Raw genomic sequence first — 112,038 nt, forward strand, 5'->3', positions numbered from 1 at the left:
AGAAAGCGCCGAAGCAAGGCCGCAGCAATCACGGCTTCCGCGACCCCGCCGATAGCCAAGAACGGCGCCGCCCACAGCACCGGCCCGAACAGCAGGCCGGCGGCAATCGCAGCCGGCAAGATCCACAGCAGGATTGCGGGCCATCGGCTCGGCTTGGTCGCGCAGAGATGCGCGATGAGCGGCGCGTTGGCCACCCACAGCAGCGCGATCCCGCCGTTGAACCTGGTCAACAGAACCGCTGCTGACGCGAGCATGAAAAAGGCAAATGCTACCTGTTTGTCGTTCGTCTGGGGCAACGCTTCACCTCTGAAAGTCTGCGAATCTTGCATAACGCAGGGTGGTTAATCATCACCCCACGGTCCGATTAGGTCAGCTGATGATGCGGTGGATCTCGTCGGCGCAGTCGCGCAGTCTCGCCGCACGCTCCTCCGCCGGCCAAAGCTTCAGCCCTGTATCAAGCGCCGCTGCCGCGTCGCCCAGTTCGGCTTCACCGAACATGCCAGCGGTTCCCGCCAGATTGTGCGCCATCTCTGCCAGCGCGCCGATCTCGGGCTCGGTGTAGCGCCCCACGCGGAGGATAGCGTCGATTGCATCGATCGTTGACTGGCGGCGGGCGGCATAGCGTTGCTTCAGCGATCCGCCCGGGCGTGCGGGCGGGGCGGGCCATTCGGCGGCCGGGGCGGGGGGCCCATCGGCCTCGTTCGAAGCCGATACCGGCGGCGACTGGTCGCTGCGTTCCGCGGGCAGGGCATTGTCCAGATACCGCTGCAGCACCTCCTCCAGCGCGGCCGGATCGAGCGGCTTGGTAAGATGATCGTCCATCCCTGCCTCGCGGCAGCGCGCCAGATGCTCGGGTTGCGCGCTCGCCGTCAGCGCGACGATCGGTAGGGTCGCGGCCGCGCTGGTCTGCGCGCGCAGGGCGCGGGTGGCGGCAAAGCCGTCCATTACCGGCATCTGGCAGTCCATCAGGATCATATCGAACGGCTCTGCCGCGGCAGCGGCAAGCGCCTCGACGCCATTCTCGGCGAGCCTGACGACACAGCCATATTTCGACAGCATGGCGAGCATCAGCTCGCGGTTGAGGTCGACATCGTCCACCACCAGCACGCGCTTGCCAAGCAACGACAAAGAGGGGACGCTATGCTCGTCATGGCCGAGCTCGGTTGGGCCGGCGATCGGGAGGGCGAGCTCGAACCAGAAGGTCGAACCCACGCCGACTTCGCTTGAGACCCCGATCTCACCGCCCATCAGCGTCACCAACTGCCGCGAAATGGCCAGGCCGAGGCCTGTACCCCCATAATGCAGCGCGACGGAGGCATTTGCCTGGGCGAAACGATTGAACAAGGTACCGATCTTGTCCGGCGATATGCCGCCACCGGTGTCCACAACCTCGATCCGCACGCGGGCATTCCCCCCCTCGTCGGCAAGCCGCAGCACATTGGTCGTGACTGAGCCATATTGAGTGAACTTGATAGCGTTCGACAATAGGTTGAGCAGGATCTGGCGCAGGCGTCCGTGGTCGCCGACCAACCGATGCGGGATGGCCGGATCGACATGCACGTTCAGCACAACGTCGCGCGCGGCCGCTTGCGGCTCCATCAGGGACGTGGTCCCCGCGAAAAATGCCAATACGTCGAATGGGGTGCAAACCAGCGCCAGTTTGTCGGCCTCGAGTTTCGAGAAATCGAGCACATTGTCGATCACCGCATGCAGCGCGACCCCAGCGCGGTGAACCATGCGGACGCGGCGCTGGTCTTCGGCGTCCAGCCCGGTACTTTGATCCAGCAGACGCGAGAAGCCGATGATGCTGTTGAGCGGGGTGCGCAGCTCATGGCTCATATTTGCCAGGAAACGCTCCTTGGAATGCATCGCCTCCTCCGCCGTTAACCGGGCCGCAGTAAGCGCATCCTCCTGCTCCTTGCGCTCCGTCACATCGCGGATCACGTCGAGATATCCGGTCGGTGCATTGCTCTCCGGGTCGCGCATCAGCGCCGGGCTCGATTCAAGCCAGACCCAGCGCTCTTCGGTTTTATGCCACGCCCGCCAGCGCACGCATTTGCCTGTCGCGCCGGCCCACAAGGCCCGGAACGTGTCGCGCAGCGCGTCGAGGTCGTCGGGGTGGGTGATATTGCCGGGCTGCGCCCCCATTCGATCTTCGGATGTGTATCCCGTTATCGCTTCTGAAGACGGGGAGACGAACGTCGTATGGCCGTTCAGATCGCTGGTGACGATGATGTCGCTCGAATTTTCTGCCATCAGGCGATAGCGCAGGTCGCTTTCGCGGGCCTTTTCCTCGGCCTTTTTCAACGCCGAAATGTCGAGCATGACGCCGAAGATGCTGGCCGCGACACCGCGCTCCCGGCGGATCGTGCCGCGCGTCAAAACATGCCGCGTCGCGCCGTCCGGCAGCACGACGCGATAACTGCTTTCGTAGTCGTCGGCGCCGATGGCGATAGCGTCCGCCAAGACCTGCGTCGCCTGGGCACTGTCATCGGGATGGCGACGACTGGTCAGATTCTCGATGGTCGGGGCGTCCTTGGCGGGATCGAACCCGAGGATGGTCCACAATTGCTCTGACCAGGTCATCTGCTGGGTCGTCAGGTCGTAAGTGCAGAAACCCATATGCGCGATCTTGCCCGCGGCGCGCATCATGACGTTGGCCTGCACCGCGGCCTGTTCGGCGCGCTTCAGCTCGCTTATATCCCGCTTGCCGATGAACACGCGGTGGATCTTGCCGCTTTCATTGCGTAGTGGCACAAAGCGGATGTCGAAGGTTCCGCCGTGCCGCGATACCGTCCGTGGCGTCATGGCGTGGCCGGCTTCGGCGGATGCCATCGCTTCCGTGATATCGTCGATCATCCGAGCGGCCACGTCGGGTGGGAACAACGCATCGAGGGGCTGGCCGTGGGCCTGTGCAGCGGTCGTCCCGAGCGCCGCCTCTGCCGCCGCGTTCATCGTGTTCATCGGGAACGCGCCATCGACGACGTCGCACACGAAGTTGAGATCGGACGAGCTGTCGAAAATCCCCTTGAACAGCGCTTCGGCATCCTTGACCTGTGCCGCCGATCGCTCCGCCACAAGATAGGCGCGGGTCAGCTCCAGATTGCTCTGTTCGAGCGCAGCTTGTGCCGCCACGCGGAATGTGACGTCGCGACAGGCCGAAACGATGCGCGGTTCCCCCTCGTCGCTCATTACGATGCGTGCGACGAACTCGATCGGGACGAGATGGCCGTCTTTATGGTGCAGCGAGGTCAGATGGGTCATCGTTTGGCCCATCGGTTCGGCCTTGAGCTTGGCAGTCGCCTTGACCATGGCTTCATGCTCGGCCGATGGCATGAAGCCGAACACGCTCCTGCCAACCAATTCTTCCGGCAAAAATCCGAGAATATTCTCGCTCGACGGCGACATGTAGAAGCAGCGCCCCTCCATCGAATACAGGCCAACCATGTCGCTCGCACTTTCCGCCAGGAGGCGGTAGCGCGCTTCGGATTCGCGCTGTGCGGAAAGGTCCTGGACCTGGGCGATCAAATGCTTGGGCGACCCGTCGTCGCTCACCACCATCGACACCGACAGTCGCGCCCACATGATCCGGCCGCTCTTGCAAATGTATCGTTTTTCGAGCTGATAGGAGGGCATTTTGCCCGCGATCAAGTCGTCCAGCAGAGCCAGATCGGCGACCAGGTCGTCGGGATGCGTGATCGTCTGAAAGTCTAGCTTGGTCGCCTCCTCGACCGAATAGCCGATCAGCGCGCAAAATGCGGAATTCAGCTTTAGCAGACGCCCGTCGAGCGCCACCACCGCCATCCCGATGGGCGCATGGTCGAACGCATTTTCGAACAATTCGGTCTGTGCGCGCCGTTCGGAAATGTCCTGAATCAGCGCGGTGAACTGCCAGTCCTCGCCGATATTGGTGGCGCTGAGCGACAGTTCGATCGGAAAAATGTCACCGTTGCGGCGTTGCGCGGTGACTTCGATGCGGGTGCCGATCAAGCGTGCCGTGCGGCTTTCCATGAAGCGCGCTAGCCCGGCGTCGTGCGCGCTGCGCAGTTCCGGCGGCACGATGAACTGCGACATACGCTGCCCGATCACGTCGCCAGTGCGCCATCCGAAGGTCAGCTCGGCATGCCTGTTCCAGCCGCTGACGATACCGTGCCGATCGATCGTCACAATCGCCTGATGCGCGGTGGCCAGAATGCTTTCCAGCCGCTGTTCCTTGGCGCGCACGGCTTCCTCGAGAAGACTGTGCTCGGCACGATGGCGCGATTGCAACTGGGCGCTCAAGTCTGCGGCCAGATCGACGGCCATTTGCCGCTGCGCGATTTCCAGGCGGAGCGCGCGCGATCGGCGTATCAACAACACGCCCGTTGCCAGCCCCCCGCACAGGAGAACGATGATGATCTCGTCCAGCTGCCATGCTTCATGTTCGGCGACAAAGGCGTTCAAGTGTTCGTAGGCTTGAAAATGCGCGCAAAAAAGGCTCACAACCGCCGCGGCAAGCAGTGCCACCAAGGCATCCCGAGACCGTCGAGCGGCCACTCCGCGAGTTGGCGCGTCGGTCAAATCAGCTCTCCCTTCACTTGCTCCTAGGGCGAAGGGCATAACAGATGGTGAAGAGGCGGATCGGCCTGCGCTTGTTGCGACCGGATCGGGCCGCGTGCGTTGCCTGGGGTATGACCCGCTATTGGCAGCACTGACCGGGCTCGATCTGCTGACGGCGGGGACCTCGTGAAGCCTGCTGCGCGCCACGCGACGGAACGGCCAAGTGATTGAGGAAGGCAGATACGCACGTGTTGATGACGCAGACGATGCGCTGGTTCGGGCCCAACGACCCCGTGTCGCTGCAGGGCATAAGGCAGGCCGGCGCCACCGAGGTGGTCACCGCGCTGCACGAGGTGCCTAATGGAGCGATATGGGAGCGGGGGGCGATCGCCGCGCGCAAGGCCATGGTGCAGGCAGCGGAACTTGCTTGGACGGTGGTCGAGAGCCTCCCGGTGGCCGAAGGGCTGAAGACCCGATCCAGCGATTGGGATCGGCTGATCGATCATTATCGGCAGAGCCTCATCAACCTGGCTGCCTGTGGCATCACGGTGGTGACCTATAATTTTATGCCGCTGCTCGATTGGACGCGCACCGATCTCGGCTGGGAATTGCCCGACAGCGCGCGCGCACTGCGCTTCGAGGCGGTGGCCGTCGCGGCGTACGATCTGTTCATCCTGCAGCGTCCGGGCGCGGCCGACAGCTATGACGAAGCGATCCGGGAAGCGGCGGCAGTGCGCTACGCGGCGATGGACGATGCCGCGCGGACCAAGCTGGAACGCACAATCATCGCTGGTCTGCCCGGCAGCGAGGAAGGGTTCACCTCGCCCGCCTTCCTGCGCGCGATCGAGACCTATGCCGATTTGGATGCGGCGCGGCTGCGCGACCATCACGTTGCCTTCCTGCAGGCGGTGTGCCCGCTGGCGGACGAACTGGGCATCCGGCTGGTGGTGCATCCGGACGATCCGCCCTTTCCGATCTTCGGCCTGCCGCGCGTCGTCAGCACCGAGGCGGATGTCGCCGAGCTGTTCGCGCGCGTGCCCAATCGCTCCAACGGGTTGTGTATGTGCACCGGATCGTTTGGCGTGCGCGCGGACAATGATCTGCCCGGCATGGTCGATCGGCTGGGCGACCGGATCGGCTTCCTCCATCTGCGTTCGGTCCAACGCGAGGCCGACGGCGCGTTCCACGAAGCGGCGCACCTTGAGGGCGATGCCGGGATGGCGGCGGTGATGGCGGCGGTGCACCGCCTCTCGGTGCGGGAAGCGCGCAGCATCCCGATGCGGCCCGATCACGGCCATCAGCTGCTCGACGATCTCGGCCGGGCGACCAATCCGGGCTATTCGCTGATCGGGCGGATGCGCGGGTTGGCCGAGTTGCGCGGCCTGGAGCGCGGCATCGCGCATATGGCGGGAGGGATGGCATGACCCGCGCACTCGAACTGCCAGCGCGGCGGCGCTGATGATCGAAGTAAATCCAGCACTGCGTATGATCTTCAAAAGGCGCTGCTTGGTGCGTTAGAGCAGTCGCTTATCCCCCGACAGAAGGACGGCAGCGGTGGTGGATATCGGATGGACGTCGCTGCAGCATTAAAAACCTGCCTGCGCGGGAATGCTCGCGCGCGATAATGATAAACCACGATGGTGTTGTTCGCGGCGCGCCCGACGCAGCAGGTCGAGATTGCCCACCACCCCGGCAGCGCCAAGCCGGACCGACTGATCGTCCTCGACTTGGCCGGGTACCAGAATGCGCCGCGACGCTGCTGGGAGGGCGATGGCGGCAGCGGCGCCGGCGGCATATTTGGTCACGCCGCCCTGCACCAGCGCGCGGATCAGCGCGTCCGCCCGCCGCAACAGCGCTGGCGAAAATACCGTGTCCGACAGGATCTGTTCGAGATCGCTGGATTGCGACGGGTCGTAGTAGATGCCCAATCGGTCCACGACGATCGAGCAGGGCGGGACGAGCAGCGTGCCCAAGCCCAGCGAGCGAATGAAGCCATCCTCGATACGAGTGATGTCGACACTAGCGTCAGCGGCATGCTGGAGAAGGCCCCGCGGTGCGCGCGAGGGCCACAGCGCGATCGATTTGCCGATCGGCGTTCCCGCAACCTTGGACGACCCTAGCGTCGGCGATTGATCGGACCATAGCAGCTGCCGGAGTGTGTGGCTCTTCCAACGCCGGATACCGGCAACACTGGCAATGGACCGATTGCTGTCGATCTCGACGCGCCAGCGCGCGAGAATGGAGATCCAGCCGACGACGTCGATCTCTCTGCCATCGAACGGATCGACATAGTTAAAGGCATCGACCGCTTGGACGAAGCGGTGGCGGGCTTCCTGGAGGTCGACGGACAGGCCGGTGGCCGCGTCATGAACGTGGCGCTCGCTCGCCGCGGCGAGCAGCGCAAGCTCATCATCCGGTGCGGCAATGATGCGCTCGGCGCGCGCGATGAGCGACCAGGCATCATAATCTCCCACCAGATGGTGGGCGCCGATCGGGCCTGCCGCCCGCTGCCGCGGTTTTCCAGCAGGGAAGGAGAGCAACATGCCGCGCGCCTGCTCATGCCGCACGATCTCCGACAGGAGAGGGTCGCGAAGTTCCGGCGGGACGCGCACGAGCACGGCGACGCGCGGAAGCACGGGAGGTTTGGCCCAGAAAGCACCCCCGACCTGAGCTTGCTCCACTGCTTGGCAGATCGCCAGGATGTCGCGGGCGGAGCGGACTGGGGCAGCACCGTGCCGGCGCCGGCGCGGTCCGCCGAGCGGCCTGGCGCCAGGAAACGGCGGCGCACGAAGGATCGCCTGTGCCGGTTCAATCTCTGAAGCGCTTGACCTCGACATGCCCACCTGGAGTCGTGAGCACCGTGCTCGCCGCCGTTATTGCGCACTTGGCGGGATCCACGGCTCGTCGTTTTACTAGGCCGCGCGAAAAATCTCGAGCGCTAGCGCATGCGCCAGCCAGTAGCGCGGCCATGGCTTTCACTGCATCCGTTGCCGCCAAACTTTCACTGCATCCGTTGCCGCCAAAAATGTCGCAGCGCCGCCCGTAAAAACACCAGCCGAGCCATGGGATACATCGGCTACGTAAGGTCGGGCCGGGCGACAATGATGGCGACGTCAGTCGACATGCTGCCCGCCGACCGCTCTACAGTTCAGCGCCAAATTGATCGACGGGAAGACATGGCCGATACCTCCACAACGTCACAGACTGCCCAAGACGACACGGCCCATATGCTGGTGCCGTTGACGGCGGAGTTGCACGGCCGATGGCGCATCGCAAAGGGCGACTTTGGCCATGCCAGCGATACGCCCTTCGTTCCGGTTCTTCTGGCCGAGTTCGCCGCCGTTGCGCGAACCTATCCCATCGTGTTCTCGGCGACCGATCCGTCGCCCATGGCGCTGCTGGGCCTGGAGCGCGCCAATCTCTTCGTGAGCAACGGCGCCTGGGATGCGGAGCAGGTCGCGACCGGTGGCCCCGCCGCACGGCCGAGCGAGGCTTATGTCCCGGCGTATATCCGCCGCCATCCCTTTGCCCTGCTGCGCACACCGGACGACCGGCACGTGCTGGCGATCGATCCCGCAAGCGCGTTGCTGCGCGTGGACGGGGAGGAGGGCGAACCAATGTTTGTCGAGGGCAGCCCGAGCCCCACGACCCAATCGGCCCTCGCTTTTTGCGAGGCGTTCCGGCTGCAGGCCGACAGCACCATCGAATTCGTCAAGGCGCTGGAGGCGCGCGAGCTCCTGGTCGAGCGCCAGGCGCAGCTGGTGCTGAACAACGGACGCAATCTGGGGCTCACCGGCTTGCGGGTCGTCGACGAGCGCAGGTTCGTGAAGCTCGACGGACCGACCATCGTCGAGTGGCACGCAAAGGGCTGGCTTGCCCCCATTCATTTCCATCTGGCGTCGCTGGATCGTTTTGGCGCGCTCGCCCGGCGCCAGGCGTTTCGGGATGAGACCGAGACTTCCGGCGCCGACGCGACACGGCCTGGGGCCGGTGCTCCACTTGCGCACATCGAGCCGGTTGCTTGACGCGGGCTATCCGCGTGCATCGTTTCGTTACCATCGTTACCGCGGTATGCAGGCAAGCTTCCCCGTCCGTCGCACCGTATGCGGGTCGCGTCTCGACGTTGGTGGGCTAAGCGACTGCCAGCTTTGCCGCTTTCCATGCCGTGTGCATGCGGCGTCGCGCGAGAGTGACCTGCAGGGTTGCAGCAAGCCGTCCCCGCGCAGCTTCCGGGTGAGCTGTAATGGCACTCGACGCCCACGTGCGGCGCCAGCCGATTCCGCGGCGTGACGCAGATGCCGCAAAAAACCGCATCGGTACGGCGCAGGATGTTCTATGGATTGCGCGCCGCGCATCGCCGCGGGGCGCTGTCACGGGGGAGATCATGCAACAACGGATCGGCCTCCTTGGCGCTGCTGCGCTGCTGGTGCCTGCTGTCGCTGCTGCTGCGCCACCGGGCGGGGTTCGCGTAAGTTTGCCATTGCAGCCGTTGGCGCAAAGCCTGCAGGCCATCGCGCAACGGTTCGGCATCGAGCTCCTCTTCTCGCCAGACATGCTCGCCGGCCGTACCGCACCCGCGGTTTCCGGACGCTTCGACGCGGCGCGCGCCTTGAACCTCGTGCTGGCGGGTTCCGGCCTGACGTTCCGCCGGACGGCCGAAGGAAGCTACGTCGTGGTGAAAACTGCGATCGCGGCGGAGGCCGCGCCGGAAGCAATTCCCGAAATCCTGGTCATTGGGCGCCGAACCCAGAACGCGGATATCCGTCGCACGGACAATGACGTCAGACCGTATCAAGTCGTCACCAGGCAGCAGATCGCGGCATCGCATGTCGCCACCGTCGAGGAGCTCGCCGCCAAACGGCTGCCGGCCAATGCGCAAGGGGCGACGCTGTCACAGCAAGGGGCGGCGGCATATGGCGAGACGGCGTCGTCGATCAATCTTTTTGGGCTTGGCACGGCGCAGACACTCATCCTGGTCGACGGGCGACGCCTGCCGCAGATGGCGAATGAGATTGTCGGCTTCCTGCAATCCGACGTGAACGCGATCTCGCCCGAGGCGATCGACCGGGTCGAGGCAATCACCGCGACGGCGGGCGGGATCTACGGTCCAGGTGCCAATGCCGGCGTCGTCAATCTGGTGTTGCGGCGCGACTATCGCGGCGCCAGCATCGCGGTAACCAACGGTGTTACCGCGCGCGGCGATGCGCCTTACCGGAGGGTCGATGCCCGGCTGGGGTTCACGCCGGACCATGGCCGGACCGAGGTCATGCTCGGCCTGTCGGCATCCGACTTTGCCGGCCTTGCGGCAGGCGAGCGGGATTATCTGGCGCGCGCCAATGCACGCACCTTCGCCAACGACCCATCCTATATCGCGTCATACGCTGTCCCAGCATCGTCCTCGCTCAACGTCGTATCGCAGGACGGCAGGCCGCTGACGTTCAAGCCGAGCTATGGCGGCGCGGCGCTGGGATCGCCGTACAGCTATGCCGCACCGGCCGATGGCCGTTCCGCATCGGCCCTGGCGCAGGAACTGACCAAGCATGCGGGTATGCTGGATACGACGCCCAGCGCCAACGCCGGCGGGGGCGGGGCTTCGTTGCTGTCGGGGCGGCGTACCCGTTCGATCATCGCGAGTGTGCGTCACCGATCCGGTCCGATCGAGCTGTTCGCCGATTTCCTGCGCTTGACGAACAAGGGTCATGCGGTGGTGTCATACGCGAATGTCGGCACCATTCTTGCCGCCGACGATCCCGGCAATCCCTTCACCCAGGCCGTCACGGTCTATTCGGCCGACCCGGACCTGCGGCACGATTACGACTTTCGCGACGATGTGACGCGATCGACCGGCGGTGTGATCCTGGACCTTCCCCGGCGCTGGCGCGCGAGCGCGGATTACAGCTTCGGGTCGGCGCGGCGCAGCCTCGATGGGCGGGGCCGATATTTCACGTTGCCCGGGCTGATCAGCTATTTCTCGCAGCGCGACGCTAGCGGCAAACCGCGCAACCCGCTTGGCGATTACTCGGCCTATACCGGCTCCTTTGATGGCCTGTTCGGCCCGGACAGCCGAACGTTCGAGCAGACCAACCGCTTTTCCGACGCCACGTTACGGGTCGCGGGACCCTTGGTCCGGCTGGAAGGTGGCGATCTCACCGCGACCCTACTTGCCGAGCAGCGGGCCGAGCATGTCGCGGGCGGGATCGCGACCCAATCCTCGGCCCTGCTCGCCGATATCGGCCCGACGCCGTTGCCCGAATTTTCGCAAGGCACGCAGTCCTTCTACGGGGAATTGCGTGCTCCTCTCTTTAGCGAGCATTCCGACCGGCGTTTCTTGCGCGGTCTCGAGCTGCAGCTGGCGGTGCGGCATGATCGTTCCAATACGCGCGCGCCGCTCGATACGGTGGCCGGCGCGGGGACACGGACCGTGCGTGTTGCGGGCACCGTCTACACCGCCGGCTTGAAGGTATCGCCCGTCGCTGGCGTCATGCTCCGCGGCAGCGTTTCGACCGGCGAACAGCCACTCACCGTGCTGGGCTTGTCGCGGCGCGTAACCTCCAGCCTGTCGCTATTGCCCGATCCCAAAAGGGGCAATCAGCGCTCGTTATATTCTTTCGACCAGATATTGGGCGGGCCGCTGCACCCGGTACCGGAGCGTGCGCGGAGCATCTCGGCCGGAATCGTCGTGCAGCCCGCCCTAATGGGGCGCTTGCGCCTCTCGCTCGACTATATCCACATCACCAACGAGCGCGAGAGCGTGAACAGCCTTGCTGGCAATAGCGATTTTTTCATCGCCAACGAGGAGTTGTACCCCGATCGGGTGATCCGCCTTCCTCTCACGCCAGCGGATATCGCGCTCGGCTACACCGGTGGCCGCATTGCCGTGGTAGATACGGGAAGCCTTCAGACCGGCTCGACGACGATCGACACGCTGAATGGACGCCTCGACCTCAACATTCCGACGGCGCGGGCGGGCGCGGTCGACCTGTCCGCCGCGGCAACCTGGCAACCGTATTTCAAGCAAGTGATCGGCTTCGGAATGCCCGATCGCGATTATCGCAACGCCATCGATGGCGCACTCGCCATCCGCGGCAATGCCGGTGCGCGCTGGAGCAAGGGCCCATGGTCGTTGTCCGTAGACGGGCAATTTACCGGAAGCTACCGGATCACCAGCGCGCTCGAATATCTTCGCGATCTCTTCGACGAGGACGTTCGCTTGCAGGGGGGCGATCGTGTGCCGGCGCAAGCTTCAGTCGATATGGGCGTCGAGTATCGGATGGTACTGCCGGGCCAAGGGCTGATGGGCCGCGCACGCACGCTGGACATCCGGTTCGGCATCCAAGACGTTCTCGACCAACGTCCTGCCACCGTCGTGAACGCGCCGGGCGACTATAGCAGCTATGCCGATCCGCGACGGCGACGCTTCGAGTTGACGATTGGCGCGGGCTTTTGATGCGTCGTGTGGATTTCCCCGCAGCATGCGTCCTGCCTATCGATGAGAACGCATGACAGTCGCTGCGCCGGGCCATTGCGCTCCATGGCCGGATCGCCGAGGCTGGCGTTTGGCGGTCCGATCGCGCACATGCCGATCGTGGACTCATCCCCCTTCGACTCAGATGACGATCACGCGCGCGGCGTAGCGCTCGAAGCATTGCGCGCGCCGCTGACCGGATATTTCCGGCGCAGGGTGCGGCAGCAGGATGATGTGCCGGATCTGGTGCAAGAGGTATTTGCGCGCCTGTCGACGCGCGGCGCAACCGACGATATCGACCATTTGCGGGGGTACCTGTTCCAGGTCGCCGCCAGCGTGCTGGCCGACCGCCAGCGCCGGCGCACCGTTCGGCATGAAGACGCGCATGTCGAGTTCGACCCCGAAAGCATGGGTGAGCCCCAAATCGGCTCAGACCGCATTCTGGCCGGACGGGAGGCGCTGAAAGCGGCACTAACGGCGCTGCAGGCGTTGCCCGAACGCACGCGCACGATCTTCGTGCTGCGCCGTCTGGAGGGCATGCGGTACATCGACATCGGCAAGCGTCTCGGCTTGTCGGTCAGCGCGGTGGAGAAGCACATGGTCCGCGCCGTTGCGCATTTGGCAGCGCTAAGGGACATGCCATGACGATTGCCGTCACCAAGGCGCGTCTCGCGACGCTCACGCCCGCCGAGGGGGCCGCTTTATGGATGGTCCAGCAGGATCAGGGAGCGCCCGTCGAAGCAGGCCTGTTCGAGGATTGGCTCGCGCAAAGCGAGGCGAACCGCGCCGCCTGGGCCGCCGTCGACGCCGCCTGGGATCTGTTCGACGATGCCGACGATCCGGCATTCGCTGCGCTACGCGAGGCGGCGCTGGCAGACGTCGCGCCACCCGGTAGGAGCCGCTTACCCGGAGGGTGGCGGTCGGTCGCCGCGGCCGTCGCGCTGATCGTGGCGGTCGCTGGCGGCGTGCACCTGAGCCAACCTCCGTCCGACAGCGACCAGATCGCTGCCGCGACTGGACCGTCATCGACCGAGCGAACCTATGCTTCGCCACGCGGCGCGATCCGCGACGTCGTACTGGCCGACGGCACGCACATGACGCTCGGATCGGAGGCGCGTGCCCGGGTCGATCTTTCCGGCCGCCGGCGCCAGGTGGCGCTCGATCGGGGCGATGCCGTCTTCGCCGTCGTTCACGACGCTGCGCGGCCGTTCGCCGTTACGGCCGGGGACAGGACGATCGTGGATGTGGGCACCCGCTTCAAGGTCGCGATCCAACAGGACGCTTTGACGGTGTCGCTGTACGAGGGCAGCGTTCGCATCGACGATCGGGCCGGCCACGCGACTACTCTCAGCCCGGGCCAGCAACTGGTCGCCCGGGCCGGTAGGCGCGACACGATCATGCTCATCGCCGCCGGCGACGGCGCGGGAGGCGATCTGGCCCAGTTCGACGATGTCACGTTGGCCGCCGCGGCGGAGACGATCAATGCGGGCAGCACCGTGAAGCTCGTGATCACGGACCCGGCCGTGGGCAGGCTACGCGTGTCGGGTCAATTTCGCCTTCGCGATCCACAACGGTTTGCGCGGACGGTGTCCGAATTACTGTCGCTGCGCGTCGTCAGGGCGACGCCGACGCGGCTCGAATTGCGCAAACGGCGCTAGCCTTCGCCTGGCCGTACGCCGCGCCACTGCCAACCCCTTACGACGCTTTGGAAACGGTGCGGTCGGCCGCTAACGGCGACGCGTGCCGATAGAGCGGCCTTTCAACTTCATCGAACGTCGGCGCCGATTTAATCCGGCTATTTGCGCATGTGGAAATTCTTAAAGTCAACGTCATCGCTACCGACGCCTTGAAGGAGACCCACTGTGCCGATCACCGCAACCCCGACCCCTGGAAAGTCCCTCATCTCGCCGAGCGACCACACGCTGATCCTGATCGACTTCCAGTCGCAAATGGCCTTCGCCACCAAATCGATCTCGGCCGAACTGCTGCGCAATAACGCCGCGCTTGTCAGCCGCGCCGCCCACTCGTTCGGCGTGTCGACGATCCTGACCACCGTTGCCGAGAAAAGCTTTTCGGGCCCGATGTTCGACGAGATCGTCGAGGCGTTCGATCACCAGCCGATGCTGGACCGCACGTCGATGAACACGTGGGAAGACGCCGCGGTGATCGAGGAGGTCAACCGCATCGGCAAGGAGCGGATCGTGTTTGCCGGTCTGTGGACCAGCGTCTGCATCGTCGGCCCGGTGGCGTCCGCGATCGACCAGGGGTTCGACTGCTATTTCATCGCCGATGCCTGCGGCGACGTTTCGATCGAAGCGCACGAGCGTGCGGTGCAGCGGATGATCCAGCTCGGCGCCAAGCCGATGACGTCGCTGCAATATCTGCTCGAGCTGCAGCGCGACTGGGCGCGCACCGAAACCTACGAATCGACCACCGGAATTGCGAAGAAATGGGGCGGCGCCTACGGGCTTGGCGTGACCTACGCCAAGACGATGTTCGGCGCGTCCGAGGCCCATGGCTGAACCAGCCCACACGACAGGGGGACCATCATGCCAGATCTGACCATCGAATTATCCCGTCGGGCCGTCATGCTCGCCTCAGCCGGTGCGGCTGCGACGACGCTGCTGCCCGCCATGACCTTCGCCCAAGCCAACCATCACAAACCCAACGGAGTTACCAACATGAGCAGCGGATTCGTCAAGACCAAGGACGGCACGGACATCTTCTTCAAGGATTGGGGCCCCAAGGATGCCCAGCCGATCGTGTTCCATCACGGCTGGCCGCTGTCGTCGGACGACTGGGACGCGCAGATGCTGTTCTTCCTGAACAAGGGCTACCGCGTCGTGGCGCACGATCGCCGCGGTCATGGTCGTTCGGCGCAGGTCGATACCGGGCACGACATGGACCATTATGCATCGGACGCCTCGGCCGTCGCCGAGCATCTTAACCTGAAGAACGCCGTGCATATCGGCCATTCGACCGGCGGTGGCGAAGTGGCGCGCTATGTCGCCAAGTTCGGCCAGCCGCAGGGCCGCGTCGCCAAAGCCGTATTGGTCAGTTCGGTGCCGCCGATCATGCTCAAGACCGAGCGCTATCCCGGCGGCCTGCCGATGTCGGTGTTCGACGGCTTCCGCAGTGCGCTTGCCGCCAATCGCGCGCAATTCTTCCGCGATGTCGCCGCCGGCCCGTTCTATGGCTTCAACCGCCCCGGCGCGACGGTGATGGTGCCGGTGATCGACAATTGGTGGCGGCAGGGCATGACCGGCAGCGCGCTGGCGCATTATGCCGGGATCAAGGCGTTCTCCGAAACCGATCAGACCGACGATCTGAAGGCGATCAAGGTGCCGACGCTGGTGATGCAGGGCGATGACGATCAGGTCGTGCCGTACAAGAATGCTGTGGAACTGCAGGCCACGTTGCTGCCGAACGCCACCAAGAAGGTCTATAAGGGCTATTCGCACGGCATGCTGACCGTGAACGCGGATGTCCTCAACGCCGATCTGCTCGCCTTCATCCGCGGCTGATCCCGAAGCCTGGCGCACGAGGAGGTTGTCGCGATGAAACCCTATCTGATCGCACTCGCCGCCGGCCTGCTGGTCGGCGGCATCTACAGCCTCCTCGGCGTCAAATCGCCGGCGCCACCGGCGATCGCGTTGATCGGCCTGCTCGGTATCCTGCTGGGTGAGCAGATCGTGCCGATCGCGCGGCGGATATGGGCCGGCGAACCGGTCGCCGCCTCCGTCGCGCGCACCTGCGCCGCGCCGGTGCTGGGGCGGTTGCCCGGCGATCGGTCGGCCACCGCGTCGCGGCGAGACACGGCATGACCCCAACCCGGCGCGACACGCTAGCCGGCGCGGCCGCGGCAGCCGCGACGTCTTTGTTTGCCCGTCCCCTGTCCGCCGCCACAAGGAAACCGATCATGACCGACCTGATCCTCGTCAATGCGAAGGTGACCACGCTCGATCGCGAAAACCCGCAAGCGCAGGCGATCGCCATCCGCGACGGCAAGTTCCTCGCCGTCGGCAGCGAACAGGAGGTTCGCGCTGCCGCGCCCCAGGCGCAGGTGATCGATGCGAAGGGCCGCCGCATCATCCCCGGCCTGATCGACAGCCACATGCATGTCATCCGCGGCGGGCTGAACTACAATATGGAATTGCGCTGGGACGGGGTGCCGAGCCTGGCCGATGCGATGGCAATGCTAAAGCGTCAGGTCGACAAGACGCCCGCGCCGCAATGGGTGCGCGTCGTCGGCGGGTTCACCGAACATCAGTTCGCCGAGAAGCGCCTGCCGACGATCGCCGAGCTGAACGCGGTCGCGCCGGACACGCCGGTGTTCATCCTGCACCTCTATGATCGCGCTTTGCTCAATGCCGCCGCGCTGCGCGTGGTGGGCTATACCAAGGACACGCCCAACCCGCCCGGCGGCGAGATCGTCCGCGACGCGGCGGGCAACCCGACCGGGCTGCTGCTCGCCCAGCCGAACGCGACGATCCTGTATTCGACGCTGGCCAAGGGGCCGAAGCTGCCGCCCGACTATCAGCTCAACTCGACGCGCCATTTCATGCGCGAGATGAATTCGCTCGGGGTTACCGGGGTGATCGACGCGGGCGGCGGGTTCCAGAATTATCCCGACGATTACGAGATCATCGAGAAGCTGCACGCCGATGGTCAGCTCACGCTGCGCATCAGCTACAATCTGTTCACGCAGAAGCCCAAGGAGGAGCTGGCCGACTTTCAGGGCTGGGTCCGCCAAGTCACGCCGGGGCAGGGCGACGATACCTATCGCCACAATGGCGCGGGCGAGATGCTGGTCTATTCCGCCGCCGATTTCGAGGATTTCCGGGTCGAGCGGCCGGACATGCCGGCTAGCATGGAGGGTGACCTCGAGCCGGTCATCCGCCTGCTTGCCGAGCATAAATGGCCGTGGCGGCTGCACGCGACCTACGACCAGACGATCGGCCGCGCGCTCGACGTGTACGAGAAGGTCGCGCGCGATATTCCGTTCGATGGGATCAACTGGTTCTTCGATCATGCCGAGACGATCAGCGACCGCAACATCGATCGCATCGCCGCGCTCGGCGGCGGGATCGCGGTGCAGCACCGCATGGCCTATCAGGGCGAGTATTTCGTCGAGCGCTACGGCGCCAAGGCGGCCGAACGCACGCCGCCGATCGCCAAGATGCTGGCTGCGGGGCTGCACGTCGGCGCCGGCACGGACGCGACGCGGGTGGCGAGCTATAATCCCTGGGTGTCGCTCAACTGGCTGGTGACCGGCCGGACGGTCGGCGGCCTGGGCCTGTACCCTGGCACCAATCGGGTCAGCCGGGAGAAGGCGCTGGCGATGTGGACGCACGAGAATACGTGGTTCTCCAGCGAGGTGGGCAAGAAGGGGCAGATCAAGGCGGGTCAGCTGGCCGATCTGGCGCTGCTGTCGGCCGACTATTTCACCGTGCCGGAGAGCGACATCCCGCACCTTCGCGCGGTCCTGACGATCCTGGGCGGCCAAGTGGTGTTCGGCGAAGGCGACTATGCTCCGCTCGCCCCGGCGCTGCCGCGACCGATGCCCGACTGGTCGCCGGTGGCGACCTTTGGCGGCTATCATCGCACGCCCGAGGCTTCGGCCAAGCTGGCGAGCGCGTGCGGCTGCGCCAGCGGCTGTTCGGTCCATGGCCATGACCATGCTGCGGCGCTGGGGCGCGCGGTGCCGGTCGCCGATGTCCAGAGCTTCTGGGGGTCGTTTGGGTGCGGCTGCTGGGCCGTCTGATCACACTTTCGAGGAGACGTTCGATGAAGCGCTTTGCCCTTCTTGCTGCCCTTGCCCTGATTGGAACGGCACCCGCCCTTGCTGCCCCGAATGCACCGGCGGTGGCCGCGGCGACCGATTATGCCGTCGGGCCGCAATACGACACCACGCATGTCTATGTCGCACCGGAGGATTTCGACCGCTTCGTCGCCAGCCTGACCGCGACGTTCGGCGGCACCAGCAGCAAGAAGGGCGCGTTCCAGGTCACGCCGACGACCAGCAAGACCTTCTCGCAGCTCGTGCTGACCCCGGCCGGATCGGTGTCGGTGTTCGGCTTCACCACCCCGGTGCCGGTCCCGTTCGGCACCGAACGCAACGGCTATCTCGTCACCGACATCGATGCCGCGGTGGCGTCTGCGGTGAAGCATGGCGCGACGCGGTTGATCACCACCTTCCCGGACCCGATCGGCCGCGATGCGGTGGTGCAATGGCCGGGCGGCGTCGGCATGCAGATCTACTGGCACACGACCGAGCCGAACTATCCTGCGCTGGACACCGTGCCCGAGAACCGCGTCTATCTGACCGCCGATGCCGCCGACGCCTTCGTGAAAAGCTGGACCGGCTTCGCGCATGGCCGGGTCGTCTCCGACGACAAGACGGCGGATGGCAACGACATCGGCCAGCCGGGCAAGAGCTATCGCCGTATCAAGGTGTCGTCCGGATACGGCAAGATGACCGTCATGGTATCCGACAATCAGATACCATGGCCCTATGGCCGCGACGTGACCGGTTATGAGGTCGCGAGCCTTCAGGACACGCTGGCCAAAGGCCGTGCGGCCGGTGTCGAAACGCTGGTCGCGCCGCATACCGAACGCGATCGCCAGTCCGCCATCGTGCGCTTCCCCGGCGGCTATATTGCCGAAATCCACTCGGCGATCACGCAATGAACGCCGTCACGGCCCGTGACCCGCGCTTCGTCGATGCGGTCCTCGATTGGCGCTGGACCGGGTTCCTGGCGCGACTTGCGCTGGTCGGTGCCTATCTGCTCGGCGGGATCGTCAAGGCCAGCGACTGGCATGCCGCCATCGCCGAACAGGCGCATTTCGGCATGCAGCCGGCCGCGCTGTGGGCCGCCTTGACGATCGCCGTCGAGATTGTCGGGCCGCTGCTGATCTTGTCGGGACGGTTGGTGTGGCTCGGTGCCGGCATGCTCGGCGTGTTCACGTTGTGCGCCGCGATCACCGCCAACGCCTTCTGGGCGATGCCGGCGGGGCAGGCGCGCTTCATGGCCACCAATGCCTTTTTCGAGCATCTCGGCCTGATCGGCGGTTTCGTCCTTGCTGCCTTGGTGGCGGAGGCCGAGCAGCGCCGGAAGGTCGGGGGACGTGCATAGGCTGGCGCTTCTCGCGATCTGCGCCGCTGCGCCGGCTGCGGCACAGACGATTCCCGGGGCAACACCGGCCACTGGCACCGAGGCCTGGCAGGCCCCGACGCTCAGTATCACGCGCTATGACGAGCATTGGGCGCAACTCGCCGACGCCGCCGAACGGCGCGATCATTGGACCGGCCGGTTCAAATATATTGTGCTCGACGCGGACGCCTATCTCACCACCGGTATCGAGCTTCGCGCGCGCAACGAGCGCTATCGCCACAACCAATGGTTGGGCGGCGCGGCCGCCGACGACAGCTATCTGTGGCTTCGAGCGATGCCCTATGCCGATCTGCATATCGGCAGCGGCAACGTCGGGGTGCGCGGCTTCGTGCAGCCGATCGCCGCTTATGCCGTCGGCGTAGCCCCGTCGGCGAGCCCGATCGACCAGACGCGGGTCGATCTCCTGCAGGGCTTTGTCGACATACGGCTGGGCGCGGAGACGGGCAGTACCGCGGCGCCCGGGGTGACGGTTCGCGCCGGGCGGCAGATGCTGTCATTGGGCACGGAGCGGCTGGTCGGCACACGCTACGGGCCCAACGTACCGCTCGCCTTCGATGGCGTTCGTGGCCTGATTTCACTCGCTGGCGCGACGATCAGCCTATTGGCGGTGCGGCCGGTGCAGCCCGGCACGGGGAGCTTCGACGACACCCGCTCGCGCGCCAAGTCGCTATGGGGCGCCTATCTGACGGTGCCGGCGATCGGGGCGCGTTCCGGCATTGATCTCTTCTATCTGGGCTATCGTAATGCGGCCGCTGTGTTCGGCGGTCGGACGGGCAGCGAACGCCGCGACAGTATCGGCGCGCGCCTGTTCGGTGCGGCAGGCGGCTGGCATTGGAATGTCGAAGGTGTTGCGCAGCGTGGTGATTTTGCCGGACAGCGTATCCGCGCCTGGACGCTGGGTTCCGAGCTCGGCCGTTCCTTCGCCGAAGCGCCGCTGGCGCCCGATACGGTCCTACGCATCAACGTTGTTAGCGGCGACAAGAGGCGCGACGACGGTCGGCTCGGCACCTTCAACGCGCTCTTCCCGAAAGGCAAATATTTCGGTGAGCTATCCCCTGTCGGGCCGACCAACATCGTCAGCGTCAATCCGCACATAGCGGCTCGGCTCGGCCCGGCGCTGTCCGCGAGCGTCGCCGGCATGGCCTATTGGCGCTATTCGCGCGGCGACGGCGTATACGACATTCCCGGCACGCTGATCCGCGCGCCCGGCACGTCGACGGCCCGCTTCATCGGCAAGGAAGCCGAGGCGACGCTCGCCTGGCAGGCCACGCCCGAACTCGAACTCTCCACCTCGCTCTCCGCTTTCGAACCCGGTGCCTTCATTCGCCAGACCGGTTCTGCGAAGACGATCACGATGCTGGGGATCGAGAGCAATTTTCGTTTCTGAACAAGGACATCGCCATGAGCAAAGCTCCCCCGCCATTCGACCCGCGCGTGCCGCTGATGCTGACGCTGTCGGTGGCGACGGGCCTGGTGGATGCGATCAGCGTGCTTGGGCTGGGCAAGGTGTTTACCGCCAACATGACGGGCAATATCGTGTTTCTCGGCTTCGCGGCGGCCGGAACGCCGAATTTTCACGCGCTTTCATATGTCGTCGCGATCGCCGCCTTCCTGCTCGGCGCGCTCGTCGCCGGGAGAACGGGCAAGGCGCATGCGACCAAGCCGTTGCGCCGCTGGCTGATGATCGCCGCGTTGCTCGAGGCGGGGCTGCTGTGGAGCGCCGCCGCCGTGGCGATCGGGTTCGACGTCGCGACCCAGACCCCCGATATCAGGCTTTATGCCATCATTGCGCTCACTGCGGTGTCGATGGGTTTTCGCAATGCCACGATCCGTCAGCTCAAGATCCCTGATCTGACGACCACCGTGCTGACGCTGACGCTGACCGGGCTTGCGGCAGATTCCAGCCTGGCTGGAGGCGGCAATCCAAACGTCGCGCGCAGGATCGCTGCCGTCGTGGCGATCTTCGTCGGCGCGGCGATCGGCGCGGTGCTGGTGTCACGATGGGGACTGCCGACCGCGTTGACGCTGGCCGGCGCGCTGGTGCTCGCGGGGACGATCGCCTGCGCGCTTCATCCCGCCGCCGCCGAGCCCGTGGCAGGCTGAGCGGCTTGGAGATCGTTATTTGGACAATACCCGCTCGACCCGGCGATCGGGAACGAACCACATCACTGCCACGGCGACATAGATGGCCAGGCCGAGGTCAGGCCAAATGAACGACGCCGCAATGCCGGCGGCATACAGCGCGAGCGACAGCATGCCTTTGCGGTCATGGCCGATCGCCTCGGCCAGCTGCGATTCCGGCCCGTCATGGCGGGCCAGCATGGTCGCCAGCAATTGGTATGCGGCAGCGGTCATCAGCAGGATGATGCCATAGCTCGCCACCGGGGCGACCGCATCGCCGCTCTCGCCGATCCAGCTCGTGACGAAGGGTATGAGCGACATCCAGAACAGGAGATGCAGGTTTGCCCACATGATCGCGCCGGTGACGCCGCGCGCCGCCTGGAACAGGTGATGATGATTGTTCCAGTAGATGCCGACATAGGTAAAGCTCAGGACATAGCTCAACAGCACCGGCACGGTGGGCAAGAGGTCGGCGAATGCCGTCCCGTGCGGCACCTTCAGCTCGAGTACCATGATCGTGATGATGATCGCGATCACACCATCGCTGAACGCTTCGATCCGTCCTTTGCCGATGACCTGCCTGCTCATGCCCACGCCCTTATGCTCGACCAGCCGATCGCGGCCATATCGCATGGGAATACGGTGCGGTCGCGCCGGAAGTCACGAATGGCGCGCGGCGTGTGTTGGGCCGGCGCCAGCGGATCAGCCGCCGGGCCGCAGCCCGGCGGCAGGTTGGTCAGGCAGCGTCGACCAGCACGATCTCGCTGTCCTCAAGGGCGGTGATCTTCACCGTATCGACATCGCTGATCGCGACGCCGTCGCGGGCGTTGGCGCGCTGGCCGTCGATCTCGATCGCGCCGATAGCCGGCACCAGATAGCCGCGGCGATCCTTGCCGAGCGGATATTCGGCCGTCTCGCCGGCCTTGAGCGAGGCACCGACAACCCGAGCGTCGGTACGGATTGGCAGCGCGTCGTCATCATTGGCGAAGCCCGAGGCCAACGTCACGAAACGACCGGACCGCTCACCCTTGGGAAACGGACGGGCGCCCCAGCTCGGCTTCTCGCCGGTGCGGGTCGGCTGGATCCAGATCTGGAAGATCTTCGTCGTGACGTCTTCCTTGTTATACTCGGCATGCGTGATGCCGGTACCGGCCGACATCACCTGCACGTCGCCCGCCTCGGTGCGCCCGAGGTTGCCGAGATTGTCCTGATGCGTGATCGCGCCTTCGCGAACATAGGTGATGATCTCCATGTCGCGATGCGGATGCGGCGGAAATCCGGACTGCGGCGCGATCGTGTCGTCGTTCCACACACGCAGATTGCCCCAGCTTTCGCGCTTGGGATCATGCTAATTGGCGAATGAGAAATGGTGCTTGGCATCGAGCCAGCCGTGGTTGGCGCCGCCAAGCGATGCGAAGGGTCGAACGTCGATCATGTCATGTCTCCTGGTCGGTACATCGAGAACGGTGGTTGCCGGTGGGCATTCGTCGCTGCTCCGTTGCGATGGAGATAAGCGGTCTCGACATGATCGATCAGTGCGATAAAGTGCGGGTTAACGTTCTATGGAGTTGAAATGGCCAACCCCGGCACGCCTACTTTCGATCAGCTGCGCGTATTCCTTGCCGTCGTCGAAACCGGCAGTTTCGCGGCCGCCGGCCGCCGCCTGAACCGTGCGGTGTCGGTGGTCAGCTACGGCATCGGCAATCTAGAGGAACAGCTCGGCCTAACGCTGTTCGACCGCGAGGGGACGCGCAAACCGCAATTGACCGTGGCGGGGCGCGCGGTGCTGTCCGAGGTGCGGGGCATTGCGCACGGCGTCGACGAGCTCCGCGCCAAGGTGAAGGGGCTGCTCGAGGGCGTGGAGGGCGAGGTCAATCTGGCCGTCGACGTGATGCTGCCCACCGCACGACTGGGTATCGTCCTGCGGGAATTCGCCGTTGCCTATCCTACCGTGACGCTGCGGCTGCACGTCGAAGCGCTGGGTGCGATCACCGCGTTGGTCCTCGAGGGCAAGGCGGTCATCGGTATTTCAGGGCCGCTGGCCGCCGGCGTCGAGGGCGTCGATTGCAACTCGGTCGGATCGGTGGCGATGGTCCCGGTGGCCGCCCCCGATCACGAACTGGCGCGCATGGAGCGCATCCCGCCGGGCGCCGGCCGGAACTATACCCAGCTCGTGCTGACCGACCGGTCGCCGCTGACCGAAGGACGGGACTTCTCGGTGATGAGTTCGCGCACTTGGCGCCTCGCCGATCTCGGCGCCAAGCATGCGTTGCTGCGCGAAGGGATCGGATGGGGCAACATGCCGCTGCCGCTGATCCAGCCCGACCTGATCGCGGGAACGTTGAAGCGTTTATCGATGCCGGATCATCCCGGCGGGATCTATCGCTTCGCCGGCGTATGGCGGCGCGATACGCCCCCCGGCCCGGCGGCCTCCTGGCTGCTGGATCGCTTCGTCCAGCTCGGCCGCGACGACGGCGAAGAGTCGGGGCTTTCCGATATCTGAGTATGAGAGACCGCGCCTCGCGACGCTACTTCGACCATCGATCGGTGGCTCGATCGGCTTGTTCGGACGCGGTCTTGGAAGCCAGATGAACAAGCGTGGGAAGTTTGGAAGCTGCACATTACCCGCCCGTGTCTGGGGACGACTATCTGCCGCGGCTGATCACCCTGATCCACTATCGTTCGTCGACATCAAGGCCTTCACGACACCCTTTGCCGTGGACACTTTCCCGGATTTCCTGGCCGAAGTGACGCCCTTGGTCACGGTCGGCAAGATCACCTTCGGCGAGGAATTCGTCGATGGTTTCGAACGGCTGCCCGCGACACCCCTGACGCTGTCCGACCCGACGCTGCCGCAGAATTGGAATGGTGCCGGTTGCAGGAATCGAACCCGCGACATCCAGTTTACAAAACTGGCGCTCTACCAACTGAGCTAAACCGGCATCACTCGCCTCCGCCCCATGGGCGGATGGCGCGACTATCGAGCGGGCGGGGCGCCAGTCAAGGCAAATCCGGCCGGAGCCGCCTTGCTGGCATTGCGGGCTTGATCCGCGCGCCATGGGCCATACAAGCGCGCAAGGCGGCCGAGCCAGGTCGCTCCCCGGAGACGATGATGCGCTTGCCCGACCTTTCCGTGCCCCGCATCGCCCTTGCCGGCAGCGCGGATCTGTTCCCCGTGCGGCGGATCTATTGCGTGGGGCAAAACTACGCCGATCATGCGCGCGAGATGGGCTCGGATCCCGATCGGCAGGAGCCGTTCTTCTTTGCCAAGCCGGCCGACGCGGTGGTGGCGAGTGGCGCCACGCTGACCTTTCCGACCTGCACGGAGGATCTCCACCATGAGGTCGAACTGGTCGTCGCGCTTGGCGCCGGCGGCAACGATATCGCTGTTGCGGATGCCCAGGCGCCGATCTTCGGCCATGCCGTCGGCATCGATCTTACCCGCCGCGATCTGCAGGCGGCGGCCAAGAAAGCGGGGCGGCCGTGGGATATGGCCAAGGGTTTCGATCATTCCGCGCCGATCGGCCCGCTGGCGTTGGGCGCGCCGCCGGCCACTGGGTCGATCGCGCTGACGGTGAACGGCGAACCGCGCCAGGCTGGCGATCTGTCGCAGATGATCTGGAGCGTGGCCGAGATCATCGCCAAGCTCTCTCGGCTCGTGGCGCTTGCGCCGGGCGATCTGATTTTCACGGGCACGCCCGCCGGCGTCGGCCCGATCGCGCGCGGAGATAGCGTACGCGCCACGATCGCGGGGATCGCACCGGTCGAGGTGCGTTTTGCCGCATAGCGCGCTGCCCCCCGTCACGCTGCTGCGCGACGCCGCCTTGTTCCTCGATTTCGACGGGACGCTGGTCGAGCTCGCTGCCCGACCCGAGGCGGTGGTGGTCGATGTGCGTCTGGCCACCTTGCTGGAAAGGCTGATCAAGTCGCTGTCGGGCCGGGTCGCGATCCTGAGTGGTCGGCCGGTCGATGGGATCGTCGCACTGTTCGGACCATTGCCGCTGACCATCGCCGGCAGCCACGGCCTGGAGGTGCGCTGGCACGATGGAACGAATTCGCTGCCGGAACGTCCCGGCGCTCTCGATCGTATGCTTTCCATCATGACCCATTTTGCCCACAAGACACCCGGCCTGTTGGTCGAGCAGAAACCCTTTGGCGCGGCGCTGCATTATCGTGCGGTGCCCGCGATGCACGACGCGGCGTTGGCGCTGGCCCGAACGCTGGCCGACGAGACCGGGCTGCATCTGCAGACCGGCAAGATGATGGTCGAGCTGCGCCTGGGCGGCGCCGACAAGGGCACCGCGTTGCGCCGCGTGATGGAGCGGGCGCCGATGGCGGGCTACCGCCCGGTGTTCCTGGGCGACGACGATACCGACGAGCCGGCGCTGGCGGCGGCCGCAGCATGTGGCGGCGCGGGCATCTTGGTGGGCGAGGCGCGACCGAGCGCGGCGACCTATCGGCTGCCCGATGTCGCGGCCACGCTGACCTGGCTGGAAGCCGCATGCGAGCAGGCGGCATGAGTTCGGTGGATCTGTGGCCGATCGGCAATTGCCAGGTCAGTGCGCTGATCGATCGCGCCGGGCGTTTCGTGTGGGGCTGCGTGCCGCGTATCGACGGGGATCCGTTATTTTCGGCGCTGCTCGGCGGCACGGCGCCTGAGCGCGGCTATTGGGCGATCGGGATCGAGGACAGTGTCAGCGTCGAGCAGCATTATGTTCGTAACTCGCCGATCCTGATCAGCCGGCATACCGACGCCAGCGGCAACGCCATCGAGGTGATCGATTTCTGCCCGCGCTTCGAGCGGCAGGGGCGCAGCTATCGCCCGGTCGCTTATGCCCGGATCGTGCGCCCGGTAGCGGGCAGCCCACGCATCCGCGTCGCCATGCGGCCGACCTGCGGCTGGGGCGGGGCGTGCGGCGAACAGACCGGCGGCTCCAACCATATCCGCTTCGCCATGCCGACGATGCAGTTGCGGCTCAGTACCACCGCGCCGATCGGTATGGTCGAGGCGGAACGCGCGTTCCGGCTGGAACGACCGCTGCACTTCTTTCTCGGGCCGGACGAAAGCTTTGCCGGCGATCTGGCGGCAACGCTGGATACGATGCTGGCTGACACGACCCGCCATTGGCAGGAATGGGTCCGCGGGCTAGCCATCCCGCTGGAATGGCAGGACGTGGTGATCCGCTCGGCGATCACGCTCAAGCTATGCCAGCACGAGGAAACCGGCGCGATCGTCGCGGCGATGACCACGTCGATTCCCGAACATGCCGATTCCGGGCGCAACTGGGATTATCGCTACTGCTGGATCCGCGACGCTTATTATACCGTGCAGGCGCTCAACCGGCTTGGCGCGCTCGACGTGCTCGAGGGCTATCTCGGCTATCTGCGCAATATCGTCGATGATGCCGCGGGTGGCCATATCCAGCCGCTGTACGGCGTGCTCGGCGAAGCGACGCTGGAGGAACGCGTGGCGCCCGATCTGCCCGGCTATCGCGGCATGGGACCGGTGCGCATCGGCAACCAGGCCTATGAACAGATCCAGCACGACGCGTACGGCCAGATCGTGTTGTGCGCAGTCCACGCCGTGTTCGACACGCGGCTGTTCCGCATGGCCGGGGTGGAAGACTTCGAAGCGCTGGAACGCGTCGGCGAACGCGCCTGGCAGAATTACGACGCGCCCGATGCCGGCCTGTGGGAGCTGCGCACGCGCAAGAGCGTGCACACCTATTCGTCCGCCATGTGCTGGGCGGCGTGCGACCGGCTGGCCAATGCCGCGCAGGCGTTGGGTCTGAACGAGCGCTGCGTGTTCTGGCAGGAACGCGCTGATACGATCCGTGCGAGAATCGAAAGCGCGGCGTGGCGGCCGGACACGCGACGCATGTCGGCGACCTTTGCGGGGGACGATCTTGACGCCAGCGTGCTGCAGTTGCTCGACCTGCGCTTCCTCGAGCCCGACGACCCCCGCTTCCTCGATACGCTGAAGGCCGTCGAGGAGGGCCTGCGCCGCGGCTCGTTCATGTTGCGCTATGCGATCGAGGACGATTTCGGCCTGCCCGAGACGGCGTTCAACGTCTGCACCTTCTGGCTGATCGAGGCGCTGCACTTTACCGGCCGTAGCGCCGAGGCCCGCGCCTTGTTCGAGGAGATGCTCGCGCGCCGCACCGCGGCCGGCTTGCTGTCCGAGGATATCGATCCGGCGACGGGCGAATTGTGGGGCAATTATCCGCAGACCTATTCGCTCGTCGGCATGATCAATTGCGCGGCGCTGCTGAGCAAGCCGTGGAGTTCGATCCGATGAGCCGGCTAGTCATCATCTCCAATCGTGTCTCTGCGCCGAAGGGCTCGGAATCGGGCGCGCAGGGCGGCTTGGCGGTCGCGCTCTCGTCGGCGCTGCGCCAGTATAGCGGCGTGTGGTTCGGCTGGTCGGGGGAACGTACGGATACCTTCACCGGCGACATCCATTTCCAGCGCGACGACGGCGTCACCACCGCGACGATGGACCTGGAGGACCAGGATATCGACGAATATTATAACGGTTACGCCAATCGCACCTTGTGGCCGTTATTCCATTATCGTGTCGATCTGGCCGAATATGAGCGCGAATTTGCCGGCGGCTATCAGCGCGTCAACGAGCGGTTCGCCGCAACCGTCTCGCCGCTGATCGAGCCGGAAGACGTGGTGTGGATCCAGGATTACCACCTGTTCCCCTTAGGCGACGAGCTGCGCCAGCGCGGCTGCGATAATCGCATCGGCTTCTTCCTGCACATCCCCTGGCCGCCGCGCCGTTTGCTCTCGATCCTGCCCGAGGCGCAGGAACTCGTGCGCCGCTTGTTCGCGTATGACGTGATCGGCTTCCACACCGAGGAATGGCTGGAATCCTTCCTCGATTTTGTGCGGCTGGAAATGGGCGCGACCATCGCGGGCGATGTCGTCACGCTCGGCACGCGCAGCGTGCGCGTGCTGGCCTGCCCGATCGGCATCGATACGCCGGAATTCGTCGATCTGGCGCGCAGCGTTACCGCGCGGCTGTCCTATCGTCGCACGCGCGACAGCGCCGATGGGCGCGACATGATCGTCGGCGTCGATCGGCTCGATTATTCGAAGGGGCTGGAAGAGCGCTTTCTCGGCTATGAACGCTTCCTTGTCGAGCATCCCGAGGAGCGCAAGGAAGTGTTCCTGCTGCAGATCGCGCCGCCGTCGCGCGGCGCGGTGGGCAGTTATCAACGCATCCGCAACACGCTGGAAAGCCTGTCGGGGCGGATCAATGGCGCCTATGCCGATGTCGATTGGGTGCCGATCCGTTACGTCAACCAAGGCTATGGCCGCGATACCTTGGCGGGCATTTATCGCGCGGCGAAGATCGGGCTGGTCACGCCGCTCCGCGACGGCATGAACCTGGTGGCCAAGGAATATGTCGCCGCGCAGGATCCGGAAGATCCCGGCGTGCTGATCCTGTCGCGCTTTGCCGGTGCTGCAGCGCAATTGACCGAGGCGATCATGGTCAATCCGTACAGCGCCGAGGAGATGGCCGACGCGATCCTGGTCGCGCTGCGCATGGACCGGGCCGAACGCATCCGCCGCTGGCGCGCCTGCATGGATTCGATCGAGACGTACGACATCAATTGGTGGCGCCAGCAATTCCTCGATGCGCTGATGCTGCCGCTGTCGGTCGCCAGCACCGACTGACCGTCAGGTAACGCCGAACGTCCAGCCCTCGGTGCGCGCGATGTGCGGGGTAAGGCCATCGGGGCGCCAGAGGTTGGGGCGGTCGGCGACGGTGCGCAGCCAGGCGGCGGTGAGGATCGCGTCGCTGCTGTGGTCGTCGATCGCGCCGTCGCCGGCGATGGTGGCGCTGCCGAGCGCGAGCAGCGCGGCGTTAAGCTCGGCGACCGTGCGCATCTTGGTGCGTCCGCGTGGCCGGCCGGCGGCAAGCGCGGCGATGCTGGTATAGATCTCGACCACCAATGACCCGCGTAACGATGCGTCGAACGGCCAGATCGGCAGCTGGCCCTGCAGGCGATGCAGCACGCGCATCCCGGTAAGGCTCGATTTGCCGACCTGCGACGCGCCGACGAGGTTGAAATTGCTGTACGGGTTGAGTCCCTGCACTCGCTGCGCTTCTTCGGTGACGCGCAACCGCCCGCGACCCTCGAAGAACTCGCCCTTGCGCCCGCCGTGGCGGCGGAAATGGCGCGCGGCCTCGGGGTGATCGACAAAGGAGGAGGCGGCAAGATGCGGATCGTCGGCACATAGGCGCTCGATCAGACCCCACAGTCCGCGCGCGTCCGCCGGGCTTTCCTCCCAGCCCGGGAAGAAGGCGCCGCGATCGACGAATGGCAGCGACGGACCGAGGTCAAGACCGACCAACGTATCCGCCGGCATTTCCCCGAGCAGCCACTCGAGCGCCTTCGTGCGTGACCAGCCCTGGTCGGGCAGGAGCTGCGTCGGTGCGTCACTGCCGGCGGCGCAAATCGCGACGGCAATCCCCTTCTGCATCGGCCCGACCGCACCCGACCAGTCGATCGCCGCGAAATGGGTAAAGCGGCTCAGGGCCGAGCGCCAAATGCCGTGCGCTGCGCCTTGCCCGCGCGATCCCACCAGGCGCGGCGGATGACGTTGCGCACGCGTTCGGGATCGGGCGAGCCGTAGCGGACCAGCAGGCCGGGCCAGTTGGCGTAATGCGCCGTCTGCCAGAAGGTGTCGGGATCGGTTTCCAGCAGGATCGCCTTGTCGCCGTGCGGCGCCATGACGTGGAAGCTGCCTGGCTCGCTCCCGGGCGAGACGAAGGCCTTCTTGTTCACCTTGGGGCAGGGGGTGCCGTAGAACGGGTCCATAGACGTATCGGGCAGCGTCAGCGCGAAAGCGACGACCTCGGCCCAGTCGTTCATTTTACCGCCGCCGCGACATCGGCGGCAAACTTGGCGATGTCGAAGCGCGCCGCGCCCGGATCCTCGCCGCGGCGGACGATGACGAGCTTTCGCGACGGAATGACCATCACATATTGCCCGCGATTGCCCTGCGCGGCGTAGCTGCCCTCGGGCAGGCCCTGCTTGGGGCCGAACAGCCACAAGGTCGCGCCATATCCCGGGCCGCTCTCGGGTTGCGGTCCCGACGGCGTGGTCATGTAGGTCATCCAGCCGGCGGGGAGCAGCCGCTTGCCGGCCCATACGCCGTCCTGCAGCCAGAACTGACCGAGCCGGGCCAGATCACGCGCCGTACTCCATACCTGGCTAGAGAGCACGTAATTGCCGTGCCAATCGCGTTCGGCCACCGTGTGATGCATGCCGAGCGGCGCGAAGAGCGTCGCCTTGGGAAATTCCCCATAACGAGCGTCGCTCAGCGTCGCGCGCATCGCGCTCACTGCCAGCAATATATCGTTATTGGCGTACCGAAAGCGGCTGCCTGGCTTAGCGTCGAGGGGCAAGCCGGGGACCTGTTCGTCGACTGCCGTGCCGCCGAAATAGATCGCGTCGGTGCGGTTGCCGGCAGTATCGCCGTGCAGTCCCGATGCCATGCGAAGCAGCTGATCGAGCGTGATCGCGCCCCGCGGATCGCCAACGCCGCGCCAGTTGGCGACGGCCGCGGGCTTGGCGGGATCGAGCCCCGCCATGCCGATCAGCGTGCCGCTGATGCTCTTGGCGACCGACCAGGTGCGATTGGCGACCAACGGTCCCCAGCCGGGGCCATAGCGCTCAGCGACGACTTCGCCGTCACGCAAGACGACCACGCCGATCGTGTGGCCAGCGCCATAGGTCTGGCCGAAGGCATCGGCGACACGCTCTGCCAGCGCCGCGGGGGGACGCGGCGCAATGCCGGCATCCCCCTGCGGCCAGCGCCTTGGATCGGCTGCCGCCGGGCCGATGCGCGGTGCGACGACGGTGCCGTCCGGCTTGATCTCTTCTTCCATCGACGCCGCGCTACCTGCACCGATCGGCGACAGGACGCAGCCGTCACGGCTGTCCCAAAAGGCGGTGCGCGGCGGCAGCGCGGGATCGAAGGAGACATCGACCGTGCGCAACTTGCGGTCGATATCGGCGGACAGCGTGGGAACGATGCCGTCATATTCCGGGTAGATGCCCCTCAGTTCCTCACCGTCGATCGCCGTGGGGGTGCGACCGGCGATGAAGACGGCCGAGCACAACGTCGCCGCCTTATAGCCGGCCGCAATCGCACGCTGATATGAGGTCGGCGCGGTCGGCGCGACCTGCTGCGCGCCGGCGGGCACCGCTAGCGAGAACGCGATCAGGCTAAGAACCGTCTTGTGCATCCCGCATCTCCTGCCACCACGCCATTCGTTCACCGATGCGCTTTTCCATGCCACGCCCGGTCGGCTCGTAGAAGGTCTGCGGGGACATTTCCGCGGGCCAGTAATTCGCCCCGGAAAAGGCCTCGGCGGTGTCGTGGTCATAGGCATAGCCCTTGCCGTAGCCGATATCCTTCATCAGCTTGGTCGGGGCGTTGAGGATATTGTCGGGCGGCATCAGACTGCCGGTTTCCTTGGCCGAGCGCCACGCCGCCTTTTGCGCCTTGTACGTCGCGTTCGATTTGGGTGCGGTGGCGAGATAGAGGCAGGCCTGCGCGATGGCCAATTCGCCCTCGGGGCTGCCGAGGAAATCATAGGTGTCCTTGGCGGCGATGCATTGCACCAGCGCTTGCGGGTCGGCCAGGCCGATATCCTCGACCGCCGCGCGGGTCAGGCGGCGCAGCAGGAACAGCGGCTCCTCGCCGGCGGTAAGCATGCGCGCGAGATAATAGAGCGCGGCCTGCGGATCGCTGCCGCGGATCGATTTGTGCAGCGCGCTGATCAGATTGTAATGGCCTTCGCGATCCTTGTCGTACACCGCGACGCGGCGCTGCAGGAAGCTGGACAGGCCAGCGGGATCGAGTGGCTCGGGCAGGTCGACCGAAAACAGGGTTTCGGCTTGGTTGAGCAGGAAGCGACCGTCACCATCGGCCTGCGCCACCATCGCGTCGCGCGCTTCCTTGGTCAGCGGTAGGGGGCGTCCTTCGGTTTGCTCGGCGCGGTCGAGCAGCAGCGTCAGCGCGGCAGCGTCGAGCCGGTGCAGGATCAGCACCTGCGCGCGGCTGAGCACGGCGGCGTTGAGTTCGAAGCTCGGATTTTCCGTGGTCGCGCCGACCAGGGTGACCGTGCCGTCTTCGACATAGGGCAGGAAACCATCCTGCTGCGCACGGTTGAAGCGGTGGATCTCGTCCACGAACAGCAAGGTGCGTTTGCCGATTTTCGCGTGTTCGCGCGCCTCGGCAAAGGCCTTTTTGAGATCGGCGACGCCGGAGAAGACGGCGGAGATGGCGACGAAGCGCAGGTCCACCGCATCGGCGAGCAGGCGCGCGATCGTGGTCTTGCCGGTGCCCGGCGGGCCCCACAGGATCATCGACGACAAACGACCCGCAGCGACCATCCGCCCGATCGCGCCTTCCGGGCCGGTGATGTGATCCTGGCCGACGACGTCCGACAGCGTGCGCGGGCGCAGGCGATCGGCGAGCGGCGCGTTTTCGGGAGGGGCCGCGCGGGCGGGCGGATCGAAAGGTGCGAAAAGGTCGGCCATTGCCGGCAAGATAGGCGTGATTGCCACGCCTCACCACCCCGTCATGCCGGACTTGGTCCGGCATCCAACGTGCCGCCCGCCACCGCCGTTGTGTTTGAGGCCCGTTGGATCCCGGACCAAGTCCGGCATGACGGAAATTGTGGACCGGCCTCTTGCGTAAAACAATCCAAGATATATCTTAGTGCTATCGTATTATAAGAAAAGGACGATCCACATGATGATTTTCGAAAGAGGTGGCCGCGGCTGCCATGGCAAACATGAGCGGCACGGCATGAGGCACGGCGGTTTCGGCGGGCGCGGCTTTGGCGGCGCCGGCGGGTTCAGCGTGCGCTGGGGCGGTGACGACGATGGGCGGGGCGGTGGACGTGGTCCGGGGCGTGGCCGGCGGATGTTCGATTCCGGCGAGCTTCGGCTCGTCTTGCTCAAGCTGATCGCCGAACAGCCGCGCCACGGTTACGATCTGATCCGCGAAATCGAGCAGCGCAGCGGCGGCGCCTATGCGCCGAGTGCGGGGGTGATCTATCCGACCATCACCATGCTCGACGATATGGGCATGATCGACGAACAGAAGGCCGACGGCGCCAAGAAGCAGTTCGCCATTACCGAGGCGGGCCAGGCGTTGCTGACCGAGCGGGCGACAGAGGTCGAGGCGCTGTTTGCGCGGCTGGCCGAGGTCGGCGCCGAGCGGCAACGCACCGATGGCGGGCCGATCCGGCGCGCGATGGGCAATCTGCGCCAAGTGCTGCAGCAGCGGCTGGCAGGCGAGGAACTCGATACAGACCAATTGCACGACGTGGCGGCCTTGCTCGACGAGGTCGCGCAGAAGATCGAGCGGCTGAAATGAGCGCGGTCAGCGCAACCGCGTCGGTGCCGACGACCCAGGGCAGCAAATATCTCCAGCAATTGTGCAAGCATTGGCAGCACAATCTGGCGGTCGCGTTCACGCCCGACCACGGTACGGTGGTGTTTCCGAAGGATGCGCGCGGCGCGGACTGGCCGGCCGATGCGCTGGTCACGTTCGATGCCGGCGCGGATGCGCTGGAGGTGCGGATCGATGCATCGGTCGAGGGGCAGCTCGAAGCGCTGAAGGGCGCGGTGGCGCGCCACCTCGATCGCTTCGCGTTTCGCGAGGCGCCGTTGGCGTTCGAGTGGCGGTAACTCCCTCTCCCGTCGGGAGAGGGAAGGGGCCCGCTCGGCGTTGCCGAGTGGAAAGGGTGAGGGCGATTATCGAGATTGCGTCTCACCCTCGCCCTCACCCTTCCGCAGCTTCGCTGCTCCCTCCCTCTCCCGGGGGGCGAGGGATTTAAGCCCGCCGCGCTATCGTCTCGAGATATGCGTCGATGACGCTCTCGTTCGCCTTGTCCCACTGATAGCCGGCCGCCTTGGCATGGCCCGCCGCGCCCGCTGCGCGGCGGGCTTCGTCGTTTTCGACCAGAGCGGCGATGGCATCGGCATAGGCGTTCACATCGCGCGGCGGCACGAGATAGCCGTTGACCCCGTCCTCGATCAGATCGACCGCACCGGTGGCGCGCGCGGCGACGACGGGAATGCCGACCGCCATTGCCTCGGTCGTGACGTTGCCGAACGTCTCGGTCACGGAGGGGTTGAAGAAAACGTCCATCGACGCGACCGCGCGGCCAAGATCGTCGCCCGAGAGGAAGCCGGCGAACACCGCTTCCGGCACGCGCTCGGCGAACCAGTCCTGCGCTGGCCCTTTGCCGACGATCAGCACCTTATGCGCCACGCCGCGGCGCTTGAGCTCGGTGACCACGTCGGCGAACACGTCGAGGCCCTTTTCCTTGACCAGCCGGCCGAGGAAACCGACGACCTTGTCGTCATCGGCAATGCCGAGCGATCGCCGCCAGGCGAGATCACGGCGTTCGGGCTTGAACCGATCATGGTCGATCCCGCGCGACCAGATGCCGATCGGCGTGGTCACGCCCCACGCCCGCAGCAAGGTCGCGATGCTCGGGCTGGGGACGACGACCTGATCGACGCGGTTGTAGAAGCGCGTCAGCAGGGTGATCATCAGCGGCACGACGAAGCCGAGGTTGTAATATGCCGGATAGGTCTCGAACCGGGTGTGCAGCGAGGCGACCGCGGCGATGTTGTGCCGCCGCGCATAGCTCACTGCCCGGTGCCCGAGCAGTTCGGGCGCCGCGACGTGAATGATATTTGGTGCGAAGGCGGCAATGTCGCGGCGGATCGCGGCAGGCAGGCCGCGCGCCACTTTATATTCGTCGCGCCCCGGGAGCTTGATCGCGGGCACGCTGACCAGATCGCCAGTCGGGGCAAAGGCCGGTCGGCGGCTGGTCGGCGAATACACCCGCACCTGCACGCCGCGCGCGAGCAGATGCCCGACCAGCAGGTTCAGCGCCTGGTTGGCGCCATCCCGGGTGTAATTATAATTGCCGCTGAAAATGGCGACGCGGAGGTCCGACGGCTGCATATGGCGCGGGTGCATAGCGAATGGCGCGCAATGTTACTATCTCCGCATCTCCATTGGGAGTGGCGCGATGACTGACCTGTCCGATTTTCCGATCACCAAGCGCTGGCCGGCGCAGGACCCGACCCGCATCCAGCTCTATTCTCTGCCGACGCCCAATGGCGTCAAAGCATCGATCATGCTCGAGGAAACGGGCTTGGCGTACGAGCCGCACCTCGTCGACTTCGCCAAGAACGACCAGAAATCCGATGCCTTCGTGTCGCTCAATCCCAATGGGAAGATCCCGGCGATGATCGATCCGGACGGGCCGGGCGGGGCGCCGCTGGCCCTGTTCGAGAGCGGGGCGATCCTGCTGTATCTGGCCGAGAAGACCGGCAAGTTTCTAGGCGATGGGCTGGCGGATCGCTGGCAGGCGACGCAATGGGTGATGTTCCAGATGGGCGGCGTGGGTCCGATGTTCGGGCAAATGGGCTTCTTCAACAAGTTCGCCGGCAAGGACTGGGAGGATAAACGGCCGCTCGGGCGCTATGTCGATGAGAGCAAGCGGCTGCTCGGCGTGATGGATGCGGTGCTCGCCGGAAAAAAATGGTTCTTGGGCGAGCATTATTCGCTCGCGGATATCTCGATGATCGGCTGGGTGCACAACCTCATCACTTTCTATGAGGCGCGCGAACTAGTCGGGTTCGAGGACTTTCCGAATGTTGGGGCGTGGCTGGAGCGTGGGCTGGTCCGGCCGGCGGTACAGAGGGGGTTGAGGATACCGGCGCGCGCGTAAGCTCGCTGCGCTCGCACCCACCCCTAGCCCCTCCCTTTCAGGGAGGGGAATCAGGTCGAGTGCGCGGCGCCCTTCTTCTCCCCTCCCTGGAAGGGAGGGGTTGGGGGTGGGTGCCGCCGAGGCACTCGGCGGTGACACGCAAGATATGCTCGGCGGCTCCCTGCGGATTCGCGAGGACCTCGGTGTTCCATAAGCGAATGACGCGCCAGCCTTGCGCTTCGAGATGGGTGGTGCGGTCAGCATCATAATCCGCTTGGTCGAGATGCTGGCTGCCGTCGAACTCGACCGCCAGCTTCGCTGTGCGGTTGGCGAGGTCGATGATGTAACGCTCGTCGATAGTGAGTTGCCGCGTGAAAGCCGGGCGATAGCGTGAAATCAATCGCCAGATGGCACGTTCGGCCGGTGTGGCCTCGCGGCGTAGTGCCCTCGCTCGGGACGTCATCCTTCTCGATACCCGTCGCATGGTGGCGAGCGTAGAACGGCGAACTGCGCTCGCCAACCCACCCCTAGCCCCTCCCTGTCAGGGAGGGGAAAGAGGCAAAGGCACCGTCGGGGTGTTCCCCTCCCGTTCCGTTTCTGCTAGGGCTCCACCATGGCCAAACCCCAGAAACGCTATGTCTGCCAATCGTGCGGTTCGGTGTCGCACCGATGGGCGGGGCAGTGCGCCGACTGTGCCGAGTGGAACACGCTGGTCGAGGAAGCGGGCGGCGGGAATGTCACGCCGTTTCAGGCCAAGCATAATCTGCAATCTGGCGGGCGCTCGTTCCAACTGGTCGGGCTGGATGCCGAGATCGCGTTGCCGGAACGCATGGCGAGCGGGATTGCCGAACTGGATCGTGCGCTGGGCGGCGGGTTCGTCGAAGGGTCTGCGACGCTGATCGGCGGCGATCCTGGGATCGGCAAATCGACCCTGTTGCTACAGGCGGCAGCGAAGATGGCGCTGGCGGGGCGATCGGTGGCCTATGTCTCGGGCGAGGAAGCGGCGGATCAGGTGCGCTTGCGCGCGCGGCGGCTCGGTCTGGGCAATGCGCCGGTGCAGCTCGCCGCGGCGACCTCCACGCGGGATATTTTGACTACGCTCGGCCAAGGCACGCCACCCGACCTGTTGGTGATCGATTCGATCCAGACGATGCATAGCGACCTGATCGAAGGCGCGCCGGGGACGGTGAGCCAGGTACGCGCCTCGGCGCAGGAATTGATCCGTTTCGCCAAGGAGCGTGGCACGGCCGTGGTGCTGGTCGGGCACGTCACCAAGGATGGCTCGATCGCCGGCCCGCGCGTGCTCGAACATATGGTCGATACCGTGTTGAGCTTCGAGGGCGAGCGTAGCCACCAGTACCGCATCCTGCGCGCGATCAAGAACCGCTTCGGCGGCACCGACGAGATTGGGGTGTTCGCCATGGTCGCCGAAGGGCTGGCCGAAATCGCCAATCCCTCGGCTTTGTTCCTGACGCAGCGCGACGAGGGCGTGACGGGAACGACCGTGTTCCCGGCGCTGGAGGGCACGCGGCCGGTGCTGGTCGAGATCCAGGCACTGGTCGTGCGGCTGGCCAGTGGCGCGACGCCCAGGCGCGCCGTGGTCGGGTGGGATTCGGGGCGCCTCGCCATGGTGCTGGCGGTGCTGGAGGCGCGCTGCGGCCTGAGCTTCTCGACCTCGGAAGTATATCTCAACATCGCCGGCGGATACCGCGTACAGGATCCGGCCGCGGACCTGGCGGTGGCGGCGGCGTTGGTCTCGGCACTGTCCGAACGACCGGTGCCGGTCGATGCAGTGGCGTTTGGCGAGATCGCCTTGTCGGGCGAGCTCCGGCCGGTGGCGCATGGCGCACTACGGCTCAAGGAAGCGGGAAAATTGGGTTTCGAGCGCGCGCTGGTGCCATCGGCATTGGTCGGCGAGAAGACTCCGCTCAGCCTGACCGGGTTCAAGACGCTCGGCGCTTTCGTCGATCATATGCTTGGGCGTGGGTAGCGCGGTTTCGGTCTGGCCTCTATCTACCTGTGGAACGGTAGGAATAGGGACTGACACGCGCATGGGTTTATCCGCACTCGACATCCTCGTCCTGATCGCCGTGCTCGGCGCGGCGGGGCTGGGGCTGATGCGTGGCTTCGTGACCGAAGTGCTGTCGCTGTTCGCCTGGGTGGCGATCGTGTTCGCGATCAAGCTATTCCACACGCCGATTGCCTCGGCGCTGTCAGGCGTGGTCGGCACGGTATCGGGTGCGGCGGTGCTGGCGTTCGCCTTGATCACTGGCATCACCTATTTCGCCGGGCGGATGGTCGCCAATGCGATCGGCGCACGGACGCGCACGTCGGTGCTCGGGCCGCTCGATCGCGCCTTGGGCTTCGGGTTCGGGGCGATCAAGGGACTGATCCTGTCGAGCCTGGTGTTCCTGCTGGTCGTGCTGGTGACCGATACGATGAGCGGCGGGCCGTCGAAGCGACCGGCCTGGCTGACCGCATCGCGCACCTATCCGTTGCTCAACGCGACCAGCGCGAGCATCGCCGATTTCGTCGACCGGCGGCGCAAGGGGCAGCCGGTGTTCGGCCCGCGCAACCCTACGATCACGACGGACAATGCCGCGGCGGCACGACCATGAACGCGCCGCTCTACAATACCGAAATTCTCCGGCTTGCGGCGACCATTCCCTATCAGGCGCGGCTGGCCGAACCGATGGGTTCGTCGGAGAAGCGCTCGCCGATCTGCGGCAGCCGGGTGACCGTGGATATCAATCTCGGGCCCGATGGCCGCGTCAGTGAAGTCGGCATGCTGGTGCGGGCGTGCGCATTGGGGCAGGCTTCATCGTCGCTCTTGTCGGCCGACGTGATCGGCAAGTCGCCGGAAGAACTGGCCGTGGCGCGCGATGCCTTGACGGCGTGGCTGGCGGGTGAGGGCACCCTGCCCGAATGGGCGGGGTTCGATCTGTTCCAGCCGGCGCTGCCGCATAGCGCGCGCCACGCCTCGATCCGGCTGGCGTTCGAGGCCGCGGCAGAAGCGGCGGCCCAGGCCCAATCGGTTGAGACACAGACGGTGCAGGGGGCGGCGTAATGGATCATGCAACGACGTCGCTGTTGCGCGATGCGGTCATGCTGCTCGGTTTCGGGCTGGTGTTCGTGTTGATCTTCCGCCGCCTCGGGCTGGGCGCGACCTTGGGCTATCTCATCGCCGGCGCGGTGGTCGGGCCGCACGTGTTGGGGCTGGTCGGCGATGCCGAGGCCAAGATCGGTGTCGCGGAACTGGGCATCACCTTGCTGCTGTTCATCGTCGGACTGGAGCTCAATCCGACGCGCCTGTGGAAGATGAAGCAGGAGATTTTCGGGCTCGGCGCGCTGCAGGTCGTGCTGTGCGGCGTGGCGATCTCGCTGGTGGTATGGGCGGCGACGCAATCGTCGATCGCCGCCGCGCTGGCGCTGGGCTTGCCCTTAGCCCTGTCCTCGACTGCGCAGGTGCTGCCGATGCTGCAATCGGCCGGGCGCATGCGCACGCCATTCGGCGAGCGCGCCTTTTCGATCCTGCTGTTCCAGGATCTGTCGATCGTGCCGCTGATCACGATCATCGCGGTGATGTCGCGCAACCCGGCCGACGCCGCGGGCCCGCCGGGCTGGTTGCTGTTCATCTATACCGTGATCGCCATCGTCGGCCTGATCCTGGCCGGGCGCTTCGTCCTGCGCCCGATGTTCCGCATCATCGGCAATATGGGTGAGCGCGAAATGTTCGTGTTCGCCGGGCTGTTCACGGTGATCGCCAGCGCGGCGATCATGGAATCGCTTGGCCTGTCGACCGCCTTGGGCGCGTTCGTCGCCGGCGTGATGCTGGCCGACAGCCCATACCGGCACGAGCTGGAGGCGGATGTCGAGCCGTTCCGCTCGATCCTGCTCGGGCTGTTCTTCCTGGCGGTGGGCATGATGCTCGATCTTGGCGCGATCGCCGAACGCCCGCTGTTCGTTGCCGGCATGGCGCTGGCGCTGATCGTCACCAAGGGGCTGATCATCTTCGGCATCGGCATGCTGTTCAAGATGAAGTGGCACGGCGCGCTGGCGCTCGGGCTGCTGCTCAGCCAGGGCGGCGAGTTCGGCTTCGTGCTGTTCGCGCAGGCGCAGAATGCGCTGCTGATCGAGCCGCAGGCGGCGAGCCTGTTCGGCGCGATCGTCACGCTGTCGATGGCGACGACGCCGTTCCTGATGATGATCACCAGCCGGATCCGCGCCGAGCCGGTGAATAGCGAGGATCGCGAAGGGCCGATGGCGGATGGGGCCAACGCGCTGATCGTCGGCTATGGCCGGTTCGGCCAGACGGTGGCGCAGATGCTGATCGCGCAGGGCGTGCCGGTGACGCTGATCGACACCGATATCGAGATGATCGATATCGCCGGCGGGTTCGGCGCGAAAGTTTATTATGGCGACGGCACGCGCATGGACCTGCTGCGCCAGGCCGGTGCGGCCGAGGCGGAGCTGATCATGTTCTGTATCGATGGCGATCAGCTGAGCGCGGAGCTGATCGATGGGGTGCATGAGGCGTTCCCTAAGGCGAAGATCTTCGTACGCGCCTTCGACCGGCGGGCGTTGCTCAAGCTCAAGGATTCGCATGCCGATGGCGTGGTGCGCGAGGTGCTGGAATCCGCGGTAAAAATGGCGCGGATCGCGCTGCTCGGCATCGGCGTGGAGGAAGCGGAGATCAACCGCAGCGAAGAACATTACCGCGCACGCGACAAGGAACGGCTGAAATTGCAGCACGAAGCGGGCGATCTGCGCACCGGGCGCGACCAAATCATCACGCAGGACAAGCGACCGGATCTGGAGCCGACGACATGAATTGGATCGTATTGTTCGCCGCCTTGTCGGGCGCGCTGGCCGTCGCGGCAGGGGCGTTCGGGGCGCATGGCGCGAGCGGGGCGGCGGTCGAGTGGCTCAAGACCGGCGCGCACTATCAGCTGCTGCACGCAGTGGCGGCGCTGGCTGTGCTGCGGCTGGAGGCCAAGGGACCGGCCTGGCTGTTCCTGATCGGCGGGCTGCTGTTCGCGGGAACGTTATACCTGATGGCGTTGGGCCTGCCGCGCTGGCTTGGGGCGGTGACGCCGATCGGCGGGGCGCTGCTGATCGCCGGCTGGCTCTGGCTGGCGTGGACGGCGACGCGCTAAAAAAAGGCGCCCTGACCGAAGCCAGGGCGCCGTCACTTATTCGGCGACGTCGATTTCTTCGACATCTTCCTCGAGTTGATCCTCGATCGCCTCGGCGATGATATCGAGCTGCTCGGCGGTCGCGGTGAGCTCCAGCGTTTCGCCGCTATCGTCCTCGATATGCAGCGTATAGCCCTCGTCGGCGGGCTCGATCGTGAAGCGGGAAAGGGCCTTGGCCATGGAACTGTCCTTTGGTTGGGGAGAGCGGCCTTAACGCGTGAATCGGATCGCGTGTCCGGCTCCGAGCCAAGTTTTTCACCGCTTCCGGACAGCGACCGCCCCTGCCGCCTTGATGAACTTCCAGACCGCGGGCGGGAAGGGCGGTTGCTGCTCGCTGTGCCAGCTGTCGATACCGTCATACATGCTGCTCACCCCCTCGGTCATCGCTGGAGTAGCGATGGCGGTAAAGGGGGCGAGCAGCTTTTGCCATTCGGTGTAGAACGCCTGCGCAGCCGGTGTGGCAGGGTCGAGCGGCAAGGCTGCCTCGATCCGCCCGGTGAGATCGGCCCATTGGGCGGTATAAGCGGCCTGATCGAACCCGGTCGGCAGCGGCGTCGCCGCGAAGTCAGCCTTGCCTTCGTCGGAGAGATAGCGGTCGCTGACCGCTTGCCAGTTTTCTTGGGACATGACGTTTCCTTTCGAGATGAGCGAGCAAAGCGTCGCGATGTCGATCGGCTCGCGGCGATCGATGCGGGACATGACGGTGGTGAGCAGCGCGCGCGTCTCGGCCAGTTCGGTGGCGCGGGCATCGAGTTCGGCGATCTGCGCGGCCACCAGGCGGCCGAGATCGGTTTCGTCCCCAGCGAGCAAGCGCTGGATTGCGGTGAGTGTGAAGCCGGCGCGTTTCAGCGCGACGATGGCGTGGAGGCGAGCAAGCTCGGCCGGGCCGAAACAGCGCCGGCCATTGGCAGTGCGCAGCGGTTTAACCAGCCCGCGGGCCTCGTAAAAGCGCAGCGCTCGGGCGGTGAGACCGGTGCGGCGGGCGATGTCCGATATGTCGAGCGTGTCCATGAGGGACACCCTACCGGATGACGCTGCGTCAACTTCAAGCGTTAGTTTCGGCGCTCAGGATTTCGTGCGGCGGCAGCGTTCGGAGCAGTAGATTACACTGTCCCAATCGCGTTCCCACTTCTTGCGCCAGGCGAACGGGCGCTGGCAGACCGGACAGGTCTTGGTGGGCAGATTGGCTTTAGCGATGTTGCGGGGCACGCTGGCTACCTCTCGAATTTGTTGCCCTCACCCTTCCCACCGGCTGCGCCGCCGGGCCCCTTCCCTCTCCCGATGGGAGAGGGAGCCAATTTCCTCTTCCATCGGGAGAGGGAGGGAGGCGCCAAGCGCCGGAAGGGTGAGGGCGATAAGCGTTAACGCGGCTGCGCGTCCAGAAACGCCGTTACCTTCGCCAGATCCACCGTCTTGTCGACATAGGTCTCGCCAATGCCGCGGGCGAGCAGGAAGGGCAGGGTGCCGGCGTTCATCTTCTTGTCGTGCATCATGTGGGCAACCAGCTGTTGACCGCTTTGCGTGCTGTTGGCCGCGGCGAGCCCGTGGGGCAGGCCGACCGCGGCGAGATGCGCGCTGACGCGTTCGGCGTCGACCGGCGGGGCGATGCCCTGGGCCGCGGAAAAGCCAAAGGCCAATGCCATGCCGGCGGCGACGCCTTCGCCGTGGAGCAGCTTGTCCGAAAAGCCCGCTTCCGCTTCCAGCGCATGACCGAACGTGTGACCGAGATTGAGCAAGGCGCGGCGGCCCTTGGTCTCGAATTCGTCCTCCCCGACGATGCGCGCTTTTGCGGCAATGCTGTGGCTGATGGCGTAGGTGCGCGCCGCTGCGTCGCCGGCGATCAGCGCGGCCGCGTTGGCCTCGCACCAGACGAAAAAGGCGGGATCGTCGATCAGGCCGTATTTGATGACTTCGGCATAGCCGGCGCGCACCTGGCGCAGCGGGAGCGTGTCGAGCGTGGTGGGATCGACCAGCACCAATGCCGGCTGATGGAAGGCACCGACGAGATTCTTGCCGGCCTTGCTGTTGATCGCTGTCTTGCCGCCGACCGAGCTATCGACCTGCGCGAGCAAGGTGGTGGGGATCTGCACGAAGCCGCAGCCGCGCTTGAGGATGGCGCAGGCGAAGCCGACGAGATCGCCGATCACCCCGCCGCCCAAGGCGGTGACATGATCGCCGCGCTCCACGCCGAGCGCCAACAGACGATCGGTCAGCGTTTCGAGCATCGCCCAGCTCTTGGTGCCTTCGCCCGGCGGGAGCACGATCGCCTCGCTCTGCACGCCCGTGGCGGCGAGCGCCGCTTGCAGCGTGGCGAGGTGCGGCAGGACGTTCTCGTCGGTAACGATCGCCATCTTGCGGCCGCGCGACAGCGGCGCGAGATGGTCGCCGGCGCGCGCGAGCAGACCGTTCTCGACGATCACGTCATAGCTGCGCGCCCCCAGGGAGACGGGAATGACGGTCATAGGCCGAGTGCTTTCAGGATCTGTACCACGGTATGTTCGTGCGGTGCGTGATGGCTGGGAATGCGGATCGGGGCGAGCGCGTAGATCGGATTGCGCACGCGGGCGAGCTCGATCAGCACCTTGCGTGGGTCCTTGCCACGCAGCAATGGGCGGGTGTCGCGGCGACCGACGCGGTCGGCCAGCACGGCGGTGTCGGCATCGAGCCAGATCGCAGTGGCCTGGTCGAGGATCAGGGCGCGGGTCTGATCGTGGATGAACGCGCCACCACCGGTAGCGATGACCTTGGGCGTGCCGTCGATCAGCCGGGCGATCACGCGGCGTTCGCCATCGCGGAAATGCGCCTCGCCGAAGCGATCGAAGATGTCCGCGATCGACATGCCGGCGGCGGTCTCGATCTCGGTATCGGCATCGACGAAGGGCAGGTTGAGCCGCGTCGCCAAGCGCCGACCGACGGTCGATTTGCCGGCCCCCATCAAGCCGACCAGCACGATCGGCCGCTCGCCCCGGCGATCGGATCGCGGCGCTTTCGGGGGATCGTCGGACGGATCGTCGGGAAGGTGGCTTTGCAACATCGCGGCCGGGCTATACAGCGACCCTGCGCCTGCGGCAAAAGGCGCGTGACGCCGCATCCACATTTGTTCGTACAGGGTTATTATGTCTCGTCTCGTGGTTACGCTTATCGTCGTCGTGGTTCTCGTCATCGGCGGGCTGTTCTTGCTCTCCGGTCTGGCGCACGAAAAGCCGCCGGTCCGCGTCGAGAAAGTGGTGCCGCTTGCGAATCTCTCGAACTAAGGTCGCGCTCGGGGCGATTGCGGTCTCCCTGCTCGGCGCGACGATGGCGCTGGGGCAGGACAGCCCCGAATCGCTGTTGCCGCCGGGCTTTGACGAACCGGTTGCCCCGGCGCCGAGCGCACCACCGCGCCCGCGCGCCACGCCGGAGCCGGGTGCTCCCGGCGGGCTGACGCTCGCCCCGACGACATTGGGCCTGCCGGCGACGCCGGTGCCGACCCCCTCGCCGACTCCGCTCGATCCGGCGGCGTTGGCATTGCTGGCGGCCCAGCAGGCGGCCGAAGCGCAGCGTTATGAAATGCCGGCCTATGCGCGGCGCTCGCTCAGCCTGGTCGGCGCGGCCGGGCCGGCCGAAGGCGCGCTCGGCGCGGATGCGTTTCGCGGCGTCGACGGCATCTATCTCGAAGCGCTGATGCGCAGCCTGCGCGCGCCGATCGCATCGCGCTGGCTGTCGATCGCGCTGCGCCGGACATTGGTGTCGCGCGTCGATACGCCGGCGCGGGTCAATGGCGCGGATTTCGCCGCCGAGCGCGCCTGGCTGCTGGTGCGGATGGGCGAATCGGTCGCCGCGCGCGCCGTCGTGCAGGCGGTCGACACCGAAAATTACACGCCGAAACTGTATCAGGTGGCGATGCAGACCGCGCTGGCGACCGGCGATCCGGGGCAATTATGCCCGCTGGTCGAGGGCGGCGTGGCGCAAGCGCAGGAGCGCGGCTGGCTGGTCGCACGCGGCATCTGCAAGGCGCTGGCCGGCGAAGCGGCCGCGCCGCTGCTCAAGGCGCTGGAAAAGCAGGGGGCCGCGCGCGGCGTGGACATGCTGCTGGCGCGCAAGGTCGCCGGGATGGGCGCGCGCGGGCGACAGGCGATCACCATCGAATGGGACGGCGTCGATCAGCTTACCGCCTGGCGCTATGGCCTGGCCACCGCCAGCGGCACCGATATCCCCGATACGATGCTGCAGACCGCCGGGCCGCAGGTGCAGGCCTGGCGCGCGCTGTCGCCGATGCTTGACGTGCGCCAGCGCATTGCCCCGGCGGACTATGCCGTGGCGCGCGGCGTGCTGTCGAACGCGGCGTTGGTCGATCTCTACGGCGCGATCGATGGCGAGGACGATCAGTCGCGCGCCGAATATGCCATCGGACGCGATCTGCGCACCGCTTATGTCGCGCCGACGCGCGCGGAACGGGTGACGGCGCTGACGGGCCTGTGGAATGAGGCGAAGACGCCGGACGCGCGCTATGCACGATTGATTCTCACCGCGCGGGCGGCGGCGCGGCTGCCGGTCGATACGCAGGAGGTCGATATGGATCGGCTGATCGCGTCGATGCTGAGCGCCGGGCTGGATCGCACCGCATTGCGCTGGCACTCGCGCGTCACGGCGGGCAGCGACGGCTGGGCGATGCTGGCGCTGGCCGACCCGGACGCGTCGCGGCGCTACGGTGCCGGCGAGGTAAACGATTATGCGCCGGCCGGCGCCAATGTCGCACTCAAGCAGAAATTGTTCTTCGCCGGCATGGCCGGGCTGGGACGGATGAGCCCGGCCGAGGCGCAGCGCGGGGCAAGTTCGGTCGAAGTGGCGATCGGGCAGGAGAATGGCTGGACGCGCGCGATCGACCGCGCCGCGCGCGCCAACCAGCCCGGGCTGGTGATCGTGCTGGCGGGGATCGGCATGCAGACGACCGACTGGCGCGGCGTGCCGCCGGAAGTGCTGTACCGGGTGTGCAATGCGCTGCGGCTGGTCGGGCTGGGCGGCCAGGCACGGATGATCGCCACCGAGGCGATCGCCCGGCTTTGAGCGTGGGGCGGCCCCCCGCCGTCATCCTGAACTTGGTTCAGGATCCAGGCGCGGTCAGTTGCCAAATTGACGGTGTCGGTGAGGCGGATGACCGTGCCTGGATCCTGAAACGAGTTCAGGATGACGATATTTTATGGGCTGGTGGCTCGTGGCAGTAAGTCCGGACCGCGTCCTGATCGAACGGTTCCTCGAGATGATGGCGGCCGAGGCGGGGGCGGCGAAGAATACGCTCGCCGCTTATCGCAGCGATCTGTCGCTCGCCTCCGACTTTCTCGAACACCGCCTGGCCGAAGCGTCGGCAGGGGAATTGTCGCGGCTGGGTGAGCATTGGCTGACGCTCTCCCGCTCGAGCGTGGCGCGGAAGTCGGCGGCGCTGCGGCGGTTCTTCGCGTTTCTCGCCGATGAGGGGCTGCGCAAGGACGATCCAGGTGGCGCTTTACCGCGGCCGGGGGCGCAGCGCGCGCTGCCCAAGACGCTCGATCACGGCGATGTCGACCGGCTGTTCGCCGCTATTGCCGAGCGTGTCGCGCGCGATCCGCCCGACCCCAACGACCTGCGGCTCTCGGCGCTGGTCGAACTGCTCTACGGCTCCGGCCTGCGCGCGACCGAATTGGTCTCGCTGCCGCGCAACGCGATCGCGCCCGACCGGCCCTATCTGATCCTGCGCGGCAAGGGCGGGCGGGAACGGCTGGTGCCGATCTCCGATCGCGCGCGCGCGGCGGTGGCCGTGTGGCGCGACACGCTGGCCACGGACCGGGCATGGCTGTTTCCCTCGGGCAAAGCGCATCTCTCGCGCATCCGGCTGTATCAGCTGCTGAAAGCGCTGGCGGCGGAGGCGGGGATTCCGCCCGAGCGGGTCAGCCCGCACGTGCTGCGCCATGCCTTCGCGACGCATCTGCTGGAGGGCGGGGCGGATCTGCGCGCGCTGCAATCCATGCTCGGCCATGCCGATATCGCGACCACCGAAATCTACACGCATGTCGATAGCGCGCGGCTGGTCGAGCTGGTCAACAGCCGCCATCCGCTGACCGATACTGCAGGTTCAATTGACGGCAAGCGACGCGGGGCTTAACCGCGCGGCCTATGGCAAGCTTCCTAGATTTCGAAAAACCGATCGCCGAACTGCAGGGGCGGATCGACGAACTGCGTGAAACCGCCGCCGATGGCACGGTGGACATCGATGCGGAGGTCGCCAAGCTGCAGGCCAAGTCCGACAAGGCGTTGCGCGACACCTATGCGCGCCTGACGCCGTGGCAGAAGACGCAGGTCGCGCGCCACGGCGAGCGGCCGCATTTCAAACATTATGTCGCCGGCCTGTTCGACGATTTCACCGTGCTCGCCGGGGATCGCGCCTTTGGCGACGATCAGGCGATCGTCGGCGGTTTCGCCCAATTCCGGGGCACGCGCGTAATGGTCATCGGGCATGAGAAGGGCGACGATACCGCCAGCCGGCTCAAGCACAATTTCGGCATGGGCAAGCCCGAGGGGTATCGCAAGGCGATCCGCCTGATGCAGCTCGCCGATCGCTTTGGCCTGCCGGTGCTGACCCTGGTCGACACGTCGGGCGCGTTCCCCGGCGTGCAGGCGGAGGAACGCGGCCAGGCCGAGGCGATCGCCCGCTCGACCGAGATGTGCCTGTCACTCGGCGTGCCGATGATCGCCGCAGTGGTTGGCGAGGGCGGATCGGGCGGCGCGATCGCGCTGGCCGCGGGCAACAAGGTGCTGATGTTCGAGCACGCCATCTATTCGGTGATCTCGCCCGAGGGTTGCGCGTCGATCCTGTGGCGCACCGCGGACAAGGCGGCGGATGCGGCTGAGGCGATGAAGGTGACGGCGCAGGATCTGAAAGGGCTGGGCGTGATCGACACGATCGTGCCCGAGCCATTGGGCGGCGCGCACCGCGATCCCGCGCTGGCCATCGCCAGCCTGGGCGATGCGCTGAAGGAGGCGCTGGGCGGTCTCGGCAATATGGGGCCAGCCGAATTGCGCCGCGATCGGCGCGAGAAATTCTTGGCCATGGGCCGGCTGTAAACCGCCAGTCGCGCACGACCGAAGGCAGCGCCAGACGCAAAAGGGGCGGCGGAAGATCCTTCCGCCGCCCCGATCGTTTCATAACCGCTTACGCGATTACGTGGTCGGCGTTGCCGTCTGGTTCATGCTGGTGTTCACCTTGTTGAAGGTGGACTTCATCTGGTTGCCCAGGCCCTGCATGGCGGCGATGGCGGCGACGGCGATCAGTGCGGCAATCAGGCCGTACTCGATGGCGGTCGCGCCCTTGCTGTTCTTGATGAAATTGCGAATCTTCTGCATGTGCGGTCTCCAGTTGCGATCTTCAGTACCCGGTCGCACCGGAGAACCGGAACGACGCCCCTGCCTAAGCTGTCGGGGTTGATGAAAACTTAAGAATGGCAAATATAATTGCGCGGCATCAACCGTTGGTATTGGCCTTGACGACCTTGTTCTTGACGCCGCTCCACAGGCCGTTGGTGGTGTCGGCGAGCTCGGCAAAGGCGACGATCATGGCCAGCACCATCAGGGCGGCGATCAGGCCATATTCGATTGCCGTGCCACCGCCTTGGTCGCGCGCCAGCCGCCGGATGAATCGTACGAACATGTCGGCAGTCCTGGCCCAGCGAAAGTGCTGATGAAACCTATCGCAGGAGAGTTAACCAATGCCGAATGATCCTACATTGCTGTTCCCCGTGGTGGCCGTGGCGCTGATCGACGCGGCCGGGCGCGTGCTGGTGCAGCAGCGCCCGCCGGGCAAGCAGATGGCGGGCTTGTGGGAATTTCCCGGCGGCAAGGTCGAGCGGGGCGAAACGCCCGAGGCGGGCCTGGTGCGCGAATTGGCCGAAGAGCTCGGCATCGTGGTGTCGGCGGGGGATCTGGCGCCGGCGACCTTCGCCAGTGAGGCGCTAGGCAACAAGCATTTGCTGTTACTGCTGTACGTCTGCCGGTGCTGGACGGGTACGCCCGAAGCGCTCGACGCGGTCGCCTTGCAATGGGTAACCCCGGACGAGATGCGCCTGCTCGCCATGCCACCGGCGGACGCGCCGTTCATTGATACGCTGCAGCGGACTATCTGAGGAAACGCTTGGAGGCCCGACCGGGAATCGAACCCGGGTGCGAGGATTTGCAGTCCTCTACGTCACCACTCCGCCATCGGGCCTCGATGAGCGAGGCGGCGAGATGCGGCGGGCGGGGGCCGGTGTCAACCTTCATGGCGCGAATTTAGCGCGGCGGGGGTGCATCGCTCGCTTGGCGCGAGCTGCTGCGCGCGATACAAGCCGGACGGATCAATTGGTGTGTTGCACAGCTAAAACAGCTGTGTAATGAGGATAGCGTAATGACATTTGAAACAACCGATTCGGCTGAAGTGATGCGGCACGCAATGGTCTCGAACCAGTTGCGCACCAATGCGGTGAGCGACGCGCGCGTCGTCGCGGTGATGGCGCGGGTGCCGCGCGAGAATTTTTTGCCGGCCGAGGCCAAGCAGATGGCGTATCGCGACACCGCCGTGCCGCTGGGCCGCGCGCGCTTCCAGAACGTGCCGATCGCCACGGGTCGGCTGCTGACCGAGGCGACGTTGCTGGCCAGCGATCGCGTGCTGCTGATCGGCGCGGCGGGCGGCTATACGGCAGCGGTGCTGGCCGAGATCGTGGCGTCGGTGACCGCCGTGGAGAGCGATCCGGCGCTGGCCGAACTTGCCCGCACGGCACTGGCCGGGCAGGGTAACGTCACCGTGGTCGAAGGGCCGCTCGAGGCCGGGTCGGCCGAGGGCGGACCGTATGACGTGCTGTTCGTCGACGGATCGACCGAGCAATTGCCCGACGCGCTGATCGCGCAGCTCAAGCCTGGCGGCCGCGTGGTCGGCGGGATCGCCGATCGGGGTATTACTCGGCTGGCCACGGGGCGGAAGACCGAGGGTGGTTTCGCGCTGCTGCCGTTCGCCGACATCGATTGCGTGCCCCTGCCGGGCTTTGCCCGCGCCACATCGTTTACATTCTGAAAGATAATGATGCGCCGGACTTCCTTGCTCGCCGGAACCGCCTTGTTGCTGATCGCCGGACCGGCGACGGCGGAGACGCTGAAGGATGCCCTGGTCAAGGCGTATAACACCAACCCGACGCTGAGCGCGCAGCGCGCCAACGTCCGGGCGATCGACGAGAACGTGCCGATCGCCCGCGCGGCGGGGCGGCCGGCGCTCGACCTGACCGGCGGCTATAGCGAGGCCGTGCTGCAGGGGCCGGGCACGACCAGCCTCAATTCGCCCGACCGCTCGGCGACCGCCGCGACGCAATTGTCGGTGCCGATCTTCAATGGCGGCGCGGTGCGCAATTCGATCCGCGCGGCGGAAACGCGCGTCGATGCTGGCCGCTTTGGCCTGCGCGGCACCGAATCCGATCTCTTCACGGCCGTTGTCGGCGCCTATATGGACGTGATCCGCGACGAGGCGATCGTCGGGCTGAACACGCAAAACGTGCGCGTGCTCGACGTCAATCTGCAGGCCAGCAACGATCGCTTCCAGGTCGGCGATCTCACGCGCACCGATGTCGCGCAGTCGCAGGCCCGCCTGGCCTTGGCACGCGCGCAATTGCAGACCGCGCAGGCGCGGCTGATCTCGAGCCGCGAGAATTACATCCGGCTGGTCGGCGATGCGCCCGGCGTGCTCGACACGCCGCCGCCCGTGCCCGGCGCGCCCGCCGGGGTCGATCAAGCCGTCGACATCGCGCTGCAGGATAATCCCACGTTGCTCGCCGCGCAGAAATCGCGCGACGCGACAGAATTCGACATCAACGTGGCGCGCGCCAGTCGCTCGCCCCGCGTCGGCGTGGTACTGGGCGGGAATTACTTCAATTATCTCGGCTCGCTCGGGCAGGGCAGCGGCGTTGCCGTCGGCAGCCAATCCGGCACGACGGGCAGTGCCGGCCTGTCGCTGACCTTGCCATTGTTCCAAGGCGGGCGGCCTGCGGCGCAGGTGCGTCAGGCACAGGCCAGGCGCAGCCAATCGATCGAGCAGGTCACCGAAGCCGAGCGCGCGGTGATCGCCAATACGCGCGCCGCCTATGCGGTGTGGAAATCGTCGGAACAGGTGATCGCCTCGGCCGAGACCGCGGTCAGCGCCAACCGCCTGTCGCTGGAAGGCGTGCGCGCCGAGAATAGCGTGGGCAATCGCACGATCCTTGATATTCTCAACGCCGAGCAGGAATTGCTCAACTCGCAGGTCACGTTGGTGACGGCGCGGCGCGATTCGTATGTCGCTCGCTTCGCCTTGCAAGCGGCGATGGGCCGCGCCGAGGCGGACGATCTCGGGCTGGAGGGCGGGCCGCTCTACGATCCGGTCGTCAATTATAACCGGGTGAAGAACCGCTGGTCGGATCGCGGTGGCGATCCCGAACCCAAGGCGGTGGCGACGCGGACCAACGAAACGCGCGCGCAAGGTTCGGAAGTGACCCGGCCGCTCGATCCCATTCTCGATACGCCGGTTGACAGGGACGTGGTTAATCCCGCAAGCGTGCCGAAGTAACTGCCGTCGTCACGCGTTTCTCGCGCGTGGCCGTTCGGGTGATGGGAAGTGTCGATGGGGGATATCAGCGCCGAGCCGTCGATGGAGGACATCCTGTCGTCGATCAAACGCATCATTGCCGAAGAGGGCGATGCCGCCGGCGCGACGCGCATGGGGCGCAAGCTGCCCCGTCCCGCCTCCATGCCGCGCGCTGACATCGACGATTTCGGCCATGACGAAATTCTCGAATTGAGCAATCCGGTCCGCTACGACCAGGAAGACCCGATGCCGCAACCTTATGCCTATTCGCCGGCACCGACGCCGCCGGCCCAGGCCGCGCCTGCGCCAGCGACTGCCGCCGTGCCCGAGGCCGAACCAATCCTATCGCCCCAGGCGACGCAGGCCACGCGTGGCCCGCTGGAGGCGCTGTCGCGCATGATCGTCAAGCCCGACGTGTCGGGATCCGACACGCTCGAGGGGCTGGTGCGCGAGATGATCCGCCCGATGCTGCGCGACTGGATGGACGCCAATCTGCCCAACATGGTCGAGCAGATGGTGGCGCAGGAAATCGCCCGGATCACCAGCCAGCGCTGATCCGGCCGGGGGCTTCGCTCCGTCTCGCCAAATAACAGCTGTTCCCCCGCGAAAGCGGGGCCCAGAGCCATGTAAGATATCGTTTGAAACCCTGGACTCCGGCCTTCGCGGGAGAACATTGGCGGGCGGCGGGGCGCCCCCGTTGCTCCCACGGCCCGATCCGTTCTACATCTTGCCCCATGAAGATGTTCCTCTCCGCGAGTGTCCTCGCGATCGCTGCCGCCGCCACCCCAGCCGCTGCCCGCCAACTGACCATCGACGACGTGATCGCGTTGTCGCGCGTGTCGTCGCCGGTCGCCTCGCCCGATGGGCGCTGGCTGGTGTGGCAGCAGCGCGAAACCGATCTCGACGCCAATAAAGGCCGGTTCGACCTGTGGCGGCTCGATCTGGCGCGCCAGGGCGCCAAGCCGGAGAAGCTGGCCGCCGAGGGCGATGTCAACGAAACCAGCCCGCAACTGTCGGCGGATGGCGCGACGGTCTATTACCAGTCGGACAAGGGCGGCGACGACGCGATCTGGTCGATCGGCATCGATGGCGCCAATGCACGCAAGCTGACCGGCTTCCAGGGCGGGTTCGGCGGCTTCAAGGTCGCGCCGACCGGCGACAAGATCGTGGTCTGGGCCGATCGCAAGCCGGGCGCGCCGAGCCTCGTCCCGGCCATGGTCAAGAAGGACCCGCTGGCCGGCGAAGGCCGCACCTACGACCAACTGTTCGTCAGGCACTGGGATACATGGTCGAACGGCGATCGCGCGCAATTGTTCGTGCTGCCGCTCGGCGCGGACGGCGCGCCGGGCGACGGCGTCGCGATCGAAGGTGCGCTTGTCGGCGATGCCCCGTCCAAGCCTTATGGCGGCGGGGAAGAAGTGGATTGGAGCCGCGACGGCAAGACGGTGTATTTCGCCCTGCGGGAAGCTGGGCGGATCGAACCGCTGTCGACCAACCTCGATATCTTTGCGGTGCCCGCCGACGGCTCGACCGCGCCGGTCAATCTGACCGACGCCAATGACGGCACCGACAATCTGCCGACCGTGTCGCCCGATGGCCGCTTCCTAGCCTATTTCGCCATGGCCCGCCCCGGGTTCGAGGCCGACCGGCAGGTGCTGATGGTACGCGATCTGGCCAGCGGGCAAACGCGCGCGCTGACGCAAGGCTGGGATCGCTCGGTCGCGTCGATCGCCTGGGGCCAGAACGGCAGGACGATCTATGTCACCGCCGATGATACCCAGGAGACGCCGGTCTTTGCCGTGGATGCGGCCAGCGGCAAGGTCACGCGGTTGACGCAGCAGGGGCATATCTCCGGCGTCGTGCCGACGGCCAAGGGCCTGGTGTTCGCCATGAACAGCCTGACTGCGCCGGACGATTTCTATCGCCTGTCGGGCAAGAAGACGGTGCGGCTGACCTCGGTCAACGCCGCCAAGCTGGCCGGCATCGACATGCCGGTGGTCACGCGGTTCAACTTCACCGGCGCGAACAACGACACCGTGTGGGGCTATGCGGTGAAGCCCGCCGGCAGCACCGGCAAGGTGCCGGTCGCGTACATGGTGCATGGCGGCCCGCAAGGGTCGAGCAACAACAGTTGGTCGTATCGCTGGAACCCGGCGGTGTTTGCCGGCGCGGGCTACGGGCTGGTGGCGGTCGATTTTCACGGCTCGACCGGTTACGGCCAGGCGTTCACCGATTCGATCAGCAACAATTGGGGCGGCTGGCCGCTGGAGGATCTGCAGAAGGGATTGAAGGCGGCCACTGACAAGTTCGGCTGGCTTGATGCCGACAATGCCTGCGCCTTGGGCGCGTCCTATGGCGGCTATATGATGAACTGGTTCGAGGGGCAGTGGCCCGATCGCTTCAAGTGCATCGTCCAGCATGACGGCGTGTTCGACGCCCGCGCCATGGCGTACGAAACCGAAGAATTGTGGTTCGACGAATGGGAACATGGCGGCAAGGCCTATTACGAGGACCCGGCGGCGTTCGAGAAATGGAACCCGGTCAATCACGTCGACAAGTGGAAGACGCCAATGCTGGTGATCACCGGCGAGAAGGATTTCCGCATTCCCTATACGCAGGGGCTGGCGACCTTCACGGCGTTGCAGCGCAAGGGCATTCCATCGCGCTTGCTGGTCAATCCCAACGAGAACCATTGGGTGCTGAAGCCTAAGAACTCGCGGCAATGGTATGGCGAAGTCCTCGGGTGGATGGATAAGTATACCCAGGCGAAGTGACTTCTTCCCCCCTCCCGCTTGCGGGAGGGGCCGGGGGTGGGCTCGCGCTCTCCACAACCGAGCCGCCCGCCGTTAGCGCGAGCCCACCCCTAACCCCTCCCGCAAGCGGGAGGGGAATGGCTTGTGTCGGGCGCTTGCTCGCCGCTAAAGCCACCCCCATGACCGAGCTCCCCAAGACCTTCGACCCCGCCGAAATCGAATCGCGCTGGTATGCGCATTGGGAGGAAAGCGGCAGCTTTCGCCTTGACCGTCCGGGGGCGGAGCCGTGGACGATCGTCAATCCGCCGCCCAACGTCACCGGCAACCTGCATATCGGCCACGCGCTGGACAACACGCTGCAGGATATCCTGACGCGCCATGCGCGGCTGAAGGGCAAGGACGCGCTGTGGGTGGTCGGCACCGATCATGCCGGCATCGCCACGCAGATGGTGGTCGAGCGGCAGATGGGCGCGGCCAACCCGCCGCAAAAGCGCACCGATTTCACGCGCGAACAGTTCGTCGAGAAGGTCTGGGCATGGAAGGAAGAGAGCGGCGGCACGATCACCGCCCAGCTCCGCCGCCTGGGCTGCTCGATGGACTGGCAGAACGAGCGCTTCACGATGGATGCGGGCTTTTCCAAGGCCGTGCTGAAAGTGTTCGTCGATCTGCAGAAGGAAGGCTTGCTGTACCGCGACAAGCGCCTGGTGAACTGGGATCCGGGTCTCGGCACCGCGATCAGCGATCTCGAGGTCGAAACGCGCGAGATCAAGGGCAGCTTCTGGAAGCTGCGCTATCCGCTGGAGGACGGTTCGGGTTACATCGAGGTCGCGACGACGCGCCCCGAGACGATGCTCGCCGATATGGCGGTGGCGGTGCATCCGACCGACGCGCGGTACACCGCGTTGATCGGCAAGAAGGTGCGGCTGCCGATCACCGGGCGGCTGATCCCGATCGTGGCGGACGAGCATGCCGATCCCGAGCTCGGCTCGGGCGCGGTGAAAATCACGCCGGGGCATGACTTCAACGATTTCGAAGTGGGCAAGCGCGCCGGGTTCAAGGCGGGCGAGATGCTCAACATGCTCGATGCCGAAGCGCGGGTGGTGCAGGTGTCGGATGGCTTGATCCCGACGGAGTTGCTCGGCCTTTCGACGGCGGAAGCGCGCAAAGCGGTCGTCGCGCGGTTGAAGGACGAGGGCTCGCTCGTCCCGCACATCGACAAGGACGGCGCCGAGCATGACGCCGAGCCGCGCACGATCCAGACGCCCTATGGCGATCGCTCCGGCGTGGTGATCGAGCCGTGGCTGACCGACCAATGGTATGTCGATGCCAAGACGCTGGCGCAGCCGGCGATCGAGGCGGTGCGCGACGGGCGCATCCGCATCGTGCCCAAGACGTGGGAGAAGACCTTCTTCAACTGGATGGAGAATATCCAGCCATGGTGCGTGAGCCGGCAATTGTGGTGGGGGCACCGGATCCCGGCTTGGTTCGGGCCGGGACTGAAGGACGGGATGCTAGTATTTGAGAAGGTCGAGGAGGGCCTCGGTACTCCAGATGAGAAGCATTCTCTAACTGGCACTAAAGCCTTCGTTGCTGAAACGGAAGCTGAAGCGCTTGAGCTTGCTGCAGCCTATTACGGGGCTGAGATGCCGGTCGAGATCGGCGAGCGTCCTCAAATACTTCGCCCCGATCCGAAAGATTTGTGGGATCAACGTATTGTCATCGCGCGTGATCCCGACGTGCTCGATACGTGGTTCTCGTCCGCTCTGTGGCCGTTCGCGACGATGGGCTGGCCGGAGGAGACGAGCCCGACGTTGCACGGCCGCTATCCCAATGACGTGCTGATCTCCGGCTTCGACATCCTGTTCTTCTGGAACGCCCGCATGATGATGCAGGGTATGCACTTCATGAAGGATGTGCCGTTCAAGACGCTCTACCTGCACGGCCTGGTGCGCGCCGCGGATGGCGCCAAGATGTCCAAATCGAAGGGCAATACGGTCGATCCGTTGGGGTTGATCGATCAATATGGCGCGGATGCGCTGCGCTTCTTCATGGCGGCGATGGAAAGCCAGGGCCGCGACATCAAGATGGATGAGAAGCGCGTCGAGGGCTATCGCAACTTCGCGACCAAGCTGTGGAACGCCGCGCGCTTCTGCCAGTCGAACGGCATTGTCGCCAGCACCACGCTGGAGGCACCCAAGGCCGAATTGGCGGTCAATCGCTGGATCATCGCCGAGACGATCCAGGCGGTGCAGGCGGTCGATCTGGCGCTGGCCGATTACCGTTTCGATGGTGCGGCCAACGCGATCTACCAGTTCGGCTGGAGCCGTTTCTGCGACTGGTATATCGAGCTGATCAAGCCGGTGCTGGGCCAGATGGATGCGCTGGCGAGCGGCCCCGAGGCGGACGAGACGCGCGCGGTGGCGGGCTGGGTGCTCGATCAATTGCTCGTTTTGCTGCACCCGTTCATGCCGTTCATCACCGAGGAATTATGGTCCAAGATGGGATCGCGCGAGAGCGATCTGATCGTGGCCAAATGGCCGATGGCGGATGCGCGCGCGATCGATCCGGCGGCGGCGCAGGAAGTCGATTGGCTGATCTCTTTGGTCAGCGACATCCGCGCGGCGCGGACCGAGCTCAACGTGTCGCCGGGGGCGAAGCTGCCGATGCACGTTCGTGGCGCGGGCGAACTGACGCAGGGGCGCCTCGCGCGCAACGCGGCGGTGCTGTCGCGGCTGGCGCGGGTCGATCTGGCGGACGGCGATTTTACAGGGCAGGGCGGCATCCAGGTCGTTGCCGACGAAGCGACGTTCATCATTCCGCTCGACGGCGTGATCGATCTGGAGGCGGAAAAGGCGCGGCTGACCAAGGCGATCGCGGCGGTCGCCAAGGAGCGCGATGCGCTGGCCGGGCGGCTGGGCAATGCGAGCTTTATCGAGCGGGCCAAGCCGGAAGCGGTGGACAAGGCCAAGGCCGATCATGCCGACAAGGCGGCCGAGGCGGAACGCCTCGGCGCGGCGCTGGCGCGGCTGGGTTGAACCAAATTCTAGATCCGTCATCCCAGCGGAAGCTGGGATCCTTGTGGGGCGTGCGGGTCGCGCGCCGCAGTGATACCCCAGCGTTCGCTGGGGTGACGGTTTGGGCTGGGGTGACGGAGTAAATATGGCCATTGCTCCCACCTCCAAGCGCAAGCGCGACCTGACCACCGGTCCGATCGGGGCGACGTTGCTTGCCTTTGCGTTGCCCACGCTCGCGTCGAACATTCTCCAATCGCTCAACGGTTCGATCAATTCGATCTGGGTCGGGCGGTTCCTTGGCGAAGGCGCGCTGGCGGCGACCTCCAACGCCAATATCATCATGTTCCTGATGTTCTCCGCCGTGTTCGGCTTCGGCATGGCCGCGACGATCCTGATCGGCCAGTCGGTCGGGCGCGGCGATATCGAGGCGGCGCGGCGGGCGTTCGGCTCGGCGATCGGTTTGGTGGTCGGCGGGGCGCTGGTCATTACCCTGCTCGGCTGGCTGCTCGCGCCCGAGATCTTGCATCTGCTCGCCACGCCGCCCGAGGCCGAGCCGCTGGCGCTGGCCTATCTGCGCGTGATCTTCCTGGGGCTGCCGCTGTCGATGCTCGGCGTGTTGATCCAGATGGGGCTGCGCGGCACCGGCGATTCCATCACGCCGCTGTGGTTCATGGTGCTCAGCGTGATCATCGATTCGAGCCTCAACCCGCTGCTGATCGACGGCATTGGGCCATTCCCCAAGATGGGTATTGCCGGCTCCGCCACCGCCACGTTGATCGCGGCGATGGTCTCGACCTTCGGCCTGATCTTCTATGTCTATGCGCGCGACCTGCCGATCCGGCTGCGCGGCGCGGAACTGCGTTATCTGCTGCCCGAGCGGGTCTTGGTCCGCACGATCGTGAGCAAGGGCCTGCCGATGGGCGCGCAGATGCTGGTCATGTCGACCGCGGGACTGACGATGGTCGGGCTGGTCAATCGCCTGGGCGTGGATACCGCCGCGGCCTATGCCGTGTCGCAGCAACTGTGGACCTATATCCAGATGCCGGCGATGGCGATCGGCGTGGCCGTATCGAGCATGGCGGCGCAGAATATCGGCGCCGGCAAATGGGAGCGGGTCGATGCGATCACCCGTTCGGGCATCCTCTACAACACGATCATCACCTTGGTGGTGATCACGGCGATCATCCTGTTCGATCGCCCGGTCATGGCGTTGTTCGTCGGCGCGGATAGTGCGGCGATCCCGATCGCGCGGCATATCCAGCTGATCGCCAGCTGGACCTTCGTGATGTTCGGCGCGACGATGGTGTTGTTCTCCACCGTGCGGGCCAATGGATCGACGCTGGCGCCGCTGATCATCCTGGCCATCGCGCTATATCCGGTGCGCATCGGCTTCGCGCTGGCGGCGCGGCCGTGGATCGGCGCGGACGCCTTGTGGTGGGCGTTTCCGATCGGCTCGGCCGTGTCGCTGGTCTGCGCCGTGTGGTTCTACCGGCGCGGGACGTGGCGCAAGGGCGCGTTGGTCGTGCCGGCGGCGGCCGATGGCGAGGAACATGCCCATGCCGCGAGCGAGCCGGCAGGGCGATTGCAGCCGACAGGGTAATTCCCGCGCCCAATTGGACCTTCCCCGGCGAAGGCCGGGGCCCAGTCGGGAAACAGCAGTAATCGGGCACTGTGCTTGGTAACTCAACCTGCGCAACTGGGCCCCGGCCTTCGCCGGGGAAGGTACTGGTAGGGCGGGTCAGTCCCGGGGCGCCATCACCTCGATCACGCCCGCTGCCACCTTTGCCGTCACCGGCGTCCTCGCCAGCACTTCGCCGTCGATCGAGATCGGCATCGGCGGCTCGGTCGCGATGCGCAGCGACTTGCCGTGAAAGTCGCGCGTATCCTCGTGCCGCGCCTCGAGCCGGAAGAAGCTCGCCGCCCAATTCTTGACCAGCCGGCTGCGCGCGCGACCGACCACCGCCTGCACGACGATTTCGCCCGAATCGACCGATGCCGCATCCACCAATTCGGTACCGCCATGATACGGGCCGTTGGAGATGCGCACTTCGACCACGCGCAGCCGCTCCGCACTGTCGCCTTCGCCGACGATCAGCGTAAACGGCTTGAAGCTGACGAACTGCCACGCCGCCCAGCCGAGATAGCCGATCTTGCCGAGCACTTTCTTGAGCCCGTGCGGGATGGTCTTGGCGATTTGCGGCGAAATGCCCAGGGCGGCGCAATTGGCGAAATAGTCGCCGTCGATCATGCCCAGATCGATGCGCTTGGGCGCACCCGATTTGAGCACCTCGACCGCCCCGGCGATGTCGAGCGGGATGCCCAGCGTGCGGGCGAAGCTGTTGGCGGTGCCCAGCGGCAGCACGCCAAGGATGACGCCTTTGCCGACGAGCAGATCGACCAGCCCGCTGACCGTGCCGTCGCCGCCGCCCAGGATCACCAGATCGGGCTTCTTGGCCAACGCCTGGTGCACGGCGTCCTCGAGCTTGGCGGGATCGGGGACGGCATGCGCATCGACCGGGAAGGGCAGGCTGCTCATCGCCTGGCACGCGGTCTTGAACTGCGCCTGGCCCTTGCGTGACTTGGTGTTGATGATCATCGCGGCGGAGCGAATTTCGGCCATGCTATTCCTTCGATGACCGATGGTCGGTTCTTCCGCGTAACGCTTGCACGCTTCAAGACGATCCCGCAAACACGCGCCATGACCGCATCCTATCCTGCGCTGCGCTTGCGCCGCACCCGCGCCTCGGCCTGGAGCCGACGGCTCCATGCCGAAACCGTGCTTACCCCCGCCGATCTGATCTGGCCGTTGTTCATTACCGAAGGGCGGGGGATCGAGGATCCGATCGCGAGCTTGCCCGGCGTATCGCGTTGGTCGGTCGACAATATCGTCGCGCGGGGCCGCGAAGCGCGCGATCTGGGCATTACCTGCATCGCCTTGTTCCCCAATACCCCGCCGCAGCTGCGCACGGCGGAGGGCGAGGAAGCGCTCAATCCCGACAACCTGATGTGCCGGGCGATCCGCGCGTTGAAGGATGCGGTGCCCGAGGTCGGCGTGCTGACCGATGTCGCGCTCGATCCGTACACCGCGCACGGCCATGACGGGCTGCTCGACGACAGCGGCTATGTGCTGAACGACACGACGGCCGACATGCTGGTGCGGCAGGCGCTCAATCAGGCCGCGGCGGGGGCGGACATCATCGCGCCGTCGGACATGATGGATGGTCGCATCGGGCTGATCCGCGACGCGCTGGAAGGCGCGAGCCATGTCAACGTGCAGATCATGTCCTATGCCGCCAAATATGCCAGCGGCTTTTACGGTCCGTTCCGCGATGCGGTCGGTTCGCGCGGCCTGCTCAAGGGCGACAAGAAGACCTATCAGATGGATTCGGCCAATGCCGAGGAGGCGTTGCGCGAGGTTGCGCTCGATCTGGCCGAGGGGGCGGACAGCGTGATGGTCAAGCCGGGGCTACCCTATTTGGACATCATCCTGCGCGTGAAATCCGAGTTCCAAGTGCCTGTATTCGCGTACCAAGTGTCGGGCGAATATGCCATGATCGAGGCTGCGGTGGCGGCCGGCGCGGCTGAGCGCGACGCCGTGGTGCTGGAGACGCTGATGGCGTTCAAGCGCGCCGGCTGTTCGGGCGTGCTGACCTATCATGCGGCGCATGCCGCGCGGCTGCTGCGTGGATAGGGTGGTCATCGAGACCGAACGGCTGATCCTGCGCCTGCCGCTGCCGTCGGACCGCGCGGCGCTGCACGCAATGTGGGCCGATCCTCGCGTGATGGCCGATCTCGGCCGGGCCAAGACTCCCGAGGATAGCGACGCCACGCTCGCCCGCCACGACAGCTACCGCCACGAAGGCCTGGGTTTTTGGGTGGTCGAGCGCCGCGTCGACCGCGCCATTGCCGGCTTCTGCGGGCTCAAGCGCGGCGCCGAGGCCACGCCGATCGCCGGCGCGGTCGAGGCGGGCTGGATGCTGGCGGTGCCTTATTGGGGCATGGGCTATGCCCATGAGGCGATGGTCGCGAGTCTCGCCTGGGGTTGGGCACATAAAGACGCCGCGCGAATCGTCGCGATTACCGCAGCGCGCAACGTAAAGAGCCAAAAGCTGATGGCGCGGCTGGGGATGATGCGCGAGGCGGACATGGAGTTCGATCACCCAGCTTTTGCTGTTGGTGATCCGCTGCGCCCGACTGTCACCTACGCGATCGATCGTCCCGCGTGATCGATCGCGACCGCTCGGTACAGGGCCAGCCGTTCCCCCTCCATCGCCGCGACAGGATCGAATAGACTTGATGGCTTCAGCCACGCCCGCCCCCCGTTTCGCCCGCCCCTTGTTCGTCGCGGCGATCCTGGCGGGGTCGTTCCTGCTGTTTCTGGTCCAGCCGATGGTCGCGCGGATGGCGCTGCCGCGGCTGGGCGGTGCCCCCGCCGTGTGGAATTCGGCAATGCTGGTCTATCAAGCGCTGCTGCTCGGCGGATACGCTTATGCGCATTGGCTGGGCCGGCTGGCGCCGCGCACCCAAGCCATGGTCCATGTCGGCGTGCTCGTGTTGGCCATGGCGTGGTTGCCGCTCGGGCTGATGCAGATGCAATTGCCGGCGGATGCACAGCCGGCGCTCTGGGTGCCGTGGCTGCTCGGTGCGTCGATCGGGCCGTTGTTTTTCGCCATCTCCGCGCAGGCGCCGCTGCTGCAGCGCTGGTTCAGCATCCAGAGCAAGGGCAGCGATCCCTATGCACTATACGCGGCGTCCAATTTCGGCAGCTTCGCCGGGCTGATCGCCTATCCGTTGCTGGTCGAGCCCAATCTGGCGATCCGCGGGCAGAGTGTGCTGTGGAGCCTCGGCTATGGCCTGGTCGTGCTGCTCGTCGCGGCCTGCGCCGTGCTGCTGCCGCGCCGCGCCGGCGTGGCGGTGACGGAGCCGATCGCGTCGCGCGCGCCACCCCGCGCGCGCGTGGCATTGTGGATCCTGCTCGCCTTGGTCCCGTCCGGGCTGATGCTGGCGACTTCGACCTATATCACCACCGATATCGTCGCGATGCCGCTCTTATGGGTGTTGCCGCTCGGCCTGTATTTGCTGAGCTTCACCATCGCTTTCGCCAGCAACCGCGACCTGGCGGATATGCTGACCAAGATCGCACCGATCACGATCCTGTTGTTCGGCGGCGTGATGGTCGGCGGCACGCCGGAAAAGCCGTTCGTCAATGCGGCCTTGGCGCTGGTGCTGCTGTTCATGGTGTCGGTCGCACTGCACACGGCGATGTATCGCCTGCGCCCGGCGGTCGACCGACTGACCGGTTTCTATCTGGCCATGTCCGTAGGCGGGGTGCTGGGCGGCGTGTTCGCGGCATTGATCGCGCCGTTGGTGTTCGACTGGACCTATGAATATCCGCTGCTGATCCTCGCCGCAGGCGCGCTGGTGCCGCAAGACTATCTGATCGATCCGGTGCGGCGGCTGTGGCACGCCACCCCACAGCGGCCGCGCCTCCTGACGCTGGCGATCGCGCTGCTGATGGCGCTGCTGGTCGTCGTGGTGATCGGCCAGACACGCCACATGGCGGACGAACCCATGCCGATGCCAGCCTTGGTGTTCACCGCGATCCTGCTCGTCGGGTTGGTCGCGATGGGCCGGCGGGCAGCGTTTGTGATCGTGCTGGCCAGCGCGCTGATCCTGTTCGGCGGTTATCGCTCGATCCAGATCAGCCTGAAGCCGGAGGCGCGCGTGCGCAGCTATTTCGGCGTCTATACGATCAACGACTACCCCAGAATGCGCGAACTGGCCCATGGCACGACGGTGCATGGCCGCCAGTTGATCGGCAGCGTCGCGCGCGAGCGTACGCCAACGACCTATTACGCGCTCGAATCGGGCGTGGGGCAGGCGATGCTGGCGCTACCCGAACTCTACGGCCCGAACGCCCGCGTCGGGGTGGTCGGGCTGGGGACCGGCACCTTGGCCTGTTATGCGCGCCCCGGGCAGGCCTGGCGCTTTTACGAGATCGACCCGCTGATCGCCCGCATCGCCCGCGACACCGGGCAGTTCAGCTTCCTCAGCCGCTGCCTGCCGCAGCCGACGATCGTGATCGGCGACGCGCGGCTCAATCTGGCTGCCGAACCAACCGCGTCGCTGGACCTGCTCGCGCTCGATGCCTTTTCGTCCGATTCGGTACCGATGCACCTGATGACGCTTGAGGCGTTCGCCAGCTATGCCCGCGTGCTCTCGCCGCGCGGCGTGCTGCTGGTGCATATCTCCAACCGCTTCCTCGATTTGCAGCCGGTGGTGTCAGCGGCGGCGGCGGCAGGGGGCTGGCACGTCGCGCGGCTCGCCTATGAGCCGAGCGGCCAGCGTCGCGGGGGGGAGACCGCCTCACTGTGGCTGGCCTTGTCGCGCGATCCCGCCACCATCGCCGTACTCGAGCGGCGCGACGCCGCCTGGGCGCCGGTGCCGCGCTATCGCCACTTTACCGCCTGGACCGACGATTATTCGACCATCCTGCCGCTGCTCAAGGGCTGGCGTTAGGCCTCGGGTAGCGACGCCTGCACTGCGGTAATGCGCGCGGTCTGTGCGTCCAGCGCGGCGTGCGCGGCGGCGCGCGCCGTCTCCAGCGCGGGATAGGGGGGCTTGCCGTCCACCGCGCGCGCGATCTGCGCATCGTCGAGCCCGGTGACCAAGGCAGAGCTGTCGGCGCGGAACACGTCGAGATCGGCCAGAGCGGTCTGCGCGTCGAGCCAGCGATCGCTGCCCACCGCCGCGCCGCGTGCCGCCCGCGCGGCCGACTCGGCGCGTGCCGCCGCGGCTGCGAAGTCGCGCGTGCTGGTTTCCACCGCGGCCATGGTCGTGGCGATCTGCGCGTCGAGCGCGGGATCCGGCTCGGCCACCACCACCGGTGCGACCGGTTCGGCATCGCTGCGACTCTCGATCGGGCGGGGCAAGAGCGACGGGAAGCGCGTCGCGCCGGTCTGCGCGCAGGCCCCCAGCATCGCAGGGCCGAGCAGGATCAGGCTCGCACCGGCGAGCAAACGAGCGGAAAAGCGGAATTTGGTCATCGCCAATCGCTCTATGCGCCAAAAAAGCGACAAGCAACGCTTGCGCCCGCGGAAAACCCCCCCTAGGACACTGCCTCCACGCACCCATAGCTCAGCTGGATAGAGCATCAGACTACGAATCTGAGGGTCGGGCGTTCGAATCGCTCTGGGTGCACCAACTATTTCCGCGGGTTTGCGGGCGAAAGCCGGGTCAGAGATGATCCGGCTTTTTTGCGTCTAGCAATCACCCAGTAAGCACGGCGTGAAAGCCGAGAGCGCGCGGTGGGCTCCCAGCGGTCTTTGGTCGGCGCCGCGGTCGGGCCGCGCGGGGCGGTATCGATCTAGTATGTGAGACCGATACGGGATTGTTTGCCAGATGCGAGGGCCCCCCCTTGATTCGCTCGGCATGCACCCGTCACAATGATGCCATCGGGGGAGGGCGTTATGGCGGCGGTGACAGGATCGACTGAGGCGAGGGCATTCGTGACGATGCGTTTTAAGCGCATCAAGACTTGGGGGCATGTCTATCACGTCCGCCGGCACAACAGTCGCGAGATGAGTTGCCCACACGTCGACCGGCAGGTGCCGCCTCAGTATCTCATCGGTGGCGCTGACGTTGCGGCGGCGATCAGGGAAGTGCTCCAGCGGTATGAGGTAGAGCCCAACCCTGGCGAGGTGCTGGCCCTCGAGTTCATCGTATCGGCCTCTCGTAAGGTGTTCGAGGGGATCGAGCGCGACGAACACCATGCTAAGATAAATGAGCTCATCGGTTGCACGATGCGGGCATTCAGGAGCCGCTTTGGGATCAGCGGGCAAATCGTGTCGGTGGTCCTCCACAAGGACGAGACAACGCCGCACCTCCATGTGGTGGTGGTGCCGCTGCTGTGTGCGCCGGACAACCGGCGAAAGGATAAGACCCCTTCGATGCGGCTGTCGGCAAAGCGGGTCGTCGGCGGCCGCGGAGATATGTCGCGCGAGCAGACGCGCTTTGCTTCGTTCTTCGCCGCTATGAAGCTAGAGCGAGGGCAGGAGCGGTCACGCGCACGTCATGTGCCGAACCGCGAACACGAGGCCATGCTTGAAGCAGCGCGTCAGCGAGCCGTGTTTGAGGCCGGGCGCCTGATGTCCTCTCGCGAGCAGCTCGACGCCGAACGGGCTGCCCTGGCGAGTGAGCGGGCCGACCTCGAGGCGCAACGACAGGCCGTAGATGCCGCCGGCGCGGAGGCCGCGGCGCTGAAGGCGCGCGCACTCAAGCGGACCCGCGAACTGAAGCGTATGCTGCAACTCGCGGAAGATCTGCGACGGGAAGTGCTTGCGGCGCCGAGCCGCAGCGCCGCGTTGGACCCCGTCCGGCACGCCGCAAATCGCCTGGAGGCGGCGAGGTTGGCGGCGACTGCGGACGACGATTGGCTCGCGACGGCACTTGCGGTCCGGTCAGGTGGGGTGAACCGGGGGCGCTGATGAGTGGGTCAAGGCTGCCACAAGCGATCGATTGCGGCACCCGGCAAAGTCAGCCCGCCCAAGCAGCCCATTGGCCAGCGATCTCGGGCAGGCCTCGGTCGCTGGCTAAGCGTCCAATCCCCGCCCCGAAGCCCTGAGGCGTCAGCTCCCTCGCAGGGACAACGAGGTGAATGTGGTTCGCGGCGCGGCTGCCGGCATGCGCGGGAACGTGAGCCACCAGGATCACCGCCAGTCGCCTTTCGATCGAGAGGCGCCGATGCGCGAAGCTGCGGACCCGCTCCCAATGAACATGCATCGGCTCGTGCCCGTGCAGCCGGAGCGTGATGACGAGCGCCAGGTTCTTGAGGTCGGGTAATGCCGACTCTTCGTAACGTTCGCATAGCACCCGCGGATCGTAGAGATCATCGACAGCCGAAGGCGGCAACAGCACATCGTCTCTCCAGCACGATCGCTCCCAGGCTACGCCTGCCGCGTCACGCTTCATGGGCTGCAGCTTGGTCTGCACGAATGCCGGGAGATTGTTGGTGGTGTCGTCGAGCTGCCGGCGCAGGACGCCCCAGCCGATGTCTGGGTGCGCTGGATCGTGGACCGGGATGTAAGCGGTGCCACGGATCAATCTTCTTGGGTTCTTCATTTCGGCTCTCCGGCCGACGCGTCGACCGCGCTTGCGTCGACACCATTTCATAACTTCGCGCGGTTCAGCCGGCGCCTCCCACTTCCACCCTAACGGCTGGTTTTGCTGGCGAGCAACCTCGACAGCGCACCGCAGCTGCGGCACGTTGACCCGGTCACAGGGGGAAGGCGGCATAATGGGATGGGTTATCAGGCTGATGGTCGCAGCTACACTGCTGGCCGCTTCGCCGGCATTTGCTGACAGCTGGATGCCGGCAGAGCGTAAGAGCTACCTTTCGTCCGACAAGGCAACGCGCCTGACCGTGGTCCCCCGCGATCTCGAAAATCAACTCGCCTACTTTTCAGACAAGGTCGAAGGCAAAGAGCCCGCCGGCCAACGCCGCGGCGGCGAACCTCGCGCCCTCGGCATCCTAGAGCGGCGCTCCGGCCAGGCTTGGACCAAGGTCTGGGAAGGGCCGCTCGTCAATGAGGTGGCACCGGTGCATGCTTTGGTGGCGAACGGCGGCGGACATGTCGTAACCTTCGACAATTGGCACTCGGCCGGTTTCGGCGACAACGTGGTGGTGATCTATCGCGGCGATGGATCTGTGGTGCGGACAATGAAGCTCGCCGACATCCTGCCAGAGGACTATGTCCGAGCGTTGCCAACAAGCGTGAGTTCGATGTGGTGGGGCGGCGAGCACGAGCTGTCTCGCGACGGTCGGCAAGTAGTGCTGAAGGTCGTCGTGCCGAGCGGCCGCGGTTCGATCGGTTCGCCGCGCGGCTTCGTAGACGTTACCATCGATCTTGCGACAGGGGCGGTTGTGCCGCTCGCGGGCCCGGCATGGGATCAGGCGATGGCGGCCGCGGCGCCCCTCGCCGCCCGGTCGAAGGCAGCGGAGGCAACGTGGCGCGCAGCACTGATCTCCCCACTTGATCCACCGTTAAGCGCGAAGGAGATTGATTGGAGCCGGTATCTCTATCAAGCGGTCAAGCGCCTTGCTCCGATCAGTGCACAAAGGGGATTCGATCCGGTATGGATTCTCCCGGCGGCAGGTGCACCCAAGTTCGCAGACCGGGCCAGGGACATCCGCGAGGTTATTACCGAGTGGGACGAAAAGAGCGACCTCGCCTTCGCAAGTCCCTCCGCTCCCGAAGCTCTGGCGCGCGTGCTGACCGAAAGCGCAAAGGCAGCGCCAGCCGGGCGCCTCGCAGGATCGCGCCTTTTCGTTGCCTTGCCGCCGGCGCAGGCAGAGGTGGTCCGCACCGCGCTAAGCCGGACTGGGGCGACAGTGATCGTCTTCGATCCCGCCGTTCCGATCCCGCAACGCTCTGAGGCGCTGCGCGAGATTGGTGTCGCCCTTGATCAAGCCGAGGCGGAAGCCGCTCGTGCCACCGCAGAAGCGCACCGATTTGAGGCGGAGGCGGTGCGCCTCGACGCCCTGGCGCCGCCGGAGTCAAAGGCCGCAAACGGGGATGCCGAGGCATTGGAAGAGATGGCGGACCAATTAGAGGAGGAGGCTGAGAAGGCCGAGCGGACGGATCGCAAGCCCAAATAGTGCCACAGCGGCGGGTCATGACACAAACATCGCTTCAATGATCGCCTGCATCAGCACTCCCCGCGGCACAGGAACGCTGACCGACGTGTAGCCATGGTTCGCCGCCCGCCGCGTTCCATAGAGCCCAATCCACTGTCGACCATGCTGGCGCCAAGCACGCTGGAGCGAGGGCACCGGCAACAACACGCACGTCGCCGCCGGCGCATACGCATACGCAATGAAGTCACAAGCGAGCGGCTTCTGCACCCACCCCGGTATCTGCCGCTTTTCGTCCGACCAGCGCTCGAGCAGAACATCAGGCCAATCCTGCGTGCGGATCTTCTCGTCCACGGTGAAGGTGCGGCCGCAGGCCAGGGTGAGCAGACGGTCAATACCGGCCCGCTGGGCCCAGCCGTCCTGCTCGATCGCGACAGCCGACATCAGCGTCGGGAAGGCTTGCCGATAGATCGGGATCCACCAGTCCGCGCCGTATTGCGCAGACACGTCGTGACTGTCCTGAAACCGGTGAACACGGGACCAGCCCGCCGACCGCGACCTGCGAACGACGGGCTGGTGCTGCTTGGGCTGGGGCGATGCCGCCGGCCGTAGGGCGGGACTAGTCGTAAGCTTCCTCCTGTTCGCAGTCGTAACTGTCTTCCCAGTCCTCGCGCAGATCTTCGAGGTCGGAATCACCGTCGATCTCATCCATACGGTCGATCATTCGGGCGGTGAGCCGGCCAAGTGCTGCTCGGGGCAGAGTGGGGATGAGCGCTAGCAGCGCATTGGCCGAAGCAATGTCGTCCGGACGCAGCCACCGCCGTTGTGTTCGACGACGCCAAATCCCAGGTCGGCCGACGCGCCGCCTGCTGACGGTCGAAGGATGCACCATCACCCGATGCCCTTCGCTTGGGTGGCCATGCTTATCTTATAGTGAATTGCAGTCGACTGAGTAATGAGCGCGATAGCGTCATCATAGGCCAGCTTGTCGCGTGCTGCCTTGAAGTCGATCGTCCAGCGCACGAGCATTCGGTGGTTATGGCACCGCTTCAACTGCCGGCGTAGCCGATTGAGCGGCGTGTCAGGGAAATCGATGACCTGTGCCATCGTCACGCCTCCCCGTTCTGGCGCTGCTCGATCGCCACCCGGATAGCCTCGACACGTTCGGGCTTCCCCATGAGCTGGGCCATGACGGGGGTCAGGTCGTCGGCCGAGCAGTCCTGCACGACCAGCCAGAGCTTGCGGCCGGATGCGAGCGCATAGCCACCGCCGATCGCGACCAGCGCATGTAGCCAGGCCGCGGGGTCGAATGCCGGGGCGCTCATGCTGCCGTCTCCGCCATGCCGCGCAAGCTGCGGATCAGGGAGAACATGACGTAATCCTCCCAATCCATTTCTTGCGCTTCCGCGATGACCGCCAGCCCGTCGAAGTCGGCCAGCTGGATCATCCGGCAAAGCTCGTCGTTCGGCTGATGTGTATACCACCACGCGACCCAAGCCTGCGCCAGTGCGCCCGCCGAAGTCGCCGCGACAGCTTTCGTCACGGCGAGGTCGAGCGCATCGTGCGTGGCGACAACGTCGGGCGAATGCTCCTGCGCGTTGAAATAAGACCCGTTGGCGAGAATGCCGGCGAGGGCGGCCTGCTTGCCTTGCCAGTCCGCGAGAAGGACAGCGTCGTGAGAGATTGCTTTGGTGGACATCGCTCAGGCTCCTTTCACGATGGCGGCGTCGTCGATCGCATCGACTTCGATCTGAATCCGGCGCAGGTTATCTTCGAGCATGTGGAGCAGCATCAAAGCGTGGCCGTGCTGTAGCTTGGCGTAATTGTCTGCCGGCAGCGTGTTGAGCATGTCGCTCGCGCTGATGGCGAAGAGCGTTGCCAGCGTGTTCGATACGCCGTCTTGCAGCAGATCGGCGGCGCGGTGGGGGGTCGTGTCGGCCATGGCTCAAGCCTCCCCGACGATGCGGGCGACGTCAGCGATGACGAGCGGCAGCAGTTCCTCGCCGTCCATGCCGTCGTCGCTGTCTATCCAGGCGAGTTTCGCCTGCAGGTCTGCCGCGGTGGTTGCGTGAAACTGGGCGATCTTCTTGCCGGCAGCCAAAACTGGGGCATATGCCGCGTTCTCGACTTCCGTGCTGACCCTATCCCGCGGCTCGTCACCAAGGGCTGCGATCTTGGCGTTTCGCTCGTCGTCGGCGGCGATGAAGCGCCCGCAAGCCGCTACGGCCTCATCCCAATGCTTCCCGCGGATGCAATCGACCTTAGCGAACCGGCTTTCTGTAGCGACGTAGCCATCGGCGATGGCGCGGTGGTCACGATGCTTGGAATGTAGGACGAGAACCCGTCCTCCTTGGTCAACGGTCCGTTCCACGATGTGCGGAATAGCCGCAACCTTCGCGCGGTGCGCCATGGTCGCGGCAGTGTGAGCGTCGACGGCCGGATTGAACACTTCGGCATACCAGCGGTCGAGTGTAGCGTTAGCCTGACGGTGAGCTTCGATAAGCGCGGCCAACCCGGGGCTGATTGCCTTGGCAGCAGCGGCGGCAGGAATGGCAATGCCTGCCAACACAGCCGGGCCGGCAAGCGCGGCGCCCATGACGGCACGGCGGCTCGGGGATTGGCGCGTCATGCTGCCAGCTCCTCGAATACGGCAAGCTCAGCCCATTCGGCCGCCGTCAGCGCGCGATCGGTCAGCAACAGCTCCATCAGCCGCGCGTCGGGTTCCTGCACCACGGCGGTGACAAGCTCGACCGGCCGCAGCGGGTCGGCGTCGTCGCGCTGATCGGCGGGAGCCACGCCCGTCTGGATCCAACCGGCTGCCTTACGACGGGCCATCGCCTGGTCCCGGTAATGGCCGGGCATGCCGCAGCCGCTGGTCGACTTGCCCGAGCCGTAGCAGCGCAATTCCCAGGGCATGCCGCGCGACGCGAAGCCGCTGTTGAATTCGACGGTGGCGGTGCGCCCCCTGGCTTCGACGCGGGGTCGAAATGCGACTGGAGCGGTGGTATCAAGATACATAGTCGTGGCCCTCACAACAGGGTTGGCGATGAGAGCCGGGGTTAGGGTGCAACCTTTCCTCGGCTCGTTAACCTTGCGGTCTAACGAATATCGTTATGCTTGATGATTTGTAGCATGTCAATGAATATCGTTAGCTTGCACGCAAATGGGTAACGTGGCAGTGTTAAGCATGATGACGCCAGCCACATGCAGGGCGGCCCGAGGGCTTGCTAATCTCAGTCAGGAACAAGCCGCTGCCGCCGCCGGTGTCAGCACGTCGACCCTGCGCAATTTCGAAGCTGGACGCTCAGTGCCGATCGGCAATAATCTGGATGCGCTGCAGCGAGCATTTGAAGCCGCCGGTGTCGAGTTCATCGGGGAGGGCGCCGCGTCGCAGGACGGCGGGGCAGGGGTGAGGCTTCGCGGCTAGCGGCGCCAACTGATTATCTCCCTCTTTCATTGGACGACCATTGCTGACCCCCACATCCAACGATCACCTCGGCCGGTGATGCTGCTTGCCCTTGCTGTTGCGGTGAGCTCGCCCTTCTCGTGCCAAGTCATCCGGGTGCACGACGGTGACGGACCTTTATGGTGCAAGAACGGCATCAAGGTGCGCGTCGCTGGCGTGCAGGCGCCTGATTTCGAGAATGCCGAGCCCTGCCGCCGCGGCAAGCCAGCCTATGTCTGTTCCGATGTCCGGGCGGTGCGCAGCCAGCGCATCGTGGAGAAGCTGACGCTCAACCGGTCCATGACGTGTCAGCCAGTGGCGAAGTCATATCAGCGCGTCGTCGCCCGCTGCACGCTCGCCGATGGTCGCAGCCTGTCCTGCGCGGTGATCGCCGCTGGTGCTGCGGTGCGCTGGGATAGCTATTGGCGGCGGTATCGCATGGGCGACTGCCACTAAACATACAGCGGCCACTCTAATTCAGATCGATGGACTCCGCAGCTCGTCCCTGCTCATATTGCGCGGGGGGATATTATAATGGCGCAAAGAGCTGGCAATACAGCGGGCTATTTCGTTGGCGTAATAGGGCTGTGGGCGGCGATTGGTATGTGCAGTGAAAAGAAGTCGGTGCTTCCGACCGACGGCTCGACACCAGTGGCGGTCGCCTCGCCCGAAACGCCTACTCTTTGGATTGGCAGCAAGACCGCAAACTGCAGATCGGACGGCCGCAAGACGGCTTCGATCGTCACCCGCGTGAGCGCACGAACAGCTATAAACGCCGTCGAAAATCGGAATGGATGGACCAAGATAACCGACGGAAGCCAGGATTGCTGGGTTTCAACGAACCTCACGAGTGACCGGGTTCCACAATCTCGCGCCAATGGCCTGGCTTCAGCTAGTGCCGTAGCTGCGACCACGGGTGCGGCAGCTTACGGCAGTCATGCCCGCCGAGCGGAAAAGCGTCGGACTTACGCTTCTGGGCGATCGCGTTCGAGCCGGTCACGGCGGAAGTCATATAATCGGGGGGGCGGCGGGTATTCGGGGATGGGATGCCCATGTTCGGGGCGCCAAGTCTGCATTGGCCCGCGCGGCGGACGCTTCTGCATCACCAGCGGCGGGAACAAGCGCTACGGGGTATAGGGGCGGCGCCATGCCGCCCCGGACCATCACGCCGGCTTCGCACCCGGAGTGCTGCACTTGGCGAATTTCCCATTGAGCCGGCATTTTGTAGCCTTCGGCTTAGCTTCGGGGCATTTGGTGAAACGGCCCTTTGCATCCTTGCACGGGGCGGCCATTGCGGGCGCCGTTGCAATCGAAAGGGTCGCGGCGGCGAGCAGCAATTTCAGCATGCACATTCTCCTGGCCGATGAGTCGGCTGCTCCCACGTTACTCTTGCGGCCGAACCCGACAAGCTGCCGGGAGCGGAAACTGGCCCTGAACAAATCTTTGATCGACGGCACGATTCAGTTTCCTGACGGTTAGAACGAGGGAAAAGCAGAAAGCCCATCATGTCCGAAGACCGCATCGTATCTATCGGATTACTGAGCGAACGTGATCTGGAACGGCTCGGGCGCGGATTTACGAGGCACTTCCCCGTCCCGATCGACGATGCGTTCGCCGACCTGCTCGCCAAACTTCACGAAATCGAAGCCCCGCAGTATCCTGAAAGCGCGACACGAGCGCGAAACCGCACCTCATGACCGATCGAGGCAACAAGCGTCCGAGCCTCGCCGCCAAGGTGATCTTCGCGCTGATCGTCGTATTGGGGATCGGGGTGCTGTGGCTAGGCATCCAGGGTATGCGAAAAGAGACGCGTTCTCCACCGCGAGGAAGCCAAGCCCTGCCTGGGGTGGCCGCCGAGCGACAGTTTGCACCCGGCGAGCCCCAGCAATGACCAACGAGTTGCAGCGCGCCAGGTGATCCCGTGACGGTCCAGAGGATACCACGCGTTGCCGCCGATCACGCACCAGCGGGGACCACGATCGTGCGCGTCGAGCGCATGTCGCGCGCGTTCACCAAATATCATCTCGACGACGGTCGCGCGCTGCACAGGTTCCGCATCGGCGAGCCAGATGCTGATCCGCACGATCATCCTTGGGGCTTCGAAACCGAGATCCTCGCCGGCGGGTATGTCGAAGAGGTTTTCCACCCTGCATCAGACGGTAGCTGGCGCAGCAAGCTCATTCATCGCAACCCTGGCACCGTGCATCGGGTGACGGCCGATCATATCCATCGGATTGTCGAGCTGCCGGAGCGGGAATGCTGGACCGTGGTTCGCGCAGGGCCCAACCAGCGTGAGACACGGTTCTGGCGGTTCGGCGATGAGGTCCTTTCGCGCGCATGGCATGAGCGGCGATGGAGGCAGCACAGATAGCGGCGGGCTTATCCCGCTTGTCGGCAACGGCTTGAGCAACCACCTGCCTGCCATGGATGCTGATCGCGAACGTTGGGCGGAGGCGCTGATGGTAGAGCGGCAGCATGGCACGCGCGCGCCCGCGTTCATCGCTGAGCGTATCGCTGCCCTAGCGTTGGCCGGCGACATGCTGGGCGTCGCGCGGTGGCAAGTGATCGCCGAACGCTATGATCAACTCACCCTCGGGCCGAAGCAATGACACCGGCGCTCCACTTCATCAGCTTCCACGGGGACGAATACCACAGTGCCGTCCGGATCTTCGGTAAGCCCGACTTCATCCATCGCCATTGGGATGCGCGGGCCAAGAACGAGATAGTCCCAGGCGACGTCGCCGTGTTCGCTTACGGCACCGAACGTGATCCGATCGCAACCTATTCGGTCGACGACTCTGCCACCCTATAGATCACGTCGTCGACCATCGAGCCCACGCGTAGGAACGTGCACCAAGTCGGGGCCACGCCGCCCTCGATGCCCCCCATGAGGAAATCGAGGGGATACTCCTGGTGTGGGTTGAGCCGCATGGTGAGGCCCTGGGCGGACTGGTCGATCACGAGGCAGTCGCCATCAAGCGAATAGGTGCCCATTTCGACGCCGAGATTGAACGCGTGCCTATCGCGTAGCGTCCAGCGTTGGTCCGGCGATCGATCGTGGTCCTGCTCCTCGATCAATAGCCACCAGTCGCCCTCGAACGCTGCTAGATCGTGTGCCAAGGTGTGCTCCCAGGTGATTCGACATTCTAAACAATAAGAGGGGAGAAGCCGAGAGCGTCCGTTGCTGCAGATTTGGCTGCAGAGGGCTCCGCCAATCGCCACACTGCCTGGCGGTCGAAACGAAGGTTTTGGTAGAGAATGCCGCCGCCATGCCGTGTGTCGGCGATAAGGGAGCCGAGATCCGTAGGCGTCAACTCGGCGTTCGTGAACGAAATTGGTCCGATCGGTGCCCGTCGCGAGCCTTCAGCGGGGATGCCGGTAGCTGGCACCCGACCGTTCGCGCATTCCCTTTTGAGAATCTTTATTGCCTCATCGGTGCAGTAGCAGTCGATCGGTTTGGCGCCACATCCACAGAACCGCTGTGAAATAGCGCTCAGCACGTTCACCCAAGCGCGCGGCCCTGCGTGCGGACCCTTGGCGACATAGCGGTCGTATGTAACCCTCTGCTCCGCGACAGCCGTTTCGTTAGCCGATGCCACCCAGAGAACGGCTTCGTGCAACGTCAAAGTTTCATCGGCGGCGCTTTCGGCAGTATCTTCGAACCCTAGACCGCTGATAAGCTCTTGCCACTCGGACGGTAGAGAACTGCCGCTAAGTTCGCGGCGGCGTGCGAGGATCGCGTCCCTTAAGCCAGGCCAATCCTCGTTTCTGATCCACAAGGGGATGTTTCGGATTGCCGCTCTTGTTGGGCCGTCGACGCCGTAGGACTCGTTCAGTGGCATGTATCGGCCTGTCTGCATCGTGGTCGAGTTCCACGCGTTCGAGCCGAAAAAAAGTCGAGGGTCTAGTCTCTGATGACCACGTCCCGGAAGGTCGGCGTAAATTGGCGCGGAACCATTATTTATCGCTTCCGCCAGCAGGCGCTTTGCTTCGTATGCAAGATACGAACGCGCGACATATTCATCCTTATCGTGCCATTGCGTAGTTTCCGGCGCAATTTGAGTGATACTTTGATGCCAAGGGGTCGCGCGATCCCAAGGCGACAAAGGCGTCAAACTGATCAGATTGATAAGCTCCAGCGTCCGGTTCGACAGCCACTCCTCCTCGGTGAGTGGCACAGGAATGTGTGGCGTCGTCGCCTTGCCGCGTTCGTCGTGCATGCCGCCCTCCATAGGCGTCCACAATATTAAAGGGGCGGCAGGCTGGGTGGAAGCCAGCCGTTCGGGAGCTACCCTAGCCGCCCACCCAGTTCACGATCGCGTTGCGATCGGAACGACGTTTGACGCAGGTTCTGCGCCGGTAACGAGATGATCGAGCCAGTCCGCCCAGGCCTGTAACGCCCGGGTCTTCTCGCTCTGGTATTCGTAGAGGTTGTAGATGCCCCGGATACCCGCGGCTTCGCCGCCCTGATGGTGGTTGATGACGCGCTCGGTGACCTCGATGCTGATACCCAAGCGCTGCATCCTCGTTGTGCCGGTCCGGCGCAGGTCGTGCAGCCGCCAAGGATCGATTTCTGCCTCGTAGGAGCGATCGCCGGCGGCTTCGGATCGCTCATCAACCAGCTTCTGGAGCTCGGTGAGCATCAAGCCGTCCAAGCGCTTCTTCAGCTTGGAAAAGCCCGAGATCGGTGTCTTGCCGGTCGTCGTGAACATCAACCCGCGGTGCTTCCAGCCGAGCCCGTCCAACTCCTTCGTAGCCAGATCGGACAGCGGCACCAAATGGGGCAGGCCATTCTTCGTCCGGGCCGCGGGCAGGCGCCATAATCCCTCATTGTGCGAGCACTCTTTCCACCAGGCAGCGGCAACCTCGTTCCGACGCTGCAGCGTGATGAGCAGGAGCCGGATGAACGCTCCGAACGGATTGGCGAGCTGGAATGTGGCGCGCCACAGGGCTAATATCTCATCCTCGCCGAGGATCCGCGTCCGCGACTTGGCGCCGGCCGGCGCGTCCATAGAGATCATAACGTTGGCGGCGATGTCTCCGCGCTTCGTTGCCCAGTTCAGCATCTTGCTGAGCGCGGCCCAAACGTTGCGGGCGAGGGCAGGGCGCCCCTTTAGTTTGTCGAACACCGTGTTGATCTCGGCCTTGCCGATGGCGGGGAGCGTGATCCCATTCATATGCGGCATGACGTGCATTTCTAGCTGTCGGTAGGCCTGGGGCCAGCTGTCGCCCCAATCCGTCTTCAAATAGCCGTCCCGAAAAGTGTCGAGGTATGACGCGAAGTCCAACGTCACCGCTTCTCGCTTGCGCTTCCGGTCCGCCTCCACCGGATCAACACCCTGACCGACCAGCTTGGCGAGGCGCTCAGCCTCAAGCCGCGCAGTGGTCGCGGTCCAGGGGCTGCCATGGCTACCTATCGTCCAGCGCTTGGTCTTCGCTTCACGACCACCGACACGATACTGATAAACGTAGCTTCTGCTGCCGGCCGGGGTCAGCTTCAGGCCGAATCCCCTAAGGGCTTCGTCCCAAAAGAACGTGTCGCGCGGGCCCGGTATCAGGCCCTCTACCGACACTTTCGTGATCTTCCCCGTCGCCAATGCGCCCGCCTCACAGCAATCACCTAGCAAGCACGGTAGCGGGAATTGGCGGGAACATCAAGGAAACACCGGGATTGGAACGAAGCAAGAAGCCAACCAATTCAGTGCGATTCGCTAGGCGGCGCCTGATCCGACCCTAAAACTACGAATCTGAGGGTCGGGCGTTCGAATCGCTCTGGGTGCACCATTCTTCTCCGCCGCACGGCGGGCATCAGCCGGATCAGCGATGGTCCGGCTTTTTTGCGCCTATTTCTCAAGCACATGCGTTGGCAGTCTCGACGGTCGACCGGAGCGCCACGCGACGCGTGGGCTGCGTGGAATTGCGGCGCGGGCAGGAGTAAGGTGGCGCATGGACAGATCGATCGCTGCCAGGGCGGACGCGGCCACCGGGAATGGTCGACGCGCATGACCGACCATCACGATATCGCGGCCGCGATCCGCGACAGCGAAGCGCGCTTCCGCAGCATGGCCGATGACGCGCCGGTAATGTTGTGGGTGACCAATGCCGCTGGGCATTGCGTCTATCTCAATCGCCCGTGGTATGACTTTACCGGACAGGCCGACGGCGCCGGTGAGGGATTGGGCTGGCTCGACGAAGTCCATCCGGACGACCGCGTTGCCGCCGAACAGGCATTCGTCAGCGCCAATGCCAACGCCGCCGAATATCGCGTCGATTTCCGGCTGCGTCGCGCCGATGGCGTCTACCGCTGGGTGATGGACCTGGCGGTGCCGCGGGTCCACCGCGATGGTCGCTTCCTTGGTTATGTCGGCTCGGTGATCGACATTCACGAGCGACGCGGGGCGGAGGATGCGCTGCGCACCAGCGAAGCACGGCTACGGGCGATCAACAGCGATCTGGAACGCCAGGTCGCCGAACGCACGCAGGCGCGCAGTCGCACCTGGATGGTCAGCCCGGATCTGCTCGGTGCGCTCAATCCGCTGGGCTTTTTCGAAACCTCCAACCCGGCCTGGGAAAGCGTGCTCGGCTGGAGCGAATCGGAAGTCGCCAGCACGGCGATCTTCGACTTGCTCCACCCCGACGATGTCGAGCGCACGATGGCCGGGTTCGATCTGACGTTATTGGGCCACCCCGTGGTCCGCTTCCCCAACCGCTATCGCTGCAAGGATGGCAGCTATCGCTGGATCTCGTGGGTCGGCGTGCCCGAGGACGGCATGATCTATTGCAGCGGCCGCGACATCACCCATGAAAAGGCGGCCGAGGCGGAGCGCGACCGGTTATGGCTGTTGTCGCAGGACATGCTCGCGCGGGCCAATTATGGCGGTGGCCTGTCGGCGGTCAATCCGGCCTGGACTCGGTTGCTTGGCTGGAGCGAGCAGGAATTGCTCACCAATCGCTATGCCGACATCATCCATCCCGAGGACGCCGCGGTCACCGTGGCGGCGCTCGAGGAGATGAGCCGTACCGGCGAGCCGACACGGTTCGAGAATCGCATCCGCACCAAGGCGGGGATGTGGACGCCGATCGACTGGACCGTGTCGCCCGAAGATGGCGGCGACCATTTCATCGCCATCGGGCGCGATCTGACCGACTATAAGGCGCGCGAGCGGGAACTGGTCCAGGCACAGGAAGCGCTGCGCCAGTCGCAAAAGCTTGAATCGATGGGTCAGCTGACCGGTGGCGTGGCGCATGATTTCAACAATCTGCTGACCCCGATCATCGGTTCGCTCGATATGTTGCTGCGCCGCGGGCTGGGCAATGAGCGCGAACGGCGGCTGATCGACGGGGCGCTGCAATCGGCCGAGCGCGCCAAGACCCTGGTGCAGCGCCTGCTGGCGTTTGCGCGGCGCCAGCCGCTGCAGCCGACCCCGGTTGACCTCCAGGAGCTGATCGACGGCATGACCGGGCTGATTGCCACCACGCTGGGGCCGCAGATCGAGATCCGGACTGCGGTGGCGCACATCCCGCCGGTCAAGGCGGATCCCAACCAGCTCGAAATGGCGATCCTCAACCTCAGCGTGAACGCGCGTGATGCGATGCCCGAGGGCGGGGTGCTGACCATCGCCGCGGTGCGCGATAGCGTGCAGGGCGAGCATCGCGCAGGGCTGCGGCCGGGCCATTATGTCCGCCTGTCCGTGGCGGACACCGGCAGTGGCATGGACGAAGTGACCCGGTTGCGCGCGATCGAACCGTTTTTCTCGACCAAAGGGATCGGCAAGGGCACCGGGCTGGGCTTGTCCATGGCGCATGGGCTGGCCGCGCAACTGGGCGGCGGGCTCGATATCGTCAGCCAGCCGGGGATGGGCACGATCGTCGAATTATGGCTGCCGATCAGCTTTGAGCTGCTCGATAGCGCGGGCGAGACGCCGGTGATGCGCGCGGCGGGGATCGCGCGGGGCACGGCGTTGCTGGTCGATGACGAGGAGCTGGTGCGGATGAGCACCGCCGATATGCTGATCGATCTCGGCTATGACGTGATCGAGGCGGCGTCGGCGGAAGAGGCGCTGCGGCTGATCGAGGCGGGGGCCGCGCCCGACGTGCTGGTCACCGATCACCTGATGCCCGGGATGAGCGGCGAGCAGCTCGCACGGCTGCTGCGCGTGTCGCGCCCCACGCTGCCGGTGCTGATCGTGTCGGGCTATGCCGAGGCCGAGGGCATCGCGCCCGATCTGCCGCGGCTGACCAAGCCGTTCCGCAATGCCGAAATGGCGGCGCGGTTGGCCGCTCTGCATCCGGTCGCCTAGCCTATCGTCTGCCATCGGCCCCGGCCGGGGGCGCGTTTTACCCTATAGCCAGCGCGCCCGCCTGAAGCGCACGTACAGGCTGGTGCACAAGACGAAGATCACCGCGATCACCGCCGGATAGCCGTAGCGCAGCCGCAGTTCGGGCATGTGATCGAAGTTCATCCCGTAAATCCCGGCGATCGCCGTCGGCACGGCGAGGATCGCGGCCCAGGCGGCCAGCTGCCGGGTGATGGCGCCCTGGCGTTGTTGCTCCAGCAGCGCGCTGACCTCGAACACCGAGGTCAGCGCGTCGCGCAAGCCGCCGACCATATTCTCGACCCGCCGGACATGATCGAGCACGTCACGGAAATACGGTCGCGCCTCCTTGTCGATGCACGGCATGTCGAGATTGGCGAGCTTGTTGGCGACTTCGCCCATCGGGCCGATGACGCGCTGGAACCGGATCACCTCACGGCGTTGCGCGAACAAGCGCGCGGTCTCGTCCTGCTCGAGCGACGCGTTCATTGCCTGCTGCTCGGTCTGCAGCACTTCCTCTTCGATCGCCTCGACGATCGGCTGATAGCCGTCGACGATAAAGTCGATGATCGCGTGCAGCACGTAATCCACGCCGAGCCTGAGCAGGCCGGGCGAGGCTTCCAGGTGCACGCGCAGGTCGGTATGCGCGCGCGCCGAGCCGTGGCGGACGCTGATAATGTGATTGCGCCCCACGAAGATCGCGGTCTCGCCATAGGCGATCTTGTCCTCGTCGCGGTGCGCGGTGCGCGCGATGACGAACAATTGGTCGCCATAGACGTCCACCTTGGGCAATTGGTGCGCCTTGAGCGCATCCTCGACCGCCAACGGATGCAGCCCGAACCGGTCCTGCAGCTTCATCAGCTCTTCATCGGAGGGCTCGAGCAGCCCGATCCAGACGAATTCGGACGGATCGTCACCGCACGGCGTGGGTTCGTCGATCGAAATATCGCGGGTCCGCTTGCCATCGCGGTAATGATAGGCGGCAACGACGCTCAAGACGGGACCTCATCTGCGGTTTCCGACTGACTAGGCGCGCGGCGCGCCCGCGTAAACATGCCGCGCCCCATGCTCAGCCCCGCGCTCAGTCGTGATGCTGCCGATCGAGCGAGTCGAGGATGCGCGCGCCGGCCATGAATACCGCGACCGGGCAAGCGGCGAACAGCAGCCAGCCGCCGAAGCCGGGATATTGCTGCACATAATGGACGCCGCGCTCAACCGATCCCAGGCCCAGGCCATAGATGACCAGGAACGCCTCGAACTTCGTCTTGATGACGAACAACCTAGCAAATCTTCCCCACATGCCAGGGAATAAGCAAGCGCCGGGCCAACCGCAGAAACGCGCGATTCGGTCTCATGACCTATGGTTAAGTGTAAATTAACTCGACGATCGCCAGTTCTTCCAGCAGCGCGTCGCGCGCGCGGCCGATCGTGTCGATCAAGGCGGGATCGGCAAGGTCGGTGATTGCGATCGTCTCCGGCCAGTGCGCCTCCACCACCGCCGCAATGCGATCGAGCGTTGCCTCGTCGACCAGGAAGCGCGGGTCGATCGTCGCGGGATCGGCGACCACGCGCAACCGCAGGCAGGCCGGGCCGCCGCCATTGGCCATCGATTGGCGCACATCGACCACTTCCAGATGCCGGATCGGGCCGTTGCCGGCGACCAATTCCTGCAGCCACGACCATACCGCGTCATTCTCGCGCGCTTCGCCGGGCAGGATCAGCGCCATCCCCCCACTGGACAGCGTCACGAGCTGCGCGTTGAACAGATAGGAGGATATCGCATCGGCCAGGCTGACGCGCGCCGCGGGGACGGTGATGATCTCGGCTTCGGGCAGCGCGGCGCGCAGCTCGGCGTAGAAGGTGGCGGGGTCGGCAAAGGCCTGTTCGTGCGCGAACAGCACGCGTTCGTTGGCCACGGCGACGACATCATTGTGGAACGCTCCCGCTGCGATCGCCGCTTCCGACTGCGCGACGAACAGGGTCCGCGCCGTATCGAGATGATGGCGTCGCGCCACCGCGGCGCTGGCCTCGCGGTGCTGACGCGCCGGGAACGGGCCGCCGGACACGCCGTAGACGAACACTTCCACCCCATGCGCGTCATGCGCGGCGCACAGCCGCATATGATTGGCCGCGCCCTCGTCGCCGAACGGGGCGGGGACGGGGCCGTGCACGGCAAAGGCCGGATCGGCAAAAGCGAGGCGCAATTGCGCCAGCGTGCCGGGCCATTCGTGGCTGCGGTGCGGCATGGTCACCAGATTGGCCACGGTCAGGTGGCAGCGCCCGTCGTTGGTGTCGGGGGCGGGAGAGACGGTTGCCGCATTGGCCGCCCACATCGCCGAGGCGGACATCGCCTGCGCCTGCAGATGCGGCGCCGCGGCGGCGTAGCCGGTGGCGAGGCTGTCGAGCCAGTGAAGATCGGGGCGGACATGCGGCAGCAGGATGCCCTGGGTGAGCCCAAGCGCGAGGTTGGCGCGCATCTTGGCGATCCCCTCCAGCGCCGCCGCGCGCGGATGCGAGTTGCGCCCGGCATTACCGGTCGCGGCGAGATTGCCGGGGCTGAGGCCGGCATAATTATGGCTCGGACCGATCAGGCCGTCGAAGTTGATTTCGGTGAGCATCTGGTCGTCCCCCTGTATTGGCAATCCGGCTTCCACCCCTAGCGCCACCCCGGACCAAGGCCGGGTGACGTTAAAAGATGGGCAGGGGCTAAAGTCGTCCTACGTGGATGACTGCGTCGCCAGGCTGAACATCGATTGCCCCGGCACACGCCGCATCGATCGAAATCCCACCCGCCGTGGCGGTCACGCAGCCATAAGCGCAGCGAAATTCTGCCAGGTTCCCCGTCGCGACCAGCGCCTGCACGTCGCCGTCGCCATCCACGGCGACCACCGGGTCGCGCTTGGCTTCGCAAATTGCGCGCACCCGGTCGGTCCTGGCGGTCATGGTCGGCCCGCCATCGAATATGTCGACGTAATTCTCGAACGCGAACCCCTCATTCTCCAGCATGCGCATGGCGGCGCGGCCGCTCGGATGGGGCAGGCCGATCGCGGCGCGGGCGCTGTCGCTCAGCATCGCGGTGTAGATCGGGTGTTTGGGGAACAGGTCGGCGATAAATTGGTGGCCGTGAATGGCATTGAAATGGTCGGCATCCTGGAAGTTCATGCCGAAGAAGCGCCCGGCCAAGCCATCCCAGAAGGGCGATCCGCCGGCTTCGTCGATCACGCCGCGCAGTTCGGCCAGAATGCGATCGGCGAAGCGCGCGCGATGCTGCGCGATGAACAGATAGCGGCTGCGCGCGAGCAGCATGCCCAGGCCACCCGCGCGCTCGCCGGGATGCAGGAACAGCCCGCCAACCTCGCTACAGCCTTCGAGATCGGTGCTCAGCGCGAGCATGTCGGCGCGGAACGTGCGGTTCAATTCCTTGCTGTGCTGCGCGAGATTGCCGAGCCGATAGCTGTAGAAGGGAAAGCGCTGACCGACATGGGTGAACAATTGGCACGTGCCGCGCACATCGCCGGTCTCAACATGCTCCAGCACCAGCACGAACGTCTCGTCGGTCAGCGTGCCGTCATCGACGCGCGCGAACGCCTGGTGGCTGCGCTCGAGCTTGGCCTGCAGCGATTTGCGATCGGCGGGCAGATTGGTGAAACCGCCGCCGGTTAGCTTGGCCATTTCGTACAGCGCTTGAAGGTCGCCATCATGCGCGGCGCGGATACGGAAGGTCATGCCAAATTCACAATCAAAGGCCCTTGGTTACGAGACGTGCGATGGTCAGCGCCGACAGCGCGGCGCGTTCCGGCAGGCTGTCGGGAATAAGGAATTCGGCGGGCGAATGGATCGCGCCGCCGCGCGCGCCCATCGTGTCGATCACCGGCACGCCGCAGGCAGCAATGTTGTTACCGTCGCACACCCCGCCAGTATGCGCCCAGGCAATGGCCAGCCCGAGATCGCCGCCGGCCTGGCGCACCAGCTCGAACAGCTTGGCCGCGCCGACGTCGATCGGTTTGGGTGGGCGATTGAAGCTGCCATGCAGTTCGACGCGCACGTCATGTTCGGCGGCGACCATGGCGATCGCGCTGTCGATATGGGCCTGTGCGCGCGCGATATCGTCCAGCGTCGCGGGGCGAAAATTGACCCGCAGCACGGCCAGATCGGGCACCACATTGTTCGGCCCACCGCCCTCGATCCGCGCGGGATTGACCGCGAGGCGCGGGCCGCGAACCTTGTTGAGCCGGAGCGCGATATCGGCCGCGGCGACGATCGCGTTGCGCCCGTCCTCCGGATTGCGCCCGGCATGGGCACTCTTGCCATGCACGACGATCGAGAAATTGCCCGTGCCCCCACGCGCGCCGGCCAGCGTGCCGTCGGGCAAGGCCGGTTCGTAGGTCAGCGCCGCGCATTTGCCGCGCGCAGCCTCGGCGATCAGTGCGGCGGAAGAAAAGGAGCCGGTTTCCTCGTCCGAATTGATCACCACTTCATAGCCGATGCGTTCCGCCAGCGGCGACGCCTCGATCGCCGTCAACGCGGCGAGCATGATGGCGAGCCCGCTTTTCATGTCGGCGACGCCGGGCCCGTTCAACGTACCGTCGGGCATCCAGGTCAGCGCCTGGAATGGGTGATCGGCCGGATAGACCGTGTCCATATGCCCGGTGAACAGCATTTGCACGGGCGCCTGCGGGCGGACGGCGAGATGCAGGTGCCGGCCATGCTCGATCGCGGAAACGGTGCCGTCCGCAGCGACGCTCTCCGCCGCGGCCGGGGCAACCAGTTGGAGGTCACCGGGCAGGACGGAAAAGGCGTCCGCCAGCTGGCCGGCGACGCGCGCCAGCCCGGCGAGGTTGCGCGTGCCGGAATTGATCGCCGACCATGCCTCGACCTGCGCGAGCATCGGCTCGCTGCGGGCGGTGTCGAGGAGGTCGCGTTCGATGGGGGACAGGGCAGTCATGGCAGGGGTCTAGCCGGTCAGGCGGGTTCGCTCCACCCCCAGCTGCCCCCCGTCATCCCCGCGGAAGCGGGGACCCCCCTCTTTCTTTATCGTTGGCAGGCGCTGGAGGCACGAAGGTAGCGCGATCCCCGCGTTCGCGGGGATGACGTAGCTAAAAACTATACACCAACGCGGCACGGCTGGTCGTGTCCGTGCTCACGCGACCGATCGGCGGCATGCTTTCATATTGTACGCTGTACGATAGTTTCGCGGCCAGCGGCCCGATCAGCTTGGCGTTGAGCGCGGTCGTGCTGGAGACGGTGCTGTTGGCGCTCTGCACATAGGCCGAGGCGTCCTGGCTGAACGACACCGCGTTCGACAGTTTGAGATCGAAATCGAGCGAGCCGCGCGCCGCGAAGCTGCTTTCGATCGTCGCATCGGTGAATTCAGTGTGGCGGAAGGCCGGGCCAAGCTCGACATCGAGCGTCATGCCCTCGCGCTTGATCGCATTATAGCCCGCGCCAACCGAGGTCGAATAGCGATCGTCATAGCCGAGGAACCGATCGCTCTCATATTGGGCCGCGCCGTAGACATAGCCGCGCGGCGAGAGCTTCACGTTGGGCTCATAGGCGGCGAGATAGTGTTCCCGGCTGACCAGCCCGAGACTTTCCTGATAATCCGCCAGCAGGCGCAATTTGTGACGCCAGCGCAGCGTCTCGCGCGACAGGTTGAGCGCGCCGCTGACGCCGATATTCTCGGTATTGCCGGTGGTCAGATAGCCGCCGATCTCGGCATTGCCCTTCCACAATTGGAACGGCTTGGCATCGCGCAACGCGGTCAGCCGCGCGGTCTCGCGATCGTTACGCCAGCTTTGCGCAAGATGGCTGATCGCGTCGGCGCTGTCCGGCGCCGCGTTCCGGGCATATTTTTCGATGATCGCCACTTCGCTCGGATTGCCGCCGGCGATCGCCGCGTCGAGCATCGCGCGTAACGGCTGCGGAATGTCGGCATTGGCCAGCAATAACGGGGTGAGAAGCAACAAAGCACGCATGCCAATGCGATAGCGCGCACGCGCGCCATGGGGAACCGCCCTTGTCGCGCCGGCGGCTCGGCTCGCCGCTAGTTGAGGTGAGGCGCGAAGGCGGCGAGCACCTGCTCGTATAAGGCGCGCTTGAACGGCACGATCAGCCGCGGAAGATCGGCCGGCGCAATCCACCGCCAGGCGCGGAATTCCTCATGCGCCGTGGCGATGTCGATGTCGCTATCGTTGCCGAGGAAACGATACAGGAACCAGCGCTGCGCCTGGCCGCGATATTTGCCTTTCCACACCTTGCCGACGAGTTCGTCGGGCAGATCATAATACAGTTCCTGCGGCGCAACGGCGATCAGTTCTACCTTGTCGGGTGCGATGCCGGTTTCCTCGCCAAGCTCTCGGATTGCCGCGGTCTCGGCATCCTCGCCATCATCGATTCCACCCTGCGGCATCTGCCACGCCTCGAGCGTCGAATCGATCCGCTGCCCGACGAACACTTGGCCGTCGGCGTTGAGCAACATGATGCCGGCGCACGGGCGATAGGGGAGGGTGGAATGGTTCATCTGCTAACCCAAATAATAGTCGTCACCCCGGACCTTTCCGGGGTCCACCGGCCCGCAAGAGCCGCCGCCGCTAATCTATCGGCACCGTGAACGTCGGAACAGCCGATACTTGGCCCAGGCCCCTGTCGGCCACAATACTCCTGCGAAAGCAGGAGCCCGGGTGTACCGAGCGCAGCGCCCGCGACTCTGGACCTTGCTTTTGCAGGGGAACGGCTGGCGATGGGCGGCTCAAGCCGCGGCCTGCGCCATTACCCGCTCGCCTTCGGCTTCCATCACCAGCGCTTTCAGCGCGGCAAACGCGCCCGCGACGTCGCCGGTCGATGATGGAATGGCCTGCCGCAGCGTGATGAAGCCGTGGATATTGCCCTTGGCCTCACGGAACACCACGGGCACGCCGGCCTGCGCCAGCGCCGCCGCATAAGCCCGGCCCTGGTCGCGGATCGGATCGAGGCTCGCGGTCACCACGACCGCGGGGGGCAGGCCCGCGAGATCGCCGGTCAGCGGCGAACTGCGGATATGCGCCGCCTCTGCCGCATAGGCGGCGTTGAACCATTCCATGCTTGCGCGGGTCAGCAAATAGCCTTCTGCGAATTCGCCGTACGAGGGATAGTCGCGGGTCGCGTCGGTGGCAGGATAGAAAGCGAGTTGGGCGATCACCGGCACCTTGGCCGGCGCATCGCGTAGCGCGATGGCGGTAACGATCGCCAGATTACCGCCCGCACTGTCGCCGCACACGATCAGGCTGGTCACCGCGCGGCCGAGCTCCGGCGGGCCGCTCGCGATCCAGCGCGCCGCTGTCTCGCAATCGTCCGGCCCCGCCGGCCACGGCGCTTCCGGCGCCAGGCGGTAATCGATCGAGATCACCGGCAGGTCGAGCGCGCGAGTCATCGCCGCGCAGAAGCTGGCATGCGTGGCGATATCCCCGATCACGAACCCGCCACCGTGAAAGAAGGCCACCGCCGGCCCGGGCTGGCGATTGGCCCGCGTGTCGAACAGCGTCGCCGGGATGTCGCCGGCCGGCCCCGGGATGGTGAGGTCCAGCCGCGTGCCGAGATCGCCGATCGGCGGGTCGGCGATATCCTTCATGGCAAGATATTGCGCGCGCGCGCCGGCCGCATCCAGTTCGTGCATCTTCGGCCCCGGCATGGCGTTGACGAAGCCGAGAAAGGCCTTGGTGTCGGGGCGGACGAACGGTTCGGTCATAGGGCTCTCCTGCCGTCGTCGATGGCGCGACGGTCTGTCAGTGCCTAGGGTAGCAGCATGATTGCGATCGTCCACCACCCGGATTACGTTGCCCCGGCGCCCGCGCGCAGCACCTATCAGTGGAACAAGAACGGCCTGATCCGGGATCTGTTGCTGGAGCAAGGCGCGCGGATCGACTGGCATTTGCCCGATCTCACCCCGATCGCCTGGCTGGAGGCGGTGCACGATCCGGATTATGTGGCCGAAGTGCTTGCCGCGCTGGTGCCGCGCGAGAAGGAGCGGCGCATCGGCTTTCCGGTCACGCCGCAGGTCGCTTTGCGCTCCCGCGTCGTACCTGGTGGCACCTATCTCGCCGCCCTGCTGGCACTGCGGCATGGCTTCGCCGCCAATAGCGCCGGCGGCAGTCACCATGCGCTGGCCGCGACCGGCGCCGGTTTCTGCGTGTTTAACGATCTCGCCATCGCCGCCGTCCAGCTGGCCGCGGAGGGCATTCGCACGCTGATCGTCGATTGCGATGTGCACCAGGGCGATGGCACCGCCGCGCTGACCGCGGGCCATGCGATGATCGCGACCTATTCGATCCATGCCGAGAAGAATTTTCCGGTGCGCAAAGCGCGCTCGACGTTGGATGTGCCGCTGGCCGACGGTACTGGCGACGCGACCTATCTCGCCACCCTGGAGGCAACGTTGACGCCGTTGCTCGAGGCGGTGCGGCCCGATCTGATCCTCTACCAGGCCGGGGTCGATCCGTTCGTCGACGACCGGCTCGGTCGGCTCGGGTTGACTGAGGAGGGCCTCGACCGGCGTGAGCGGCTGATCGCCTCGCTCGCGATCGATCGCGGCGTGCCGCTGGCGAGCACGGTCGGCGGCGGCTATGGCACGGACGCGCTGGACGTCGCGCAACGCCATGTGCGCAGCATGCTGACGCTCGGGACGGCGTTCGAGATGGGCCGCACGGGGAACAACGCCGCTGTCGTTCGTTAGGCCAGTCGATGACCGACCCCACCCTGCTCTGGCTCCGCCGCGATCTTCGCCTGTCCGATCACGCCGCGCTTATCGCCGCCGCCAGCGAAGGACCGGTGATTCCGGTCTACATCCTCGACGACGATACGGCCAAGCATCGCAAGATGGGTGGCGCGTCCCGTTGGTGGCTGCACCACAGCCTGACCGCGCTGGACAAGCAATTGCACGCCAAAGGCGCGCGCCTGATCCTCCGCCGCGGCGTCGCGGCCGACGTGCTGGCCGAGCTGGCCGACCAGACGGGCGCCAAACGCGTCCATTGCCTGCGCCATTACGAGCCGTGGTGGCGCAATGCCGAGCGCGCGGTGGCGCAGACGCTCGAGCTCGTCTGCCATGACGGCAATTACCTCAGCCCGCCGGGCACGATCACCAGCGGCAGCGGGCAGCCGTACAAGATCTATACGCCGTTCTGGCGCGCGTTGAACGAACAGATGCCGCCCGCGCCACCGCAGCCGGCGCCGCACGCTATCGCCGCGCCGGCTCGGTGGCCGGAGAGCGACACGCTGGCCGATTGGAAGCTGCTGCCGACCAAGCCCGATTGGGCGCCGGGCTTCGTCAAAGAATGGACCCCCGGCGAGCACGCCGCGCACGAACGGCTGGCCGACTTCCTGCCCCATGCCGCCGGCTATGATATCGGCCGCAACCTGCCGTCCGACGAATTGACGTCGCGTCTGTCGCCGCATCTGCATTTCGGCGAGATTTCGCCCGCCACGGTGTGGCACGCCGTGCTGGCCGCCAAGGGCGACGCCACCACCTATCTCAAGGAAATCGCCTGGCGCGATTACGCCCAGAACGTGATCCAGCAATATCCCGATTATGGCCGCGAGAATGGCCGGCCCAACCTGGATACGCTGGCGTGGCGCAGCGGTGCGCAAGCAGACGCCGATCTCAAGGCGTGGCAGCAGGGCCGCACCGGCTATCCGATCGTCGATGCCGGCATGCGCCAGCTATGGACCAGCGGCTGGATGCACAATCGCGTGCGGATGATCACTGCCTCGTTCCTTATCAAGCATCTGCTGATCGATTGGCGCCGCGGCGAGGATTGGTTCTGGGACTGCCTGGTCGATGCCGATTACGGCTCCAACACGGTCAATTGGCAATGGACCGCCGGGACGGGGATCGACGCCAACATGTTCAGCCGCATCATGGCACCGCTCACCCAGTCGGCAAAGTTCGATGCCGCGGGCTATATCCGCGCATGGGTGCCGGAGCTGGCCGATCTCAGCGACGAGGCGATCCACGATCCCGACGAGTTCGGCCGCCGCCCGAAAAATTACCCGGCCAAGATCATCGGGCACCGCGAAGGCCGCGAACGCGCACTGGCGGCGATGAAGCGCACCCGGTAAATTCGCTTTTCCCTGGCGCGGCTCGTGTGCAAGACGCGGGCGATATGAACGCGATCACACCGAATAGAGGCCGCCGCTTCGGGCCGGCGCATGGGCGGCGCCCGGCGCGTAAGGGCGACTGGCTGCTCAATCGTTTCCACCGCCTGTTCCACCGTATCCTCGATCGCATCGATGCGGGGCTGATGACGGGCTCGATCGAGGCCAGTCTCCCCGATGGCAGCAACCGCCTGCTCGGCGGTCGCGCGCCCGGGCCGGCCGTCATCGTCGACATGCCGAGCTGGCGCGCGATCGTTCGGTTGGTCACTGGCGGGTCGGCCGGCTGGTATCGTGCCTGGGCCGATGGCGACTGGTCGAGCCCCGATCCGGTGCCGCTGTTCGATCTGTTCATGCGCAACGCCGTGTCGCTGGGCGAAACGGCCAGGGCCGGGGGCTTCAAGCGCCTCGTCGGGCGCGTGGCCCATTGGCTGCGCCGCAACGACAAGAACGGATCGCGCCGCAACATCGAATTTCACTATGATCTCGGCAACGATTTCTACGGCTTATGGCTCGATCCGGGCATGACCTACTCAAGCGCGATATTCGCCTCACCGACGCAATCCCTGCACGATGCGCAACAGGCGAAACTCGATGCGATGCTGGCGCGCACCGCTACCCAGGCCGGCGACACGATCCTGGAAATTGGCAGCGGCTGGGGCTCGTTCGCCGAAACGGCGGCCAAGGCTGGCCGCAAGCTGCATGGCGTGACGCTGTCGGCCGAGCAGAAGGCGGCGGTGGATAGTCGCATGGCCACCGCCGGGTTGCCCGACGTCACGGTGTCGCTGACCGACTATCGCGATATCACCGGGCAATATGACGCCGTCGTCAGCATCGAGATGGTCGAGGCGGTCGGCCAGCGTTATTGGCCAGCCTATCTGCAGGCGGTGGCCAAGGCGCTGAAGCCTGGCGGCCGCGCGGCGATCCAATATATCCTGATCGACGACGCGATCTTCGACTCGTACGCGCGCAACGTGGATTTCATCCAGCGCTACGTTTTTCCCGGCGGCATGCTGCTATCGGAAAGCCGGTTCCGCGCGCTGGCCGCAGAACATGGCCTGAGCTGGCACGATCGCGTCGCGTTCGGACAGGATTATGCCGAGACGCTGCGGCGCTGGCGCGTGGCGTTCGATGACGCGGTCGATGCCGGCAAGCTCCCGCCGGAATTCGATGCGCATTTCGTTTCCCTGTGGCGCTATTACCTGATGTATTGCGAGGGCGGGTTCCGCGGTGGTGGCATAGACGTGGCACAAGTCACGCTGATCAAGGGAGAATGATATGCGGTGGATCGGACTGGTCGGGGCGGTAGCGCTCAGCGGGTGCATGACGGCGGGGCCGGCACCGGTGACTTCCTCGGTCCAGATCAATGCGGCCAATGCCAAGCAATTGCAGCAGGCAGGCGCGGCGATCCTGTTCTGGGATCAGGCCAAGCGCGACGCCAATTTCCCGCATATGGAAACGCTCTTTCCGGGCCATATCGTCAAGGCTGGCGGGCGGGTTCGCGCACTCCCCCTGGGCGCGCCGCTGCCGATCGATCCCGCCGCGGTCGATGCCTATATGGCGGCCAACAATACCGCCGGGCTGATCGTGGTGCAGGACGGCAAGATCCGGCTCGAACGTTATGCCCGCGGCTATGCGCGTGACGGCCGCTACACCAGCTTTTCGGTGGCCAAGTCGTTCACCTCGACGCTGGTCGGTGCGGCAATCAAGGACGGCTATATCAAATCGGTCGACGAGCCGGTGACGCGCTACCTGCCCGAACTGGCGGGCAGCGGGTATGATGGCGTCACGATCGCGCAATTGCTGACGATGACCTCGGGCGTGAAATGGAACGAGGATTATACCGATCCCAAGTCCGACGTCGCGGCCATGTATGCCAAGCCCGCGCCGGCGGGCATGGATCCGACCATCGCCTATATGCGCACGTTGCCGCGCGACACCGCGCCGGGCAGCAAATGGGTGTACAAGACCGGTGAGACCAATCTGATCGGCGTGCTGGTGAGCAAGGCGACCGGCCGGCCGCTGGCGACCTATCTCAGCGACAAGGTGTGGAAGCCGTTCGGCATGGAGCGCGATGCGTTCTGGATGATCGATCCCTCGGGACAGGAAGTCAGCGGTTGCTGCCTGTCCGTCTCGCTGCGCGATTATGCGCGGATGGGGTTGCTCGCGCTGACCGGCGGCAAGGGCATCGTCAAGCCGGGCTGGTTCGCCGCGGCGACCACCTCCAAGGCCGAGATCGGTCGCGGGCCGGGTTACGGCTACGGTTATCAATGGTGGACCTATCCCGAGGGCCGGTTCGGCGCGAACGGCATCTTCGGGCAGAATATCCTGGTCGATCCCGCGCACCGCATCGTCATCGCGATGTCGAGCGCCTGGCCCAAGGCGACCGATCGCGACTTGCAGGTGGTGCGGGCGGCGTTCCAGCAGCAACTGATCGACGCGGCGGTGAAGTAACCGAAATCCTCCCCGGAACGGGGAGGGGGAGGGGGCGGGCCGGCGACACAACAGTAGCGTTGCCGGCCCGCCCCCTCCGTCAGCCTTCGGCTGCCACCTCCCCGTACCGGGGAGGAGTTTAAGCGACCCGTTCGAAATGCCCGGTGGCGAAATCTTCCTGCACCAGCGCGACGATGCGATCCGCCACCACGCCCGGCTCCTTCACCGACGCCGGATTCTCGCCCGGATAGGCCCGCTCGCGCATCTTGGTGCGTGTCGCGCCGGGATCGAGGATCGCGGTGCGGATGTTGCTGATCCGCTCCATTTCCTCGCCATAAGCCGCGATCAGCACCTCGAAGGCCGCCTTTGAGGCACCGTACAGGCCCCAATATGCACGCGGCTTGCGACCGACGCTCGACGTAATCCCGATCACCCGCGCGCGCGCCGATTTGCGCAGCATCGGGTCGAACGCGGCGATCAGGGCGGCCTGCGCGCTGACGTTGAGCGTCAATACCTGCGCCAGTTCCTTGGCGTCGATCGACGGCACCGGCGTGAGGCTGCCGAGCATGCCGGCGTTGAGCACCATGATGTCGAGCTGCGGCCAACGCTCGCCGATCGCCAGGCCGAGCCGGGCGATGCTGTCCGTTTCGGTCAGGTCGAGCGGCGCGATCGTCGCCGAGCCACCCGCATCGAAGATCGCCGATTCGACGTCTTCAAGGTCCTTGGCGGTCCGCGCGGTGAGCACGACATGGGCGCCGGCGGCGGCCAGCGCCTTGGCGGTCGCCGCGCCGATGCCGCGGCTGGCGCCGGTGACGAGGGCGATTTGATTGTGGAGGGGGAGGTCGGTCATCGTTCTTCCTTCGTCACCCCGGATTTAGTCCGGGGTCCACCGTGCCGCGACAGCAATCGCTGCGGCGTTTGCACCACGGTGGATGCCGGAACAAGTCCGGCATGACGGCTAAGGTGGCTTAGATCATCCGCTCGGCAAGCAGCGCAAACTGGTCGATCTGCACGACATCGTCCTGATCGGTCAGCTTGGTCGGATAATCGCCGGTGAAGCAGGCGTCGCAATGGCTCGGGCGGATATCGGCTCGACACGGTTCGCCGAGTGCCTTGTACAAGCCGTCGATCGAGACGAACGCCAGGCTGTCGGCCTGGATATAGGTGTTCATTTCCTCGATATTCATGTTGGCGGCGAGCAATTTGCCGCGCTCGGGCGTGTCCACGCCGTAGAAGCACGAATGCCGCGTCGGCGGGCTGGCGATGCGCATATGCACTTCGGCGGCGCCGGCATCACGCATCATCTGCACGATCTTGAGCGAGGTGGTACCACGAACGATCGAATCGTCGATCAGCACGATCTTCTTGCCCTTGATCAGCGCGCGATTAGCATTGTGCTTCAGCTTCACGCCGAGGTGGCGAACCTCGTTGTTCGGCTGGATGAACGTGCGGCCGACATAATGCGATCGGATGATGCCGAGTTCGAACGGAATGCCCGATTGCTGCGCGTACCCGAGCGCGGCGGGCGTGCCCGAATCCGGCACCGGGATGACGATATCGGCATCGACCGGGCTTTCGATCGCCAGCTGCGCGCCGATCGCCTTGCGAACGGTATAGACGCTGCGATCTTCCGAGATCGAATCCGGTCGTGAAAAATAGACATATTCGAAAATGCACGGCCGCGGCGAGACATTGGCGAACGGGCGATGCGAGGTGATCTGGTCGCCCTTGACGATGACCAGCTCGCCGGGATCGATCGAGCGGACGAATTCGGCGCCGCACACGTCGAGCGCGACCGTCTCCGAGGCAAAGATCACGGCATTGCCGAGCTTGCCCATCACCAGCGGCCGGATGCCGAGCGGATCGCGGCAGGCAATCATGCCCTCTGGCGTCATGACGATTAGCGAATAGGCGCCTTCGACCTGCTTCAGCGCGTCGATGAACTTGTCGACCACGGTGCGATAATTGCTGGTGGCGACAAGATGGATGATCGTTTCGGTATCGCTGGTCGACTGGAAGATCGAGCCGCGCCGCACGAGATCGCGACGGATGCGCATCGCGTTCGAGATATTGCCGTTATGCGCGATGGCGAAGCCGCCGCTGGCCAGATCGGCGTAGAGTGGCTGCACGTTGCGCAGCGCCGTCTCGCCGGTGGTCGAATAGCGCACATGCCCGCAGGCGACGGTACCGCGCAGCGCGAAGATGATGTCGTCGCGGTCGAAATTGCCGGCGACATGGCCCATCGCGCGGTGCGTGTGGAATTCCTGGCCATCGAAACTGGTGATGCCGGCCGCTTCCTGGCCACGGTGCTGCAGCGCGTGCAGCCCCAGGGCAACGAGCGCGGCAGCGCCCTCGCTACCGGAAACGCCAAAGACGCCGCATTCTTCGTGCAGCTTGTCGCCATCGGCGACGTCGAACGGATTGGTTGTCAGCATGGCGCCCTTCGGGGGGTGGGTAGCGTCGCGGTGGCATATAGGGACACGATGCGGCTTTGTCGCGCTTTTGTAAGAATTGGCGGGAGCATTCGGTCGCATCGCCCGTTTTCGGCGGGTTAGCGCAAGGAGAGCGGCATGGCGAAGGATCACGGCCCGAGCGTCAAGGACGATAAATTGTACGAAGACCTGCGTAATGATGGCGCCTCGCCGGAGAAAGCGGCGCGAATCGCCAATGCCAAGGCGGCCGGGACGCTGAAGCCGGGCGGCGGCACGCTGGAGGATCGCAGCAAGGCGGATTTGATGAAGGAAGCCAAGGAGATCGGCATTGCCGGGCGGTCCAAGATGGACAAGGCGGCGCTGGTGAAGGCGATCCGTAAGGGGTGACACCGCTCTTCTCGCCACCCCTGCGAAGGCAGGGGCCCATCGCTTTTTCCTGATGAGCCGGTGCTTGGAGAGACAGCGATAGGCCCCTGCCTTCGCAGGGGTGACGGCGGTTTGTGGGCAACGCCCGGTGTTCGCGGCTATAACGACAATCGCGGCCGACCACGCTAAAGCGTCCGCATGACCACCCATCGCGACACTGGCCTCGAGCTGAACCCCAAATATGACGCCGCGGGCCTGATCACCGCGGTGGCCACCGATCGCGTCACCGGCGAACTGCTCATGCTCGCGCATATGAATGCAGAGGCGCTCGCCGCGACCATCGCTACGCGCGAAGCCCATTTCTGGTCGCGCAGCCGCGCCGCGCTGTGGAAAAAGGGCGAAAGCTCCGGCCATGTCCTGCACGTCACCGAGATCCGCATCGATTGCGATCAGGACGCGGTGTGGCTGATCGTCGATGCCGCCGGCCCAGCCTGCCACACCGGCGAGCGCAGCTGCTTCTTCCGACGCATCGACGGGGACGTGTTGAGCCCGGTCGCATGACGCGGCTGCTGTTCGCGCTGCTGTTGCTCACCGCCTGCACGGAGCAACCGGCCCCGGCACCGTTGCCCAGCCCCACGCCGACCACCGCGCTCGAAGCGGCGGCGATCGAGGCAGGGCTGGTGGTCGATCCCGCCAGCACCGACATTACCGGCCTCTATGCGCGCGACACCGACCGCGTGTGCATCGTGCCGGGCGCCACCGCCTACCGCATCGGCGTGTACGTCGATTATGACGACAATCAGAGCTGCGCCGGCAGCGGCGTGGCGACGCGTGCCGGCGAGGCGCTGGAGCTCGACTTCCCGTCCGCCCCGGGCTGTACGTTCACGGCGCGCTATGAGGGTGACCGCATCGCTTTTCCGGGCAAATTGCCCGAACCCTGCGCGAAATTATGTCATCGGCGCGCATCGCTCGCTGCGCTTAATGTCGATCGGCTCAGTGAATCACCCGCGGAAGCCTCCACGCTGCGCGATGCCAAGGGGCGCTTGTTATGCAGTCTGGGTGGTTGACGTTCACGTAAACGGAATTACATAAGAGCTATGCCGAATACGGATTATGCCCCAGCCTATGTCGTGGTGCCGCCGGCAGACGATCGTGAGCAGTTCTCGATTTCCGATCTATCGGCCGAATTCGACGTCACGGCGCGCGCCTTGCGTTTTTACGAGGATGAGGGGCTGATCGCGCCGGAGCGGCGCGGCACCACGCGCGTCTATTCGCATCGTGACCGCGCCCGGCTGGCCTGGATCCTGCGCGGCAAGCGCGTCGGCTTCTCGCTCACCGAGATTCGCGAGATGATCGATCTCTACGATCTCGGCGACGGCCGCAAATCGCAACGGGCGGTGACGATCGACCGCTGCCGCGACCGCATCGAGCTGCTCGACGCGCAGAAGCGTGATATCGATGCGGCGATTGCCGAACTGACCGATTTCATCGCCGTCATCGCCCAAACAAAGCCCGCCTGAAGGATTTATTATGCCCCAGTTCACCCCCCCGGTGCGCGACACGCGTTTTGTGCTCGAGCATGTCGTCGGCCTCGCCAATTACGCCAATCTGCCCGGCTTCCAGAACGCGACGCCTGACGTGGTCGATGCCGTGCTCGACGAAGGCGGCAAGTTCGTCGCCGAAGTGCTGTTTCCCTTGAACGCCAGCGGCGACCAGGAAGGCTGCACGCGCCACGAGGATGGCAGCGTGACCACGCCCAAGGGCTTCAAGGAAGCCTATAATGCGTTCGTCGAATCCGGCTGGGGCACGCTCAGCGCGCCGGAGGAATTCGGCGGGCAGGAAATGCCGCACGTCGTGTCGACCGCGTTCCAGGAATATATGATCTCGGCCAACATGGCGTTCGCCATGTATCCCGGCCTGACGCACGGCGCGATCGCTGCGCTGCTGGTCAAGGGCACGCCCGAGCAGAAGGCCAAGTACGTCCCCAACATGGTCAGCGGCAAATGGGGCGGCACGATGAACCTCACCGAACCGCAGTGCGGCACCGACCTGGGCCTGATCCGCACCCGTGCGGAGCCGGTCGGCGATGGCAGTTACAAGATCACCGGCACGAAGATCTTCATCTCGTCGGGCGAGCATGATCTGACCGAGAACATCATCCATCTCGTGCTGGCCAAGACGCCCGGCGCGCCGGAAAGCTCGAAGGGGATTTCGCTGTTCGTCGTGCCCAAGTTCATGGTCAATGACAATGGCTCGCTGGGCGCGCGCAATCCGGCGACCTGCGGCTCGATCGAGCACAAGATGGGCATCCACGCCAATTCGACCTGCGTGATGAACTATGACGGCGCGATCGGCTGGCTGGTCGGCGAGGAGATGAAGGGCCTCGCCGCGATGTTCATCATGATGAACGCGGCACGACTCGGCGTCGGGCTGCAGGGCCTCGGCGTCGCCGAAGTGGCCTATCAGAACGCCGTGCAATATGCGCACGATCGCCGCCAGGGCCGCGCACTGACCGGCCCCAAGGAGCCGACCGAAAAGGCCGACACCTTGTTCGTCCACCCGGACGTGCGCCGCATGCTGATGGAAGCCAAGGCAATGACCGAGGGGCTCCGCGCACTGTGCCTGTGGGGCGCGCTGCAGGCCGATCTCGAACATGCCGCCGCCACCGACGAGGAAAAGCAGCTGGCAGGCGATCTGCTCGGGCTGCTCACCCCGGTCATCAAGGGGTACGGCACCGACAAGGGCTATGAGATCGCCACCAACGCGCAGCAGGTTTACGGCGGCCACGGCTACATCGCCGAATGGGGCATGGAGCAATATGTCCGCGATGCGCGCATCGCCATGATCTACGAAGGCACCAACGGCGTGCAGGCGATGGATCTGGTCGGCCGCAAGCTGGCGTCCAACGGCGGCCGCGCCGTGCAGGCCTTCTTCAAGGTCGTGGCCGACGACGTTGCTGCCGCCAAGGCAGTGCCCGAGACCGCGGCATTCGCCGAGGCGCTGGAAAAGGCCACGGGCCAGCTCCAGGCGGCGACGATGTGGTTCATGCAGAACGGCATGCAGAACCCCGACAATGTCGGTGCCGGCGCCTATAGCTATATGCAGATCATGGGGATCGTGGCGACCGGGCTGATGTGGCTGCGCATGGCCAGCGCGGCGGTCACGCTGAAGGCGGCGGGCGAGGGCGATCCCGCATTCCTCGACGCGAAGCTGATCACCGCGCGCTTCTTCGCCGAGCGTATCCTGCCGGACGCAGGGGCGTTGCGCCGCAAGATCGAAGGCGGCAGCGAAGCGCTGATGGCGCTGCCGGTCGAGGCCTTCATGGCGGCGTAAGGTAAACTAAGCCCCTCCCCTTAAGGGGAGGGGTTGGGGTGGGGCAGTCCCGCAAAAGACGGCGCTGGTGCGGCTGCACGCCCCCACCGCCAACCCCTCCCCTGAAGGGGAGGGGCTTATTTCTCCGGCACCGCCGTCACCACCGGTTTCGCGACCACCGCTTTGGGCGGCATTGCGGTGAGCTCTACCCGCCGCCGCACGCCGGTCAGTTCCGCAGCGGGCTTGGTCGCACTGCTCACCGGCACCGCCACGCGCGAGCCCGGCAACGTCTCCAGCCGAAACGTCTCGGTCTGCCGCGCCACCGGCACGAACACCTGCAGCTTCATGCATTGCGCGGTATCTGGCCGCTTAAATTCCGCGCAGTTCCACAGCGCCTTGTCGTAGCCGCGTGCGCGATCACGCAGATAGCTGAACGACATGGTAGCGATCTGCTGCGGGGTCACCGGGCTGGCGGTCGGCGTGCGCGCCTTGCTGCTCCAGCCCATGAACTTGCAATAGTCGCGCGCGCCGCACGTCGCAGTCGCCAGTGCCGCGAAATTCTCAGGCGCCATCTTGGGATCGAGCGTGATCAGGAAGCTGTCGGGGTTATCGGTGGTTGCCGATGGGACACTGCCGGTATCGCCCGCCAGGATCGCCGCCGCCTGCTCGCTGGCCAGGGCCGCCTCGTCGAGCGCCGCCCCCATGCGGTGCGCGTCCGAATAGGCGGCGAGCTGCGCGATCACCGGCTCGCTGGGGGACACCGCCCGGCGGAAGGCCGGCGGCGTGCCCCACCAGCCGGTCCAGCGGAAGAACAGGTGCGTGCGCACCTTGGCGACCTTGTCGAGGCTGGACTGCCAATAGGGCACCACCCAATCGGTATGGTAATGCGTGGCATAGCCGACCGGCTTGAACACGCTGCCGGTGAGCGCCAGCGTCGCGGTCTCACGTGCGCGTTTCCACGCCAGATCGGACCAACGGTGGCGGACCAGCGCGCCATCGCAGGTAAAGGTGAACTGGCAGCCGGTGCTGCGCTCCTGGCCTTGGAACACCACGCCGCAGATCGTCTTGGGAAAAGCAGGGTGGCGTGTGCGATTGATGATCACCTGGCCGACCGAGCGCTGCCCCAGCGTGTCGTCGCCCGCTTCATAGAGCATCGCGGCGGCCATGCAGTCGGTCGCCCGCAAGCGGTCTTCGTCGGTGCCGGCCAGGTGAAACGGGCGCGCGGCGGGATTGGGATCAGTGGAGAATGGTATGCCGGCGTTGAACGTTCGCGCATCGTCGGGCGCGAGGTCCTGATAGGTCACGGGCTCGACCGGCGGCAGTTCGGCGGGCGGCACGATCCGGTGCGGGCGCGCAACGAGGCGCCGATGCGGCACGACCGGGGGCGCCAACGCCACGACCAATGCCGGTACGGCGATCGCGAGCAGCGCGATCAGCAGCAGCACGGCGTGATAGACCGGCGCGATCCGCGCGGTGGTGTTCGGAAGGACGATGGACATGGAGGGCAAACTTCAGCGCGGCTCGCGGGCGAGCGGAATTCGGGACATGACGGCTCCTGCCACGACGAGCGGGGGCCTTAGCCTATTATCGGGGAAAGTGAAAATGGCGTTGCCCTGGTGAAGGCAGGCCCTGCTCTTACTGAGCCGCCACCCCGGACGTGTGCGGCACTTAAACCTCTGCGACACGTACTTTGATGTTGTCCTGCGAAAGCGGGAGCCCAGGGTACCGAGCGTCCTCGCTGCGGCCCTGGGCTCCCGCTTTCGCGGGGGAACAAAGGGTTACTTGCTCGGTATCGATAAGCAGTGCGGGGTGACGAAGTGTTCGCACGGACCACGTGGGCGATCAGCTCTCCGGCAGGAAGTCTGGCACGGAGAGATAGCGTTCGCCGGTATCGTAGTTGAAACCAAGCACGCGGACGTCGTCGGGCAGATCGGGCAGCTTCTGCAGGATCGCGGCGAGCGTCGCGCCTGAGCTGATCCCGACCAGCATGCCTTCCTCGGTGGCGGCGCGCCGCGCCATGTCCTTGGCCACGGCGGCGTCGACCTGGATCGAGCCGTCGATCGACTGGGTGTGCAGATTGGCCGGCACGAAGCCCGCGCCGATACCCTGGATCGGGTGCGGGCCAGGCTGGCCGCCGGAAATGACCGGCGAGGCAGCCGGCTCGACGGCATAGACTTTGAGGTTCGGCCAGCTCTTCTTCAGTGTTTCGGCGACGCCCGTAATGTGTCCGCCAGTGCCGACGCCGGTGATGATCACGTCGATCGGCGTTTCGGCGAAGTCGGCGAGGATTTCCTGTGCCGTGGTGCGGACATGCACGTCGATGTTCGCAGGGTTCTCGAACTGTTGCGGCATCCAGCTGTTCGGCGTCTGTGCGATCAGTTCAAGCGCGCGTTCGATCGCGCCCTTCATGCCCTTTTCCCGCGGCGTGAGATCGAACGTGGCGCCGTATGCCAGCATCAGCCGGCGGCGCTCGATCGACATGCTCTCGGGCATCACCAAAACGAGCTTATAGCCTTTGACCGCAGCCACCATGGCCAGGCCGACGCCGGTATTGCCGCTGGTCGGCTCGATGATCGTGCCGCCGGGCTGGAGCTCGCCCGACGCTTCCGCCGCCTCGACCATGGCCAGCGCGATGCGATCCTTGATCGAGCCGCCGGGATTGGCGCGTTCGGACTTGATCCACACTTCGGTGTCCGGAAACAGTCGCTGCACGCGAATGTGCGGCGTGTTGCCGATCGTATCGAGGATCGTGTTTGCCTTCATGATACTGCCTCCATCTCTTTGTCTGCGGCATCCTGCCGGCTGGTTGGCGGATCGAATGTCTTGGCGCGCCTTATGCTGGGGAACAGATAGGTCCACAGGATGGTGACTACAATCGCCCCGCCGCCGCCGACCAGCACCGCACCGACCGGGCCGAGCGCCGCGGCGAGGAAGCCGGATTCGGCCTCGCCGAGCTCGTTGGAGGCGGAAATGGTCAACTGCGAGACGGCGCCGACTCGGCCGCGCATCTCGTCCGGTGTGTGCAACTGGATCAGCGACTGGCGGATATAGACCGAGAACATGTCCGCCGCGCCGGCCACCGCCAGCGCGCCCACCGCGACCTCGAAGGCGTAGGCGGGCACGATCAGGTGGGCGATGCCGAATACGATCGTGGCGGTGCCGTAGATCAACACCGAAACCAGCATGCGCGGACCGACATTGTGCTTGAGCGGACGGATTGAGAAGATCACCGCGACGATTGCCGCGCCGAGCGCAGGGGCGGCAGCCAGCAGGCTCAGCCCTCTCGGCCCGACCTTGAAGATGTCGTGCGCATAGATCGGCAGCAGGGCGCTGGTCCCTGCCAAAAACACGGCGAACAGATCGAGCGTGATCGCGCCGAGCACGAGCTTGTTCTTACCCACATAGGCCAGGCCATCGACGATCTGACGCAGCGGATGTGCGGTCGAGCGCGGCGGGCTGGGCACCTTGCTGATGAACAGCAGCGCCACGAACGCCAGGCCGAACAAGACCGCCGCCAGCCAATAGGCGCCGCTCTGCGCATGGGCATAAGCGAAGCCGCCGACCGCCGGGCCGATGATCGTGCCGACCTGCCAGGAGATCGAGCTCAGCGCGATGGCTGTCGGCAACACCTCGCGCGGCACCAAATTGGGGGCCAGCGCACCGAACGCCGGCCCCGCAAAGGCGCGCCCGAGGCCGAGCAACACCGCGACCGAGAACAATACCGGCAGCGACATCCAGCCTTCATATGTGGCCATGGCCAGGATCAACGCGCAGATCAGCTGCAACGACACGGTGATGCGCGTGATCCAGCGCCGATCGAAACGATCCGCCACCCACCCCGTGATCGGCGTGCTGAGAAACAGCGGCAGGAATTGCAGCAACCCGATCAAGCCAAGCTGCGCCGCCGCGCCGCTCGGGCTCATAGTGGACCGCGCGATCGTATAGGTTTGCCAGCCGATGACGATGATCATCGCGTTCTGCGCGATCGTCATGGCGAGGCGCGCGACCCAATAGGCGCGAAAATTGGCTATACGGAGCGGGTGGGTGGGCGGGGAGGGGGAAAGGTCCATCGCGCACGGCTCTACGCGGGCGGCGCGCCGCGCGGCAATCAGGGATTGCTTGTGCGCGTGAAACTTCTGATGAGGCCCAACGATTGAAGTCGCGAGCGAAACGCGCTTATACGCGCGCTCCTCCCCAAGGAAAACGAGGTTCCAACACGTGGCCAAAGCCCCCGCCCGCCCAACCGATCGTCCCGCCGACCCGCCCGCGCCGAACCGCGAGCGACCCGCCGAACCGCAGCCGTACAAGGCGTCGAAGGACGAATTGCTCGCCTTTTACAAGCAGATGCTGCTGATCCGCCGCTTCGAGGAAAAGGCCGGGCAACTCTACGGCCTCGGTTTCATCGGCGGCTTCTGCCATCTGTATATCGGGCAGGAAGCGGTCGCGGTCGGCCTGCAGTCGGCGCTCGACGGTGAGAAGGATAGCGTGATCACCGGTTATCGCGACCATGGCCATATGCTGGCTTATGGCATCGATCCCAAGGTGATCATGGCCGAGCTGACCGGGCGCGGGGCCGGGATCAGCCGCGGCAAGGGCGGCTCGATGCATATGTTTTCGACCGAGAAGAAGTTTTACGGCGGGCATGGCATCGTCGGGGCGCAGGTCTCGCTCGGCACCGGCCTGGCCTTCGCGCATAAATATAACGCGGATGGCGGGGTCGCGATGGCCTATTTTGGCGATGGCGCGTCGAACCAGGGCCAGGTCTATGAATCGTTCAACATGGCCGAGCTGTGGAAGCTGCCGATCATTTTCGTGATCGAGAACAATCAGTACGCCATGGGCACCAGCGTCAATCGCTCGTCGGCCGAGGACCAGCTGTACAAGCGTGGTGAATCTTTCCGCATTCCGGGCATCCAGGTCGACGGCATGGATGTGCTGGCGTGCCGCGGCGCGGCCGAAGAGGCGCTCGCCTGGGTGCGCGCCGGCAAGGGGCCGATCCTGCTCGAGATGAAGACCTATCGCTATCGCGGCCATTCGATGTCCGATCCGGCCAAATATCGCTCGCGCGAGGAAGTCCAGGCGGTGCGCGACAAGTCCGATCCGATCGAGCATTGCAAGAAACTGCTCGACGTCGAAGGCGTGACCGAGGCCGATCTGAAGGCGATCGATCAGGACATCCGTCGCCAGGTCAACGACGCTGCCGACTTTGCCGAAGCCGCACCCGAGCCGGATGCCGCTGAACTTTATACCGACGTGCTGGTGGAAACCTACTGATGGCGATCGAAATCAAAATGCCCGCGCTTTCCCCGACGATGGAGGAAGGCACGCTCGCCAAGTGGCTGGTCAAGGAAGGCGATGTGGTCAAATCCGGCGACATCATGGCCGAGATCGAGACCGATAAGGCGACGATGGAATTCGAGGCGGTTGACGAAGGCACGATCGGCAAGATCCTGATCGCCGAAGGTAGCGACAATGTGAAGGTCGGCACCGTCATCGCCACGCTGATCGCGGAGGGGGAAGAGGCTTCTTCCCCTCTCCCATCGGGAGAGGGGCAAGGCGCGCCAGCGCCGCGGGGTGAGGGCGACGCCCAGTCGCCTGCATCGCCCTCACCCTCCGCCGCTGACGCGGCTCCTCCCTCTCCCGATGGGAGAGGGGAAGAAGAGGGCGGCACGGCACAGTTGGTCGAAGCGGCTAAGCAGCGTGCCGAAGTGGCCGATCCCGCGCTCCCCGCGGGCACCGAGATGGTCAAGATCACGCTGCGCGAAGCGTTGCGCGATGCGATGGCCGAGGAAATGCGCAGCGACGAGCGCGTGTTCGTGATGGGCGAGGAAGTCGCCGAATATCAGGGCGCGTACAAGGTGACGCAGGGCCTGCTCGAGGAATTCGGCGCCAGGCGCGTGATCGATACGCCGATCACCGAATACGGCTTTGCCGGCGTCGGCACGGGCGCCGCGATGGGCGGCCTCCGCCCGATCGTCGAGTTCATGACGTTCAACTTCGCGATGCAGGCGATCGACCATATCGTGAACTCGGCCGCCAAGACCAACTATATGTCCGGCGGGCAGATGCGCTGCCCGATCGTGTTCCGCGGCCCCAACGGGGCGGCAAGTCGCGTCGGCGCGCAACACAGCCAGAACTACGGCCCCTGGTATGCCAGCGTTCCCGGCCTGATCGTCATCGCGCCGTATGATGCGGCCGATGCCAAGGGCCTGCTCAAGGCGGCGATCCGCAGCCAGGATCCGGTCGTGTTCCTCGAGAACGAACTGCTCTACGGCCGCACCTTCGAAGTGCCCAAGCTCGACGATTACGTGCTGCCGATCGGCAAGGCGCGGATCATGCGCGAAGGCAGCGACGTGACCATCGTGAGCTATTCGATCGGCGTCGGGCTCGCGCTCGAAGCGGCCGAGGAACTGGCCAAGCAGGGCGTGGAGGCCGAAGTCATCGATCTGCGCACGCTGCGCCCGCTGGACAAGGCGACCGTGCTCGAGAGCCTGAAGAAGACCAACCGGATGGTCGTTGCGGAAGAGGGCTGGGCGACCTGCTCGATCGCCTCGGAGATCGTATCGATCTGCATGGAAGAGGGGTTCGACGATCTCGACGCGCCCGTGCTGCGTGTCGCAAACGAGGACGTGCCGCTGCCATATGCGGCGAACCTCGAGAAGCTGGCGCTGCTCAATTCAGCCAAGATCGTCGCGACGGTGCAGAAGGTACTGTAACGGGCGCCGTACCCACCACGACCGTGACCCTGAACTTGGTTCAGGGTCCATCGTGCCACAAAGGCGATCGTCCGAGTGGCCTGCTGGATGCTGAAACGAATTCAGCATGACGGCGCGTTGGGGCAGGGGGCGGCGGCCCGCCCTCAGGCGGTGTACAAATCGCACGTCGATCGGGAGCCGGAAACGCTCTCGTAGATTTTCGTGAAGTCGCGATTGTCGCGGACGATGAACGACGCGGTATATTTCAGCTTGGCCGGCGTCGCGAACATCGATCCCAGTAGCGGCTTATAATCGTAATTGATCTCGACATACATCACCCCGGCACCGTTCGGCGCAGACACCTTCTGGGTACCATCGCCCATGCCACCGGTAACCTCGACGCCCTTGTTCGTCGCAGCCGTGTCCTGGCCGTCATTCGCATCGATCGTGCCATTGGTCTTGTCATAGCTCGAGGCATAGCTCGTACCATTCTGCAGGCCGATGCAGCGCTGCCAGTGAATCGTCTGGACGCCGGTCGACGACCCTTCCAGACTGCTCAGCGTGACGCGTCCATTGGTGGTCAGTTTCATCGACGCGCCCTGCAGCCGTGTCGCCTGCAGCACGTCGCTGATATCGGATTCACGCAATTGCTGCATGGAACTGCCGGTTTCGCCGACGCGCGAGGCGTTGTCGGCCAGGTTCAGCGCGATCTGGCTGAGCCGCATGTTGACGATCGCCAAATTGGCGGTTTCCACACCATACATGCCGACGCCCAGCACCAGCGGCAGGGCCAAAGCGAATTCGATCAGCGCCAAGCCGCGCTGGTCGTGCGCGACGCGGCGGAGGATGAGCGGCAGCGGGCTCACAAGCAGACCGGCTTCACGGTTGGTACGGCTTGGTTGGCATAAGGCTGGTTCTTCAAGATCGTCGTGCTGGTCAGCGTCTGCTGATCGCTCAGGCCGATCATCTTGGCGACAGGGAACAATCGCGCATAGGTCACGCTCATGGTGTACAGCGTGACGTCGTTGGCGCCGCCCTGGCCGGCAATGCCGGGATCCGCATCCCACGTCTTATTGGCGTTGACGTCGTCAAAGCATTCCTTGCCATCGAGCACGCCATTGGCGTTGGTATCGTAAATATATTCGGGTTTGATATTGCCGAACTGGGCATAGCTCTTGCGCGACGAACACCAGGTTCGCGCCGCTGGACTGGCCACGCAGGATTGGCTCGTCGTCTTCGCGATGGTGCTGATCATGGTGATGACCGCCGCGTCGATCGCCGTCGTGTTCTCGGCGCCGCCCTGGATAGCGGAATCGCGCGCCGCCTTCTGCACCGAGCCGTTGAGGATGACCTGGACATATTCCTGGTACATCATCTCGCCCAATCCCATGATCAGCAGCAGCATCACCGGGGCAACGAAGGCGAATTCGATGGCGGTGACGCCGCTGGTATCGCGATGCAGCCGGCGGAGCCGGCGCCGCAGGGTCATTTCGAAATCCTCAACGCCGCGATCTTCTTGGCAATGTCAGAAAAAGCGGTGGAAACGTCCGGCGAGGTGCCGGCATAGATCGCCTGGCTTTTGCTCGACGCGCAGGCTTCGAGCTGGGTTGTCACCGCTTGGCCGACCGCCACGACCCAAACGTCAATGCCCAGATCCTTGGCTTTGGAGCATTCGGCCAGGAAGCGCTGGTTGTGGTAGTTCTGATAGGTGGCGAAGGTGCCGTAATTGCCGTTGGTGACGCGCTGATCGAGCGCTTCATAGCCGTACATACCGTAGATCGACTCGTTCGGTTGCATGTCGCCATCGGTCATGAAGATCAGCACGCGATTCGGCGCCTGGCGCTTTTCCCAGGCTGCCGTATCGCCGGCGAAGATGCCCTTGGGCGACAGCATGCGCGTACCCCAGATCATCCCGGTATCGTGATAGGTGCCGCCGATGGCACGGAAGTCGGTGGCGTTCACATACGCGCTCACCGCGGCACGGGTCATCACTTTGAGCCTCTGTACCGGCTTACCACAAGAGACATAACCGGCTCTTGCATAGGTATCGCTGGCGTAAGAAGTATTGGTGCCATCGTCGCCGGTGCTCGAATCGGGCGTCTTGCTGCGGGTATAAATTACCTCCGGCCACATCGGTCGCCAGCGTGTGTCGATATTGCTGGTCGGCACAAGGTCTGGATCGAGATCGGGCGGCAGGCTGGCGGTGGCGAAAGAGGTGGCTCCAGCCGTGGTCTTACGTTCCTCGATGCAGCCCGCCCAGCGCGAGGTCGTGCCGTTGTTCCTGGTCGGGTCGGTCGTCGCCGCTCCGGTGACGTAGGTCGATACGTCAAGCGCATATTGATTGTAGGTCCATCGCGGCAAATAGGTCGTGGTCACGATCGTGCAAGTGCCGTCGCTGCGCGTGGCGACGACCATTTTTGCCTTCGGTCCCGGCGTGCCGGTGGTCGTGTCGTACCCCGTAGCCGGCGAGCGCGCAGAGTTGTAAGACGCGCAAGTCGCGGAGTTGACATTGTTGGAGGTCACGCTGCTTGACGAGCTTTCGCCCGTCTGCCGCCGTGTCTGGTAATTCCAGTTCGGCAGCGCTCCATTGCCGACCATATATGCGGGGCTCAGATCCATGATCGCGCGCCCGGCGTTGACCGTCGAGGTGTAGGTGACGAACCCGTAGCGCACATTTGTGGTTGGATCGATCGTTGAGGTCATCGTGTCGAAGAAGCTCAGCACCGCCAAGCGGAGCGCCTTGATCCGCGCGTCGCTCTTTTCAGGTACGTAATAGCCGGTCGATCCAGGGTATCCGGCGATGCTCAGATTGCCGCTGCCGGTGCCGTCGGCGGGCTTGGTATAGGTGACGACATCGTCGGTGTCTTTGCTGTTGCCCTGCGGGTCGCTGACATAGGTGCTGCAGGCGGCGGTCGAATCCGCCGGCGTACACGCCATCGACCCGGTGGTGTCGAGCACGAACATCACATCGGTATCGGCGACGTCGTAGCGCGCCTCGCACGTCACATCGAGTTTTACGTTTGGCGCATTGAACATCTTGGTGATGGTCATCGGCACGGTTGCCGTGGCCGTAGCCGACACCTGGTTATCGGCGGTTTTGACCGGCACGAAGGGATAGGGTGTAGTCGTTGAGGTGAACGCCGCCGTGCCCATCAGGCCGCTGGGAAAGTTGTTCGCGAAAAACGTCTTGGCTTGCGTCGCGGCGGCGGTATCGAGCGTGGTTCCGGTCGCCACCATGCTCTTGCGGCCGGCCAGCACACCGGCGTCGCAGGCCTGTTGCAGGCGGACCTTGACGAGATAGAGGCGGCCCATGTCGACGACCGAGCCGGCCATTGCCGAGAGCGGGATCAGCGAAATCGCCATGATGGCAAGCGTATTGCCGCGCTTGTCGCGCGCCAGCTTGCCAAAGAAGGTCGCCTTGTTCGGCGCCCGGCTGTTCGGTCCTCGCATTATGATCCCACGCCCACTGGATTGACACTTGCCGAACGCGATAAGGCCGCACTCGATAAGCTAGGATCAAACGACATGGTTAATGCGGTGGTAACCGTGGAAGCGGGCGGCGCGACGTCCGACCCCGAACGCGCGCTGGCATTCTCATACGCCGATGCGGGTGCGCGTGACGCGATCATCGCTTTGTTCGCGCTGGACGATACGCTGGGACGCATTCTGCGCACCACACGCGAGCCAATGGTCGGGCAGATGCGGCTGACCTGGTGGCACGACGCGCTGACCAAGCTCGACACTGCCGCGCCGCCAGCCGAGCCGGTGCTGCAGGCGTTGGCGGCGCAGGTGTTGCCGCGCGGCGTGACCGGCCGACACCTGGCGGGCATGATCGATGCGTGGGAAGCGTTGCTCGATAGCGAGACACCGGACGCCCCGACATTGGAAAGCTATGCGCAGCGCGGCGTGATCCTGTTCGGCGCCGCGGGCATGGTGCTGGGCGCGGCGGCGGGGGACCCGGTGGCGCCGGCCGGGCGGGGCTGGGCGCTGGCTGATCTTGCGCGGCATGTCGGCGATGCCGCTATTGCCGACCGCGCACGGGCGCTGGCGGCGGGGCCGCTGGCCGCGGCGACGGCGCGCGGTTGGAGCCGGCCCGCTCGGGCCCTGGGCGCGTTGGCGCATCTTGCCCGCATGGACCTGGCGGCGCCGCCTGGCGTGCCGATCCGCCCGGCCGCCCCGGCGCGCATCGGGCGCCTGCTGTGGCACCGGCTGACCGGGCGCTAGGCTTTCGTTCGCGCGCGAAAAAGGATATTTTGGCGGCGAGGGACATGGGGAGGCGGATATGTGGCGCTATCTGGCGGGCGGTGTTGCGGCGTTGCTGTTGGTCGCAGCGGCCATCCTGTTGATCAAGACGCCGGCACGCTCGATCGCGGTATTGCCCAAAGCGCCGGCGGCGGCGCAGACCTCCGCGGCCGAGCAGTTGCCCGATAGCGTTCCAGAAGCGACCCCAAGGACGCGCGAGCAGAAGCGCTTCAACCGCTACGACAAGGACCGCGACGCGCTGATCACCCGCGACGAATATCTTGCGCAGCGGCGCAAGATATTCGCCAAGCTGGACGTCGACAAGGACGGGCGCCTGTCTTTCGACGAATGGGCGGTGAAGACGACCGACAAGTTCGCTGCTGCCGACAAAGACAAATCCGGAAGCATGACGGCCGTCGAGTTCGTCGCCACCGCCCCCAAGCGCACCACGACGGTGCGCGCCAAATGCCCCCCGGTGGGGCGCGCGCCAGCGCGGGAGGAGGATGACGGGTGACGGGTGACCGGAGGATCAGGCCGCGAGCCATTCCCCCAGCGCTTCGCGCGCGCGATCGGTGTACATCTTCTTGCGATCCGCCTTCTTGGTCTTGCCCGGGATCGGCGGGAACAGGCCGAAATTGACGTTCATCGGCTGATACGTTTCCGCTTCCGCCGCCCCGGTAATGTGGTGCAGCAGCGCACCGAGCGCGGTCGTCACCGGTGGCGGCGCAAGCGTCTCGCCCCGCAGTTCGGCGGCGGCGAAGCGACCGGCGATCAGGCCGATCGCCGCGCTCTCGATATAGCCTTCGCAGCCGGTGATCTGGCCGGCGAAGCGCACGTTGGGCATCGCCTTCAGCCGCAGCGTCGGATCGAGCAATTCGGGCGAGCGGATGAAGGTGTTGCGATGCAGCCCGCCCAATCGTGCGAACTCGGCATTTTCCAGCCCCGGAATGGTGCGGAACAGCCGCACCTGCTCGGCATGCTTCAGCTTGGTCTGGAAGCCGACGATGTTCCACAGCGTGCCGAGCGCATTATCCTGGCGCAGCTGGACCACGGCATAGGGCCAGCGCCCGGTGACCGGATCGTCGAGCCCGACCGGCTTCATCGGCCCGTAGCGCAGCGTATCGACGCCGCGCGAGGCGGCGACCTCGATCGGCATGCAGCCCTCGAAATAGGGCGTGTCCTTTTCCCATTCCTTGAACTCGGTCTTCTCGCCGTCGATCAGCCCGGCGTGAAAGGCGAGATATTGCTCCTGGTTCATCGCACAGTTGATGTAATCCTTGCCCTCACCCTTGTTCCAGCGCGACTGGAACCAGGCTTTGTCCATGTCGATGCTGTCGAAATGGACGATCGGCGCGATCGCATCGAAAAAGGCCAGCGCATCGGCGCCGGTCGCAGCCCCGATGCTGGCGGCGAGCGGGGCGGCGGTGAGCGGGCCGGTGGCGATGATCACCGGGCCGTCGGGAATCGTGTCGATCCGTTCGCGCACCACGGTGATGTTGGCATGGCCCTCGATCGCGCGGGTTACCCCTTCGGAGAAGCCGTCGCGATCAACCGCCAGCGCGGAGCCTGCTGGCACCTTGTGCACATCGCCTTCGCGCAGGATCAGCGAGCCCATCGTGCGCATTTCCTGGTGGATCAGGCCGACCGCGTTGCTCGTCGCGTCGTCCGAGCGGAAGCTGTTGGAACAGACCAGCTCGGCCAGACCATCGGTGTGATGCGCCGGCGTTTTCTCGCCGGTGCCGCGCATTTCGGACAGGCGGACCTTGAACCCGGCCTCGGCGAGCTGCCACGCCGCTTCCGAGCCGGCGAGCCCGCCGCCGATGATGTGAATGTCATGTATCATGCGCCGTCCCTAGGCGCGGCGGGCGATCCTAGCAACTTGAGCAAGCGGCAGCACTTGCCGCGCCTGCGCCGCCAAGTCGGGCTGCGCCGCGGCGATGCGCCGCGCCAAGATACCGAGCCGCCGCACCGGCACCGCCGGGAACAGGTGATGTTCGAGATGCAGAAACATGTTGTAGGTGACAAGATTGACGAAGGGCGTGGCCTGCGTGCGGGCGACCTCGTCTTCGGCGCAATCGTGATGCGTGATCCACACGGCGAACAGGGCGGTCAGGCACTGTGCGGCGATCATTGCGGCGACGTGATAGAGCAGCACCGGCGCCAGCGTCAGTACTGCCGCGCCGGCCAGTATGGCGTTCAGCGCCAGGTCGATCGCCATGCGCCGATGCAGCCGCGGTCCGCCATGATGCCATGCTTCGAGATGCATGCGCAGCGGAAAGCGCGGACCGTCGCGTAGCACTTGCCAGAAGCTCATGCGCCCGCAATCGCCCTCGATATCCTGCGCCGTGCCGAGATGCCGGTGATGGCGCAAATGGTTGAAGGCGACCGCGTTGTTGGAGCCGAGCATCAACCCGCTCAGGCCA

At 65.4% G+C, this 112,038-nt stretch carries 111 protein-coding genes, 3 tRNA genes and 1 pseudogene (2 of these 115 only partly in view); 63 read left to right on the forward strand and 52 right to left on the reverse strand.

The genetic code is table 11. The features are described 5' to 3' along the window. Both U1739_RS01410 and U1739_RS01415 read right to left on the reverse strand, forming a co-directional pair. Window positions 1–329, reverse strand: partial view of a PAS domain S-box protein gene (locus U1739_RS01410; RefSeq protein ID WP_332703255.1) — the 5' end (the start) only. 3,604 nt of this gene lie to the left of the window's left edge; only the first 329 of its 3,933 coding nucleotides appear in the window; the start codon lies at window positions 327–329; its stop codon lies beyond the left edge, outside the window. A gap of 40 nt (window positions 330–369) precedes the next feature. Next, complete coding sequence (locus tag U1739_RS01415) at window positions 370–4,443, reverse strand: PAS domain S-box protein (RefSeq protein WP_332703257.1); 4,074 nt, start codon at window positions 4,441–4,443, stop codon at window positions 370–372. A 350-nt stretch (window positions 4,444–4,793) separates the two neighbouring features. Between U1739_RS01415 and uxuA the strand changes: the two genes are divergently transcribed. Next, entirely contained in the window at window positions 4,794–5,963 is a 1,170-nt protein-coding gene (gene uxuA / locus U1739_RS01420; protein WP_332703259.1) for a mannonate dehydratase, read from the forward strand. Between the two features lie 162 nt (window positions 5,964–6,125). On the opposite strand, the gene U1739_RS01425 is transcribed toward uxuA, so the two are convergent. Continuing rightward, complete coding sequence (locus U1739_RS01425; RefSeq protein WP_332703261.1) at window positions 6,126–7,175, reverse strand: capsular polysaccharide export protein, LipB/KpsS family; 1,050 nt, start codon at window positions 7,173–7,175, stop codon at window positions 6,126–6,128. Window positions 7,176–7,643: 468 nt separating this feature from the next. Here U1739_RS01425 and U1739_RS01430 point away from each other — a divergent pair, with 468 nt between their 5' ends. The 12 genes from U1739_RS01430 to U1739_RS01485 all read left to right on the forward strand — a co-directional run bounded on the left by U1739_RS01430 (window position 7,644) and on the right by U1739_RS01485 (window position 21,282). Then, complete coding sequence (locus tag U1739_RS01430; RefSeq protein WP_332703263.1) at window positions 7,644–8,564, forward strand: SapC family protein; 921 nt, start codon at window positions 7,644–7,646, stop codon at window positions 8,562–8,564. A gap of 359 nt (window positions 8,565–8,923) precedes the next feature. Further along, the gene (locus U1739_RS01435; protein ID WP_332703265.1) at window positions 8,924–11,986 is read left to right on the forward strand and encodes a TonB-dependent receptor plug domain-containing protein; all 3,063 of its coding nucleotides are present in this window, start codon (window positions 8,924–8,926) and stop codon (window positions 11,984–11,986) included. A 129-nt stretch (window positions 11,987–12,115) separates the two neighbouring features. Then, window positions 12,116–12,649, forward strand: a complete 534-nt coding sequence (locus U1739_RS01440; protein WP_332703268.1) for an RNA polymerase sigma factor — start codon at window positions 12,116–12,118, stop codon at window positions 12,647–12,649. After that, complete coding sequence (locus U1739_RS01445; RefSeq protein WP_332703270.1) at window positions 12,646–13,662, forward strand: FecR family protein; 1,017 nt, start codon at window positions 12,646–12,648, stop codon at window positions 13,660–13,662. The genes U1739_RS01440 and U1739_RS01445 overlap by 4 nt, the downstream gene beginning before the upstream one ends. Before the next feature lie 204 nt (window positions 13,663–13,866). Next, window positions 13,867–14,526, forward strand: a complete 660-nt coding sequence (locus U1739_RS01450; RefSeq protein ID WP_332703272.1) for a hydrolase — start codon at window positions 13,867–13,869, stop codon at window positions 14,524–14,526. Window positions 14,527–14,685: 159 nt separating this feature from the next. Then, on the forward strand, window positions 14,686–15,528 hold the full coding sequence (locus tag U1739_RS01455) for an alpha/beta fold hydrolase (RefSeq protein ID WP_332704820.1): 843 nt from the start codon (window positions 14,686–14,688) through the stop codon (window positions 15,526–15,528). A 33-nt stretch (window positions 15,529–15,561) separates the two neighbouring features. Next, complete coding sequence (locus U1739_RS01460; protein WP_332703274.1) at window positions 15,562–15,828, forward strand: DUF1427 family protein; 267 nt, start codon at window positions 15,562–15,564, stop codon at window positions 15,826–15,828. 95 nt (window positions 15,829–15,923) lie between these two features. Beyond that, window positions 15,924–17,768, forward strand: a complete 1,845-nt coding sequence (locus tag U1739_RS01465) for an amidohydrolase (protein ID WP_332703276.1) — start codon at window positions 15,924–15,926, stop codon at window positions 17,766–17,768. Between the two features lie 23 nt (window positions 17,769–17,791). Beyond that, window positions 17,792–18,694 (forward strand): glyoxalase, encoded by a 903-nt coding sequence (locus tag U1739_RS01470; RefSeq protein WP_332703278.1) that lies wholly within the window; start codon window positions 17,792–17,794, stop codon window positions 18,692–18,694. After that, window positions 18,691–19,140: a DoxX family protein gene (locus U1739_RS01475; RefSeq protein WP_332703280.1), complete on the forward strand. Its 450-nt coding sequence runs from the start codon at window positions 18,691–18,693 to the stop codon at window positions 19,138–19,140. The genes U1739_RS01470 and U1739_RS01475 overlap by 4 nt, the downstream gene beginning before the upstream one ends. After that, window positions 19,133–20,566, forward strand: a complete 1,434-nt coding sequence (locus U1739_RS01480; RefSeq protein WP_443025476.1) for an alginate export family protein — start codon at window positions 19,133–19,135, stop codon at window positions 20,564–20,566. The genes U1739_RS01475 and U1739_RS01480 overlap by 8 nt, the downstream gene beginning before the upstream one ends. Before the next feature lie 14 nt (window positions 20,567–20,580). Next, window positions 20,581–21,282, forward strand: coding sequence for a YoaK family protein (locus tag U1739_RS01485; protein WP_332703282.1), 702 nt, complete (start codon window positions 20,581–20,583; stop codon window positions 21,280–21,282). 15 nt (window positions 21,283–21,297) lie between these two features. Here the strand turns inward: U1739_RS01485 and U1739_RS01490 are convergent, their stop codons facing one another. Further along, window positions 21,298–21,888 (reverse strand): TMEM175 family protein, encoded by a 591-nt coding sequence (locus U1739_RS01490; protein WP_332703284.1) that lies wholly within the window; start codon window positions 21,886–21,888, stop codon window positions 21,298–21,300. Between the two features lie 148 nt (window positions 21,889–22,036). Continuing rightward, window positions 22,037–22,735 (reverse strand): annotated as a pseudogene (locus tag U1739_RS01495) (pirin family protein). A 138-nt stretch (window positions 22,736–22,873) separates the two neighbouring features. Here U1739_RS01495 and U1739_RS01500 point away from each other — a divergent pair. Further along, window positions 22,874–23,803, forward strand: a complete 930-nt coding sequence (locus U1739_RS01500) for a LysR family transcriptional regulator (protein ID WP_332703286.1) — start codon at window positions 22,874–22,876, stop codon at window positions 23,801–23,803. 363 nt (window positions 23,804–24,166) lie between these two features. Here U1739_RS01500 and U1739_RS01505 read toward each other — a convergent pair. After that, window positions 24,167–24,242, reverse strand: a tRNA-Thr gene (locus tag U1739_RS01505). A 170-nt stretch (window positions 24,243–24,412) separates the two neighbouring features. Between U1739_RS01505 and U1739_RS01510 the strand changes: the two genes are divergently transcribed. Genes U1739_RS01510 through otsA form a run of 4 tightly spaced genes read left to right on the forward strand, consistent with a single transcriptional unit; the run spans window position 24,413 to window position 28,986 of the window. Next, the gene (locus tag U1739_RS01510) at window positions 24,413–25,087 is read left to right on the forward strand and encodes a fumarylacetoacetate hydrolase family protein (RefSeq protein ID WP_332703288.1); all 675 of its coding nucleotides are present in this window, start codon (window positions 24,413–24,415) and stop codon (window positions 25,085–25,087) included. Further along, on the forward strand, window positions 25,077–25,820 hold the full coding sequence (gene otsB / locus U1739_RS01515; RefSeq protein WP_332703290.1) for a trehalose-phosphatase: 744 nt from the start codon (window positions 25,077–25,079) through the stop codon (window positions 25,818–25,820). Before U1739_RS01510 ends, otsB begins: the two co-directional genes overlap by 11 nt. Continuing rightward, window positions 25,817–27,598: a glycoside hydrolase family 15 protein gene (locus tag U1739_RS01520; protein ID WP_332703292.1), complete on the forward strand. Its 1,782-nt coding sequence runs from the start codon at window positions 25,817–25,819 to the stop codon at window positions 27,596–27,598. The genes otsB and U1739_RS01520 overlap by 4 nt, the downstream gene beginning before the upstream one ends. Next, on the forward strand, window positions 27,595–28,986 hold the full coding sequence (otsA, locus tag U1739_RS01525) for an alpha,alpha-trehalose-phosphate synthase (UDP-forming) (RefSeq protein ID WP_332703294.1): 1,392 nt from the start codon (window positions 27,595–27,597) through the stop codon (window positions 28,984–28,986). The genes U1739_RS01520 and otsA overlap by 4 nt, the downstream gene beginning before the upstream one ends. Window positions 28,987–28,989: 3 nt before the next feature. On the opposite strand, the gene U1739_RS01530 is transcribed toward otsA, so the two are convergent. Genes U1739_RS01530 through U1739_RS01545 form a run of 4 tightly spaced genes read right to left on the reverse strand, consistent with a single transcriptional unit; the run spans window position 28,990 to window position 32,867 of the window. Continuing rightward, window positions 28,990–29,796: a hypothetical protein gene (locus tag U1739_RS01530; RefSeq protein WP_332704824.1), complete on the reverse strand. Its 807-nt coding sequence runs from the start codon at window positions 29,794–29,796 to the stop codon at window positions 28,990–28,992. Between the two features lie 50 nt (window positions 29,797–29,846). After that, a complete protein-coding gene (locus U1739_RS01535) occupies window positions 29,847–30,188 on the reverse strand; it encodes an MmcQ/YjbR family DNA-binding protein (protein WP_332703296.1) in 342 nt (113 codons plus the stop codon). Then, window positions 30,185–31,567, reverse strand: coding sequence for a serine hydrolase domain-containing protein (locus U1739_RS01540; RefSeq protein WP_332703298.1), 1,383 nt, complete (start codon window positions 31,565–31,567; stop codon window positions 30,185–30,187). Before U1739_RS01540 ends, U1739_RS01535 begins: the two co-directional genes overlap by 4 nt. Continuing rightward, the gene (locus U1739_RS01545; protein WP_332704826.1) at window positions 31,548–32,867 is read right to left on the reverse strand and encodes a replication-associated recombination protein A; all 1,320 of its coding nucleotides are present in this window, start codon (window positions 32,865–32,867) and stop codon (window positions 31,548–31,550) included. Before U1739_RS01545 ends, U1739_RS01540 begins: the two co-directional genes overlap by 20 nt. Window positions 32,868–33,081: 214 nt before the next feature. Here U1739_RS01545 and U1739_RS01550 point away from each other — a divergent pair, with 214 nt between their 5' ends. Beyond that, a complete protein-coding gene (locus U1739_RS01550; protein ID WP_443025477.1) occupies window positions 33,082–33,711 on the forward strand; it encodes a PadR family transcriptional regulator in 630 nt (209 codons plus the stop codon). Further along, a complete protein-coding gene (locus U1739_RS01555) occupies window positions 33,708–34,025 on the forward strand; it encodes a DUF2218 domain-containing protein (RefSeq protein WP_332703300.1) in 318 nt (105 codons plus the stop codon). Before U1739_RS01550 ends, U1739_RS01555 begins: the two co-directional genes overlap by 4 nt. 145 nt (window positions 34,026–34,170) lie before the next feature. Here U1739_RS01555 and U1739_RS01560 read toward each other — a convergent pair whose 3' ends face one another. After that, entirely contained in the window at window positions 34,171–35,316 is a 1,146-nt protein-coding gene (locus U1739_RS01560; RefSeq protein ID WP_332704831.1) for a glycosyltransferase family 4 protein, read from the reverse strand. 67 nt (window positions 35,317–35,383) lie between these two features. Between U1739_RS01560 and U1739_RS01565 the strand changes: the two genes are divergently transcribed. Next, complete coding sequence (locus U1739_RS01565) at window positions 35,384–36,088, forward strand: glutathione S-transferase family protein (protein ID WP_332703302.1); 705 nt, start codon at window positions 35,384–35,386, stop codon at window positions 36,086–36,088. 37 nt (window positions 36,089–36,125) lie between these two features. Here the strand turns inward: U1739_RS01565 and U1739_RS01570 are convergent, their stop codons facing one another. Further along, on the reverse strand, window positions 36,126–36,551 hold the full coding sequence (locus U1739_RS01570; protein ID WP_332703304.1) for an endonuclease domain-containing protein: 426 nt from the start codon (window positions 36,549–36,551) through the stop codon (window positions 36,126–36,128). A 129-nt stretch (window positions 36,552–36,680) separates the two neighbouring features. Between U1739_RS01570 and radA the strand changes: the two genes are divergently transcribed. The 5 genes from radA to U1739_RS01595 all read left to right on the forward strand — a co-directional run bounded on the left by radA (window position 36,681) and on the right by U1739_RS01595 (window position 41,223). Beyond that, window positions 36,681–38,057, forward strand: a complete 1,377-nt coding sequence (gene radA / locus U1739_RS01575; RefSeq protein ID WP_332703306.1) for a DNA repair protein RadA — start codon at window positions 36,681–36,683, stop codon at window positions 38,055–38,057. A gap of 61 nt (window positions 38,058–38,118) precedes the next feature. Further along, window positions 38,119–38,685: a CvpA family protein gene (locus U1739_RS01580; protein ID WP_332703309.1), complete on the forward strand. Its 567-nt coding sequence runs from the start codon at window positions 38,119–38,121 to the stop codon at window positions 38,683–38,685. Next, the gene (locus tag U1739_RS01585) at window positions 38,682–39,134 is read left to right on the forward strand and encodes an iron-sulfur cluster assembly scaffold protein (RefSeq protein WP_332703312.1); all 453 of its coding nucleotides are present in this window, start codon (window positions 38,682–38,684) and stop codon (window positions 39,132–39,134) included. The genes U1739_RS01580 and U1739_RS01585 overlap by 4 nt, the downstream gene beginning before the upstream one ends. After that, a complete protein-coding gene (locus U1739_RS01590; protein WP_332703314.1) occupies window positions 39,134–40,897 on the forward strand; it encodes a cation:proton antiporter domain-containing protein in 1,764 nt (587 codons plus the stop codon). The genes U1739_RS01585 and U1739_RS01590 overlap by 1 nt, the downstream gene beginning before the upstream one ends. Next, window positions 40,894–41,223 (forward strand): DUF423 domain-containing protein, encoded by a 330-nt coding sequence (locus tag U1739_RS01595; protein WP_332703316.1) that lies wholly within the window; start codon window positions 40,894–40,896, stop codon window positions 41,221–41,223. The genes U1739_RS01590 and U1739_RS01595 overlap by 4 nt, the downstream gene beginning before the upstream one ends. A 36-nt stretch (window positions 41,224–41,259) precedes the next feature. Here the strand turns inward: U1739_RS01595 and U1739_RS01600 are convergent, their stop codons facing one another. From U1739_RS01600 to U1739_RS01620, 5 genes are all read right to left on the reverse strand, one after another. Continuing rightward, window positions 41,260–41,442 (reverse strand): hypothetical protein, encoded by a 183-nt coding sequence (locus U1739_RS01600; protein WP_332703318.1) that lies wholly within the window; start codon window positions 41,440–41,442, stop codon window positions 41,260–41,262. Window positions 41,443–41,517: 75 nt separating this feature from the next. After that, on the reverse strand, window positions 41,518–42,273 hold the full coding sequence (locus U1739_RS01605; RefSeq protein WP_332703320.1) for a MerR family transcriptional regulator: 756 nt from the start codon (window positions 42,271–42,273) through the stop codon (window positions 41,518–41,520). A gap of 54 nt (window positions 42,274–42,327) precedes the next feature. Beyond that, entirely contained in the window at window positions 42,328–42,471 is a 144-nt protein-coding gene (locus U1739_RS01610; protein ID WP_332703322.1) for a DUF2256 domain-containing protein, read from the reverse strand. Window positions 42,472–42,623: 152 nt separating this feature from the next. Next, window positions 42,624–43,724: a 3-dehydroquinate synthase gene (gene aroB / locus U1739_RS01615; protein ID WP_332703324.1), complete on the reverse strand. Its 1,101-nt coding sequence runs from the start codon at window positions 43,722–43,724 to the stop codon at window positions 42,624–42,626. Beyond that, window positions 43,721–44,296, reverse strand: coding sequence for a shikimate kinase (locus U1739_RS01620; RefSeq protein WP_443025498.1), 576 nt, complete (start codon window positions 44,294–44,296; stop codon window positions 43,721–43,723). The genes aroB and U1739_RS01620 overlap by 4 nt, the downstream gene beginning before the upstream one ends. 82 nt (window positions 44,297–44,378) lie before the next feature. Here U1739_RS01620 and U1739_RS01625 point away from each other — a divergent pair, with 82 nt between their 5' ends. The 4 genes from U1739_RS01625 (at window position 44,379) to U1739_RS01640 (ending at window position 48,339) form a co-directional block, all read left to right on the forward strand. Further along, window positions 44,379–44,516 (forward strand): hypothetical protein, encoded by a 138-nt coding sequence (locus U1739_RS01625; protein ID WP_332703328.1) that lies wholly within the window; start codon window positions 44,379–44,381, stop codon window positions 44,514–44,516. Further along, on the forward strand, window positions 44,497–46,308 hold the full coding sequence (locus U1739_RS01630) for a hypothetical protein (RefSeq protein WP_332703330.1): 1,812 nt from the start codon (window positions 44,497–44,499) through the stop codon (window positions 46,306–46,308). The genes U1739_RS01625 and U1739_RS01630 overlap by 20 nt, the downstream gene beginning before the upstream one ends. 133 nt (window positions 46,309–46,441) lie before the next feature. Further along, on the forward strand, window positions 46,442–47,380 hold the full coding sequence (locus U1739_RS01635; protein ID WP_332703332.1) for a tyrosine recombinase: 939 nt from the start codon (window positions 46,442–46,444) through the stop codon (window positions 47,378–47,380). An 11-nt stretch (window positions 47,381–47,391) separates the two neighbouring features. Further along, complete coding sequence (locus tag U1739_RS01640) at window positions 47,392–48,339, forward strand: acetyl-CoA carboxylase carboxyltransferase subunit alpha (protein ID WP_332703334.1); 948 nt, start codon at window positions 47,392–47,394, stop codon at window positions 48,337–48,339. Window positions 48,340–48,435: 96 nt separating this feature from the next. Here U1739_RS01640 and U1739_RS01645 read toward each other — a convergent pair whose 3' ends face one another. Further along, entirely contained in the window at window positions 48,436–48,618 is a 183-nt protein-coding gene (locus tag U1739_RS01645; RefSeq protein ID WP_332703336.1) for a Flp family type IVb pilin, read from the reverse strand. Window positions 48,619–48,736: 118 nt separating this feature from the next. After that, window positions 48,737–48,922 (reverse strand): Flp family type IVb pilin, encoded by a 186-nt coding sequence (locus U1739_RS01650; protein ID WP_332703338.1) that lies wholly within the window; start codon window positions 48,920–48,922, stop codon window positions 48,737–48,739. Window positions 48,923–48,980: 58 nt separating this feature from the next. Here U1739_RS01650 and U1739_RS01655 point away from each other — a divergent pair, with 58 nt between their 5' ends. Further along, window positions 48,981–49,394 carry a (deoxy)nucleoside triphosphate pyrophosphohydrolase gene (locus U1739_RS01655; RefSeq protein ID WP_332703340.1) on the forward strand — a complete coding sequence of 138 codons (414 nt, stop codon included), beginning with the start codon at window positions 48,981–48,983 and terminating at the stop codon, window positions 49,392–49,394. A 9-nt stretch (window positions 49,395–49,403) separates the two neighbouring features. On the opposite strand, the gene U1739_RS01660 is transcribed toward U1739_RS01655, so the two are convergent. Then, window positions 49,404–49,477 (reverse strand) — tRNA-Cys (locus U1739_RS01660). A gap of 177 nt (window positions 49,478–49,654) precedes the next feature. Here U1739_RS01660 and U1739_RS01665 point away from each other — a divergent pair. The 6 genes from U1739_RS01665 (at window position 49,655) to U1739_RS01690 (ending at window position 59,220) form a co-directional block, all read left to right on the forward strand. After that, window positions 49,655–50,317, forward strand: coding sequence for a protein-L-isoaspartate O-methyltransferase family protein (locus U1739_RS01665; RefSeq protein WP_332703342.1), 663 nt, complete (start codon window positions 49,655–49,657; stop codon window positions 50,315–50,317). Between the two features lie 9 nt (window positions 50,318–50,326). Continuing rightward, window positions 50,327–51,835 carry a TolC family outer membrane protein gene (locus U1739_RS01670; RefSeq protein ID WP_332703344.1) on the forward strand — a complete coding sequence of 503 codons (1,509 nt, stop codon included), beginning with the start codon at window positions 50,327–50,329 and terminating at the stop codon, window positions 51,833–51,835. Window positions 51,836–51,889: 54 nt separating this feature from the next. Beyond that, on the forward strand, window positions 51,890–52,408 hold the full coding sequence (locus U1739_RS01675) for a DUF2497 domain-containing protein (RefSeq protein ID WP_332703346.1): 519 nt from the start codon (window positions 51,890–51,892) through the stop codon (window positions 52,406–52,408). A 179-nt stretch (window positions 52,409–52,587) separates the two neighbouring features. Beyond that, window positions 52,588–54,627 (forward strand): S9 family peptidase, encoded by a 2,040-nt coding sequence (locus tag U1739_RS01680; protein ID WP_332703348.1) that lies wholly within the window; start codon window positions 52,588–52,590, stop codon window positions 54,625–54,627. 158 nt (window positions 54,628–54,785) lie between these two features. Beyond that, entirely contained in the window at window positions 54,786–57,641 is a 2,856-nt protein-coding gene (locus U1739_RS01685) for a valine--tRNA ligase (protein WP_332703350.1), read from the forward strand. Between the two features lie 124 nt (window positions 57,642–57,765). Further along, window positions 57,766–59,220 carry an MATE family efflux transporter gene (locus tag U1739_RS01690; RefSeq protein WP_332703352.1) on the forward strand — a complete coding sequence of 485 codons (1,455 nt, stop codon included), beginning with the start codon at window positions 57,766–57,768 and terminating at the stop codon, window positions 59,218–59,220. 138 nt (window positions 59,221–59,358) lie between these two features. Here the strand turns inward: U1739_RS01690 and U1739_RS01695 are convergent, their stop codons facing one another. After that, on the reverse strand, window positions 59,359–60,240 hold the full coding sequence (locus U1739_RS01695; RefSeq protein WP_332703354.1) for a diacylglycerol/lipid kinase family protein: 882 nt from the start codon (window positions 60,238–60,240) through the stop codon (window positions 59,359–59,361). Between the two features lie 78 nt (window positions 60,241–60,318). Here U1739_RS01695 and hemB point away from each other — a divergent pair, with 78 nt between their 5' ends. The 3 genes from hemB to U1739_RS01710 all read left to right on the forward strand — a co-directional run bounded on the left by hemB (window position 60,319) and on the right by U1739_RS01710 (window position 64,139). Next, window positions 60,319–61,311 carry a porphobilinogen synthase gene (gene hemB / locus U1739_RS01700; RefSeq protein WP_332704833.1) on the forward strand — a complete coding sequence of 331 codons (993 nt, stop codon included), beginning with the start codon at window positions 60,319–60,321 and terminating at the stop codon, window positions 61,309–61,311. Next, a complete protein-coding gene (locus tag U1739_RS01705) occupies window positions 61,304–61,846 on the forward strand; it encodes a GNAT family N-acetyltransferase (RefSeq protein ID WP_332703356.1) in 543 nt (180 codons plus the stop codon). Before hemB ends, U1739_RS01705 begins: the two co-directional genes overlap by 8 nt. A gap of 70 nt (window positions 61,847–61,916) precedes the next feature. Beyond that, window positions 61,917–64,139, forward strand: a complete 2,223-nt coding sequence (locus tag U1739_RS01710; protein ID WP_332704835.1) for a spermidine synthase — start codon at window positions 61,917–61,919, stop codon at window positions 64,137–64,139. Here U1739_RS01710 and U1739_RS01715 read toward each other — a convergent pair. Beyond that, entirely contained in the window at window positions 64,136–64,666 is a 531-nt protein-coding gene (locus U1739_RS01715) for a hypothetical protein (protein ID WP_332703358.1), read from the reverse strand. The two genes, U1739_RS01710 and U1739_RS01715, sit on opposite strands and share 4 nt — an antisense overlap. Window positions 64,667–64,746: 80 nt before the next feature. On the opposite strand from U1739_RS01715, the gene U1739_RS01720 reads away from it, so the two are divergent. Continuing rightward, window positions 64,747–64,823, forward strand: a tRNA-Arg gene (locus U1739_RS01720). A 266-nt stretch (window positions 64,824–65,089) separates the two neighbouring features. Further along, window positions 65,090–66,106, forward strand: a complete 1,017-nt coding sequence (locus U1739_RS01725; RefSeq protein WP_332703360.1) for a plasmid recombination protein — start codon at window positions 65,090–65,092, stop codon at window positions 66,104–66,106. Between the two features lie 49 nt (window positions 66,107–66,155). Here U1739_RS01725 and U1739_RS01730 read toward each other — a convergent pair whose 3' ends face one another. Beyond that, the gene (locus tag U1739_RS01730) at window positions 66,156–66,740 is read right to left on the reverse strand and encodes a hypothetical protein (RefSeq protein ID WP_332703362.1); all 585 of its coding nucleotides are present in this window, start codon (window positions 66,738–66,740) and stop codon (window positions 66,156–66,158) included. 175 nt (window positions 66,741–66,915) lie between these two features. Here U1739_RS01730 and U1739_RS01735 point away from each other — a divergent pair, with 175 nt between their 5' ends. After that, the gene (locus U1739_RS01735) at window positions 66,916–68,277 is read left to right on the forward strand and encodes a hypothetical protein (RefSeq protein WP_332703364.1); all 1,362 of its coding nucleotides are present in this window, start codon (window positions 66,916–66,918) and stop codon (window positions 68,275–68,277) included. 15 nt (window positions 68,278–68,292) lie between these two features. Here U1739_RS01735 and U1739_RS01740 read toward each other — a convergent pair whose 3' ends face one another. The 7 genes from U1739_RS01740 to U1739_RS01770 all read right to left on the reverse strand — a co-directional run bounded on the left by U1739_RS01740 (window position 68,293) and on the right by U1739_RS01770 (window position 71,271). Further along, entirely contained in the window at window positions 68,293–68,760 is a 468-nt protein-coding gene (locus tag U1739_RS01740) for a hypothetical protein (protein ID WP_332703366.1), read from the reverse strand. A 384-nt stretch (window positions 68,761–69,144) separates the two neighbouring features. Further along, window positions 69,145–69,360, reverse strand: a complete 216-nt coding sequence (locus U1739_RS01745) for a hypothetical protein (protein ID WP_332703368.1) — start codon at window positions 69,358–69,360, stop codon at window positions 69,145–69,147. Between the two features lie 2 nt (window positions 69,361–69,362). Beyond that, a complete protein-coding gene (locus tag U1739_RS01750) occupies window positions 69,363–69,578 on the reverse strand; it encodes a hypothetical protein (RefSeq protein WP_332703370.1) in 216 nt (71 codons plus the stop codon). Next, a complete protein-coding gene (locus U1739_RS01755) occupies window positions 69,575–69,952 on the reverse strand; it encodes a hypothetical protein (protein WP_332703372.1) in 378 nt (125 codons plus the stop codon). The genes U1739_RS01750 and U1739_RS01755 overlap by 4 nt, the downstream gene beginning before the upstream one ends. 3 nt (window positions 69,953–69,955) lie before the next feature. Further along, window positions 69,956–70,195, reverse strand: coding sequence for a hypothetical protein (locus tag U1739_RS01760; RefSeq protein ID WP_332703374.1), 240 nt, complete (start codon window positions 70,193–70,195; stop codon window positions 69,956–69,958). A gap of 3 nt (window positions 70,196–70,198) precedes the next feature. After that, window positions 70,199–70,882, reverse strand: coding sequence for a hypothetical protein (locus tag U1739_RS01765; RefSeq protein WP_332703376.1), 684 nt, complete (start codon window positions 70,880–70,882; stop codon window positions 70,199–70,201). Beyond that, on the reverse strand, window positions 70,879–71,271 hold the full coding sequence (locus U1739_RS01770; protein ID WP_332703378.1) for a hypothetical protein: 393 nt from the start codon (window positions 71,269–71,271) through the stop codon (window positions 70,879–70,881). Before U1739_RS01770 ends, U1739_RS01765 begins: the two co-directional genes overlap by 4 nt. A 169-nt stretch (window positions 71,272–71,440) precedes the next feature. Here U1739_RS01770 and U1739_RS01775 point away from each other — a divergent pair, with 169 nt between their 5' ends. Both U1739_RS01775 and U1739_RS01780 read left to right on the forward strand, forming a co-directional pair. Then, on the forward strand, window positions 71,441–71,680 hold the full coding sequence (locus U1739_RS01775; RefSeq protein ID WP_332703380.1) for a helix-turn-helix domain-containing protein: 240 nt from the start codon (window positions 71,441–71,443) through the stop codon (window positions 71,678–71,680). 78 nt (window positions 71,681–71,758) lie between these two features. After that, window positions 71,759–72,154 carry a thermonuclease family protein gene (locus tag U1739_RS01780; RefSeq protein ID WP_332704837.1) on the forward strand — a complete coding sequence of 132 codons (396 nt, stop codon included), beginning with the start codon at window positions 71,759–71,761 and terminating at the stop codon, window positions 72,152–72,154. Window positions 72,155–72,861: 707 nt separating this feature from the next. Here the strand turns inward: U1739_RS01780 and U1739_RS01785 are convergent. Further along, complete coding sequence (locus U1739_RS01785; RefSeq protein WP_332703381.1) at window positions 72,862–73,044, reverse strand: hypothetical protein; 183 nt, start codon at window positions 73,042–73,044, stop codon at window positions 72,862–72,864. A gap of 159 nt (window positions 73,045–73,203) precedes the next feature. Here U1739_RS01785 and U1739_RS01790 point away from each other — a divergent pair, with 159 nt between their 5' ends. The 4 genes from U1739_RS01790 to U1739_RS01805 all read left to right on the forward strand — a co-directional run bounded on the left by U1739_RS01790 (window position 73,204) and on the right by U1739_RS01805 (window position 74,307). After that, on the forward strand, window positions 73,204–73,395 hold the full coding sequence (locus tag U1739_RS01790; RefSeq protein ID WP_332703382.1) for a hypothetical protein: 192 nt from the start codon (window positions 73,204–73,206) through the stop codon (window positions 73,393–73,395). Next, window positions 73,392–73,589, forward strand: coding sequence for a hypothetical protein (locus tag U1739_RS01795; RefSeq protein WP_332703384.1), 198 nt, complete (start codon window positions 73,392–73,394; stop codon window positions 73,587–73,589). The genes U1739_RS01790 and U1739_RS01795 overlap by 4 nt, the downstream gene beginning before the upstream one ends. Window positions 73,590–73,679: 90 nt before the next feature. Beyond that, the gene (locus U1739_RS01800) at window positions 73,680–74,069 is read left to right on the forward strand and encodes a hypothetical protein (protein WP_332703386.1); all 390 of its coding nucleotides are present in this window, start codon (window positions 73,680–73,682) and stop codon (window positions 74,067–74,069) included. A gap of 31 nt (window positions 74,070–74,100) precedes the next feature. After that, on the forward strand, window positions 74,101–74,307 hold the full coding sequence (locus U1739_RS01805; RefSeq protein WP_332703388.1) for a DUF6961 family protein: 207 nt from the start codon (window positions 74,101–74,103) through the stop codon (window positions 74,305–74,307). 172 nt (window positions 74,308–74,479) lie between these two features. Here the strand turns inward: U1739_RS01805 and U1739_RS01810 are convergent, their stop codons facing one another. From U1739_RS01810 to U1739_RS01820, 3 genes are all read right to left on the reverse strand, one after another. Further along, the gene (locus tag U1739_RS01810) at window positions 74,480–74,818 is read right to left on the reverse strand and encodes a hypothetical protein (RefSeq protein WP_332703390.1); all 339 of its coding nucleotides are present in this window, start codon (window positions 74,816–74,818) and stop codon (window positions 74,480–74,482) included. A gap of 26 nt (window positions 74,819–74,844) precedes the next feature. After that, on the reverse strand, window positions 74,845–75,918 hold the full coding sequence (locus U1739_RS01815) for a hypothetical protein (RefSeq protein ID WP_332703392.1): 1,074 nt from the start codon (window positions 75,916–75,918) through the stop codon (window positions 74,845–74,847). A gap of 90 nt (window positions 75,919–76,008) precedes the next feature. Continuing rightward, window positions 76,009–77,295 (reverse strand): tyrosine-type recombinase/integrase, encoded by a 1,287-nt coding sequence (locus U1739_RS01820; protein ID WP_332703394.1) that lies wholly within the window; start codon window positions 77,293–77,295, stop codon window positions 76,009–76,011. 405 nt (window positions 77,296–77,700) lie between these two features. On the opposite strand from U1739_RS01820, the gene U1739_RS01825 reads away from it, so the two are divergent. Further along, window positions 77,701–79,998 carry a hybrid sensor histidine kinase/response regulator gene (locus tag U1739_RS01825; protein WP_332703396.1) on the forward strand — a complete coding sequence of 766 codons (2,298 nt, stop codon included), beginning with the start codon at window positions 77,701–77,703 and terminating at the stop codon, window positions 79,996–79,998. A 42-nt stretch (window positions 79,999–80,040) separates the two neighbouring features. On the opposite strand, the gene U1739_RS01830 is transcribed toward U1739_RS01825, so the two are convergent. The 8 genes from U1739_RS01830 to U1739_RS01865 all read right to left on the reverse strand — a co-directional run bounded on the left by U1739_RS01830 (window position 80,041) and on the right by U1739_RS01865 (window position 87,736). Next, window positions 80,041–81,009, reverse strand: coding sequence for a magnesium and cobalt transport protein CorA (locus tag U1739_RS01830; RefSeq protein ID WP_332703398.1), 969 nt, complete (start codon window positions 81,007–81,009; stop codon window positions 80,041–80,043). Window positions 81,010–81,094: 85 nt separating this feature from the next. Then, a complete protein-coding gene (locus U1739_RS01835; protein ID WP_332703400.1) occupies window positions 81,095–81,313 on the reverse strand; it encodes a hypothetical protein in 219 nt (72 codons plus the stop codon). 64 nt (window positions 81,314–81,377) lie between these two features. Further along, window positions 81,378–82,631: an N-succinylarginine dihydrolase gene (locus U1739_RS01840; protein ID WP_332703402.1), complete on the reverse strand. Its 1,254-nt coding sequence runs from the start codon at window positions 82,629–82,631 to the stop codon at window positions 81,378–81,380. A gap of 88 nt (window positions 82,632–82,719) precedes the next feature. Further along, entirely contained in the window at window positions 82,720–83,739 is a 1,020-nt protein-coding gene (locus U1739_RS01845) for an arginine N-succinyltransferase (RefSeq protein ID WP_332703404.1), read from the reverse strand. Between the two features lie 13 nt (window positions 83,740–83,752). Then, window positions 83,753–84,958 (reverse strand): hydrolase, encoded by a 1,206-nt coding sequence (locus tag U1739_RS01850; protein WP_332703406.1) that lies wholly within the window; start codon window positions 84,956–84,958, stop codon window positions 83,753–83,755. Between the two features lie 151 nt (window positions 84,959–85,109). After that, the gene (locus tag U1739_RS01855) at window positions 85,110–85,988 is read right to left on the reverse strand and encodes a DUF481 domain-containing protein (protein WP_332703408.1); all 879 of its coding nucleotides are present in this window, start codon (window positions 85,986–85,988) and stop codon (window positions 85,110–85,112) included. A gap of 68 nt (window positions 85,989–86,056) precedes the next feature. Next, entirely contained in the window at window positions 86,057–86,533 is a 477-nt protein-coding gene (locus U1739_RS01860) for an RNA pyrophosphohydrolase (RefSeq protein WP_332703410.1), read from the reverse strand. A gap of 228 nt (window positions 86,534–86,761) precedes the next feature. Next, entirely contained in the window at window positions 86,762–87,736 is a 975-nt protein-coding gene (locus tag U1739_RS01865; RefSeq protein ID WP_332703412.1) for an alpha/beta hydrolase, read from the reverse strand. Between the two features lie 57 nt (window positions 87,737–87,793). Here U1739_RS01865 and U1739_RS01870 point away from each other — a divergent pair, with 57 nt between their 5' ends. Genes U1739_RS01870 through U1739_RS01885 form a run of 4 tightly spaced genes read left to right on the forward strand, consistent with a single transcriptional unit; the run spans window position 87,794 to window position 92,589 of the window. Next, window positions 87,794–88,720, forward strand: coding sequence for a histone deacetylase family protein (locus U1739_RS01870; protein WP_332703414.1), 927 nt, complete (start codon window positions 87,794–87,796; stop codon window positions 88,718–88,720). An 8-nt stretch (window positions 88,721–88,728) separates the two neighbouring features. Then, window positions 88,729–90,102: a cryptochrome/photolyase family protein gene (locus U1739_RS01875; RefSeq protein WP_332703416.1), complete on the forward strand. Its 1,374-nt coding sequence runs from the start codon at window positions 88,729–88,731 to the stop codon at window positions 90,100–90,102. Between the two features lie 44 nt (window positions 90,103–90,146). Next, window positions 90,147–91,412: a class I SAM-dependent methyltransferase gene (locus U1739_RS01880; protein WP_443025478.1), complete on the forward strand. Its 1,266-nt coding sequence runs from the start codon at window positions 90,147–90,149 to the stop codon at window positions 91,410–91,412. A 1-nt stretch (window position 91,413) separates the two neighbouring features. Further along, entirely contained in the window at window positions 91,414–92,589 is a 1,176-nt protein-coding gene (locus tag U1739_RS01885; RefSeq protein ID WP_332703419.1) for a serine hydrolase domain-containing protein, read from the forward strand. A gap of 118 nt (window positions 92,590–92,707) precedes the next feature. On the opposite strand, the gene U1739_RS01890 is transcribed toward U1739_RS01885, so the two are convergent. Together U1739_RS01890 and purF are read right to left on the reverse strand one after the other, a co-directional pair. Continuing rightward, window positions 92,708–93,418, reverse strand: coding sequence for an SDR family NAD(P)-dependent oxidoreductase (locus tag U1739_RS01890; RefSeq protein WP_332703421.1), 711 nt, complete (start codon window positions 93,416–93,418; stop codon window positions 92,708–92,710). A gap of 118 nt (window positions 93,419–93,536) precedes the next feature. After that, window positions 93,537–95,003: an amidophosphoribosyltransferase gene (gene purF, locus U1739_RS01895; protein WP_332703423.1), complete on the reverse strand. Its 1,467-nt coding sequence runs from the start codon at window positions 95,001–95,003 to the stop codon at window positions 93,537–93,539. Between the two features lie 135 nt (window positions 95,004–95,138). Here purF and U1739_RS01900 point away from each other — a divergent pair, with 135 nt between their 5' ends. The 5 genes from U1739_RS01900 (at window position 95,139) to U1739_RS01920 (ending at window position 98,699) form a co-directional block, all read left to right on the forward strand. Continuing rightward, window positions 95,139–95,387: a DUF7218 family protein gene (locus U1739_RS01900; protein ID WP_332703425.1), complete on the forward strand. Its 249-nt coding sequence runs from the start codon at window positions 95,139–95,141 to the stop codon at window positions 95,385–95,387. Window positions 95,388–95,564: 177 nt separating this feature from the next. After that, window positions 95,565–95,927 carry a phosphoribosyl-AMP cyclohydrolase gene (gene hisI, locus U1739_RS01905; RefSeq protein WP_332703427.1) on the forward strand — a complete coding sequence of 121 codons (363 nt, stop codon included), beginning with the start codon at window positions 95,565–95,567 and terminating at the stop codon, window positions 95,925–95,927. Next, complete coding sequence (locus tag U1739_RS01910) at window positions 95,924–96,433, forward strand: hypothetical protein (RefSeq protein ID WP_332703429.1); 510 nt, start codon at window positions 95,924–95,926, stop codon at window positions 96,431–96,433. Before hisI ends, U1739_RS01910 begins: the two co-directional genes overlap by 4 nt. A gap of 30 nt (window positions 96,434–96,463) precedes the next feature. After that, the gene (locus U1739_RS01915; RefSeq protein ID WP_332703430.1) at window positions 96,464–96,886 is read left to right on the forward strand and encodes a MerR family transcriptional regulator; all 423 of its coding nucleotides are present in this window, start codon (window positions 96,464–96,466) and stop codon (window positions 96,884–96,886) included. A gap of 10 nt (window positions 96,887–96,896) precedes the next feature. Then, window positions 96,897–98,699 (forward strand): acyl-CoA dehydrogenase C-terminal domain-containing protein, encoded by a 1,803-nt coding sequence (locus U1739_RS01920; RefSeq protein ID WP_332703432.1) that lies wholly within the window; start codon window positions 96,897–96,899, stop codon window positions 98,697–98,699. A 116-nt stretch (window positions 98,700–98,815) separates the two neighbouring features. Here U1739_RS01920 and U1739_RS01925 read toward each other — a convergent pair whose 3' ends face one another. The 3 genes from U1739_RS01925 to U1739_RS01935 all read right to left on the reverse strand — a co-directional run bounded on the left by U1739_RS01925 (window position 98,816) and on the right by U1739_RS01935 (window position 102,748). After that, window positions 98,816–100,177 (reverse strand): cell wall hydrolase, encoded by a 1,362-nt coding sequence (locus U1739_RS01925; protein ID WP_332703434.1) that lies wholly within the window; start codon window positions 100,175–100,177, stop codon window positions 98,816–98,818. 343 nt (window positions 100,178–100,520) lie between these two features. Then, on the reverse strand, window positions 100,521–101,441 hold the full coding sequence (cysK, locus tag U1739_RS01930) for a cysteine synthase A (protein WP_332703437.1): 921 nt from the start codon (window positions 101,439–101,441) through the stop codon (window positions 100,521–100,523). Then, entirely contained in the window at window positions 101,438–102,748 is a 1,311-nt protein-coding gene (locus tag U1739_RS01935) for an MFS transporter (RefSeq protein WP_332703439.1), read from the reverse strand. Before U1739_RS01935 ends, cysK begins: the two co-directional genes overlap by 4 nt. Window positions 102,749–102,896: 148 nt before the next feature. Between U1739_RS01935 and pdhA the strand changes: the two genes are divergently transcribed. Together pdhA and U1739_RS01945 are read left to right on the forward strand one after the other, a co-directional pair. Beyond that, window positions 102,897–103,952, forward strand: coding sequence for a pyruvate dehydrogenase (acetyl-transferring) E1 component subunit alpha (gene pdhA, locus U1739_RS01940; RefSeq protein ID WP_332703441.1), 1,056 nt, complete (start codon window positions 102,897–102,899; stop codon window positions 103,950–103,952). Beyond that, window positions 103,952–105,394, forward strand: a complete 1,443-nt coding sequence (locus tag U1739_RS01945) for a pyruvate dehydrogenase complex E1 component subunit beta (RefSeq protein WP_332703443.1) — start codon at window positions 103,952–103,954, stop codon at window positions 105,392–105,394. Before pdhA ends, U1739_RS01945 begins: the two co-directional genes overlap by 1 nt. A gap of 143 nt (window positions 105,395–105,537) precedes the next feature. Here the strand turns inward: U1739_RS01945 and U1739_RS01950 are convergent, their stop codons facing one another. Genes U1739_RS01950 through U1739_RS01960 form a run of 3 tightly spaced genes read right to left on the reverse strand, consistent with a single transcriptional unit; the run spans window position 105,538 to window position 108,823 of the window. Next, a complete protein-coding gene (locus U1739_RS01950) occupies window positions 105,538–106,239 on the reverse strand; it encodes a TadE/TadG family type IV pilus assembly protein (RefSeq protein ID WP_332703446.1) in 702 nt (233 codons plus the stop codon). Next, on the reverse strand, window positions 106,236–106,862 hold the full coding sequence (locus U1739_RS01955; RefSeq protein ID WP_332703448.1) for a TadE/TadG family type IV pilus assembly protein: 627 nt from the start codon (window positions 106,860–106,862) through the stop codon (window positions 106,236–106,238). Before U1739_RS01955 ends, U1739_RS01950 begins: the two co-directional genes overlap by 4 nt. Continuing rightward, entirely contained in the window at window positions 106,859–108,823 is a 1,965-nt protein-coding gene (locus tag U1739_RS01960) for a pilus assembly protein TadG-related protein (RefSeq protein ID WP_332703450.1), read from the reverse strand. The genes U1739_RS01955 and U1739_RS01960 overlap by 4 nt, the downstream gene beginning before the upstream one ends. A 75-nt stretch (window positions 108,824–108,898) precedes the next feature. On the opposite strand from U1739_RS01960, the gene U1739_RS01965 reads away from it, so the two are divergent. Further along, window positions 108,899–109,597, forward strand: a complete 699-nt coding sequence (locus U1739_RS01965) for a squalene/phytoene synthase family protein (RefSeq protein ID WP_332703452.1) — start codon at window positions 108,899–108,901, stop codon at window positions 109,595–109,597. 58 nt (window positions 109,598–109,655) lie between these two features. Further along, entirely contained in the window at window positions 109,656–110,129 is a 474-nt protein-coding gene (locus U1739_RS01970; RefSeq protein WP_332703454.1) for an EF-hand domain-containing protein, read from the forward strand. Between the two features lie 15 nt (window positions 110,130–110,144). Here U1739_RS01970 and trmFO read toward each other — a convergent pair whose 3' ends face one another. Both trmFO and U1739_RS01980 read right to left on the reverse strand, forming a co-directional pair. After that, window positions 110,145–111,458 carry a methylenetetrahydrofolate--tRNA-(uracil(54)-C(5))-methyltransferase (FADH(2)-oxidizing) TrmFO gene (gene trmFO / locus U1739_RS01975; protein ID WP_332703456.1) on the reverse strand — a complete coding sequence of 438 codons (1,314 nt, stop codon included), beginning with the start codon at window positions 111,456–111,458 and terminating at the stop codon, window positions 110,145–110,147. Window positions 111,459–111,467: 9 nt separating this feature from the next. Continuing rightward, window positions 111,468–112,038, reverse strand: the 3' portion of a protein-coding gene (locus U1739_RS01980; RefSeq protein WP_332703458.1) for a fatty acid desaturase. 269 nt of this gene lie beyond the right edge of the window; only the last 571 of its 840 coding nucleotides appear in the window; its start codon lies off the right edge, out of view — the gene reads right to left on this strand; the stop codon is at window positions 111,468–111,470.

Origin of the sequence: Parasphingomonas puruogangriensis, from assembly GCF_036663635.1 — a bacterium.
Lineage (GTDB): Bacteria > Pseudomonadota > Alphaproteobacteria > Sphingomonadales > Sphingomonadaceae > Sphingomonas.

Coding starts and splice junctions, on each gene's coding strand:
- uxuA (WP_332703259.1), top strand. CDS start 4,794: ATGACGCAGACGATGCGCTGGTTCGGGCCCAACGACCCCGTGTCGCTG.
- U1739_RS01430 (WP_332703263.1), top strand. CDS start 7,644: ATGGCGACGTCAGTCGACATGCTGCCCGCCGACCGCTCTACAGTTCAG.
- U1739_RS01435 (WP_332703265.1), top strand. CDS start 8,924: ATGCAACAACGGATCGGCCTCCTTGGCGCTGCTGCGCTGCTGGTGCCT.
- U1739_RS01440 (WP_332703268.1), top strand. CDS start 12,116: ATGCCGATCGTGGACTCATCCCCCTTCGACTCAGATGACGATCACGCG.
- U1739_RS01445 (WP_332703270.1), top strand. CDS start 12,646: ATGACGATTGCCGTCACCAAGGCGCGTCTCGCGACGCTCACGCCCGCC.
- U1739_RS01455 (WP_332704820.1), top strand. CDS start 14,686: ATGAGCAGCGGATTCGTCAAGACCAAGGACGGCACGGACATCTTCTTC.
- U1739_RS01460 (WP_332703274.1), top strand. CDS start 15,562: ATGAAACCCTATCTGATCGCACTCGCCGCCGGCCTGCTGGTCGGCGGC.
- U1739_RS01465 (WP_332703276.1), top strand. CDS start 15,924: ATGACCGACCTGATCCTCGTCAATGCGAAGGTGACCACGCTCGATCGC.
- U1739_RS01470 (WP_332703278.1), top strand. CDS start 17,792: ATGAAGCGCTTTGCCCTTCTTGCTGCCCTTGCCCTGATTGGAACGGCA.
- U1739_RS01475 (WP_332703280.1), top strand. CDS start 18,691: ATGAACGCCGTCACGGCCCGTGACCCGCGCTTCGTCGATGCGGTCCTC.
- U1739_RS01485 (WP_332703282.1), top strand. CDS start 20,581: ATGAGCAAAGCTCCCCCGCCATTCGACCCGCGCGTGCCGCTGATGCTG.
- U1739_RS01490 (WP_332703284.1), bottom strand. CDS start 21,888: ATGAGCAGGCAGGTCATCGGCAAAGGACGGATCGAAGCGTTCAGCGAT.
- U1739_RS01500 (WP_332703286.1), top strand. CDS start 22,874: ATGGCCAACCCCGGCACGCCTACTTTCGATCAGCTGCGCGTATTCCTT.
- U1739_RS01510 (WP_332703288.1), top strand. CDS start 24,413: ATGCGCTTGCCCGACCTTTCCGTGCCCCGCATCGCCCTTGCCGGCAGC.
- U1739_RS01520 (WP_332703292.1), top strand. CDS start 25,817: ATGAGTTCGGTGGATCTGTGGCCGATCGGCAATTGCCAGGTCAGTGCG.
- otsA (WP_332703294.1), top strand. CDS start 27,595: ATGAGCCGGCTAGTCATCATCTCCAATCGTGTCTCTGCGCCGAAGGGC.
- U1739_RS01530 (WP_332704824.1), bottom strand. CDS start 29,796: ATGCAGAAGGGGATTGCCGTCGCGATTTGCGCCGCCGGCAGTGACGCA.
- U1739_RS01535 (WP_332703296.1), bottom strand. CDS start 30,188: ATGAACGACTGGGCCGAGGTCGTCGCTTTCGCGCTGACGCTGCCCGAT.
- U1739_RS01540 (WP_332703298.1), bottom strand. CDS start 31,567: ATGCACAAGACGGTTCTTAGCCTGATCGCGTTCTCGCTAGCGGTGCCC.
- U1739_RS01545 (WP_332704826.1), bottom strand. CDS start 32,867: ATGGCCGACCTTTTCGCACCTTTCGATCCGCCCGCCCGCGCGGCCCCT.
- U1739_RS01550 (WP_443025477.1), top strand. CDS start 33,082: ATGATGATTTTCGAAAGAGGTGGCCGCGGCTGCCATGGCAAACATGAG.
- U1739_RS01555 (WP_332703300.1), top strand. CDS start 33,708: ATGAGCGCGGTCAGCGCAACCGCGTCGGTGCCGACGACCCAGGGCAGC.
- U1739_RS01560 (WP_332704831.1), bottom strand. CDS start 35,316: ATGCAGCCGTCGGACCTCCGCGTCGCCATTTTCAGCGGCAATTATAAT.
- U1739_RS01565 (WP_332703302.1), top strand. CDS start 35,384: ATGACTGACCTGTCCGATTTTCCGATCACCAAGCGCTGGCCGGCGCAG.
- U1739_RS01570 (WP_332703304.1), bottom strand. CDS start 36,551: ATGCGACGGGTATCGAGAAGGATGACGTCCCGAGCGAGGGCACTACGC.
- radA (WP_332703306.1), top strand. CDS start 36,681: ATGGCCAAACCCCAGAAACGCTATGTCTGCCAATCGTGCGGTTCGGTG.
- U1739_RS01580 (WP_332703309.1), top strand. CDS start 38,119: ATGGGTTTATCCGCACTCGACATCCTCGTCCTGATCGCCGTGCTCGGC.
- U1739_RS01585 (WP_332703312.1), top strand. CDS start 38,682: ATGAACGCGCCGCTCTACAATACCGAAATTCTCCGGCTTGCGGCGACC.
- U1739_RS01590 (WP_332703314.1), top strand. CDS start 39,134: ATGGATCATGCAACGACGTCGCTGTTGCGCGATGCGGTCATGCTGCTC.
- U1739_RS01595 (WP_332703316.1), top strand. CDS start 40,894: ATGAATTGGATCGTATTGTTCGCCGCCTTGTCGGGCGCGCTGGCCGTC.
- U1739_RS01600 (WP_332703318.1), bottom strand. CDS start 41,442: ATGGCCAAGGCCCTTTCCCGCTTCACGATCGAGCCCGCCGACGAGGGC.
- U1739_RS01605 (WP_332703320.1), bottom strand. CDS start 42,273: ATGGACACGCTCGACATATCGGACATCGCCCGCCGCACCGGTCTCACC.
- aroB (WP_332703324.1), bottom strand. CDS start 43,724: ATGACCGTCATTCCCGTCTCCCTGGGGGCGCGCAGCTATGACGTGATC.
- U1739_RS01620 (WP_443025498.1), bottom strand. CDS start 44,296: ATGTTGCAAAGCCACCTTCCCGACGATCCGTCCGACGATCCCCCGAAA.
- U1739_RS01625 (WP_332703328.1), top strand. CDS start 44,379: ATGTCTCGTCTCGTGGTTACGCTTATCGTCGTCGTGGTTCTCGTCATC.
- U1739_RS01635 (WP_332703332.1), top strand. CDS start 46,442: ATGGGCTGGTGGCTCGTGGCAGTAAGTCCGGACCGCGTCCTGATCGAA.
- U1739_RS01640 (WP_332703334.1), top strand. CDS start 47,392: ATGGCAAGCTTCCTAGATTTCGAAAAACCGATCGCCGAACTGCAGGGG.
- U1739_RS01645 (WP_332703336.1), bottom strand. CDS start 48,618: ATGCAGAAGATTCGCAATTTCATCAAGAACAGCAAGGGCGCGACCGCC.
- U1739_RS01650 (WP_332703338.1), bottom strand. CDS start 48,922: ATGTTCGTACGATTCATCCGGCGGCTGGCGCGCGACCAAGGCGGTGGC.
- U1739_RS01655 (WP_332703340.1), top strand. CDS start 48,981: ATGCCGAATGATCCTACATTGCTGTTCCCCGTGGTGGCCGTGGCGCTG.
- U1739_RS01665 (WP_332703342.1), top strand. CDS start 49,655: ATGACATTTGAAACAACCGATTCGGCTGAAGTGATGCGGCACGCAATG.
- U1739_RS01670 (WP_332703344.1), top strand. CDS start 50,327: ATGCGCCGGACTTCCTTGCTCGCCGGAACCGCCTTGTTGCTGATCGCC.
- U1739_RS01675 (WP_332703346.1), top strand. CDS start 51,890: ATGGGGGATATCAGCGCCGAGCCGTCGATGGAGGACATCCTGTCGTCG.
- U1739_RS01680 (WP_332703348.1), top strand. CDS start 52,588: ATGAAGATGTTCCTCTCCGCGAGTGTCCTCGCGATCGCTGCCGCCGCC.
- U1739_RS01685 (WP_332703350.1), top strand. CDS start 54,786: ATGACCGAGCTCCCCAAGACCTTCGACCCCGCCGAAATCGAATCGCGC.
- U1739_RS01690 (WP_332703352.1), top strand. CDS start 57,766: ATGGCCATTGCTCCCACCTCCAAGCGCAAGCGCGACCTGACCACCGGT.
- U1739_RS01695 (WP_332703354.1), bottom strand. CDS start 60,240: ATGGCCGAAATTCGCTCCGCCGCGATGATCATCAACACCAAGTCACGC.
- hemB (WP_332704833.1), top strand. CDS start 60,319: ATGACCGCATCCTATCCTGCGCTGCGCTTGCGCCGCACCCGCGCCTCG.
- U1739_RS01710 (WP_332704835.1), top strand. CDS start 61,917: ATGGCTTCAGCCACGCCCGCCCCCCGTTTCGCCCGCCCCTTGTTCGTC.
- U1739_RS01715 (WP_332703358.1), bottom strand. CDS start 64,666: ATGACCAAATTCCGCTTTTCCGCTCGTTTGCTCGCCGGTGCGAGCCTG.
- U1739_RS01725 (WP_332703360.1), top strand. CDS start 65,090: ATGGCGGCGGTGACAGGATCGACTGAGGCGAGGGCATTCGTGACGATG.
- U1739_RS01730 (WP_332703362.1), bottom strand. CDS start 66,740: ATGAAGAACCCAAGAAGATTGATCCGTGGCACCGCTTACATCCCGGTC.
- U1739_RS01735 (WP_332703364.1), top strand. CDS start 66,916: ATGGGATGGGTTATCAGGCTGATGGTCGCAGCTACACTGCTGGCCGCT.
- U1739_RS01745 (WP_332703368.1), bottom strand. CDS start 69,360: ATGGCACAGGTCATCGATTTCCCTGACACGCCGCTCAATCGGCTACGC.
- U1739_RS01750 (WP_332703370.1), bottom strand. CDS start 69,578: ATGAGCGCCCCGGCATTCGACCCCGCGGCCTGGCTACATGCGCTGGTC.
- U1739_RS01755 (WP_332703372.1), bottom strand. CDS start 69,952: ATGTCCACCAAAGCAATCTCTCACGACGCTGTCCTTCTCGCGGACTGG.
- U1739_RS01760 (WP_332703374.1), bottom strand. CDS start 70,195: ATGGCCGACACGACCCCCCACCGCGCCGCCGATCTGCTGCAAGACGGC.
- U1739_RS01765 (WP_332703376.1), bottom strand. CDS start 70,882: ATGACGCGCCAATCCCCGAGCCGCCGTGCCGTCATGGGCGCCGCGCTT.
- U1739_RS01770 (WP_332703378.1), bottom strand. CDS start 71,271: ATGTATCTTGATACCACCGCTCCAGTCGCATTTCGACCCCGCGTCGAA.
- U1739_RS01775 (WP_332703380.1), top strand. CDS start 71,441: ATGATGACGCCAGCCACATGCAGGGCGGCCCGAGGGCTTGCTAATCTC.
- U1739_RS01780 (WP_332704837.1), top strand. CDS start 71,759: ATGCTGCTTGCCCTTGCTGTTGCGGTGAGCTCGCCCTTCTCGTGCCAA.
- U1739_RS01785 (WP_332703381.1), bottom strand. CDS start 73,044: ATGCTGAAATTGCTGCTCGCCGCCGCGACCCTTTCGATTGCAACGGCG.
- U1739_RS01790 (WP_332703382.1), top strand. CDS start 73,204: ATGTCCGAAGACCGCATCGTATCTATCGGATTACTGAGCGAACGTGAT.
- U1739_RS01795 (WP_332703384.1), top strand. CDS start 73,392: ATGACCGATCGAGGCAACAAGCGTCCGAGCCTCGCCGCCAAGGTGATC.
- U1739_RS01815 (WP_332703392.1), bottom strand. CDS start 75,918: ATGCACGACGAACGCGGCAAGGCGACGACGCCACACATTCCTGTGCCA.
- U1739_RS01825 (WP_332703396.1), top strand. CDS start 77,701: ATGACCGACCATCACGATATCGCGGCCGCGATCCGCGACAGCGAAGCG.
- U1739_RS01835 (WP_332703400.1), bottom strand. CDS start 81,313: ATGTGGGGAAGATTTGCTAGGTTGTTCGTCATCAAGACGAAGTTCGAG.
- U1739_RS01840 (WP_332703402.1), bottom strand. CDS start 82,631: ATGCTCACCGAAATCAACTTCGACGGCCTGATCGGTCCGAGCCATAAT.
- U1739_RS01845 (WP_332703404.1), bottom strand. CDS start 83,739: ATGACCTTCCGTATCCGCGCCGCGCATGATGGCGACCTTCAAGCGCTG.
- U1739_RS01850 (WP_332703406.1), bottom strand. CDS start 84,958: ATGACTGCCCTGTCCCCCATCGAACGCGACCTCCTCGACACCGCCCGC.
- U1739_RS01855 (WP_332703408.1), bottom strand. CDS start 85,988: ATGCGTGCTTTGTTGCTTCTCACCCCGTTATTGCTGGCCAATGCCGAC.
- U1739_RS01860 (WP_332703410.1), bottom strand. CDS start 86,533: ATGAACCATTCCACCCTCCCCTATCGCCCGTGCGCCGGCATCATGTTG.
- U1739_RS01865 (WP_332703412.1), bottom strand. CDS start 87,736: ATGACCGAACCGTTCGTCCGCCCCGACACCAAGGCCTTTCTCGGCTTC.
- U1739_RS01870 (WP_332703414.1), top strand. CDS start 87,794: ATGATTGCGATCGTCCACCACCCGGATTACGTTGCCCCGGCGCCCGCG.
- U1739_RS01875 (WP_332703416.1), top strand. CDS start 88,729: ATGACCGACCCCACCCTGCTCTGGCTCCGCCGCGATCTTCGCCTGTCC.
- U1739_RS01880 (WP_443025478.1), top strand. CDS start 90,147: ATGAACGCGATCACACCGAATAGAGGCCGCCGCTTCGGGCCGGCGCAT.
- U1739_RS01885 (WP_332703419.1), top strand. CDS start 91,414: ATGCGGTGGATCGGACTGGTCGGGGCGGTAGCGCTCAGCGGGTGCATG.
- U1739_RS01890 (WP_332703421.1), bottom strand. CDS start 93,418: ATGACCGACCTCCCCCTCCACAATCAAATCGCCCTCGTCACCGGCGCC.
- purF (WP_332703423.1), bottom strand. CDS start 95,003: ATGCTGACAACCAATCCGTTCGACGTCGCCGATGGCGACAAGCTGCAC.
- U1739_RS01900 (WP_332703425.1), top strand. CDS start 95,139: ATGGCGAAGGATCACGGCCCGAGCGTCAAGGACGATAAATTGTACGAA.
- hisI (WP_332703427.1), top strand. CDS start 95,565: ATGACCACCCATCGCGACACTGGCCTCGAGCTGAACCCCAAATATGAC.
- U1739_RS01910 (WP_332703429.1), top strand. CDS start 95,924: ATGACGCGGCTGCTGTTCGCGCTGCTGTTGCTCACCGCCTGCACGGAG.
- U1739_RS01915 (WP_332703430.1), top strand. CDS start 96,464: ATGCCGAATACGGATTATGCCCCAGCCTATGTCGTGGTGCCGCCGGCA.
- U1739_RS01920 (WP_332703432.1), top strand. CDS start 96,897: ATGCCCCAGTTCACCCCCCCGGTGCGCGACACGCGTTTTGTGCTCGAG.
- U1739_RS01925 (WP_332703434.1), bottom strand. CDS start 100,177: ATGTCCATCGTCCTTCCGAACACCACCGCGCGGATCGCGCCGGTCTAT.
- cysK (WP_332703437.1), bottom strand. CDS start 101,441: ATGAAGGCAAACACGATCCTCGATACGATCGGCAACACGCCGCACATT.
- U1739_RS01935 (WP_332703439.1), bottom strand. CDS start 102,748: ATGGACCTTTCCCCCTCCCCGCCCACCCACCCGCTCCGTATAGCCAAT.
- U1739_RS01945 (WP_332703443.1), top strand. CDS start 103,952: ATGGCGATCGAAATCAAAATGCCCGCGCTTTCCCCGACGATGGAGGAA.
- U1739_RS01955 (WP_332703448.1), bottom strand. CDS start 106,862: ATGACCCTGCGGCGCCGGCTCCGCCGGCTGCATCGCGATACCAGCGGC.
- U1739_RS01960 (WP_332703450.1), bottom strand. CDS start 108,823: ATGCGAGGACCGAACAGCCGGGCGCCGAACAAGGCGACCTTCTTTGGC.
- U1739_RS01965 (WP_332703452.1), top strand. CDS start 108,899: ATGGTTAATGCGGTGGTAACCGTGGAAGCGGGCGGCGCGACGTCCGAC.
- U1739_RS01970 (WP_332703454.1), top strand. CDS start 109,656: ATGTGGCGCTATCTGGCGGGCGGTGTTGCGGCGTTGCTGTTGGTCGCA.
- trmFO (WP_332703456.1), bottom strand. CDS start 111,458: ATGATACATGACATTCACATCATCGGCGGCGGGCTCGCCGGCTCGGAA.